The following is a 113,650-nucleotide window of genomic DNA, read 5'->3' as shown; positions in this document are numbered from 1 at the left end:
GCATGCATGTAATCGCTGAACAAACCGCTGACCATATTGAGCTTACTGTGCAAGACAATGGCATCGGTGTTTTTAAACAAATTAGTAAAACCAAACAATGCGCTGATCTGGCAGCTGCGGCAGCTTTGTTAGAACGTTCTAACAGTGCAATTAAAGCGCTGGCCCAGAAATTTGATTTTTTTCTTATCGAAGCAAATGGTATGCATTATCCAGAACAGGCCGCTCCAGCCGTGGATACCGAGACGGAAGAATTGTTTGAACAAGGCACGACAGTGATTATGGAATTAACACTGTCCTAACCTATTTTTAGTATATTTAAAGAGGAAACAGCGAATGGCACATTACGTATTCACCATGAATAAGGTGGGAAAAATTGTTCCACCTAAACGTCAAATTCTAAAAGATATTTCCCTGTCGTTTTTCCCGGGCGCCAAAATTGGTGTGTTGGGTTTGAATGGATCGGGTAAGTCAACGTTGTTAAAAATTATGGCGGGTATTGATAAAGATATTCAAGGTGAAGCAGTGCCGATGCCGAATTTGAATATTGGTTATTTGCCGCAGGAGCCATTGCTTGACCCAGAGCAAACGGTACGCGAAGCAGTGGAAAGTGCCTTGGGCGAAGTGTTTGCGGCTAAAGCCAAATTGGAAGCCGTGTATGCCGCTTATGGCGAAGAAGATGCCGACTTTGATGCGCTGGCTAATGAGCAGGCGCGTTTAGAAGCAATTATTTCTACCGCGTCTGGCGACAATGTGGAATTACAGTTGGAAATGGCTGCCGATGCACTACGCTTGCCAGCCTGGGACGCCAAGATTGGCGTGTTGTCAGGCGGAGAAAAACGCCGTGTGGCGTTGTGCCGTTTATTGTTATCCAAGCCAGATATGTTATTGCTCGATGAGCCAACCAACCATTTGGATGCGGAATCAGTGGATTGGTTAGAGCAGTTTTTACTGCGCTTCCCAGGCACAGTTGTGGCGATTACCCATGATCGCTATTTCCTGGATAACGCCGCTGAATGGATTTTGGAGCTGGATCGCGGTCACGGTATTCCTTGGAAAGGCAATTACAGTTCTTGGCTCGATCAAAAGCAAGCACGCTTGAAGCAAGAAGAATCAACCGAATCGGCACGTCAAAAAGCGCTGCAAAAAGAATTGGAATGGTCACGTCAAAACCCGAAAGCGCGTCAAGCCAAGAGCAAGGCACGTTTGGCACGGTTTAATGAATTGTCCGAACACGAATACCAAAAGCGTAATGAAACCCAGGAAATTTTTATTCCGGTCGCCGAGCGCTTGGGTAATGATGTGATTGAATTTAAAAACGTCACCAAATCATTTGGTGATCGTCTGCTGATCGATAACTTAAGCTTTACTGTGCCGGCCGGTGCTATTGTCGGAATTATCGGCCCCAACGGTGCTGGTAAATCGACGCTGTTTAAAATGATCGTTGGTCGTGAACAGCCAGACAGCGGTGAAGTTGCTGTCGGTCAAACAGCTAAAGTATCGCTGGTGGATCAGACCCGTGAAGACTTGGGCAATACTAAAACTGTATTTGAAGATGTGTGCGGCGGTGCTGATATCCTGACTGTGGGTCGTTTTGAAATGGCTTCCCGTGCTTACTTGGGGCGCTTCAATTTTAAAGGCGGCGATCAGCAAAAAATCGTCGGTAATTTATCGGGTGGTGAACGCGGTCGTTTGCATCTGGCTAAAACCTTGTTGCAAGGCGGTAACGTGTTATTGCTCGATGAACCATCCAATGATCTGGACGTGGAAACCTTGCGTGCTTTGGAAGATGCGTTGCTGGAGTTTGCGGGTAGCGTCATGGTTATTTCACATGATCGCTGGTTCCTGGATCGTATCGCAACGCATATACTGGCTTTCGAAGGTGATTCTCAAGTTTCCTTCTTTGATGGTAACTATCAAGAATACGAAGCCGATAAGAAAAAACGCTTAGGTGAAGAAGGTGCGAAACCACGTCGGATCCGTTATAAACCATTGGCGGTGTAATCTGGCGCCTTAAAAATGTATCAATTAGCGGCGCCAGTCAGCACCGAAATCGAAATCAAAAAAAGTCGATTTATCGGCCAGCTTTACCCTGTTTCAAGTCGTACAGAAGCACGGGCCAAGCTGGCCGAGTTGCGTGTGCAGCATCCCAATGCAGTGCATATTTGTTGGGTGTTGATTTGTGAAGGAGAGTCCGGTCTGGATGATGATGGCGAACCATCCGGCACAGCAGCGCGTCCGATGTATAACGTGTTGGTTCATAAAGAATTGATGAATGTGTTGGCGGTAGTTGTGCGTTACTGGGGCGGTATTAAGTTGGGTGCTGGCGGTTTGGCGCGGGCCTATAGTCAGGCAATATCGGACGCCAGTAAATTGGCAGAGTTGGTGGCGGTTGAGGTGATGTGCCTTCGGAGTTTTACCGTGCAATTTTCCGATGAATCGCATCTACGCCGTTTGTGCGAGCAATTCGCGGTGACGGTACAAGCGGTGGATTATGCTGAACTGGTTACTTTGCATTTGCAGATAAAGCTCAGTCAGGCGGCATTGTTTGAGCAGGCCGCATTTGATGCATTGCGCGGCGCATTGAAAAATGTGACCGAGCTACCTTAAAATTTGCAGCCTTTATCGCGGATTAAATCGATGGCAATTCCAATGGGTGCTAATAAGCCACCACCTGCATAGGCTGTTCGGCAGTCTGGTCGCTGCGCTTTGTTGGCAGCGTCTTCTACGCGAGCTTCCAAGCTTTGATTTTTTAAATTCGCTTCTTGTTGTTTTTCTATTGGTGATCTAGTCCTGTGCAATTCTTGTTGCACGGCACTGGCGCGCAAAGCATCCAAATCTAATCTTGGTTCATTGCTTGGTGTTGAAGAAATAGCTTGAGGTTCAGTTATTGGCGCAGTTGTGGATTCAGTATTGACTGCTGACTTAGTGGTTTTGTTTGGTTGCGATTTAACGGTGGGTGAGTTGTTAGGGGTAGAAATTGGGCGGGGTCTGGGTTGAGCTATTGAAACATATTGCAAATAGCGCAGCTCAGAGGAAGTTATGTCGTGGAAATTATTTCTTAGATGCCACATGGAAATGATCACAACATGCAGCAGCACTACAAAACTCAGGCAAACTAAAGATCGCAGATTGGATTTGGGTGTCATTTGCAGGTTACGTTAAAAATAACATTGTTGCATTATAACTATATCAACAAGGTTGTAAATGGCTGATTGATGATTGGATTAGAGGGTGTGGATGAGAGGCGAGAAGTTATAATCAGCAACTAATCCAACTCATGAAATAAATAGTCATGTCATCTGAAGTAAAGCCACCAAGTCTTATCAACTCCCGTTTTGTTTTAATTACGGTCTTTTTAGACATTCTTGGGATAGGTCTGATAATTCCAGTTTTGCCGCGCATGGTTGCCATGTTTGCGCCGCAACCGGATCAGCAAGCATATTGGTATGGCGCTATTGTTGCCGCATACGCAATCATGCAATTTTTTTGTGCGCCGCTGTTAGGTGCGCTTAGTGACCGTTTCGGTCGCCGCCCAATATTATTAATATGTGTATTGGGGCTAGGGCTGAATTTTTTCTTAATGACGCAAGCACCTTCGTTAATCTGGTTATTGGTAATTCGCGCAATGGGCGGTATGACAGCTGGAAATATCGCGGTAGCGAATGCTTACATTGCAGATGTATCCAAGCCAGAAAACAGAGGTAAGGCACTGGGAAAGATCGGCGCCATGTTTGGCATGGGTTTTATTTGTGGCCCCATGTTGGGCGGCTTGTTGGGCGAGCAGCACTATCAATATCCCTTCTATTTAGCAGCAATCGTTTCGCTGTGTAATTTTAGCTATGGACTCGTTGCATTGCCAGAATCGCTACCATTAAACAATCGCCGCGCATTTTCTTTCACTAGAGCAAATCCACTGCATAACTTAAAAGGCTTAACACAGCTGAAAAATGTAGGTGCATTGGTTTGGTCTATGGGTTTTAGTCTATTCGCTCAATTCACAATGCAAACCACATGGGTGCTTTCAACAGAATTGCGGTTTGGCTGGACACCTTTGCAAAATGGAATTTCTTTGTTCATGGTCGGAGTATGTAGTGTTGTCATGCAAGGCTTCTTATTAGGCGGTGTAATAAGGCGCTTAGGTGAGGCAAAAACGGCAATGTGGGGATTGAGCTCATCTTGTTTGGTATTAATAATGTATGGAGTGACGCAGCAAGGTTGGATAATGTATTTATTAATCCCTTGCAATATTTTAGGCTACGCCGCTGCACCAGCAATCCAGGCTATTTTTTCCAAAGCGGTGGATGCCAAATCGCAAGGCGCGGTGATGGGGTCGTTATCTTCATTAGGAAGTGTTATGAGCGTTTGCGCTACCTTATTAGGTACTTCTCTTTTGGCGCAAGTGGGGCATTTCCCCAAGGGAAATATTTTGTTGGGAGCACCATTTTTCATGGCTGCATTTGCGCAAGGAATGGCGTTATTGATTGCAATGAAGCATTTTTCAAATGTAAAAAAATTAATTTAGTGTGCTGCGAGCCACTGAATTAGACTTTTTTCTCAAATAGTGTAAAAAAATCCTAGCAGTTGCTTGACGAGTGAAATCGAGATGTCTATAATTCGGGGTTCCCTATGGAGAGGTGGCCGAGTGGTTAAAGGCGACAGACTGTAAATCTGTTCTCTCTGAGTACGCTGGTTCGAATCCAGCCCTCTCCACCATAGGTAGAATTAGCGTATTAGCTTATGAATATGGCGCAAGCCAACTTTGCGGGTGTAGCTTAATGGTAGAGCTGAAGCCTTCCAAGCTTATGACGAGGGTTCGATTCCCTTCACCCGCTCCAATTTTTAAGTTTGTGTACTGACTGGTTAATAACTAAGTGCTATTGAGTGCTGGGTCATGCAGAAACAAAGGCTCTTGTAGCTCAGTGGTAGAGCACTCCCTTGGTAAGGGAGAGGCCACGTGTTCAATCCACGTCAAGAGCACCAAAGAATAAGTCTCAATTAAAGTAATCTGTAGTATTCGTAATAAGCAATCGCAAGAAAACAACAATCTCAGTTTGACAGTCTGGCGTGTGTCTAGACATTCTCATCAAAATCGTTAGGAGTCAAAAATGGCAAAAAGCAAGTTTGAGCGGACTAAGCCACACGTGAATGTGGGTACAATTGGCCACGTTGATCATGGTAAAACCACATTAACAGCAGCGATCGCTACTGTATTGTCGAAGAAATTTGGCGGCGAAGCAAAAGACTACTCCCAAATTGATAACGCGCCAGAAGAAAAAGCGCGTGGTATTACGATTAATACCTCCCACGTTGAATACGAAACAGCAGTACGTCACTACGCTCACGTAGATTGCCCAGGCCATGCTGATTATGTTAAAAACATGATTACTGGTGCAGCACAAATGGACGGCGCTATTCTGGTTTGCTCCGCAGCCGATGGTCCAATGCCGCAAACACGTGAACACATCCTGTTGGCACGTCAAGTTGGTGTTCCATACATCATCGTATTCCTGAACAAATGCGACATGGTTGATGACGCTGAGTTGTTGGAATTGGTTGAAATGGAAGTGCGTGAGTTGTTGTCGAAATATGACTTCCCAGGGGACGATCTGCCAATCATTCAAGGTTCCGCTAAATTAGCACTTGAAGGCGACAAAGGTCCATTGGGCGAAGAAGCCATCATGAAATTGGCTGAAGCGTTGGATACTTACATCCCAACACCAGAACGCGCTGTTGACGGTGCATTCTTGTTGCCAGTCGAAGACGTATTCTCGATCTCAGGTCGCGGTACAGTGGTAACTGGTCGTATCGAACGCGGTATCGTTAAAGTTGGCGAATCGTTAGAAATCATCGGTATCACCGACACGGCAGTGACAACATGTACTGGTGTTGAAATGTTCCGTAAATTGTTAGACCAAGGTCAAGCAGGCGACAACGTTGGTGTATTGTTGCGCGGTACTAAGCGTGAAGACGTTCAGCGTGGTCAAGTGTTGGCAAAGCCAGGCACGATCAAGCCGCACAATCATTTCACTGGTGAAATCTACGTATTGTCTAAAGATGAAGGTGGTCGTCATACTCCATTCTTTAACAACTATCGTCCACAGTTCTACTTCCGTACAACGGACGTAACTGGTTCGATCGAATTGCCAGCAGACAAAGAAATGGTTATGCCTGGTGACAACGTATCGATCACAGTAAAACTGATCAACCCGATCGCGATGGAAGAAGGCTTGCGCTTCGCTATTCGTGAAGGTGGTCGTACTGTTGGTGCTGGTGTTGTTGCAAAAATTATTGCTTAAATATTGTCAAGTAATTGTAGTTAGTTGGTAAAGTACGGCATTCGCCAAGTAGTTAAAGCTTGGTGGATGTCGAAAAAGTTCAGTTTAGGGGTGTAGCTCAATTGGCAGAGCGTCGGTCTCCAAAACCGAAGGTTGGGGGTTCGATTCCCTCCGCCCCTGCCACCATCATGCTAGCAGGGCATCGAAAGATAAATATAAGTATGTCAAACAATTCTGTGCAAACTGTCAGCACATCAAGCGATAAGTTAAAAATCACCCTGGCAGTTATTGCTGCAGTAGCAGGCGTGGTTGGTTTTTTTGTGCTATCTGATCAATCAGCTTTGCGCATCGCTGCGTTAGTTGTTGGATTATTGGTGGCAATTGCTTTTGTGTGGACCTCTGAGCCTGGTCAAAGTTTTTTGACTTTTGGTAAAGAAGCAGTACGTGAAACTAAAAAAGTAGTCTGGCCTACACGTAAAGAAGCCGGGCAAATCACTGCCGTGGTATTTGGCTTTGTATTAGTGATGGCGCTATTTTTATGGGGCACGGATAAAATTTTAGAATTTGTCTTGTATGACTTAATTCTGGGCTGGAAAAAATAAATGAGTGAAAATCTCTCGAGTACAAATGACCCAGTTGCAGCGGTAACGCCAACTGGGAATATGCGTTGGTATGTGGTACATGCTTACTCCGGTATGGAGAAGAGTGTGCAGCGCGCGCTGACCGAGCGTATTGAACGTGCTGGCATGCAAGACAAGTTTGGTCAAATATTGGTTCCAAGCGAAGAAGTTGTTGAAGTAAAGAATGGTCAAAAAGCGGTAACGGAGCGTCGTTTATTTCCCGGTTATGTTTTCGTTGAAATGGAAATGACGGACGACACTTGGCATTTGGTTAAAAATACCAGTAAAGTTACTGGTTTTATTGGTGGAAAATCCAATAAGCCGACGCCAATTGCACCGCACGAAGTCGCAAAAATTATGCAGCAAGTACAAGAAGGCGTTGAAAAACCACGTCCTAAAGTCTTGTATGAAATTGGTGAAGTTATTCGTATTAAAGATGGTCCATTTACTGATTTCAACGGTAACGTTGAAGAGGTTAATTATGAGAAGTCTAAAGTTCGTGTAACAGTAACTATTTTCGGCCGTGCTACTCCAGTTGAACTGGATTTCAGCCAAGTCGAAAAAGTTTAAAGATAAAAGTTTAGAAATAAGTAAGACGTCAGCTGTGGCGCTTGGAGTTGAAAGTAACTGCAAGAAATCAGCACAACGGAGGAGCTGGCTTGAGATTTAGCTGATGTATTAGATAAAGATCATAGTGGGCGCTAACACTCAACTTAAGAAGGAGCCATCATGGCAAAGAAAATTATAGGTTTTATCAAGCTGCAAGTTCCAGCTGGTAAAGCAAATCCATCCCCACCAATCGGCCCTGCATTGGGTCAACGTGGTTTGAACATCATGGAATTCTGTAAAGCATTTAATGCGCAGACTCAAGGTGTTGAGCCAGGTATGCCGATTCCAGTAGTTATCACTGCCTTTGCAGATAAGTCGTTTACATTCGTAATGAAAACGCCTCCTGCAACTTATTTGATTAAGAAAGCAGCTGGTATCACTAAAGGCTCACCAAAGCCACATACAGATAAAGTAGGCAAGCTCACTCGTGCGCAAGCTGAAGAAATCGCAACATTGAAACGCGCAGATTTGACCGCCGCAGATATGGACGCAGCAGTGCGTACTATCGCCGGTTCAGCACGTTCGATGGGCATCACGGTAGAGGGTGTGTAATGGCTAAGTTATCTAAACGCGCAAAACTGATCAAATCAAAAATTGATCGTACAAAAGTATATCCATTTGACAACGCTGTTGCCTTGATTCGTGAATGCGCAACTGCCAAGTTCAATGAATCTTTTGACGTAGCGATTCAATTAGGTGTTGATCCAAAGAAATCTGACCAAGTAGTTCGCGGTTCAGTTGTATTGCCAGCTGGTACAGGTCGTACTGTACGTGTAGCGGTATTTGCAACAGGCGAAAAAGCGGAGCAAGCTAAAGCTGCCGGTGCTGACGTTGTAGGTATGGAAGATTTGGCTGAGCGTATCAAAGCTGGCGACATGCCATTTGATATCGTTATCGCTTCTCCAGACACAATGCGTATCGTTGGTACATTAGGTCAGATCTTGGGACCACGTGGTTTGATGCCAAATCCGAAAGTTGGTACTGTTACTCCTGACGTTGCTACAGCGGTTAAAAACGCTAAAGCAGGTCAAGTGCAATATCGTACTGACAAGGCCGGTATCATTCACTCGACTATCGGTCGTAAATCTTTCGCTGATGCAGATTTGAAAGCCAACTTAATGGCCTTGATCGAAGCATTGCAAAAAGCTAAGCCAACATCAAGCAAGGGTGTGTATTTACGCCGTGTTGCTCTGTCATCCACTATGGGTGCAGGCGTACGGGTTGATCACATTAACTTGGCTGCTTAAAAAATAAAGCCCTTACGCTGATAAAGCGTAAGGCGAATCTTTGGGCTGGGTGTATTTTGCATCCAGACAATCAAAGACCGTTGGGCTGAATTCTTCGGGATTCAGGTAATCACTAGGGTAGTTTGATTTATATCTTACTACTTCGAGTGCCCAGCGCAGATGGTGGGCCCGAACAAGTTTTGTAGTTACATGGCTGGAAACAGTCGGAGACTCCTAACTTCGGACGCCGTGTTCGAAACGATGTGAGGAATTTTCCAAACATCATAATTGGAGGTTGACCGTGAGTCTCAATCTGAATGACAAAAAGGCCGTAGTCGCTGAAGTCTCTGCCAAAGTAGCAACGGCACAGACTATCGTTGTGGCCGAATATCGTGGCATCCAGGTCGGTCATTTGACGCAATTGCGCGCCAAAGCACGTGCCCAAGGCGTATACCTGCGTGTATTGAAAAATACATTAGCTCGTCGCGCAGTTGAAGGTACTGCTTTTGCCAGCTTGGGCAATGAAATGACTGGTCCGTTGATTTATGCAATTTCTGATGATGCTGTTGCTGCGGCAAAAGTAACATTTGAATTTTCAAAAACCAACGACAAACTAGTTATTAAAGCTGGTAACTATGCAGGTAAATCACTGGATAAAGCCGGTGTAGCTGCATTGGCAAGCATTCCAAGCCGTGAAGTCCTGTTGGCGCAGTTGTTGGGCGTTATGCTGGCACCGGTTTCTGGTTTTGCTCGTGGCTTGGCTGCATTGTCAGCCAAAAAGGTATCTGAATTACCACCAGCACCAGTTGCAGAAGTTGCCGAAGTAGCGGCTACTGAAGCAGCAGCTGAGTAATACGGATTCCCGTCAAATACCGAATAGATGTAATTACTGAAAAAATTTAGGAGTTTCAAATGGCAATTAGCAAAGACGATATCTTGGAAGCAGTAGGCGCGATGTCCGTAATGGATCTGAACGACTTAGTTAAAGCTTTCGAAGAAAAATTTGGTGTTTCAGCTGCTGCAATGGCAGTTGCTGGTCCAGCAGCTGGCGGTGCCGCAGCAGCTGAAGAGCAAACAGAATTCAACGTAATTCTGACTGAAATTGGCGCGAACAAAGTTGGCGTTATTAAAGCAGTTCGTGAATTGACTGGTTTAGGCTTGAAAGAAGCTAAAGACGTAGTTGATGGCGCACCAAAAGCAGTTAAAGAAGCCGTTTCTAAAGCAGATGCTGATGCAGCTAAGAAGAAATTGGAAGAAGCTGGCGCGAAAGCAGAAATTAAGTAATCGTGCTGGTGTTTGACGGATATTTATTCGTCAAATAGTAAAGTTGGAATCCTCTCGAAAGAGAGGGTTCCGCTTGTCGTTTTAGGTTTCGATCTTAGTTGTAATTTTCCACTTACAGCACGAAGGATAAAGACTTGAAGTTTCTTCGTAGTACAGAAAAAATCTGGTTGAAACTTGAATTCTCTATCTTTCCCTGTCACTCACGGAGTGTTCATGCACTACTCATTTACTGAGAAGAAGCGTATTCGTAAATCTTTTGCGAAACGCGCCAACGTTCACAACGTTCCTTTCTTGCTGGCTACTCAGCTTGAATCTTATTTGGGCTTTTTACAGGCTGACAATGTACCGTCACAACGTAAAAATGAAGGCTTGCAGTCTGCCTTCACGTCCATTTTTCCTATCGTTTCGCATAATGGTTTTGCGCGATTAGAATTTTTGTCCTATGTATTGGGAGATCCTGCTTTTGACGTGAAAGAATGTCAGCAGCGTGGTTTGACCTATGCATCACCATTACGTGCCAAGGTACGTTTGGTGATCTTGGACAAAGAATCGCCGACTAAGCCTGTTGTCAAAGAAATGAAAGAACAAGAAGTTTACATGGGTGAATTACCACTCATGACAACGACTGGTTCTTTTGTTATCAATGGTACAGAGCGTGTGATCGTGTCCCAATTACACCGTTCACCTGGTGTGTTTTTTGAACATGATCGCGGCAAAACACATTCATCCGGTAAATTATTATTCTCGGCAAGGATTATTCCTTACCGTGGTTCATGGCTCGATTTCGAGTTTGATCCAAAAGATATTTTATTTTTCCGGGTAGATCGTCGTCGTAAGATGCCGGTCACTATTTTGCTCAAAGCCATTGGCATGAGCAATGAACAGATCTTGGCGAATTTCTTCGTCTTTGATAATTTCATTCTGCATCGTGAAGGCGCAGAAATGGAATTTGTTGCTGAACACCTGCGCGGTGAAGTTGCACGTTTTGACATTGCTGATAAATCAGGCACCGTCATCGTTGCAAAAGATAAGCGTATCAATAGCCGTCATGTACGTGATATTGAAGCAGCAAAAATCAAAAATATTTCTGTTCCAGAAGATTACTTATATGGTCGCGTTTTAGCTAAAAACGTGATCGACGCTGAAACTGGTGAAATAATTGCTAATGCCAATGATGAATTGACAGAAGAATTATTGGCTAGCTTGCGCACAGCAAACGTCAGCAATGTTCAAACCTTGTACATCAATGATTTAGATCAAGGTGGCTACATTTCTAACACATTGCGCTCAGACGATACTGCTGATCAAATGTCCGCTAAAGTGGCCATTTATCGCATGATGCGTCCTGGCGAGCCGCCAACTGAAGATTCAGTTGAGGCGTTATTCAATGGCTTGTTCTACAACGCAGATCGTTATGATTTATCTGCAGTTGGTCGTATGAAATTCAATCGCCGTATTGGTCGTGAAGAATTGACTGGTTCGATGACGTTGTCCAATGAAGATGTATTGGCAGTCATTAAGATTCTGGTTGAGCTGCGTAATGGCCGTGGCGAAGTGGATGATATTGATCACTTAGGTAATCGTCGTGTACGTTGTGTTGGTGAATTGGCGGAAAATCAGTTCCGTGCTGGTTTAGTGCGTGTTGAACGTGCTGTTAAAGAACGCTTAGGTCAAGCCGAAGCCGACAATTTAATGCCGCATGACTTGATTAACTCCAAGCCTATTTCCGCTGCAATTCGCGAATTCTTTGGCTCATCCCAATTGTCGCAGTTTATGGATCAAACCAATCCATTGTCAGAGATCACGCATAAGCGTCGTATTTCTGCACTGGGACCTGGTGGTTTGACACGTGAACGTGCCGGCTTTGAAGTTCGAGATGTGCATCCGACTCACTATGGTCGTGTATGCCCGATTGAAACTCCAGAGGGACCAAACATTGGTCTGATCAACTCGTTGGCGTTGTATGCGCGCTTAAACGAATACGGTTTCTTAGAAACACCGTATCGTAAAGTGGTAGACAGTAAAATCACTACGCAAATTGATTATCTGTCCGCAATTGAAGAAGGTCGTTACATCATCGCTCAGGCGAATGCGACGATTGATGCTAACGGCAAGTTAAGCGATGAATTAGTTTCTTCACGTGAAGCTGGCGAAACAATTTTAGTAACGCCAGAACGTGTTCAATACATGGACGTGGCAACTGGTCAGGTTGTTTCTGTTGCGGCATCGTTAATTCCATTCTTGGAACACGATGATGCGAACCGTGCGTTGATGGGTGCCAACATGCAACGTCAAGCAGTTCCTTGCTTGCGTCCAGAAAAAGCATTAGTCGGTACTGGTATTGAACGTACTGTTGCAGTCGATTCCGGAACTACGGTTCAGGCGTTGCGCGGCGGTAAAGTGGATTATATCGATGCTGGCCGTATTGTTATTCGTGTCAATGATGCGGAAGCAACGGCAGGTGATGTTGGTGTGGATATTTACAACCTCATCAAATATACCCGTTCAAATCAAAACACCAATATCAACCAACGTCCTATCGTTAAAGTTGGCGATGTTGTGGCGCGTGGCGACGTATTGGCGGATGGTGCTTCAACCGATTTGGGTGAATTGGCTTTAGGTCAAAACATGCTGGTCGCGTTTATGCCATGGAATGGTTATAACTTCGAAGATTCGATCCTGATCTCAGAAAAAGTAGTTGCTGATGATCGTTACACATCGATTCATATTGAAGAACTGTCCGTAGTTGCTCGTGACACTAAACTCGGTGCAGAAGAAATTACCCGTGATATTTCAAACCTGGCTGAAAATCAGTTAGCGCGTTTGGATGAAGCAGGTATTGTCTACATCGGTGCTGAAGTGACAGCTGGCGATACGTTGGTCGGTAAAGTGACACCAAAAGGTGAAACGCAATTGACACCGGAAGAAAAATTGCTGCGTGCGATTTTCGGTGAAAAAGCTTCTGACGTAAAAGACACTTCATTACGCGTTCCTTCCGGCATGGTTGGTACAGTTATTGACGTTCAAGTATTTACCCGCGAGGGAATTGCCCGCGACAAGCGCGCTCAACAGATTATCGATGACGAATTAAAACGTTATCGCCTTGATCTGAATGATCAGATGCGTATTGTTGAAGGTGATGCATTTGAGCGTTTAGAGCGTATGTTGATCGGTAAAGTAGCTAATGGCGGCCCTCAAAAGTTAGCAAAAGGCACGGTAATCGATAAAGAGTATCTGGTTGCTGTAGACCGCCATCACTGGTTTGATATTCGTCCAGCCGATGACGATGCTGCTGCTGCTTTGGAAGCTATTAAAGATTCTATCGCTGAAAAACGTCATCAGTTTGATCTGGCATTTGAAGAAAAACGTACCAAGCTCACCCAAGGTGATGAGTTGCCTCCAGGCGTACAGAAAATGGTCAAAGTGTATTTGGCTGTTAAACGTCGCTTGCAACCTGGTGACAAAATGGCGGGTCGTCACGGTAACAAAGGTGTGGTTTCACGCATTGTTCCGATTGAAGATATGCCATACATGGCAGACGGTACGCCAGCAGACGTTGTATTGAACCCGTTGGGTGTTCCTTCACGGATGAACGTTGGTCAGGTGTTGGAAGTGCATTTGGGCTGGGCTGCTAAAGGCTTAGGTTTGCGTATTGGCGAAATGCTCAAAGCGCACACAGCAATGCAAGAACTGCGGAAATTCTTGGCTTCTATTTACAATGAATCAGGTAAAAAAGAAGACTTGGATAGTTTCTCCGACGATGAAATTCTGGAATTGGCAAATAACCTGAAACACGGTGTTCCATTTGCAACGCCAGTATTTGACGGTGCTCATGAAGGCGAAATTCGCCGCATGCTGGATTTAGCTTATCCAGACCACATCGCTAAACAGTTGGGCATGACGCCATCGAAAAACCAAGTGACTTTGTATGACGGTCGCACTGGTGAATCGTTTGAACGTAATGTCACCGTTGGTTATATGCACGTTCTGAAATTGCACCATTTGGTTGACGATAAGATGCATGCTCGTTCAACTGGACCTTACTCATTAGTTACGCAACAACCGCTCGGTGGTAAAGCCCAGTTCGGTGGTCAGCGTTTCGGTGAGATGGAGGTTTGGGCACTGGAAGCATACGGCGCAGCTTATGTGTTGCAAGAGATGTTGACTGTCAAGTCGGATGACGTAAATGGACGTACTAAAGTGTACGAAAATCTCGTCAAAGGCGATCACGTGATTGATGCCGGTATGCCGGAATCGTTTAACGTGTTGGTCAAAGAAATCCGTTCATTGGGTATCGATATTGATCTGGAACGCAAGTAATAAGGCTTTTGAAGATAAGGCTTTTGAAGCAACGTTTTTTGAAGTAAAAAAGTAGTACCCCTGTCGCCCGAATTTACTTCGGGCGATGGTCGTTAAGATAGCTTGTAGTTAGCGTTGTGTTTCGTTCCCGGTATCAATGGAACTAGTGTCGTAAGACCTGGCTCTCCCGTTGATGCGAACAGGGTATGACGATAAGCAATGTTTGCCGCACTATTCAGCCAACTAGCGTGAATTTCATAGTAAATTTGCGCGCTTGACCGGAGTGAACGATGAAAGCCCTGCTCGATCTATTCAAGCAAGTCCAGCAAAATGAACAATTTGACGCGATCAAAATTGGTCTTGCTTCCCCAGAAAAAATTCGTTCTTGGTCCTACGGCGAAGTTAAAAAGCCGGAAACCATTAACTACCGTACTTTTAAGCCTGAACGTGACGGTTTGTTCTGCGCAAAAATTTTTGGCCCAATCAAAGATTACGAATGTTTATGCGGTAAATACAAGCGCTTAAAGCATCGCGGTGTTATCTGCGAAAAGTGCGGTGTTGAAGTTACATTGACTAAAGTGCGTCGTGAACGCATGGGTCATATTGAATTGGCTTCACCAACTGCGCATATCTGGTTCTTGAAATCCCTGCCATCCCGTTTGGGTATGGTGTTGGACATGACCTTGCGTGATATCGAACGCGTTTTGTATTTTGAAGCCTATGTTGTGACCGATCCCGGCATGACTCCGCTGAAAAAATGCCAAATCATGTCGGAAGATGACTACGCCGCTAAATACGAAGAGCACGGTGATGAATTCACCGCATTCATGGGTGCAGAAGGTATCCGCGAATTATTGCGCTCGATCGATATCGACCGTGATGCAGAAACGCTGCGCGTAGAACTCAAAGAATCCAAATCTGAAGCCAAGATCAAAAAATACGCCAAGCGCTTAAAAGTGCTGGAAGCGTTCCAACGTTCTGGTATTAAGCCAGACTGGATGATCATGGAAGTGTTGCCGGTATTGCCGCCAGAATTGCGCCCATTGGTGCCGCTGGATGGCGGTCGTTTTGCAACGTCCGATTTGAACGATTTATATCGCCGCGTTATTAACCGTAACAACCGTTTGAAGCGTTTGATGGAACTCCGCGCGCCGGAAATCATCACCCGCAATGAAAAACGGATGTTGCAAGAAGCGGTCGATTCATTGTTAGACAATGGTCGTCGTGGTAAAGCCATGACCGGCGCGAACAAGCGTCCGTTGAAATCATTGGCAGAAATGATCAAAGGTAAAGGCGGTCGTTTCCGTCAGAACTTGCTGGGTAAACGGGTCGATTATTCTGGTCGTTCGGTTATCGTGGTTGGTCCGCAACTCAAATTACATCAATGCGGTTTGCCGAAATTGATGGCGTTGGAATTGTTCAAACCATTCATTTTCAATAAATTGGAATTGATGGGTTTAGCGACCACTATTAAAGCTGCTAAAAAATTAGTTGAGATTCAAGAACCGGTAGTTTGGGATATCTTGGAAGATGTGATTAAAGAGCATCCGGTGATGTTGAACCGTGCGCCTACTTTGCATCGTTTAGGTATTCAAGCGTTTGAGCCAGTCCTGATTGAAGGTAAAGCGATCCAGTTACATCCTTTGGTTTGCGCCGCATTCAATGCCGATTTCGATGGCGATCAAATGGCGGTTCACGTTCCACTGTCAGTAGAAGCACAGATGGAAGCACGCACATTGATGCTGGCTTCAAATAACATCTTGTTCCCATCTAACGGTGAACCATCGATCGTACCTTCCCAAGATATCGTGTTGGGTCTGTACTACGCTACTCGCGAAAAAATCAACGGTAAGAACGAAGGCATGATGTTCCCGGATGTGTCAGAAGTGATTCGTGCTTATGACAACAAAGAAGTGGAACTGACTACCCGTATTACTGTACGTATTACCGAGTATCCAAAAAATCTGGAAACTGGTGAGTTTGAAAAGACAATTACTCGTTACGAAACCACGATTGGTCGCGCGATTTTGTCAGAAATTCTTCCAAAAGGTTTGCCATTCAGCGTCTTGAATCGTGCCTTGAAAAAGAAAGAAATTTCAAAACTGATCAACATCTCATTCCGTAAATGCGGTCTGCGTGCGACAGTGGTATTTGCCGATAAATTGATGCAATCTGGTTTCCGCTTGGCGACGCGTGCAGGTATTTCTATCTGTATCGACGACATGTTGGTACCGCCACAAAAAGTAACCTTGATCGCTGCTGCTGAAAAAGAAGTTAAGCAGATTGAACAGCAATATGCATCCGGCCTGGTGACAGCCGGCGAGCGTTATAACAAAGTGGTTGATATCTGGGGCAAAACCGGTGACGACGTAGGTAAGGCGATGATGGAACGTCTGAAGGTTGAAGACGTCGTCAAGCGCGACGGTACAACCGGCACGCAAGAATCATTCAACGCCATTTACATGATGGCCGACTCCGGTGCGCGTGGTTCAGCTGCACAGATTCGTCAGTTAGCAGGTATGCGCGGTTTGATGGCTAAACCGGATGGTTCGATTATTGAAACACCGATTACCGCGAACTTCCGCGAAGGTCTGAACGTGTTGCAGTACTTTATTTCAACTCACGGCGCTCGTAAAGGTTTGGCCGATACTGCGTTGAAAACAGCGAACTCAGGTTACCTGACTCGTCGTCTGGTTGACGTTACCCAAGATCTGGTCGTTATTGACGATGATTGCGGTACAGCCAACGGCGCCGCGATGAAGGCCCTGGTTGAGGGTGGTGAAGTTATTGAGCCGTTGCGCGAATTGATTTTAGGTCGCGTTACTGCGTTGGATGTTGTTAATCCAGATACGCAAGAAACTCTGTACCCAGCCGGCACGTTGCTGAGCGAAGACGAAGTTGAAGAAATCGAGCGCTTAGGTATTGATGAAGTTAAAGTTCGTACGCCATTAACTTGCGACACACGCTACGGTTTGTGCGCCATGTGTTATGGCCGCGATTTAGGTCGTGGTTCTATGGTCAATGCCGGTGAAGCAGTTGGTGTTATCGCTGCTCAGTCGATCGGTGAACCGGGTACCCAGTTGACGATGCGTACCTTCCATATTGGTGGTGCTGCTTCCCGTGCTGCTGTTGCATCTTCTATCGAAGCCAAGTCAAACGGAACTATCCGCTTTACCGCAACGATGCGTTATGTAACAAACGGCAAAGGTGACTTGATCGTGATTTCCCGTTCCGGTGAAGTCATGATTACCGATGACCACGGTCGTGAACGTGAACGTCATAAAGTACCTTACGGTGCAACGTTGGCAGTGACCGACGGTATGGTTATCAAGGCCGGCGTTATTTTGGCGACTTGGGATCCATTGACTCGTCCGATCATTACTGAATACACCGGTCAGGTTAAGTTTGAAAACGTCGAAGAAGGCGTTACCGTTGCTAAGCAAGTTGATGAAGTAACTGGTTTGTCGACCTTGGTTGCGATTGATGCGAAACGTCGTGGTATGGCAACTAAGTTGTTGCGTCCGCAAGTTAAGCTGTTGAACGAACAAGGTCAAGAAGTGAAGATCGCCGGCACAGAACACGCCGTAACGATCAGCTTCCAGCCGGGTGCGTTGTTGATGGTGAAAGACGGACAGCAAGTACACGTCGGTGAAGTATTGGCGCGTATCCCAACTGAATCGCAAAAAACACGTGATATTACCGGGGGTCTCCCGCGCGTTGCTGAGTTGTTTGAAGCACGTTCGCCTAAAGACGCTGGTGTCTTGGCTGAAGTAACCGGTACGGTTGCCTTCGGTAAAGAAACCAAAGGTAAGCAACGTTTGGAAATTACTGATCTGGATGGTGAAAAACACGAATTCCTGATCGCTAAAGAAAAACAAGTGTTGGTACATGACGGCCAGGTAGTCAACAAAGGTGAAATGATTGTGGACGGTCCGCGTGACCCGCAAGACATTCTGCGTTTGTTGGGTATTGAAGCGTTGGCGCGTTACATCGTTGAAGAAGTTCAAGACGTGTACCGTTTGCAAGGCGTTAAGATCAATGACAAGCATATTGAAGTGATTGTGCGTCAGATGTTGCGTCGCGTAACGGTTGTGAATCCAGGCGATGCGAATTACATCGTCGGTGAGCAGGTTGAGCGTTCTGAATTGCTGGATGAAAATGATCGCGTTGTTGCTGCAGGCAATATCCCAGCTACATATGAAAATATTTTGCTCGGTATTACTAAAGCATCGTTGTCGACAGATTCATTCATTTCTGCAGCGTCATTCCAAGAGACAACACGTGTCTTGACTGAAGCAGCGATTATGGGCAAACAAGATAGCTTGCGCGGCTTGAAAGAAAACGTCATTGTTGGACGTTTGATTCCTGCCGGAACAGGTTTGGCTTATCACCGCGCCCGTAAGTTGAAAGAAACATGGGAAGCAGACGAACGCACTGCCATGTTGCAAGCAGAAAAAGCAGCATTTGCCACTCACGCTGAAGCTAGCACAAGTGACATCACTGAAGGCGACGCTTAATTCTTTAAGCGCTTCTTGGTGAAGTAGTAAAAAAAGCGACGTCTTAATAAGGCGTCGCTTTTTTGTTTTCTGATTTGAATATCAGCGATTCGTTCTATGAGGAAAATAGAATAGTTACATCCCATGCTCAACAAATTGCGTAGGCCGCCATTTCAATAATTTATTTTCAAGCGCAGTTAAGAGATATTCCGCCACAAGCGCTACCACCGCCAAAATAATCATCGCTGCAAAAACGCCTGCCGCATTAAATGTGCCTTGCGCGGTGGCGATCAGCAGGCCTATGCCGTGCCTTGCGCCTAGAAATTCCCCAACTACAGCGCCAACCAGAGCAAAGCCAAAACTGACATGTAAGCTAGCTAAAATCCATGTCAATGCAGAAGGAAAGATGACTGAAAAAGTAACCTGCCGTTTATTGGCACCCAGAATATAGGCATTGGCGATTAAGTTTTTATCGGCTTCACGTACACCTTGAAATGCATTGCCAAAAACCACAAAAAATACCATGACAACGGCCAGCGCAATTTTTGAACCTAAGCCTAATCCAAACATAATGATAAAAATAGAACCCAGCACAATCCGCGGAATGGCATTGGCGATTTTGATGTAGATGCTAAATACATCTGACATCAGCTTATTTCGGCCTAGTGCAATACCGAAAAAGATGCCCAGAAAACTACCAATCAAAAAGCCTAATATCGTTTCTTCGAGCGTCACCATTAATTCTTTCCATAGTGGTCCTTGCTCGGTGCCTTCAGTTATCCAAATAAAAAGTTGCTCAATAATGCTCGAAGGGCGTGAGAAAAAGAAGCCATCCAGCCATTCAACGTGAACAGCGAATTCCCAAGTGGCTAGAGTGACAATCGCTACGGCAAAACGTAGAAAAATAACCAGACGATGATGTTTGTTGGCTTTGGCAATTGCCTGTAATTCCTCTTTTCCCGTTGTTGAAGAAGGAAGGGGTGGCGTGGGTGTAAAAGGTGTTGTCATGGGGATCCTAAATATGAACTTCGTCTTTTAAATCAGACCAAATTTGCTTAGATAAATTAATAAATTCGGTTGAGTAGCGGGCGGTAGAAACATCACGCGGGCGTGGCAGGTTTATCTCGTAACTGCTTTTAATTTTGCCTGGCCCTTTGGTGAGCACGATTACCCGATCGGCCAAGGCAATTGCCTCTTCAATATCATGCGTAACAAAGACGACAGAGGCCTTATTTTCAGACCAGAGTCCCAATAATTCATCTTGCATTAACGCGCGCGTCTGTACGTCCAAAGCAGAAAAAGGTTCATCCATTAACAAGATTTTTGGTTCGTTAATAAATGTTTGTGCCAGTGCCACGCGCTTGCGCATACCGCCTGATAATTGATGAGGATAATGATATTCAAAACCGGACAACCCAACACGCCGTACCCATTCCGCTGCTTTGTCTTTTGCTTCCCTTTTGTTAGTTCCGCGATAAATCGGCCCGATCGAGATGTTGTCGATGACATTCTTCCAGGGAAAAACCGCATCAGCCTGAAAAACAAAGCCAATATTGGGATCAATTTTAGTGACCGGTTGATTAAACACGCGCACCGTGCCGGAAGAGGGTGGGCTTAAGCCGGTAATCATGCCCAGCGCGGTGGATTTGCCGCAGCCGGTTGGGCCAACAATGGCGCAAAAATCACCTTCATGCAGCGTCATGCTAAAGTCATGTAACGCTAAAGTGGATACGCCTGTTGGACTAATAAATTTACGGCTGACGTTGGTCAGTTCGATCGCGATTTTTTTCATTTGCGTGCCGCTTTAACAAATTCAGTGGTGTAAGTATTGGATAAATTAATATTTTTCCCTTGCACGGCTTTGTTAAAGCCATTCAATACGTTAAGTACTGTAGCTGGACCAGATTCAGGCATGATACCGTCGGCAGTAAACATGTCTTTACTTGCTGAAAGCGAATCAATGTATTGCTGTTTATTGGCTTTGTAATAATCGGGCGGCATCATGTCGGCAATCTCCTGCGCACTATGTGTCTGGATGTAGGCTAAGGTTTTTACAAATGCTGTGACAATTTTTTGAACCTGTTCTTTGTGTGAATTAACCCAAGCAGTTGGCATATATAAACACGCACCGGGATACGCGCCCCCGAGTGCTGCTTCGGTGGCTTTGAGTGTACGCAAATCTACTAGAATAGACGCCGCTCCGGTGGAGGTTAAGCGTGAAATGGTTGGTTCTGTGGTCATGCCGGCATCAATCTTTTTTTGCGTCATCGCAGCAATAAAGGTTGATCCAGAACCGACTGGTAAGGTCGTATATTCACTATTTTTAACGCCATATTTTGAGGCCAAAAATTGGGTTAAAAAATTAGTCGAAGAACCAAGCCCCGTTACACCTAGCGTTTTCCCTTTGAAGTCTGCAGGTGATTTGATGTGTGCTGATGCTGTTTTAGATACCAAAATCGCTTCGCCAGGTGCCTGGCTGAATTGAACGACGGATTGCACTTGTTTGCCGCGCGCTTGCAAATCAATGGTGTGATCATAAAAACCGACCACGCCTTGCGCGGCGCCAGAAAGCATTTCAGTCACTGCATTTACGCCGGATGGCTCGCTCAGTAATTCGATGTCCAGACCAGTTTCCTTTAGGTAGCCTAATCGCTCAGCTAATTTCACTGGTAAATAGATTTGCTTTTCCATTCCACCAACGATGAGAATGATTTTTTCAGCGCTGATACTGTTGGTGCTGATGGCGAACATGATTAATGTGAAAAGCGATTTTAAAAACGTTGATAACTTAGGAAGTTTGGTCAATTTGATCTCCGTTATTTTGTTTCGTATTTAATGCTATTGGTAAAGACACGCTGGGATGCGCAGCAACGTTATTTGATAACGCCAAAATGAATGTAGCAGGTACAAGCCTTCAATTGGCCTACAATTAGTTATTATTTAATAATAAATTATTGAAGTGCATAGCTGGATTGGAGTGATGCAAGATGAAACTACTATTAGTTGAAGATAATCGTGAATTATCAACTTGGCTAACGCGCCTTTTGCAGGCTTCTGGCTACACGATTGAACAGGCATTTAGCGGAGAAGAGGCCATGTTGCTGTTGAGGACGCAATGTTACGATGCGATTTTGTTAGATATCACCTTGCCAAAAATCAATGGTCAAACGATCTTAAAAAATTTGCGCAGTAAAAATAATGAAGTGCCGGTATTGATTATTAGCGCCTCTGCCGCGCTTGGTGACATGGTTGAAAATTTAAATTTAGGCGCAGACGATTATTTAGCCAAGCCGTTTGATATTGCCGAATTAGAAGCGCGCATACGTTCATTGTTGCGACGTGCTAGCGGCAAATTAAATCCGATTATTTCTTGCGGTAATTTACGCTACGACAGCAATTCAAAAATCTTCAGCAGCCAGTCCTTTGACCTTAATTTAACACCGCGAGAACACGCTGTTTTAGAAGCATTGATGCGTCAGGCAGGTAAGACGGTCGATAAAAAACAGCTGGCCAATAGTTTATGTACGTTAAATGATTCCATATCGCCCAAAGCGCTAGAAATTTACATCTTGCGGCTACGAAAAAAAATCGATCATTCCGGTGCGCAAATCATTACCTTACGCGGCTTAGGTTACATGTTGAGCTATGTTCAAACCACTTAGAAGTCTTAAAAGTCGTTTGATCTTATGGGTGTTTTTACCAGCTTTGCTGATCTCCTTTGTTGACCTGTTATTTACGTATAACAGTACGGACAAAATTGCCACGTTGGTACAGGAGCAGCTGCTGAAAAGCTCGGCAAAAATCATGTCCGAACAAATCAACTTAATCAATGGTGAAGTTGAGTTTAATTTGCCTCCGGCCGCGTTTGAATTGTTTGCTAGTCCTTATCAAGATCATGTGTATTACAGCATCCGAAGCGAGCAAGGTAAGCTGATTGCTGGCGCAGATGAAATAGCGCCATTGAATATCGATATACCGCTTGAACAAGCGCATTATTTTTCAAGCCGGGTAGGCAGCGAATCAGTACGATTTATTGCCTATGCGCACGCGCTGCCAACTGGCTCGGCACACGATATCGTTATTACACAAATTGCCCAAACACAGAAAGGCCAGGCGGCATTTAGGCAGGAGCTATTTATGCTCACCATGCGTCGACATTTTATGTTGTTGTGCATGGTATTAGCCGGTTTGATGGTTGCATCACGATGGGCTTTGCGCCCCTTGATTTCGTTCGGTGAAAAAATCACCCAACGGCAAGGCGGATCGTTAGAACAACTAGATACCAAGGATGTTCCAAGTGAATTATTGCCAGTGATTTCCGCTATGAATGATTACGTGATGCGCTTAGATAATACGCTTTCGTCATACGAACAATTTGTCGCTAGTACCGCGCATCAACTTCGTACCTCATTTGCGGTGTTGACCTCGCAACTTAATTTTGGACGCCGTAGCGCCACGCTGGATAGCACACAAAACGAAGTATTCATTGCACTGCAAAAAACCGTGGCACAAGGTAGTAAAGTGATTAATTAATTATTGATATTGGCCGCATTAGAACGCACTCAACAAAACCATGTTGTAACGCACCCTTGTGTGCTGGCCGACATCGTCAAGCAAGTATTGGAGGAGTTGGCGCCCTTGGCGCAGCATAAAAATAGTGATCTTGGCATTGATAACTTGGATGAAACGGTGCTGATTAGCGCACCGGTTTATTTATTACATGAGCTGGTTTTAAATTTGGTCGAGAACGCGATTCAGCACATGACAAAATCCGGTGTCGTCACAATTTCTATTCTGCGAGAAAAAAATAATTGTATTTTTCGTGTTGTTGACAACGGCCCCGGGATTCCAGAATCAGAGCGCAAAAATGTGTTGCAGCGGTTTTATCGTTTGGATGCAAGCCAATCAACTAGCTCAGGTCTGGGTTTATCTATCGCGAATGAAATTGCCTTGTCTATCAATGCACAGCTTGTTTTGACGACGCCACTAAGCGGGCAAGGTTTGCAGGTGGATATGCGATTTATAAGTACAATTTTTACGCGGCCTTTATAACCTATTGGATGCGTTAAAAATTTCAAAAAATAGGAATATGAAAAATCTTATTTTTCTTGCTTTAATGGCTTGTTTTTATCAATAACTTCGCGGCAGTCGCCTTTAAAGCGAGCGTTGTCGTAGTTGCTCCAGCCGTAACTATCTACATAACGCACATGCGGTTTGAATTGCGCGTTGACGAAGCTGCGGTCTAGTTGTTCGGTCGGGTAATGAACGTCGGCAATATCAAGCAAAGAATGAAAGATATTTTCTGTTGAAAGACGGGCTTTCTTATGCCGTAACAGCTGCTCAATTTTATCAGGATAGGCGCTTAAGTAATCATTTGAATACCACATGAATGCGGGGATATGAAATTCATATTGCGTGTTGTGGCCGTGAAAAGCCAGGTTGCAGCTGCCATCGTACAGCGTTTGCCCGTGATCAGAAACATAGAGCAGTGCGCTGATGTTTTGCTGGGCCTTTAACTGCGTAATGACCTGATCGAGCATCCAGTCTGTGTACAAAATCGAATTGTCATAGCTATTATTGATCTGCTCTTTCATATCGCGATTGTTATAGTCAGGATCCTGCACGCCGCTCAGTGATGGCTTCCAGCGCTCAAATTCTGCAGGGTGACGATGGCTGTAATTCCAATGGTTGCCCAGCGTGTGCAAGACGATTAATTTCTTTGGTGCCGAGTCAGTTAGCGCATTTTGAAACGGCTCCAGCAGAATCTGATCGAAGCTCGAATTGTTGGTAAATCCACCCAAGTTCAAAAACTGGGTGACATCTGCTTCTTTGGCAAACACGGAAATCGGCGTATCAAATTCACCAAACGTCATCTGGTTAGAAAGCCAATAGGTTTTATAGCCGGCTTCTTTGAATGCGGAGATGAATGACTTCTCTGAAAAACCGGCTTTTAAACTCTGGGTTGCTGGTTTGCGTGAAACGATGATCGGCACGGAAAGGCGTGTGGCAGAAACTGCGCTGATGATGTCGGTAAAGCTCACCAGATTGGTTTCGTTTTTAAGGTGCGGATTGGTATCGCGCTTAAAACCATTCAAGCTCCAACGATCATAGCGTGATGATTCACCGATTACGATGACGATTGTTTTTGGGGTTGTGTCGGAGCTGGCGTCAAACTTAAATGTGCTACTTTTTTGGGCGAGAATACTTAAATAATGGCGCTCATACAAAAAATCGGCGGCATGTATGGCAAGTCCAAACGGCCAGGTGCGGCCAATTAACTCTTTATCAATATCGTTATCAGCCCATGCCGGTAATTTGGGCATAGTAGCGCGATAGGCTGCAGTGTAATCTTGAAACCAGGTAGCATCGTCAGGAGAGCTATCTTCCTCCTCGTCGGCACTGGTCGAGTTGGGTGAGCTGGTCACGCTGTGGCTAGGCGTATTAAAGCCAAATTCTTCGCCGTAGACAAAGCCCATGGTGCAAAAGAGTAAAACTGCTAAGCAAAACCAGCGGCTAGAGTGCGACCAGATAAAAATTTTTCTGGATACAATTTGCAGGCTGTACCACCACAAAAATATGCCTATACTGGTTAATGCTAGTAACCAGGTTTTCCTGCCTAAAAATTCGAAGGCTTCCTTTGGACTGGTCTCGAAAATAATGCCCAGATGATGCGGTGAAATGCCTTGCGCAAAAAACAAGCGCAAATAGATTTCAATCGGTAGGGCTAAAAATACCGGTAATAACAGCCAATGAAAATAGTTGGGGCGCTTAAATACACTCCACAACAGCAACCAGAAAAAAATTTCTAAACCGATAATGGTGGCAGCATTTTCAACTGGAATTCCAAGCATCAATGAGAAAAAAGGCGTCGCTGAAAGTAGTAGGTAGGAACAAACTAAATAAAGTTGGGCGGGACGCAATAAATGTTGTTTTTGCATCAAAAGGTGAAAGTTGCTGTGAATGTATGCCATCTTTAACAAGAAAGCTGTTTTATGCAAGCAAGAAGTTGGATTTCGTGGTGCGTAACGGTGGAAATTGCTGGAAAGTGATTGACGTGCTTCCAAACCGAGATTAAACTTGCGAGTTCTCAATTTTGTTTCTGTAGTGTGATAGGGTAATTTCCATCAATTTTTTGATGAAAAAATAGGCAACTGTTAGCCCGGCACGGCAGATATAAAGTCAGAGAGGATTAAGTAGTTATCTACTTAACTGCCCGCACAATGTGCGAGAGATTGATTAGTCCCCGGGCAATCGTTTCCGGGTTTATGTCTTATTTATGTTGGGTTTAGAACGATGCCAACCATCAATCAATTGATTCGCCAGCCACGTGTTTCTGCACGTGTCAAGAGCAAATCGCCGGCGCTGGAAAACAGCCCGCAAAAGCGTGGAGTTTGTACTCGCGTTTATACAACAACCCCTAAAAAGCCTAACTCGGCTTTACGTAAGGTTGCCAAAGTACGCTTAACCAACGGTTTCGAAGTTATTTCGTATATCGGCGGTGAAGGCCATAACTTGCAAGAACATAGCGTAGTTTTGCTGCGCGGTGGTCGTGTTAAGGATTTGCCGGGTGTGCGTTACCATATGGTTCGCGGCGCATTGGATACTCAAGGCGTTAAAGACCGTAAGCAAGCTCGTTCCAAGTATGGTTCGAAGCGCGCTAAAGCAGCCAAGAAGTAAAAACAAACAAGTTAGTTCTTATTTAGTATGAGTGTCGGTTTTAACTGAGCCGAGTAAGTGGCGGGCTATGATGGCTCACCGCGAGGATGTGGAGTTGCCACATGCTCAACTGAAGATCGAAAGGAAAAGAAATGCCACGTCGTCGTGAAGTCCCGAAACGCGATATTTTGCCGGATCCAAAATTCGGTAACGTAGAAGTCGCAAAATTTGTCAACGTTTTGATGTTGTCAGGTAAAAAATCAGTAGCAGAAGGCATCATTTATGGTGCGTTTGATCACATCCAGACTAAATCTGGTAAAGATCCGCTAGAAGTTTTCGCTGCAGCAATTGGTAACTGCAAGCCACTCGTCGAGGTTAAGTCCCGTCGCGTTGGTGGTGCAAACTACCAGGTGCCAGTTGAAGTTCGCCCAGTACGCCGTTTGGCTTTGTCGATGCGTTGGTTGCGTGAAGCAGCTAACAAGCGCAGCGAAAAATCAATGCCACAACGCTTAGGCGGCGAATTGTTGGAAGCCGCTGAAGGTCGCGGCGGTGCCATGAAAAAACGCGATGAAGTTCATCGTATGGCAGAAGCGAATAAAGCATTCTCACATTTCCGTTTCTAATTAGAGATAGATAGAGTGTGCCGTGCTGTTGCTGAGAGTAATTACTTCGCGCAGTACTTTTGAATCAAACCGAGTATCGTGAAAACAGATGCTCGGTTTTGTCCATTATAAGAATTAGGATTGATTATGGCTCGCAAGACCCCCATTGAACGCTACCGTAATATCGGTATTTCAGCGCATATTGACGCTGGTAAAACGACGACCACAGAACGTGTTTTGTTCTACACCGGTGTAAATCACAAGATTGGTGAAGTTCATGATGGCGCTGCCACCATGGATTGGATGGAGCAAGAGCAAGAGCGCGGTATTACTATTACTTCCGCTGCTACTACCTGCTTCTGGAAGGGTATGGCTAACAACTTCCCTGAGCATCACATCAATATTATTGATACTCCTGGTCACGTTGATTTCACTATTGAAGTTGAACGCTCGATGCGTGTGCTTGATGGCGCATGCATGGTTTACTGCGCTGTGGGCGGTGTTCAGCCACAATCAGAAACAGTTTGGCGTCAAGCTAACAAATACAAAGTGCCTCGTTTGGCGTTTGTAAACAAGATGGATCGCACTGGTGCGAACTTCTTCAAAGTTTACGAGCAAATGCGCGCACGCCTGAAGGCTAACCCTGTGTTGATTCAAATCCCTATCGGTGCTGAAGAAAACTTCTTGGGTGTGGTCGATCTGGTTAAGATGAAAGCTATCTATTGGGACGAAGCATCCCAAGGGATGAAATTCGACTACCGTGAAATTCCAGCTGAATTGCAAGAGCAAGCTGCTGAATGGCGCGAAAAAATGGTCGAAGTGGCTGCTGAGTACACTGAAGAACTGATGAACAAATACCTTGAAGAAGGCGATTTGTCAGAAGAAGAAATTAAAGCAGCATTGCGCGCCCGTACTATTGCGGCTGAAATCGTGCCAATGATGTGCGGTACTGCGTTCAAAAACAAGGGCGTACAAGCCATGTTGGATGCGGTTATTGAATACTTGCCATCACCAGTGGATATTCCGCCAGTGACAGGTTTGGATGAAGATGACGAGCCGACATCACGTAAAGCAGAAGATACTGAAAAGTTCTCCGCATTAGCGTTCAAAATCATGACCGATCCATTCGTTGGTCAATTGATTTTCTTCCGTGTGTATTCCGGTATGGTTAAGTCAGGTGATACTGTATTTAACCCGAACAAAAACAAGAAAGAACGTTTGGGTCGTATTTTGCAGATGCATGCTAACCAACGTGAAGAAATTAAAGAAGTTCACGCTGGCGATATCGCTGCTGCAGTTGGTTTGAAAGAAGCAACTACCGGTGAAACATTGTGCGATCCATCATCGATCATCACTTTGGAGCGCATGGTATTCCCTGAGCCAGTTATTTCTCAGGCTGTTGAGCCAAAAACTAAGGTTGATCAAGAAAAAATGGGCTTGGCGTTGAATCGTCTGGCACAAGAAGATCCTTCATTCCGCGTTAAAACGGACGAAGAATCAGGTCAAACCATTATTGGTGGTATGGGCGAGTTGCATCTGGAAATTATCGTTGATCGTATGCGTCGTGAATTCGGCGTTGAAGCGACAGTTGGTAAGCCACAAGTTGCGTACCGTGAAACTATTCGCAAAACTTGCGAAGAGATCGAAGGTAAATTCGTTAAGCAATCTGGTGGTCGCGGTCAATACGGTCACGTTGTATTGAAAATCGAACCGCAAGAAGCTGGTAAAGGTTTTGAATTCGTTGACGCAATTAAAGGTGGTACTGTTCCACGTGAATATATCCCTGCAGTTGAAAAAGGTGTTCGCGAAACATTGACTTCAGGCGTTATGGCTGGTTACCCAGTTGTTGACGTTAAAGTTACTTTGTTCTTCGGTTCATACCATGATGTCGATTCGAACGAAAATGCGTTCCGCATGGCTGGTTCGATGGCGTTTAAAGATGGTTGCCGTAAAGCGAGCCCAGTAATTCTGGAGCCGATGATGTCGGTTGAAGTTGAAACTCCAGAAGATTATGCTGGTACTGTGATGGGTGATTTGTCGTCACGTCGCGGTATGGTTCAAGGTATGGATGAAATCCCAGGCGGCGGCGGCAAGATCATTAAAGCTGAAGTGCCATTGTCTGAAATGTTTGGTTATTCGACTTCGTTGCGTTCAGCAACACAAGGTCGCGCAACATACACGATGGAATTCAAGCATTACTCTGAAGCACCTAAAAACGTGATCGACGCTATCGTAACTGCTAAAGCGAAGTAATCGTTGTAAAATAACGGGTTCACCGTAGTTTATTTGTAGCATTGTCACTATATTCATCCTCGTTGTGAGGGTGGATATAGTTAAGTAACCAACTAAGTACTAATTTAGTACTAATCGTTCTTTTTGAAGGAAGAATAAAATGGCAAAAAGTAAATTTGAGCGGACCAAACCGCACGTAAACGTCGGTACAATTGGCCACGTTGATCATGGTAAAACTACATTAACAGCAGCGATCGCTACTGTATTGTCGAAGAAATTTGGCGGCGAAGCAAAAGACTACTCCCAAATTGATAACGCGCCAGAAGAAAAAGCGCGTGGTATTACGATTAATACCTCCCACGTTGAATACGAAACAGCAGTACGTCACTACGCCCACGTAGATTGCCCAGGCCATGCTGATTATGTTAAAAACATGATTACTGGTGCAGCACAAATGGACGGCGCTATTCTGGTTTGTTCCGCAGCCGATGGTCCAATGCCACAAACACGTGAACACATCCTGTTGGCACGTCAAGTTGGTGTTCCATACATCATCGTATTCCTGAACAAATGCGACATGGTTGATGACGCTGAGTTGTTGGAATTGGTTGAAATGGAAGTGCGTGAGTTGTTGTCGAAATATGACTTCCCAGGGGACGATCTGCCAATCATTCAAGGTTCCGCTAAATTAGCACTTGAAGGCGACAAAGGTCCATTGGGCGAAGAAGCCATCATGAAATTGGCTGAAGCGTTGGATACTTACATCCCAACACCAGAACGCGCTGTTGACGGTGCATTCTTGTTGCCAGTCGAAGACGTATTCTCGATCTCAGGTCGCGGTACAGTGGTAACTGGTCGTATCGAACGCGGTATCGTTAAAGTTGGCGAATCGTTAGAAATCATCGGTATCACCGACACGGCAGTGACAACATGTACTGGTGTTGAAATGTTCCGTAAATTGTTAGACCAAGGTCAAGCAGGCGACAACGTTGGTGTATTGTTGCGCGGTACTAAGCGTGAAGACGTTCAGCGTGGTCAAGTGTTGGCAAAGCCAGGCACGATCAAGCCGCACAATCATTTCACTGGTGAAATCTACGTATTGTCTAAAGATGAAGGTGGTCGTCATACTCCATTCTTTAACAACTATCGTCCACAGTTCTACTTCCGTACAACGGACGTAACTGGTTCGATCGAATTGCCAGCAGACAAAGAAATGGTTATGCCTGGTGACAACGTATCGATCACAGTAAAACTGATCAACCCGATCGCGATGGAAGAAGGCTTGCGCTTCGCTATTCGTGAAGGTGGTCGTACTGTTGGTGCTGGTGTTGTTGCAAAAATTATTGCTTAAGTAAAAAAATCATCACGGTGTTTGTTGTAAAACAAATACCGTGATTCGTTCTTTAAAGGAAAATCATGTCTACACCAAATCAAAAAATCCGTATTCGTCTGAAAGCATTTGATTACAAGTTAATCGATCAATCCGCTTTGGAAATCGTTGATACAGCAAAACGTACTGGCGCTATTGTTAAGGGGCCAGTTCCTTTACCTACACGTATTCAGCGTTTCGACGTTCTGCGTTCACCGCACGTCAACAAAACTTCACGCGACCAGTTTGAAATTCGTACCCATCAGCGTTTGATGGATATCGTTGACCCAACAGAAAAAACTGTAGACGCATTGATGAAGTTGGACTTGCCAGCTGGTGTTGATGTAGAAATTAAATTGCAGTAATCTAGAATTTGGTGTTGTAAATCTTTTTTACATGCTATAATTTTAGGCTTAGGTGTAGATTTATCTGATAAATTCAGGTATGTCTACATGTTTTAAGTGGCAGATTTTGCTACAAACAGTCAGCCCCGCCCAATCGTAGGCGGGAATGGAGAATACAATGAGCTTGGGCCTTGTTGGTCGCAAGGTTGGTATGATGCGCATTTATACAGATGATGGGGATTCAATTCCTGTTACTGTTTTGGATGTCTCAAACAACCGTGTGACACAAATCAAAACGCCTGAAACTGACGGTTATACCGCAGTCCAGGTAACATTCGGTCAGCGCCGTGCATCCCGCGTAACAAAAGCGGTTGCAGGTCACCTCGCAAAAGCAGGTGTTGAAGCTGGTACTGTCTTAAAAGAATTCCGCATTGATGCAGCTAAAGCCGCAGAACTGAAGGCAGGCGATGTTGTGCCTGTTGGTATGTTCGAAGCTGGCCAGATCGTGGACGTTCAAGGTGTAACTATCGGTAAAGGTTACGCTGGTACTATTAAACGTCATCACTTCTCTTCTGGTCGCGCATCACATGGTAACTCCCGTTCGCATAATGTTCCAGGTTCAATTGGTATGGCGCAAGATCCAGGTCGTGTTTTCCCTGGTAAGCGCATGACCGGTCACTTGGGTGATGTTACGCGTACTGTGCAAAATCTGGAAATCGCTCGTATTGATACGGTGCGTCAGTTATTGCTGGTTAAGGGTGCTGTGCCAGGTGCAAAAAATGGTCAGGTAGTTGTAACGCCTGCTATTAAAGTTAAAACCAAGAAGGGAGCTTAATCTATGGAACTCAAGCTCCTAAATGATCAAGGTCAAACTGCATCAAACGTAGCTGCTCCAGATACAATTTTCGCTCGTGATTACAACGAAGCGTTGATTCATCAAGTGGTTGTTGCATTTCAAGCAAATGCACGCAGCGGTAACCGCAAGCAATTGGGTCGTGATGACGTTCATCACACAACCAAGAAGCCTTGGCGTCAAAAAGGTACGGGCCGCGCTCGTGCTGGTATGTCATCTTCCCCGCTGTGGCGTGGAGGCGGACGTGCATTCCCTAATTCGCCAGATGAAAACTTCTCGCAAAAAATTAACAAGAAGATGTATCGCGCAGGTATCTGTTCGATTCTGTCTCAGTTAGCTCGCGAAGGTCGTTTGTCGGTGGTAGAAGAGTTTGCTGTCGATGCTCCAAAAACTAAGTTGTTGTCAGATAAATTGAAAACAATGGGTTGTCTCGACTCAGTGTTGATCATTGCTGATGAATTCAATGAAAACTTGATGCTTGCATCACGTAATCTGCCGAACGTGCTGATTGTTGAGCCGCGTTATGCAGATCCAGTTTCATTGGTGTTCTTCAAGAAAATTTTGATCACCAAGCTGGCGTTGGCAAAGATTGAGGAGATGCTGGCATGAGCACACTAGTTAAATTTAGCGAAGAGCGCCTGTTAAAGGTACTGTTAGCACCAGTGATTTCTGAAAAAGCAACGATGGTTGCGGAAAAAAACGAACAAGTTGTTTTCCGTGTTAGTCCAGATGCTACTAAGCCAGAAATCAAAGCTGCTGTAGAAATGCTCTTCAAGGTACAGGTTGAGTCTGTGCAGGTTGCGAATCGTCAAGGTAAACAAAAGCGTAGTGGTCGCTTTACCGGTCGTCGCAATCACACCAAGCGTGCTTTTGTATGCTTGAAGCCAGGTCAAGAAATTAACTTCACCGAGGAGGCATAATATGGCACTCGTTAAGGTAAAGCCAACCTCGCCTGGTCGTCGTGGTATGGTCAAAGTAGTGACAGAGGGCTTGCATAAAGGTCGTCCGTTCGCTGCTTTGTTAGAAAAGAAATCAAAAACTGCTGGCCGTAACAACAACGGTCATATTACTACTCGCCATATCGGCGGTGGTCATAAGCAGCATTATCGTTTGGTTGACTTCAAACGCACTAAAGATGGTATTCCTGCAAAAGTTGAACGCATTGAATACGATCCTAACCGTACAGCGCACATTGCTTTGTTGTGCTATGCGGATGGTGAACGTCAATACATCATTGCAACTAAAGGTATGGCTGCTGGTGATCAGGTGATGAATGGTGCGCAAGCTCCGATCAAATCTGGTAACTGCTTGCCAATTCGCAATATCCCAGTCGGTACAACTATGCATTGCGTAGAAATGTTGCCAGGCAAGGGTGCGCAGATGGCTCGTACTGCTGGCGCTGGTGTTGTGTTGATGGCTCGTGAAGGCGTCTACGCTCAAGTGCGTCTGCGTTCTGGCGAAGTTCGTCGCGTGCATATCGAATGCCGCGCTACTGTTGGTGAAGTTGGTAACGGTGAACACAATCTGCGTAAGATTGGTAAAGCTGGTGCTATGCGTTGGCGTGGTGTTCGTCCTACCGTTCGCGGTGTGGTAATGAATCCGGTCGATCACCCACACGGTGGTGGTGAGGGTAAGACTGCAGCGGGTCGTCATCCAGTGTCGCCATGGGGTCAGCAAACCAAAGGTAAGAAGACACGTCGCAATAAGCGTACGACTTCCATGATCGTTTCACGCCGTGGTAAGAGATAAGGGGTAGCACATGACACGTTCATTGAAAAAAGGGCCATTCTGTGATGCCCACTTGGTGAAAAAAGTCGAAGCCGCGCAAGCGATTAAAGACAAAAAGCCAATCAAGACATGGTCACGTCGTTCTACGATTATGCCTGACTTCATTGGTTTAACCATTGCGGTGCATAACGGTAAGCAACATGTGCCTGTGTATGTTTCTGAAAACATGGTTGGTCATAAACTCGGCGAATTCGCATTGACTCGTACGTTCAAGGGTCATGCCGCTGATAAAAAGGCTAAAAAATAAGGTGCGATGATGGAAACTAAAGCAATTCTACGCGGAGTGCGTTTGTCAGACCAAAAAGGTCGTTTGGTAGCAGACCAGATTCGCGGTAAAAAAGTAGATCAAGCATTGAACATTTTGGCCTTCAGCCCTAAAAAAGGTGCAGCAATCATTAAGCGTGTTTTGGAGTCTGCAATTGCAAACGCCGAACATAATGATGGTGCTGACATCGATGAGTTGAGAGTTAAAACTATCTATGTTGAAAAAGGTGCGGTTTTGAAGCGTTTTACAGCGCGTGCAAAAGGCCGTGGTGATCGTATCTCTAAACAATCCTGTCACATTTACGTGACTGTCGGTAATTAAGGAGTCACGATGGGACAGAAGATACATCCAACCGGTTTTCGCCTTGCGGTAACACGTAACTGGTCTTCACGTTGGTATGCTGGCAATACAAATTTTGCCACCATGCTCGGCGAAGATTTGAAAGTACGTGCTTACCTCAAGAAAAAACTGAAGAACGCATCTGTAGGTCGTATTACTATCGAGCGTCCAGCTAAGAATGCCCGTATTACTATTTATAGCTCACGTCCAGGCGTGGTTATTGGTAAAAAAGGTGAAGATATTGAAGTGTTAAAAACAGAATTGTCCAAATTAATGGGCGTTCCTGTACACGTTAATATCGAAGAAATTCGCAAGCCGGAAATCGATGCGCAACTGATCGCCGATTCAATTGCTCAGCAATTAGAAAAGCGTATTATGTTCCGCCGTGCCATGAAGCGTGCTATGCAAAACGCAATGCGTTTGGGCGCTCAAGGTATTAAGATTATGTCTGGTGGACGTTTGAACGGTATTGAAATCGCTCGTAAAGAATGGTATCGCGAAGGCCGCGTGCCTCTGCATACTTTGCGTGCTGATATCGACTACGGAACAAGCGAAGCGCAAACAACCTACGGTATCATCGGTGTTAAGGTTTGGGTTTACAAGGGTGATCGTTTGCCTAACGGCGACGCACCAGTAATTGAATCCACTCCGGAAGATGATAAAAAACGTCGTGGCCCACGTCGTGATGATGGCAAGCCAAATAGCCGTCCACGTCCTAAGCAAACCACAACCGGCGCTCCAGCACCAGCTGCTAAGCGTGTACGCGCTGCGGCACCAGTCGTAGCTGCTAAAGCGCCGGCTGAGAAAGCAGGAGAATAATCATGCTGCAACCAGCACGCAGAAAGTATAGAAAAGAGCAAAAAGGCCGCAACAAGGGAATTTCACATTCTCGCGGTACTGCTGTTTCGTTCGGTGAATTTGGTTTGAAGGCGATTGGTCGTGGTCGTATTACGGCTCGTCAAATTGAAGCTGCGCGTCGTGCTATGACTCGCCACATTAAACGTGGTGGTCGTATCTGGATCCGTATTTTCCCGGATAAGCCAATTTCTCAAAAACCTGCCGAAGTTCGTATGGGTAATGGTAAGGGTAATCCTGAGTACTATGTTGCCGAGATTCAACCAGGCAAGATGTTGTACGAGATGGATGGTGTTGATGAGACGCTTGCGCGCGAAGCTTTCCGCTTGGCCGCAGCCAAACTGCCGTTATTGACTACGTTCGTCGTGCGTCAAGTCGGCCAATAATAGGGGTTGAAAATGAAAGTATCTGAACTCCGCGGCAAAGACGAAGTGACTTTGACTAAAGAGCTGAATGAACTGTTGAAGGCACAATTCAGTTTGCGCATGCAATTAGCTACGCAGCAACTGAGCAACACTTCGCAGCTCAAGAAAGTGCGTCGCGATATCGCACGTGTTAAAACGGTCATGAATCAGAAGGACGACAAATGAACGATCAAGTCAAACAAGCTTCTAAGCGCACGCTGATTGGCACCGTTGTCTCCGATAAAATGGAAAAAACGGTAACCGTATTGATCGAGCGTCACGTTAAGCATCCTTTGTACGGAAAAATCATTGTTCGCAGCACTAAGTACCATGCGCACAATGAAGGTAATGTTGCTAAAGCAGGCGATGTAGTTGAAATCCAAGAAGGTCGTCCGATTTCAAAGACAAAAGCATGGTCAGTAACACGCGTAGTACAAGTTGCACAAATCGTGTAATTAGCTATTGTAATTATCAGAAATTGATGTGATAATAGCTGGCTGTCGTTTGCAAGGCATTGAATGCGGCGCAAACGACAGGTAAAATGGCTTTTTTCGCTGTCAATGTGAAAAAAGTGGTTAAAAATCGTCCACCTAATCAGTGAGTGTAGTTAAGCTTTCTGGCGGGACCAAGACTGACCATTAATTTGCATTGTGCAGATTTTATGGATTAAGTTGGGAAAGAGAACATTATGATTCAAACAGAAAGCCGGCTCGAAGTAGCTGACAATACTGGTGCACGCGAAGTTTTGTGTATTAAAGTATTGGGCGGTTCTAAGCGTCGTTACGCAGGTATCGGTGATGTTATTAAAGTCACGATTAAATCTGCTGCGCCAAGAGGGCGTGTAAAAAAAGGTGAAATTTACAATGCTGTTGTAGTTCGCACTGCTAAAGGTGTTCGTCGTCCAGATGGCTCTTTGGTTAAGTTCGATAGTAACGCAGCGGTGTTATTGAACGCGAAACTTGAGCCTATCGGCACTCGTATTTTTGGACCGGTCACACGCGAATTGCGTACTGAACGTTTCATGAAAATCGTGTCTTTAGCTCCAGAAGTTCTGTAAGGGGTCGTTATGAACAAGATTCGGAAAAACGACGAAGTCATCGTCTTGACAGGTAAAGACAAGGGCAAGCGCGGCCAGGTTCAGCAATGGATCGACGCGGATCATGTGGTTGTCGCTGGTGTAAATATCGCTAAAAAAGCGGTTAAGCCCAACCCAATGACAGGCGCAACTGGCGGCATCGTTGATAAGGTGATGCCTATTCATGTGTCAAATGTTGCATTGTTTAATGCAGCAACTGGCAAGGCAGATCGCGTTGGCTTTAAGGTCGTGGACGGTGTAAAAGTTCGCGTATTTAAGTCAAACGGCGAAGTTGTGAAGGTATAACGCATCATGGCACGTCTACAAGAAATTTATAAAGCAAAAGTCGTTGCAGCTTTAACGGAGAAATTCTCCTACAAAACTGTAATGGAAGTGCCGCGCATCACCAAGATTACTCTGAATATGGGTTTATCTGAAGCGATTGCGGACAAGAAGATTATTGAGCATGCAGTTGGCGATTTAACGAAAATTGCTGGTCAAAAGCCAGTGGTGACTAAGGCTCGCAAAGCGATTGCAGGTTTCAAGATTCGTGAAGGCTATCCAATCGGATGTATGGTTACATTGCGCGGTGCGCATATGTACGAATTCCTGGATCGTCTGATCACCGTGGCTTTGCCGCGTGTACGCGATTTCCGTGGTGTTTCTGGTCGTGCATTTGATGGACGTGGAAATTACAATATCGGCGTTAAAGAGCAGATTATTTTCCCTGAAATCGAATACGACAAGATAGATGTTTTGCGTGGTATGAATATTAGTATCACCACCACAGCTAAGACCGATGAAGAAGCGAAAGCTCTTCTCGCCGCATTTAAATTTCCGTTCAGAAACTGAGGTCGCCATGGCAAAACTGGCACTGATTAACCGTGAGCAGAAGCGTGCTGACTTGGTAAAGAAATTTGCCGGTAAGCGTGCTGCTTTGAAGGCCATCGTAGATGACCAATCAAAAACTGAAGAAGAGCGTTACGACGCGCGTCTGAAGTTGCAAGCATTACCACGGAACTCAAATCCGACACGTCAGCGTAATCGTTGCGCTTTGACTGGTCGACCACGTGGCACATTCCGTAAGTTCGGTTTGGGCCGTATTAAACTCCGTGAAGTAGCCATGCGTGGCGAAGTTCCCGGAATGACAAAAGCTAGCTGGTAATAGGAGAATATGCAATGAGTATGAGCGATCCTATCGCCGATATGTTGACCCGCATTCGTAATGCGCAAGTTGTTCATAAAACTGCGGTTGCTATGCCATCATCAAAAGTAAAAGTTGCTATTGCAAACGTACTTAAAGATGAGGGTTACATTGAAGACTTCGCCATTAGCGAAACTGCTGGTAAAGCAGAATTGAAAATTGGCTTGAAATATTATGCAGGTCGTCCTGTAATTGAGCGTTTAGAGCGTGTTTCACGCCCTGGATTGCGCATTTACAAAGGTAAGGGCGATATTCCAAATGTTATGAATGGTTTGGGCGTGGCGATTGTTTCCACACCTCAAGGTGTCATGACAGACCGCAAAGCGCGCGCAACCGGTGTCGGTGGCGAAGTAATTTGCTACGTAGCCTAAGGAGCAGAACATGTCTCGAGTAGGTAAAATGCCGATTGCACTGCCAGCAGGTACGGAAGTATCTATTTCAGCAGCGCAAATCGTAGTTAAAGGCCCAATGGGTGAGTTGTCCCAAGCCTTGAATGGTCTGGTAAAAGTTGCTAATGACAATGGTTCATTGAAGTTTGAGCCAGTTAGTGATGCTCGCGAAGCTAATGCGATGACTGGCACATTACGTGCCTTGGTCAACAACATGGTAAGCGGCGTAACTAAAGGCTTTGAGAAAAAATTAAACTTGGTTGGCGTTGGTTATAAAGCGCAAGCACAAGGCGATAAATTAAATTTATCTTTAGGTTTTTCTCATCCAGTAGTTCATTCGATGCCTCTTGGCGTAAAGTGTGAAACACCTACGCCGACTGAGATCCTGATTAAAGGGATTGATCGTCAAAAAGTGGGGCAAGTTGCCGCCGAAGTTCGTGCATATCGTCAACCTGAGCCGTATAAAGGCAAGGGCGTTCGTTATGCTGATGAGGTGGTTGTGCTCAAAGAAACCAAGAAGAAGTAATAGGGGTTGACGATGGACAAGAAACAATCACGTCTGCGCCGCGCACGTCAAACCCGTGCCAAGATCGCAGAATTAAAAGTGAATCGCCTGGCAGTGCATCGTACCAATTTGCACATTTATGCCAACATTATCGGACCAGATGCAAAAATATTAGCATCTGCTTCGACATTGGAAGCATCAGTTCGTGCAGAATTGGCCGCAGCATCTGGCAATGGTGGCAACGTTGCAGCAGCTACTCTGGTTGGCAAGCGTGTCGCTGAACAAGCATTAAAAGCAGGGGTTACCGAAGTTGCATTTGATCGCTCCGGTTTCCGTTACCATGGTCGCATCAAGGCGCTTGCAGAAGCTGCCCGTGAAGCTGGCTTGAAGTTCTAAGGAAAATTCGTCATGGCAAAAATGCAAGCGAAAACAGCGTCCGATAAACCAGATGATGGTATGCGCGAAAAAATGATCGCGATTAACCGTGTAACCAAAGTGGTTAAGGGTGGTCGTATCATGGGCTTTGCAGCGTTGACCGTTGTTGGTGACGGCGATGGCCGTATCGGTATGGGTAAAGGAAAATCGAAAGAAGTTCCTGTCGCTGTACAAAAAGCAATGGAAGAAGCTCGTCGTAAAATGATTAAAGTAACGTTGAAAAACGGTACTTTGCAACACACTGTTACTGGTCAGCATGGCGCATCGAAAGTGATGATCATGCCAGCTAAAGAAGGTACTGGTGTTATTGCTGGTGGACCAATGCGCGCAATTTTCGAAGTAATGGGAATTGTTAACGTGGTTGCTAAGTCAAACGGCTCAACTAATCCATATAACATGGTTCGTGCCACATTGGACGGTTTGTCCAAGATGAGTACTCCATCGGAAATCGCTGCTAAACGCGGCAAATCCGTTGAAGAAATCCTCGGCTAAGGTGATCGAAATGACAAAGACAGTTAAAGTAACTTTGGTCAAAGGTTTGATTGGCACACGCGAATCTCACCGTGCCACTGTACGTGGTTTGGGGTTGCGTCGTATTAATTCAGTTTCTGAATTACAAGACACTCCATCCGTACGCGGCATGATCAATAAAGTCTCGTATCTTGTGAAGGTTGTATCGTAAGCCGCAAGGCTTGCGATCGGAGCAAATTATGGAATTGAATAGCATTCAGCCAGCTGATGGCGCAAAACACTACAAACGTCGTGTTGGTCGCGGTATCGGTTCTGGTTTAGGTAAAACATCGGGACGTGGTCATAAAGGTCAAAAGTCCCGTACTGGCGGTTTTCACAAAGTCGGTTTTGAAGGCGGTCAGATGCCTTTGCAACGTCGTTTGCCAAAACGTGGTTTTAAATCACTGGCAACTCCGTTCAAAGCAGAAGTTCGTTTGTCACAACTCGATTCTTTGCCAATCGCAGAAATCGATATGTTGGCGTTGAAACAAGCTGGCATGGTTCCTGAACTTGCCAGAGTGGTACGCGTCATCTTGTCTGGTTCTATCACTAAAAAAGTGACATTGACAGGCTTGATCGTGACTAAAGGCGCTAAAGCTGCTATTGAAGCAGCCGGCGGCTCAGTCGCTTAATGCACATACTGGAGCAATAATTGGCGACAACTCCTCAGCTAGCTAAAGGCGCTGCCAGCGGTTTTCCTTGGGGAAGACTGTGGTTTTTATTGTCAGCATTGGTGGTGTATCGGATAGGTACACATATTCCAGTGCCAGGCATAGACCCAGCGCAATTAACGCAACTGTTTAATCAGAACTCAGGTGGTATTCTGGGTATGTTTAATATGTTTTCAGGAGGTGCTTTATCGCGCTTCTCTGTACTTGCACTGGGTATCATGCCGTATATTTCGGCGTCAATTATTATGCAATTGATGTCGATAGTTTCTCCGCAATTGGAAGCGCTTAAAAAAGAAGGCGAATCTGGTCGTAGAAAAATTACCCAATATACACGTTATGGAACTTTATTTTTGGCTGCATTTCAAGCCTTTGGTATTGCAGTAGCGTTAGAGCACCAGGCAAACCTGGTTATTGATCCAGGAATGGCGTTTCGTTTAACGACAGCAGTTACTTTGGTAACTGGAACAATGTTTTTGATGTGGTTAGGTGAACAGATTACTGAACGTGGTTTAGGTAATGGTATTTCTATTATTATCTTCGCCGGTATTGCTTCTGGTTTGCCTAATGCTGTCGCTGGTTTATTTGAGTTGGTTCGTACGGGTTCAATGAATCCATTCTCAGCAATGTTGATTTGTCTTATTGCTGCAGGCGTAACTTATCTGGTTGTGTTCATTGAACGCGGTCAGCGCAAAATACTCGTAAACTATGCTAAGCGTCAGGTAGGTAACAAGATTTATGGTGGGCAAAGTAGTCATTTGCCGTTGAAGCTAAACATGGCAGGCGTAATTCCTCCAATTTTTGCTTCCTCTATTATCCTGTTTCCGGCTACTATTACTGGTTGGTTTGTTTCAACTGGAGATAACTCACCGTTTATGCGATTCTTAAAGGATTTAGCATTGTCGATGGGGCCTGGTGAACCGATTCATGCGTTGTTGTATGCAGTAGCTATCGTATTTTTCTGCTTCTTTTATACTGCATTGGTATTTAATAGCAAAGAAACAGCCGATAACCTGAAGAAGAGTGGTGCGTTTGTGCCAGGAATCAGACCAGGGGATCAGACAGCGCGCTATATCGATAAGATATTAATGCGTTTGACTTTGGCAGGTGCTGTTTATATCACGCTAGTTTGTTTGCTACCTGAGTTTTTAGTTGCGAAATGGAAAGTACCATTCTCTTTTGGTGGTACATCTCTGTTGATTATCGTAGTTGTAACAATGGATTTCATGGCGCAAGTTCAAAACTATGTCATGTCTCAGCAATATGATTCATTACTTCGTAAAGCAAACTTCAAGGGCGGAATTTCTTCACGGTAACGTGAGGGAATATAGACAAGAATGGCAAAAGACGACGTAATTCAGATGCAAGGCGAGATTCTTGAGAATCTACCAAATGCAACATTTAGAGTAAAGCTTGAGAATGGGCATGTTGTGCTAGGCCATATTTCTGGGAAAATGCGGATGAACTATATTCGTATTCTTCCAGGCGACAAGGTGACGGTTGAATTGACACCTTATGATTTAAGCCGGGCGCGTATCGTGTTCCGTACCAAGTAACTTTATTAGTAAAACCAAGTAGTATTAGCAAAGAGGGCAACAAAATGAAAGTTCTCGCATCAGTTAAGCGGATATGCCGCAATTGCAAGATCATCAAGCGCAAAGGTGTGGTTCGTGTTATATGCATTGAACCGCGTCATAAACAGCGTCAAGGTTAATTTAACGTTATTGATCGAGGAATAACGAATGGCACGTATCGCAGGGGTTAATATCCCAAATCATCAGCATACCGTAATCGGCTTAACAGCTATCTATGGTATTGGACGTCCACGCTCAGAAAAAATCTGTGCAGCAACGGGTGTATTGACCAATAAAAAGGTCAAAGATCTGGACGATAACGAATTAGAGAAGCTGCGCGATGAGATTGCAAAATTCATCGTTGAAGGTGATCTTCGTCGTGAAGTCTCCATGAGCATCAAGCGATTGATGGATCTGGGTTGTTACCGTGGAATGCGTCATCGCAAAGGCTTGCCTTGCCGTGGACAACGCACACGTACTAATGCGCGTACCCGTAAGGGCCCACGTAAAGCAGCTCAATCGTTGAAAAAATAATCCGTGTTAGTTTAGTTAGTCACTTTGTGGCTTAACTAAGCTAACGGGTTCAAGGAATCAATTATGGCAAAAGCACCAAATAACGCAGCCGCCGCGCGCGCTCGTAAAAAAGTTAAGAAAAATGTTGCTGAAGGTATTGCACACGTACATGCATCCTTTAACAACACAATCATCACGATCACAGATCGTCAAGGAAATGCACTTTCCTGGGCAACTGCTGGTGGTGCTGGTTTTAAAGGTTCACGTAAATCGACTCCGTTTGCAGCTCAGGTAGCAGCAGAAGCCGCCGGTAAAGTGGCAGTTGAATGTGGCGTTAAAAACTTGGAAGTTCGCATCAAGGGACCTGGTCCTGGCCGTGAATCTTCAGTGCGCGCTCTGAATAACCTTGGTATCAAAATTTCTTTGATTCAAGACGTTACTCCAGTTCCACACAATGGTTGCCGTCCTCCAAAGCGTCGTCGTATCTAATACGCTGGAGTTGTTGGTCTTGTGATTTGCAAAGTTAGAGTTGATTTGGTAGTTTTATAAACTTACCAAACATAGCATCTAACTTTTTCACAGTTCTGACTGATTCAACTCGCACAGTAGTATCTTTCTAGCTTGAATAAAGTTAGAATACGACCCGCTTCGTTTTTAGCGGGTTTTGTTGTTAAGCCCACCGTTTGGATGTAGGTAGTCCAGACTAGCGCTGCAGAATTGTCTGTACAGCGTCATTTTTAAAGGAAATATTGTGGCACGTTATATTGGACCAAAAGCAAAATTGTCACGCCGCGAAGGCACTGACCTTTTCCTGAAAAGCGCACGTCGCTCTTTAGATTCAAAATGCAAATTAGATGTAAAACCAGGTCAACACGGTGCTAAATCAGGCGCACGTACTTCAGACTTCGGTAATCAATTGCGTGAAAAGCAAAAAGTTAAGCGCATGTACGGCGTATTGGAACGTCAGTTCCGTCGTTATTTCGCTGAAGCGGATCGTCGTAAAGGCAACACTGGTGAAACATTGTTGAAATTGTTGGAATGCCGTCTGGATAACGTTTGTTATCGTATGGGTTTTGGTTCAACACGCGCAGAAGCGCGCCAATTGGTGAGCCATAAAGCATTCACAGTTAACTCAATCGTTGTGAACATTGCTTCATACCAAGTTAAAGCTGGTGACGTTGTTGCTGTTCGTGAAAAATCGAAAAAGCAAGTTCGTATCGCTGAAGCTTTGTCTTTAGCTGAACAAATCGGCATGCCTTCATGGGTTTCTGTTGACGCTAAGAAAATGGAAGGTACTTTCAAGTCCGCTCCAGATCGTAGCGACATCGCTGCTGATGTAAATGAATCGCTAATCGTTGAATTGTATTCACGTTAATTAAAGTAGTAGTTTGTGGCCCTTTGAATTTTCAAAGGGCTTTTTTCGACATGCCATCAGCCTTATCGGTGTAATGAGCCGAGGGTATTGAAAAGGACATTTCATGCAAAACAGTTTGTTAAAACCACGTATTATCGATGTAGAAATGCTTGCAGCCGGTCACGCTAAAGTCGTGATGGAGCCGTTTGAGCGTGGCTATGGCCACACATTAGGTAATGCGTTACGCCGTGTATTGTTGTCATCGATGGTTGGTTATGCTCCAACTGAAGTGACGATTGCTGGCGTGGTTCATGAGTACTCCACATTAGATGGTGTACAAGAAGACGTTGTAGATATTTTGTTGAACTTGAAGGGTATTGTTTTCAAGTTGCATAATCGTGACGAAGTCACCCTGACATTGAAAAAAGATGGCGAAGGCGCGGTATTGGCTTCTGACATCGATCTGCCGCATGACGTAGAACTGATTAACCCAGATCACGTGATTGCAAATCTGACTGCCGGCGGTAAGCTGGACATGCAGATCAAGGTAGAAAAAGGCCGTGGTTATGTACCGGGTAACGTTCGTCGTTTATCAGAAGATGCTAACCGCACTATCGGTCGTATTATTTTAGATGCGTCATTCTCACCAGTTCGTCGTGTTTCCTACTCAGTTGAATCAGCTCGTGTAGAACAACGTACTGACTTGGATAAATTGATCATCAACATTGAAACCAATGGCGTGATCACTCCAGAAGAAGCGATTCGTCAATCAGCACGTGTTTTGGTTGATCAATTGAACGTATTTGCAGCATTGGAAGGTACTGAAGCCGCTGCAGAAGCTCCTTCACGTGCGCCGATGGTTGATCCTATTCTGTTGCGTCCGGTCGATGACCTGGAATTGACAGTACGTTCAGCTAATTGCCTGAAAGCAGAAAACATTTACTACATTGGTGACTTGATCCAGCGTACTGAAAATGAATTGCTCAAGACTCCTAATTTGGGTCGCAAATCATTGAACGAAATCAAAGAAGTTTTGGCTTCGCGCGGTTTGTCATTAGGTATGAAATTAGAAAACTGGCCACCTGCTGGTTTAGAGAAGTAATTTGTAGGGAATGAGGAAGATTTTACTCTTCCTCATTTTTTGTTTTGTAGTGAGCGGTACCGGCCCGCACTAAAGTTGATTTAGTGATAGAAGAGCTGGACTAGTTTAAAAATTTTATAAGGAAATATCATGCGTCATCGTCACGGCTTACGTAAGCTGAATCGTACCTCCTCACATCGTTTAGCGATGTTACGCAACATGACAGTATCTTTACTGCGTCATGAAGCGATTAAAACCACTTTGCCAAAAGCTAAAGAACTGCGCCGTGTTATCGAGCCGTTGTTGACTATGGGTAAAACAGACACATTGGCAAACAAACGTTTGGCTTTCTCACGTTTACGTGACCGCGAAATGGTTTTGAAATTGTTTGCTGAATTAGGCCCACGTTACGCAAATCGTAACGGCGGCTACCTGCGTATTTTGAAAATGGGCTTCCGTGTTGGCGACAACGCACCGATGGCTTACGTTGAATTGATGGATCGTCCAGAAATCACCGATTCAGAAGACGTAGTTACAGCAGAATAATTTCCGCTGAATAAGAAAAGCCAGGAATTTCCTGGCTTTTTTTTGGTCTATTGGATTCCGCTATACTATCGTCTTACGCGTTGTCTTTATATTTCAAGGTTTAACTTACATGTCACCTTTGCCACGTACTACCTCATCCAAAATTTTTGCTGTTTTAAATCAGTTGATCGTTAGTTTATTATTCTTATGTGGATTAACCAACGCAATTGCTGACACTGATTTTTTAGAGCCAGAACAAGCATTTCAATTTAGCAGTAAGCAAATTGCGCCAGATAGAATTGAAGTCACTTATCTGATCGCTGACGGTTACTACATGTACCGTGAACGTTATAAATTTGTGGCGATTGGCGCAACGCTAGGTGAGCCAATTTTTCCCAAAGGGCATGTTAAATTTGACGAGACATTTCAAAAAAATGTTGAAACCTTTACTCACTCGATCACTGTTCAAATCCCAATACTCTCAGTTGATACAGCACAGCCTAAATTCACCTTGATTTCACATGGTCAAGGATGCTCAGAACAAGGTTTGTGCTACGCACCGCTCGAATCAAAACAAACGTTTGATACAGCCAAATTCAAGTTCGAGTCAACTGCGCCACCCACAGCTGGTGGCGATGATTCAAACAAACTTCGCAACTCCTTACAAAGCGGCAGATTAATAATAATCATGCCGCTGTTTTTATTATTGGGCTTAGGGTTGGCATTCACTCCGTGTGTATTGCCCATGGTGCCTATCCTTTCATCGATTATTGTTGGCGAAGGCGCTTCCGTAGGACGGCAGCGTGGGCTGATTTTATCCCTCAGTTATTCGTTTGGCATGGCGATCGTGTATACCGCATTAGGTGTCGCTGCAGGATTGTTAGGTGAAGGATTGGCCGCGGCTTTGCAAAATCCGTGGGTGCTAGGTGCGTTTGGGCTGTTATTGGTGGGCTTGTCACTGTCGATGTTTAACGTATATCACTTACAAGTGCCGGCCTTTTTACAAAGCAAATTATCACAAGTATCTGATCAACAGCGTGCCGGAAAATTAATTGGCGTTTTCGTAATGGGTGCCATTTCTGCGTTGATTATCGGTCCGTGTGTAGCTGCGCCATTGGCCAGTGCTTTGTTATATATCAGTCAAACGCGGAATGTGCTGATTGGTGGTGCGGCTTTATTTTCAATGGCAATGGGAATGAGCGTGCCATTGATCTTGGTTGGCTTGTCGGCAGGCTCATTATTACCACGGGCCGGTCGTTGGATGGAGGCTGTTAAGCAGTTGTTTGGCGTGCTGATGTTGGCAATGGCGCTATGGCTGGTTTCGCCGGTGTTGCCTGTCTGGTTGCAGATGCTGGGATGGGCTACCCTGCTTATAGGCTATGGCGTGTTTTTGTTGCGTCATCGCGCCGTCCTTGGCAAAGCGGTGGCCCTAGCGTTGTGCGTGCTAGGTGGTATGGAATTGATCGGCGCAGCATCCGGTGGGCGCGATGTCTTTGCGCCGCTTTCTCATTTTTACAATCAGTCCGGAGCGCATATTCAGTTTGCACGGGTCAAATCGTTGGCTGAACTGGAGCACGCATTACAGGCGGCCAAGGTTCAAGGAAAACCAGTGATGCTGGATTTTTACGCGGATTGGTGTGTTTCTTGTAAAGAGATGGAGAAATTCACTTTTACCGATCAGCGGATACAAGCCAAGTTTGCCACGATGGTGTTGTTACAGGTAGATGTTACTGCCAACAATGAGGACGTTAAAGCACTGTTAAAACGTTTTAATTTATTTGGCCCACCAGGAATGATTTTCTTTGATTTGGATTCAAATGAAAGCGGCCGTGTGATTGGTTTTGAAAAGGCTGAAAAGTTCGTGACTTCGTTGGCTAATTTTGTAGTTGTGAAAGCGACTCCTTAATGAAGTAGATGCGACTAGTTCACCCAATAAAAAAGCACTAGGTGCTTTTTTTATTGGGTGACAAGGTGTTTTCAAACTTACGAAACAGCGTTGCTAATTGAAGATCTTGGTATCGGATTCACAAAAAACCACTGGGCAAATAACAGATTAGGGACCCAGCAAGCCCAGCTAATTATGGGATATACCTGCATAAAATCCATCTGCAACAAACCAAATGTAATGCCAAGATAAACTCTTAACGTAATCGCCGCCAAAGTTAGTGAGTAATTACGCATCATCCAATTGCGATGCGCTGCTATATCACCCTTGCGAATGGCCAGGTAAGCAAGCAATCCGGTTGCTAACCAAAGCAAAGCCATCGTGGCGAAACCTGATTTAGCTACCCAACCACCTGTTGCTACGACGGACATTTCCAACCCTGCGGTACCAGACATTAACACTGCCAATAAATACACGCGACCAGTCCAGCGATGAAATGCGGTGAACTTTTTGCGTAACCGCATATTCATCTGAAGTGCGCCGAGTACGATAGCTGCACTGCCACCTAGAAGATGAAAATAAAGCGAGGGAGCATGGCTGGCGAGTCTTTCTCGCAAGAAGGGTGGAACGTGCGTGCTCCAAAAAAGCAAATGGATGGTATAAGCCGCAACACCGACAGCCAGGAGCAGCATTAAACTCCAAAGCGATTTTCTTAACATTAACTTCATCATTCTCTCCTTAGTTAGGTAGTAATCCGAGGTCGCATCAGGTTTATCGCAATGAAGAATTACATCGATGTTAATTAACAAAACCACGCTTAACCCAACTTGAATAAGTTAAGCGTGGTTGAAGCATTGGTCTTAGAAGTTAGCCAGGAAATTAGTCATGTTTGGCACACCTAAGCCGGTTACATCGTTATAACCCACGCCAGCACTACATACACTGCAGCCGAGGTCAAAACCATTCGAGCCAGCGGTGATATTAGTTAACCCTGGGTTACTGCCTTGGGTGATTCTGGATTGATAAAGTAATCCATTAAAGCCACCGCTGGTGTTTTTAATTAACGTGGACAAAGATTGTCCTTTGTTACCTAAATATTGACCGAATAAGGCGCTAAAACCTGCCCAAATTGGTGAGCTGGCACTTGTTCCGCCGACCATCACCCATTGCTGTTTGTAATAAATCGATAGCGCACTGTGTTGACCATCCGCCACTGCTGACACATCCGGTACGGCGCGATAAGCGTTATTACTTGCAATGGCGGGATAGCTTGCTTGCCAATTTGGTAAGGCGAAGCCTGTCGACGTGCCGCCGCCTGAAAATTGCCAGCCGATTTCACTTTGACTACCCAAGCCCCAATTTAATGAATTAATTTGGGTGCCGCCTACTGCCGTGACATATGGAGAGGATGCTGGGTAGGCAAATCCACCGGGAGTGGTATAAAAATAATTCCCTGAGTCACCACTGCTAGCAAAAAAGATCATACCCAAGTTGGCTTGTGCTGTCGCAAAAGCGGTGTCTTCCGCTAGATATTCCGCTGGTTCTATTTGAGTAGCAGAAACAATTGGAGGGTTATCGGAGCCGCCAAAACTCATCGTCACCGCGGTTACATTAGGCAAGCTAGCAGCATAGGTGATAGCGGCTGACAGATCCGTTGATGAACTACTGTTTGCTGTAATTAAAATAATTTTAGCTTGTGGCGCAATAGCATGAACCATCTGCGTATCTAACTCTACTTCGATACCCCAATCATTGTTAGGGTCGACCGCAGCCCCATTTGAAAGATCTATTTGTTGAAAGCAAGGGTTGGCGCTGTTGCACTGTGGCAGATTAAAAAATTGGCTGTAAGTATTTAAATCGTCCAGCACATTGGCGCTACCTGGCGCATCAATAATGACAATTGTTTGACCTGCGCCATTTAAATTGGCTGGAACATTGTAATGTGACAGTAAATCTACTGGTGCTAAAGCACCGTTAATTCCATGTGCACCAAGGCCAAATAAATCGATTGAACTGACCGAATTGGTATTCCCACTTTGTGAACCTGTTACGCTGGCGCCGGTAATGATGCCCTGTTGAATACTATTAACCGCCGCCTGATTCATGGAGATCAAGTAATCAGTGGTGGTGCCATCGTTCATGTCGTAGTGATAAGCGACGCCACTTTTATGCATATACCCCATATAAATATTGCCGTCCAATTGGAAGTAAGTGCGATATAGCAACGTGGTCGGAATAGGATTATTAGCAATCCACATCGGTAAGCCTTGCACAGTCGTCATTGTGCCATCACTGTATGCTTCTTCCTCGGTGGGGTGCCCAGAACCTTCATCGAATTGCACAATCGGGAAGATCTGTGCAATTGTGCCACCAGCTTGGCATACCACTGTGGACGTAGTTGCCGTGGTCACGACGACATTCGAAAAGTTTTGGCAATTCTGTACGTAGTAGGTGTCCCCAACGCTGGTTCCTTGACGCTTGGTATAGACCGAACCGGGTTGCCATTTGGCATTTGCGGAAAAATTATTTGCTGAAATCCAATTGTTGATAGGTACGCTAGCTTGGAATTCATTGGCAGTGCTGCCCATAAATCCGGTCAATGGGACGGAGCTAAAATTACTAAATTGAGTACTCTGCGCTACGGTGACGCCATCATCTGCGATGTAATCGACTTGAATATTGCTACCTACATAACTAACTTTGCGCTGCGCCGTTGCACTGCGGGTTATTACTTGCCCACCGTTTAGATACACGGCAGGGCCGAAAGTAGGAGCTTGTAAGTTAACGTCTAAAGAAGTAACGACTGGGAGTTGAGTTTGCGCACCCTCAATGGCTGGCGACTTACTTAAACCGCCGGTGGAGTTAGAGGCAATGTAGTTTGCCCCATTGACTAAATTACCTCCGCCGTAGGGGAAGCTCCAGTCGACGGAATACGTGCCGCCTGAAAACTCCAGGCTTTCAAAAATCTGTTGGTTTTTGCTTAAAACGGCATTGGCAACGTTGATTCCTCCGCTACTGCTGTGGCCGCCACAAGCGCTGAGGGTTACTACTGAAGCTAAAACAATCAACCACTTAGTTGGTGTCATTGTTTCGAAATTGATTTTTAACATCCGAAATTGTTCTTTCATCTTATATGATTGTTAGCAGTACACTAAAAAGTAGCTCCTACAGCCCGTCAAGTTTGCACATAAACAAAATTGAGTTTTCGTTTATGCAAAACAAGAACAAGCCTCCTCTTGGTTATTCTCCGAAATATTGAGAGTAATTTTATTATTTATCTATTAATAAATAGAGTGATTCAATTGGCGTAAAGTTGTTTTTCGCACCGTATTTGATATGCAAATACGGCAATGTAACAATTTGTTGCCAATGTGAAACTTTGAGAGCGTATAGAGTTAGTTTCTTTTTGTCTATGCCCTAAATAGGGCATTCTTTAATTGTGTGGTTTGTAAGAAACTGTTTCGTTTCAATTTCTTTTTGGATACATTATTATCGTGACCGATGGCAAATCTTGCCAGGAATTCCAACGTATCTATTTTTGAGAATAAAATGAAAAGAAATATTATTGCAACAGTTCTAGCGGTAGCTGGTTTGATGTTGGGCGCGAGTGCGCAAGCTCAGGTGTATGTTGGTGGTACGGTGGGAGAGTCTTTTTGGAATACAAATTGCTCGGGTACGACGAATTGCTCTACCAATGACAGTGGTTATAAAATGCTCGGCGGCTACAATATTAATAGCCACTGGGGTGTTGAGGCGACGTATTTTTCTGTAGGCAAAATCACTGCTAACGTTGGCGAAATTAATGGTGAAATTAAAGGGACTGGTGCTGATATCGCGGGTGTGTACAGAACCAATTTCGGTAGCAGTGATTGGGGTATGTTCGCCAAGTTAGGTTTTGGTTCGACCAAAGGTGAAGTCATTGCAAGCGAAGGCACATTCACTAATTCAATTACCACCAGAACGACAGAGCCAGTGGTTGGATTTGGTGTAACTTACGCCGTTAACGAAAGTTTTAAGTTGGTTGCCGACATAGATTCACGCTCGGTTAAAGTAACTGTGCCAGGTACGACTACTTCTGGCGGTGTTGTTAGTTTAAATATCGGTGCTCAAGTATCGTTCTAAATTGATTACGTAGAAAAATCCCTAAAAAGGGATTTTTCGGCCTTAGCTGCTACACTTTATTTTGCAAAGTGAATCACGCTACGGATTGATTTGCCTTCATGCATCAAGTCAAACGCAGTATTAATTTCCTCAAGCGGCATGGTATGCGTGATGAAATCCGATAAGGCAAACTCGCCCTTCATATATCGATCAACATAGCTGGGTAATTCAGAACGACCGCGCACGCCGCCAAAAGCAGAGCCGCGCCACACTCGACCAGTGACTAATTGAAATGGTCTGGTTGTAATTTCTGCACCGGCTTCCGCTACGCCAATAATGATCGATTCACCCCAGCCTTTATGACAGCATTCCAAAGCTTGGCGCATGACATTCACATTGCCGATGCATTCAAATGAAAAGTCGACACCACCGTCCGTCATGGCAATAATAGCTTGATGAATTGGTTGATCTAGTTCGGCCGGATTAATTAAATCTGTCGCGCCCAATTGTTTGGCTAGTGCGAATTTACTGGTGTTGATATCGATGCCGATAATGCGTGAGGCGCCGGCCATGCGGGCACCAATTATGGCGGATAAACCGATGCCGCCTAAACCGAAAATTGCCACCGTATCGCCGGCTTTGACTTTGGCCGTGTTCATGACCGCGCCCATGCCGGTAGTGACGCCGCAGCCCAGCAAACAAACCTCTTCTAACGGTGCTTCTTTATTGATTTTGGCGAGCGAAATTTCAGGTAAAACGGTGTATTCGGAAAAGGTCGAAGTACCCATGTAATGGTAGATGGGTTTACCGTCTTTATAAAACCGTGTGGTGCCGTCGGGCATGACACCGCGACCTTGGGTTTCGCGAATTTTTTGGCATAAATTGGTTTTACCTGATTTGCAGAATTTACATTCGCCGCATTCCGGTGTGTAGAGCGGAATTACATGATCGCCGATCGCGACGGACGTTACACCGCTGCCCAGCGCCATCACAATCCCTGCGCCTTCATGCCCCAAAATGACTGGAAAAATTCCTTCGGAGTCTTTACCTGAAAGCGTATACGCGTCAGTGTGACAAACGCCGCTGGCGATGATTTTTACCAGTACCTCACCTGCTTGCGGCGGCATTAAATCGACTTCTTCAATCGACAATGGTTGGTTGGCTGCCCAGGCGACTGCTGCGCGAGTTTTGATGAAGTTCATAGTAATCTCGGTGAATTATGCGGACTGTTATTGTATCGCCAACTTAGTCGAGTGGCTGCATTGCACTAATAATAAACGTAGAAACACTAAGTTACCGATGCGCAATGGTGTCGCAATGCTGGAAACAGTATAGTAATTAAAAATTATTTGCAGGGAAAACTTGCTAAAAAAGATCTGATAGTTTTATCTGTTTACTTTGTTTGGTGTGGGACGAACATTGAAATGGATGTGGCTATAAAGGAGACAGGGATAAGTATGGAAATGACTGGACGATCAAGTCGGGATTGGCGTGAGCTCGGCAACAAAGGGTTGTTTGTAATAGGTCATGCGCGAACCGGCACTACGGTGTTGCAAAATGCGCTGAACGATTCAAAAAATATCCTTTTATTTGGTGAGGCTAATTTTTATGTTGATAAGGGCCAGCCGGATTTTCGTGCGCGTTTTAATAAGTGGCATGACTTGAATGGTAATCAACCTACTAAGAGCACCTATTGCCCCGCGGTGTTTGATGGTGATGGTACTTGGGAAGATTATTGGGTTCATTTCTCTCATTTTTATCGTTGCGTTGGTGAAAAAATCATCTTTAATCCAACGGAAACGTCGGCGCAATGCGATGCGCTAATGGGTTTTTTTGCAGCGCATTTTTTTACTGGGCAGTTCATTTTTTGCTTCCGTAATCCAATCGATGTCCTGTTTTCAGTGAGGAAGTTGGCGGAGTATCATGGCACGCCGATGACGGATGTGTCGATAATGATTAGCTACCTTTCCGTATTGCGGCTTTACCTCACCATGGTGCGGTTGTTTCCCAATGTTCATGTGGTGTTTCATGAAGAGCCATCTAAAGAATGCTTTGATGCAATCGGACAAAGTCTGGATGTGGGCCTGAATCATGTCATGAGCTACTACCAGACTGAACGAGTCAGTCGGCATTCTATTGATGAAATACCTGCAGGGTGTCGTGACCGGGTAAAAGAGTTAGATAGTCTCTACAACCATTTGCGAGATCGTGCCCGCGGAGGCTTCGTGTTGCCGCAACTTGAACAGAATCGTTACAATTATTCACCCACGCATCCTACTCCGCTGGGTGGTTTATACAACGCGACTGAAATGTTGTTACGTGACTTGGCGGTTTCTTGATAGGCGAAAGCGGTGCTAAGTTAGTCTTCGCCTAGCGCCCGCCGCGCGCCCGAATCCGCGCTCGCCATTCGCCTAAAGCGGTGAGTGCACCTTGAAATTCACGTTCGATTAAATCGGCTTCGGCGTCGGTGATCACTCCATCCAGCAACGCGCTGGAAACCGCCTCCGCGACGCCGCCGACTTGGCTCATTACCCGGCACACCGTCTGGGATAAATCGTCGTCGGTAATGTGTTCAGGTTCCGGCACAATAAATGCTGCCATACCGTGCCGGCTCAATAGCGCATGCAGCGGCATCAGTGCATCTTTTACACCCGCTTTGGAGCACAATTCCACGATGGTGGAAAGCTCTTCAAACGAAGGGTAATGGGTGTCAATATGCGGCGCGAGTTTGTTGCGTAACACATTCACCGAGATGTCCATTTTCTCTGCCAGTGCATCAATGCCGCCCGGATAAGCGCGGGCAATTTTGTACAGCGCGTCGTGTTGATTCATGTCGGAATAGCGGCGAGTCATGGTGTTTCCTGTTGAAAATTCTGTTTGGAAATATTCTGGGTGAAATATTATATAGTGGCAACAACTTGCGAGTGTGGGTTAATTAAATTAAGCAATATTAAGATTGAGAATACTGGGCCATTATTTTGGTTTTTATTGCATCAGGACAAACTATCACTTTGAGGTAAATATGTATTGCGAAGACATTGCTTTTAAAGCAATATGAAATCCGTTAAATACGCTAGTTTTTCAAAAAATAGGTGGAGTATATGAATACACGTGTTTTTACTGAAAATAAGAGCTGCTAAGGGTGTGCTGCGTATAATGCGTTTTAATTCATCCGCACTTACCTTTTCACAGCAACTTTAAAAATATGGCAAAACTACTCGCCATTGATGGCCTCAATATCGTGCGGCGCATCTATGAAGCCAATCCCGAACCTGATTCGCCTGAAAAGGCCGAAACTGCGTTGCGCTTTTCCTTATCCGCTTTCCATAAACTGCATCACGAACACACGCCCAGTCACATCGTGGCCGCGTTTGATTTTGGCGGCACAACCTGGCGGCACGCGCTGTATGACAAATACCGTGAACAACGTGCGCCGATGCCCGATGCGTTGCGCCAGAGCTTGCCGACGTTGTATGCGGAACTGGAAAAATTCGGCATTAAAGTGCTGTGCATTCCTGAAGTAGAAGCGGACGATGTGATCGGCACAGTCGTGCTGCGCTGGCTGGCAGAAGGGCGCGGCGAGGCGATTGTGGTTTCAACCGATAAAGATCTGCATGTGCTGATCGCGCACGGTGCATTGATCTGGGATCACTTCAAAAATGAATGGCACGACAGCGCGTGGGTGCAAAATAAATTCGGCGTGCCGCCAGAACAATTAGAGCAACTGCTGGCCTTGATGGGCGACCCAACCGACGGCATTCCGGGTGTCACCAAAGTCGGCATGAAAACGGCGGCCAAATTATTGCAGGCGTATGGATCCATCGACGCGATTATGGCGGGCGCGGGCATACTTAAAAATACCGTGGGTGAAAACCTGCGTAAAGACGCCAAAATATTAGCGCTGTCACGTCAGTTGGTGGTGCTTAAATCCGACGTGCAATTAGGCGTAACCTGGAAAATGTTGGCGATGCCGACAGATGGTCAGCATGAGCGTTTTTGATTTAAGTGGTAATGGCAAAAGTCCGCTTACTTCACCATGCCAGTTACTGGGAAATTCCACCTTGTTTGGGATGCCGGTGTGGATAAAACGCGACGATTTATTGCATCCCGTTGTATCAGGAAATAAATTCCGCAAACTTAAATATCCCTTACTCGCCATTGCAAAACACTGTACTGAAACCGGGCGCATTCCGACGCTGGTTACCATGGGTGGAATCTGGTCTAACCATCTGCACGCTACCGCGTATGTCGCGGCTGAATCAGGCTATAAAAGTATCGGTTTGGTGCGCGGTAATGTAGCGATGAACAGTGCCATGTTAGAGGATTGCCGCGCTCAGGGAATGCAGATTCAATTTGTTGAACGTGACACGTATCGCGCGTTACGCGACATTCCACACTATTGGCAAAATATAGTCGCGTCAGGCTCAGATCAATTTTGGTTTCCGGAAGGCGGTAGCGACCCCGCCGCTTTGCATGGCGTGGCTGAATTGATAGCTGAACTACCATTTATTCCCGATACCATTCTGGTCGCTTGCGGAACGGCCGCGACCTTGGCGGGATTGCTCGCCGGTTTACAAGGACGCAGCCGGGTAGTGGGGATTGCGGTACTTAAAAATGCAGATTATTTGCATGGAGAAATTGCCCGTTTGTTACAGGAAGCGGGTTATCCAGCGCATCAAAATTATCAATTAATTACCGATTTTCATCATGGCGGCTACGCCAAAGTGACACCGGAATTGCGTCAATTTTGCCATGATTTTACAGAGCAAAGCCAGGTGCCGATTGAGCCGGTATATACCGGAAAAGTGTTTTACGCTTTACGTGAATTGATTAAATCAGGCTATTTCCAGTCAGATGAAAAGTTGGTGGTTTTGCATACCGGCGGGCTGCAAGGTGCGCGTGGAATGAGGTGAAAATTATTGTGCGAAATGGTGGATATGTACTAACTATCTGATGGGGAAAGCGTGCTATAAAGATGCATTCTAAGCGGCAATATTTTAATTTCAAATTAATCTGAATCCCCACGCGGAGCACTCATGGAAACCAACGAAGTTGCAACTCAATCTGAATTCGCTTCAACTAATTTAAGACAGTTAGCCGATTTACCCGCACCTAAAGGCTTGCCATTTTTGGGCAACGCACTACAAATTAAAGGCCATCGCCTGCATCAGCAATTTGAGCAATGGAGTCGTGAATACGGTAGTTATTTCCGCGTCAAAATTGGGGCAAGAAAATTATTGATTGTGGCTGACCATCAAGCGTTTGCCAAAATATTGCGGGATCGTCCAGACGGATTTAGCCGCACCGTTAAACTGGCTGAAACCTGGCGTGAAATGGGCTTGCAAGTCGGCTTATTCGGTGCCAACGGTGAAGTATGGAAACGTCAGCGGCGCATGGTGATGGCGGGGTTTGATCCAGCTCATGTCAAAGCGTATTTTCCGGCGATGTGCAAAGTAACTGATCGCTTGGAATCACGCTGGAAAAAATCGATCGGTACTGAGATAGACCTGCAAGCCGATTTGATGCGCTTCACGGTCGACACAATTACCGGCCTGGCTTTTGGTCATGACGTGAATACGCTGGAGTCTGGCGACGACGTGATTCAGCGCCATTTAGATAAAATTTTCCCCGCTGTATTTAAACGCAATTTGGCAGTATTCAAATATTGGAAATACTTTCGTTTGCCATCCGACCGCGAGTTAGAGCGAAGCGTGGCCGAAGTGAATGTGGCAATCGAAGGCTTTGTTAAGCAAGCGCGGGAACGGATTAAACAAGTTCCGACGTTGCGTGAAAACCCAACCAATTTATTGGAGGCGATGATCAACGCCGCCGATCTGGGCGATAGCGGTTTAAATGATACGGACGTGGCCGGTAACGTACTTACCATGTTGTTGGCGGGCGAAGACACTACCGCGAATTCAATCGCGTGGTTGCTGGAGTTGTTGTGGAAAAATCCCGCAGCGCTACAACAACTACAAGAAGAAGTGCGCGGCAAGTTTGCCTTGGATACCCCGTACAGCACTGAAAACCTCAATGAGCTAGATTATTTAGACGCCTGCATTAACGAAGCCATGCGCCTAAAACCCGTTGCTCCGCTATTGCCCTTGCAAGCCACTAAAGACACCGTTATTGGCGATATTCACATCCCAACCGGCACCATTGTGTTTGGCTTATTCCGTCGCGACAGCGTGGATGACAACTTTATTCCCAATGCCGCGCAATTTGATCCGCAGCGCTGGCTCTCTAATGGTGAAACCGGCCAGGCGATTAATTCGGTGAAGCGGATTTCGATGCCGTTTGGTGCCGGTCCGCGTATTTGCCCGGGGCGTTACTTGGCCTTGCTGGAAATGAAAATCGCCATGGTGATGCTACTGACCCGTTTCGATATCGACAACATCAGCACGCCAAATGGGCAAGACGCGGAGGAACATTTGGCCTTTACCATGGCGCCGCTTGGCTTGAAAATGCGCTTGAAGTTACGTAATTAACAGCTATAACCAATAGGTGGGCGCGGTAATTCAAGCTTAAGGTTGGGGAATTAGCCCTTTCTTTCCTGTCCAGCAAGGCCACAAGAGAGTAAACTACGCCCCACCTTGTTTCGCATACTGCGATTCAATTGAAACTCAAGCGAACCTGTGAGCACCATCATGTCTGAAAATTCCCTTCCTTCTTTCTCCGAATTAGAACTCAGTGACGCGTTATTGCGTGTACTGAATGATATCGGTTACGAAACTCCTTCCCCAATTCAAGCCGCCACCATTCCCTTGTTGCTGGCTAACCGCGATGTGTTGGGTCAAGCACAAACCGGTACCGGTAAAACGGCGGCGTTTGCCTTGCCGATTTTGTCGCGCATCGACATTAAACAAACCAGCCCGCAAGCACTGGTGTTGGCACCGACCCGTGAATTAGCTATTCAGGTTGCAGAAGCTTTTCAAAGCTACGCCACGCATATTCCGGGCTTTCATGTCTTGCCGATTTACGGCGGTCAAAGTTATGGCCCGCAATTGTCTGCGTTGCGCCGTGGCGTGCACGTTGTGGTTGGAACGCCGGGACGGGTGATTGATCATCTGGATAAAGGTACGCTGGATTTATCCAAACTCAAAACATTGGTGTTGGATGAAGCCGATGAAATGCTGCGCATGGGCTTTATTGATGACGTAGAACGGATTTTGAAAGAAACACCGGAATCACGCCAGACCACGCTGTTCTCAGCAACCATGCCTTCCGCCATTAAACGGATCGCGCAAACTTATTTGAAGTCGCCGGAAGTTATTACAGTGGCGGCTAAAACCGGCACCGCTGACAATATTCGCCAACGTTACTGGTTAGTCAGCGGCATGCATAAGCTGGACGCGTTGACCCGAATTCTGGAAGCGGAAACTTTTGACGGCATGATTATTTTCGCGCGCACCAAGTTAGGCACCGAAGAATTAGCCGGACGTTTGCAAGCGCGCGGTTTTTCAGCGGCAGCGATTAATGGCGATATTCAACAAGCGCAACGCGAACGCACCATTGCGCAACTCAAAGACGGCAAGATCGATATTCTGGTTGCCACCGACGTTGCTGCGCGCGGCCTGGATGTGGAACGCATCAGTCACGTGATTAATTACGACGTACCGCATGATCCGGAAAGCTATACCCACCGTATCGGCCGTACCGGTCGCGCGGGACGTAGCGGTGAAGCGATTTTGTTTATTACCCCGCGCGAAAAAGGCCTGCTAAAAATTATTGAACGCTCCACGCGCCAACCGATTTCTCCGCTGGAATTGCCGAGTGTTCAGGCAGTTAATGATGTGCGAATTGCTAAATTTAAAGATCAAATTAACGCAACGATTGCTGAAGGCGAATTAGAGCAATTCCAAGCGATTATTGAAGATTTTGAGCGCGAGCATAATGTACCGGCGATTGAAATTGCCGCCGCTTTAGCCAAAATTGCACGTGGCGATGTGCCGCTGTTATTGGATAAAAATAAGCGTGAACCGCGGATGGAAACCATGCGCTCGGATGACCGGCCAGCACGGAATGACCGCAATGATCGTGGTGATCGCGGTGACCGTAATGACCGTTTCGAACGCGCAGAACGTCCACAACGTGAGCGTGGTGACAGATTCGAACGTTCAGAGCGACCAGCCAGAGCAGAACGTGAACGCGGCCCGCGTGTCTCTGAACCAGGCATGCAAACTTACCGGATTGAAGTTGGACATGACCACGGCGTAAAGCCGGGCAACATCGTTGGTGCGATTGCCAATGAAGCGAATATCGATTCAAAAAACATCGGCCGGATTGAAATCTACGACGGTTTCAGCGTATTGGATTTGCCAAGTGATTTGCCTAAAGAAGTCATGCAGCATTTGCAATCGGTTTGGGTCGCTGGTCAGCAATTGAAGATTAGTGTTGACGGTCATTCCGAAGCGGCTCCAGCTACGGTATCAGCGCCAGCAGCACGTGAGCGTAGTGCGCCTGTGCGCAGTGAACATAAGCGTAGCGAAAAGCCGGCGGAATTTGCCAAGCCTTTCGCTAGAGCGGAAGTTGAAGTAAGAGCAGAACCTAAGCCGACTATGCAGCCTGCTGAAGTTGCTGATCCAAAAGCCAGGGTTAAAAAAGATAAGCCAAATACCAAGAGCAAATTTGCAGTGCAAAGCTACCGGATTGAAGTGGGCCGCAATCATGACGTAACGCCTTCCACCATCGTCGCGACGATTGCAGCACAAGCGAGCTTGGAAGCCAAGCATGTTGGTCGGATTGATATTTTCGATACGTACAGCGTGTTGGATTTGCCCGAAGGTATGCCACAACATATTTTGGATAATTTGAAAGTGGTTAAACTGGGCGGCCAGCAATTGAAAATCAGTCACGTTGGTGCTGGTTTGATTAATTCGGATAAGGCGGCGCAAGTGGCACAGGCAGCTAAGAAGAAAAGCTTTGTTGGCGGTGATAGTAAGTTTGTTAAAGACAAACCTGCACGTAAGCCGAAATAAGCGGAATTTAAACGGAATTTAAACGTTTATATAAGAAGCCCCATTACTGAATGTGATGGGGCTTTTTGTTTTTTAGTGGAGTAGCTGCTATTTAAGTTGGCGCATCCAAATTGCTTTTCATTCGCTGCAACAGCGCAAGTATCTGTTGCTGTTCTTCGTTATTCAATCCTTTTACTGCTTTGGAATTCAAGAGCTTGGCTTGTTGAAAAAGCGTGTGCTGTATCGATTTTCCGATGGCTGTTAGAGACAGCTTGGTGTTGCGGCGATCGGCCTCGTCAGCTTCGCCATCCAGCAGTCCACGGTCACGCAAGCCTTTAATCAGGCGTGCCAGTTGTGCCTTGTCACGACCGGTGTGGCGTGCGAGATCGCTCTGCGTGGCACCCGGACGGTGCTCGAAATAACTAAGCACTTTACTTTCCATGTGGGTAATGTCGTGCGGCCCATCGCGCAGCACTTGGTATTGCTGCGAGCGGTACTGATGCATGATGTTGTGGATCAGGTCCAGAACGCCATCTTCTGGAGCTAATTGTGATTTGTTGACATTGTCATTTAATTCGCGCATTATGCTTGATATTATCAACTAATTTGTGAGTGAAGCTATGAGTATAGACCTTGCCGCTAGCCGTGTACAACGTATCCGCTATGAAATCAAACGTCGCGTCCTGCAAGTTGTGCGGGTTGAATCTGTCAGTCCGCACTTTAAAAGTGTCACCTTCGCAGGCGATGCGCTTAGCGATTTCATCAGCGCCTCGTTTGACGATCACGTCAAGTTTATCTTGAGTGAAGAGGGTGCTGAAGAGGAAATGCGGCGAGATTATACGCCGCGTTATTACAACGCGGCGGCGTGCGAATTAACACTGGAATTTGCGTTGCATGGCGATGGCCCCGCCGCTGATTGGGCAGCACAAGCCGAAGCAGGGCAACGTGCGACTATTGCCGGGCCGCGCGGCTCTTTCATTATTCCAATGGATTACGACTGGCATCTGCTGGTGGGCGATGAAACTGCTGTGCCGGCAATTGCGCGGCGCTTGGAAGAGCTGCCGGCAACAGCGCACGCTATCGTGGTGTTGCAGTTGGCCGATGTGAGTGACCGCCGTAAATTTCAAAGCGCAGCAAAACTCGATCTGCACTGGGTGAGTAATTCGGCCGAGCTGATGAAGATCATTCGTGCGCTGAAGCTGCCGGATGGCGAAGGTTATGCCTGGTGTGCGGGAGAGGCGAGTGAAATGGCCGCTTTGCGCCGTTTGCTAGTCGAAGAGAAAGGTCACAGTCGTCATGCGATTCGGGCCGCCGCCTATTGGAAGCGCGGGACGGTCGGGCATCATGAAAATCTGGAAGAGTAATGCAGGTTGGCACTCTTTTGGCACGATGCAAAACGTTACAAAAATGATGCATGTTTCAAAAGCAAAAATTGCTACTGAGCATTTAGTAAATTATACTTAGTGCTCATTTCTCACATGCTCATGCTCATGGTTCCCATGAAATTTCATTGCTGTTGGAAGAAAGTGAAGTTTGCCCTGTTGCTTGGGGCAGTTATTTTGGCTGGCTGTAGTGTTGGGCCAGAGTATAAACGCCCTGATATTGCGGCACCATCTGCATGGCATGAAAATGCTAGTTCCAGTTCTCCTCCCATCTCAAACACGACTGCCCCAGAAACCGCACATTGGCCATCAACTGAATGGTGGCATGGGTTTGCCTGTGCTGAATTGGATGCGTATATCGCACAAGCCAAACTGACTAATAATGATCTTGCCGCGGCGGTGGCTCGGGTTCGGCAGGCGGATCAGCTGGCCAATATTGCCGGCGCTGCGTTATTACCTACTCTTGGTGCCAGTTTTACGGCATTGAATGAGCGTGAGCAGGCCACAACCGGCAATTATGTGGCTGTTAAGCAGTTTTCACCGCAGCTTAACGCCAGTTATATGTTGGATTTTTGGGGTAAAAATCGCGCTGCGCAAGATGCGGCAATAGCGACTGCGGCAGCGAGCCGGCATGACCAGGTGACGGTGGAGCTGACGGTGATTAGCAGTGTAGCGCAAAGTTATTTTCAAAGCCTGGCGTTGCGTGAGCGTGTCGCGGTGGCGGAACATAATTTAGCCAATGCGGAAATTACTTTAAAAGGTTTACAGCAGCAATTACACGCAGGGGTCGCCACCGCATTGGATGTGGCACAGCAAGAAACCACGGTGGCCACGCTCGCAGCAGCATTGCCGCCATTACGCTTGCAACTGAGACAAACGCTGAATGCGTTGGCGATTTTAGTTGGTAAAACGCCAGAAACTGTGGAGGTAAGCAATCAGACTTTGGCTGATTTAACTGTGCCTGAAGTGCGCCCCGGCTTGCCTTCGGAATTATTGGAACGTCGACCCGATGTCGCTGAAGCAGAAGACCAATTAATTGCTGCGAATGCCAATATCGGTGTTGCTCGCGCGGCGTTTTTTCCGAGTATCGAACTGACCGCGTCGTACGGTTACGCCAGTTCAGCCTTAGCTGGCATGACCAATTCTGCCAACATCATCCACACGCTAGCCGCTGGAATAACCCAACCGATTTTTGATGGCGGTGCGATTAAAGGGCAATACGAATTCTCTAAAGCGCGCTATGACGAATTGCTGGCTAATTATCGCAAAGCGATTTTGTCCGCCTTGGGCAATGTGGAAGATGCCTTGGTGGCGGTGCAGCAAAATACCGAGCAGGTTAAACGTCTGGAATTTGCCGTGCAAAAAGCAGCACGTGCGCATCATATTGCCCAGGCACAGCTGCATGCCGGGACAGTCAATATATTAGCGGTGTTGAATACAGAAACCGCGTTGTTCACAGCGCAAGACGCGTTGATACAGGCGAAAAATTCTCATTTAGAAGCGTACCTCAGCCTGTTTGGCGCTTTAGGCGGTGGTTGGCAAAAGGAGGCTGGTAAATAATGAAAAGCATGCAGGTATTTCAGACATTAACTAAAGGCCCACGCGCTATTTTATTGGGCTTGGGTTTGTTAGTCGTGTTGTTTGCAGTGATGATGGGCAGCGCCACTAAATCAGCGCCCATAGTTAATGCCAAGCCGGTTATTTTGGTGGAAAGCGTCTTAGCCAGTAAGCGTGATTTACCGATTTACATTACTGGTTTAGGTGCGGTGCAAGCCTTTTATACGGTCACGATTAGCCCACGGATTGATGGTGAATTAATGAAGTTGGGATTCACCGAGGGACAAATGGTGAAGCCCGGTGATTTACTAGCGCAAATTGATCCGCGCCCGTATCAGGCGGCGTTAGATCAAGCAGTCGCCGGCAAAGCAAAAGATGTGGCACAACTTGCCAATGCGAAGATTGATTTAGAGCGTTATCAAAGTTTGGCACCGGAAGAATTCACCAGTAAGCAAACTCTGGAAACGCAACGCGCTTTAGTGGCGCAAACCGTAGCGCAAATAGCCGTGGATGACGCAGCAATCGATAGCGCTAAAACCCAACTCAGCTATGCAACGATCCGTTCCCCGATAGCTGGCCGCACCGGAATTCGATTAGCCGATCCGGGTAATATTTTGCATAGCGCTACGGCTTCCGGCATTGTTGTGGTCACGCAAGTACAACCTATTTCAGTGATCTTTACCTTGCCGGCAGAAAGCCTGCAAGTCGTGCATAGCGCCATGTCGGCGGCGACAGTTTCCGTATCTGCCGTATCACGTGACGGTAGCACCTTACTGGGAGTAGGCACGCTAGGTTTGATTGATAATCAAATCGATCCAACGACCGGAACGATGAAATTGAAAGCGACATTTCCGAATCAGGATAACCGGCTTTGGCCGGGTGACTTTGTGAATGCCCGCGTGTTAGTAGAAACCCGGCATGACGCAATTACGATTCCATCCAGCGCCATACAACGCGGCCCGGATGGCGTGTTTGCTTATGTGGTTAAAAAAGACAACACAGTTGAAATGCGCAGCTTAAAACTGGGCGCGGAAACCGATGGCGTCGTTATTGTGGAACAAGGCTTGCAAGAAGGGGAGCGTGTAACGACTAATAACCAGTATCGCTTACAGCCCAAGGTGCATGTTCAGTTTACGGATGCGGTGAATAGAGTAATAGGAACTAAAGCACCGTGAATATTTCCGCTCCTTTCATTCAGAGGCCGATAGCGACCTCATTAGTCATGGCGGCTATCTTCCTTATCGGTTTAGTCGCTTTTCCTTTGCTGCCGGTTGCGCCTTTGCCGCAAGTCGATTTTCCGACCATTTTAGTGAGTACCAGTTTGCCGGGTGCCAATTCGGAAACTATGGCGTCTTCGGTCGCCACGCCGTTAGAAAATCAATTTGCGCAAATTCCCGGCGTAGCGCAAATGACCTCAACCAGTGTGCTGGGTTCTACCCAAGTCACGATCCAGTTTGACCTTGATCGCAATATTGACGCAGCGGCGCAAGACATTCAATCCGCGATTAATGTCGCGAGCGGATTTTTACCTAAAAATTTGCCTAGCCCGCCTATTTACCGAAAAATTAATCCAGCAGAATCGTCCATTATTGTGTTCGCGGTACATTCCGATTCATTGCCACTCACCAGAGTTGATGATTTTGCAGAAAACGTGATTTTGCCGCGCATCTCGCAAATTTCCGGCGTTGGTTTAGTGTCGATCGGCGGCCAGCAAAAACCCGCGGTCAGGGTGCAGGTTGACCCGGCAAAAATCGCCGCAATGGGAATACAGCTGAGCGATTTAGCCAGCGTCATTACCACCGCTTCCGTGAATGGACCGAAAGGCGGCATTAACGGCACTAAGCATAATTTCGTAATTTATGACAATGATCAGTTATTAAAAGCGGCTCCGTGGAATGACGTGATTGTGGCGTATAAAAATGGTGCGCCGGTACGCATCCGTGATATTGGCGTGGCCGTAGACGGGCCGGAAAATAATCAGATGCTCGCATGGCAAAACGGAAAAAATGGGATTTTATTGTTAGTCTATAAGCAGCCTGGCGCAAATATTATTGATGTGGTTTCGCGCGTCAACAAAGCACTGCCGCAAGTGCTGGCGTCAGTCCCTTCGTCGATTAAAATCGACAAGATCATCGACCGCACCACCACCATTAAAGCGGCGGTAGATGATGTTGAATTTACGCTGTTGCTGACCATTATTTTGGTGGTCATCGTCATCTTTATTTTCTTGCGCAATATTTGGGCGACGATCATCCCAAGCGTGACTATTCCGTTAGCTTTGCTGGGAACGTTTGCGCTGATGTATTGGTTAGGCTATACGCTGGATAATCTCTCGCTCATGGGGTTGACTATTGCTGTCGGGTTTGTGGTGGATGATGCGATTGTGATGCTGGAAAATATTTACCGGCATATTGAAAATGGACTATCGCCACTGGAAGCCGCTTACAAGGGGGCGGACGAAATTGGATTCACGATTCTTTCGATCAGTATTTCACTAGTAGCGGTGTTCATTCCGCTGCTGCTAATGGGCGGTATTATCGGGCGCTTGTTCCGTGAATTTGCGATAGTCGTGACGCTCACCATCGCTGTTTCGGCCTTTGTTTCGCTGACCTTGACGCCGATGATGTGTTCACGCTTTATCCGTGATGAAAAACACGCTAAGCATGGCCGCTTTTATATGCTGACCGAGCGGTTTTTCGACTGGATGTTAGCTGGCTATACGCGCGGTCTTGATTTCGTTCTCAGGCATCAAGGGATTACTTTAATCACCTTTTTCTTGACGCTGGCAACCACCGTGGGTTTGTATGTAATCGAGCCCAAGGGGTTTTTTCCGCAACAAGACACAGGCATTATTATCGGCTTGTCGGATGCAGCGCAGGATGTGTCGTTTGATGAAATGGTGCGCTTGCAGCACAAACTGACTGACATTATTGCGAAGGACCCCGACGTAGAAAGTTGGGCCACTTCGGTCGGTGGTTCGCGCCCATTAAATAACGGTTTTGTGGTCATCGGATTGAAGCCGCTTGAACAGCGTCATGCAACGTCGGATCAAATCATTGCGCGTTTGCGCAGCCAGTTTCCCACAGTCCCCGGTGCGACATTTTTCCTGCAGTCAGCGCAGGACTTGAATGTGGGCGGCAGGTTATCGCGTACGCAATATCAATATACGTTGCTTGACCCGGATTTAAATGAAATCAACGAATGGGCGCCTAAATTACTGGCGAAGTTAAAAGCCTTACCGCAATTAAGAGATGTTGCCACCGACCAGCAAACCGACAGCACCATGTTGTCGGTAACCATTGACCGAGATCAGGCCGCGCGGTTTGGCATACAGCCAGCCGATATAGATCAAACGCTGTATAACGCGTTTGGACAGAATCAAGTCACGCAGTATTTCACGCAATTAAATACCTATCATGTGATTCTGGAAATTAGCCCTGAATTGCAACGCGACCCAGATACGCTCAGAAAACTTTACATCAAATCGCCATTAACCGGGCAGCAGGTGCCGCTCTCAACCTTTGTGAAATACGACACCGAACACGTCGCGTTTTTATCGATTAACCATCAGGCGCAATTTCCGGCAGTGACGCTGTCGTTTAACTTGTCTGCCGGTGTGGCATTAGGTGAAGCCGTGGAAGCGATTCAAAAAGAAGTGGTGGATATTAAAATGCCGCAAGCTGTGGTTGGCACTTTTCAGGGAACTGCACAGGCCTTCCAGACTTCACTGAAATCGCAGCCGTATTTAATCGCTGCTGCGCTCGTCGCGGTGTACATTATTTTGGGAATTTTGTATGAAAGTTATATACATCCCTTAACCATTTTATCGACCTTGCCTTCCGCTGGCGTGGGCGCGTTGCTGATGTTGCTGGCGTTTCATTTTGAACTGAGTGTGATTGCGTTAATCGGGATTATTTTGTTGATCGGTATCGTTAAGAAAAACGGCATTATGATGGTCGACTTTGCGATTCAAGCCGAGCGAGAGCAGCATCTGCCGCCTGAAGAGTCGATACGTCAGGCTTGCTTGTTACGGTTCCGCCCAATTATGATGACAACAATGGCAGCTTTGCTGGCCGCACTGCCGCTCATGCTAGGGCATGGAACCGGTTCAGAACTGCGCCAGCCGCTCGGTTATACGATGGTGGGGGGCTTGGTACTCAGTCAGGCACTCACCTTATTTACGACCCCGGTTATTTATTTGTATCTGGATCGTTTTAGTTTGTGGCTAAATCGACGTCGCAAGAGAAAAGCACCGTTAGCCTCCAGCACTCTGTCGAGCTAATTAGTATTGAAGGAAGTTGTAATGCTTAGTGAAAAAAATGATGAAAACGCAGTACAAAAAGTAATTGAAAATGAGCAGTTGGTTAACCGCTTGCGCCGCATCGGTTTCGGCATTTTAATCGTTGGCTTGTTGAGTGCCATCGCCGTGTTTATTTTTGCCAGTACAGCGAACAATGCTGACGGTAACGTGGTCGCTTATGAAAACATAGGCGGCGTGAGTTATCCGGTAGACGCGTCATCCTCCAAAGGCTATCAATATAATGTGGAGCGAGTAGGCGGAAAATCTACCTTGCTTGCGGTGGAATTAGACGATTGGTTCGCCAGTTTGTGGCACGGTAAAAAGCTCAGCTATACGCTGGCATTCTTGTCGATTTGTTCCGCTCTTGGATGCTTTTTATTGGCGCGCTTGTTTTCGTTGCCGCCGCATGAAGATGAAGTGGATAATCAGGATTGGAAAGGGTGAGTTTACCTGTTTAATTTATTGCTGAAACAAAAAAGCCCCGTCACTAATTCAAGTGACGGGGCTTTTTACTACTTACACTAACTTATTTTTTTGCAGGTTCAGCAGCTGGAGTTGACGCAGCAGGTGCTGCTGCGGCAGGAACAGCATCGGCAGCTGGAGCAGCAGGTGCAGGAACAACAGCGGCAGGTGCTGGTGCAGCAGCAACGATATCAATCTTCGCTTTTGCTTTCATGTCATCCAACATCTTTTTCAAGTTTTGTTGTTGCAATTGTTGGCTCAAGCCAGCTTTGACTTGTTCTAACGGTGGGATAGTCGCTGTGCTTGGACGTGTGTCATCCAGCATAATCACGTGGTAACCGAATTGGGATTTCACTGGTTCTTCAGTGAATTTACCTTTTTCTAATTTAGCGACTGCTGCGCCAAATTCAGGCACCATGCTGTGCGCGTCGAACCAACCTAAATCGCCGCCTTTAACTTTTGAACCAGGATCTAAAGATTGTGCTTTAGCGATTGCTTCAAATGACTTTGGATCTTTGTTTAACTTAGCAATAATCGCTTTAGCTTCGTCTTCGGTTTTAACCAAAATATGACGTGCTTTGAATTGGTTACCAGAAGCTTGTGCTTTTAATTTGTCGTATTCAGTCGCTAATTGCGCGTCAGTAACTTCATTGTGTTTGATGTAATCTTGAACAAAGGCTTGCGCTAAAACAGATTGCTTCGCCATTTCAATTTCGTCCATCGTGTCAGCAGTTTTATCCAAACCTTTTTTAACCGCTTCTTGCGCTACGATCAATTGCATAGCAATGTTGTCAATGATCATTTTGCGTGTTTCTGGCGTATCAGGCATGCCACGTTGTTGATGCAAAATCATGTCAACTTGTTTTTGGCTAATTGGTGTGCCATTAACCGTTGCAGCAACGACTTCTTTAGCTGGAGTTGCGGATGTAGCAGCGGCAGCTGTTTTGTCAGCTTCTTTTGGAGTACAAGCAGCAAGTGCCATCAGTGCAACTGCACTACCAAGCACAACGCGAGATTTGATCAACATCTTATTTCCTTTAAAGTTAAGCTGCATATGTCGATTGGGTTTAAACACATGCTAGTTATTAATATAAAACGACAACGGATTTTACTCGTGATTCGGGGAAAAATTGCACAATTTCGTGTCAAATTGTTGCACGCCATTTTTTGCTTCCCTGTTACTGCGCTTTGATCACTTTTCTGGCACCGCTATTCCAACGTGTTTCTTAGGAAAACCATGGATTCTAACTGGGGAAATAGACCTTTGCATGGAATTTGTAATGAATATTTAAAAAATAACGGTAAAGAGTGTTTTGCCAACTAAAAGTGCCCCTGATTTGCCAAAGTTATATTTGCCTAATAATTAAGCAAAAAAAGCTTTGTGATTTGCTTAACTAATAAGCAGGGATATTTTTTTAAAATCATTCATTCTCATAGTAACAACTGCTTAAATAGTAAGCAAAACGCTCGACTTGTTATGCAAAGAAAAACACGTTGAAATAAACTTGAAAAAGCCCTTTTTTATTTAAAAAAATCAAGCTAATATCCGCCTGTAGTTAGAAACGTTTTTAGAAGTATTTTATGAAACCTAATGAACAGTTAGGTTTTGATTTAGTTCACTGAGGGCAAACTCGTTGAAAAGCGAGGACGCAAAGCCTCCGGCCTAAAGCGCGCAAGCGTTATGGTAGCGGGGTTGCCAAGCTTCAGTACTGGCGGTTCCCGTTCGTATTTGAACTTTGACTAGGCGTAGCCCTCGCTCATTTTGGAGCGAGTCTTGAAGATATTCCCAGAGCTTAATTTAGTCCCCCGTGGATTGTTGTTGGCCGTTAGTACCGCCACGTTCCTTAGCGCCTGCGGCGGAGGTTCTGATACCAACAGCCGTCCAGTATCCGCAGTCGATATGGCGAGCGGTGTCACGACACTGCAGTTGCAGCCATCTGCATTGCCAACGGCAGCTGCTCAGCAAGTTGCAACACCGGGATTTCATGTTGCTCCCGTCATCTTAAACGCGCCAGATACGACAGATGCAGTAGACAATGCCGCGTCAGCGCGTAAATCACCTCGCATACAGTTGGTGCCGGATGAATTTAAAAATGTATCCACTCGTCGGTTAACCTTGCAAGCACTGCAAACCATTCGACAAACGCATGAGATTAAGGAAGAAAATGTCAGCGTAGCCGGTATGGTTAATCCACTGGCTTCAACCGCGGCAGTGGTTACTTATACCCCAGCACAAATACGTGCCGCTTACGGTTTTCCAACCTTGCCAGCGGCAGGCGCAACCCTCACTGCAGCACAAGCTGCGTCGTTAGGTGCCGGACAAACTATTTATTTAATTGATGCGATGAGTGATCCGAATGTCGCTGCTGAATTAGCGGCATTCAATCAAGCCTTTGGTTTGCCTGCTTGTGCTACAACGCCTATCGCCAGCACAGCAAGTTTACCTTTATCGGCAGCGTCCAAAAATGCATGTCAATTCTCTGTGGTCTATAGTACTACCAGCGGCACGATGACTAGCACGGCACCTGCTTATAATTCAGGTTGGGCAACCGAGATCGCCTTGGATGTGCAGTGGTCGCATGCAACGTCGCCGTTGGCACGGATCGTTTTGATTGAAGTTCCGGATGCTTCACTCAATAGTTTATTAGCCGGTATAAATTTAGCGAACGCGATGGGCCCAGGTGCTGTGTCGATGAGTTTTGGTAGCCCGGAAGGTAGCTGGACCGCCTCGGTTGACTCCTCTTTTACCGTTGCCAACATGAGTTACTTCGCGGCCACCGGTGATTCTGGTGCGGGCGTTATCTGGCCATCTGTTTCTACTCATGTGATGGCGGTGGGCGGTACCAGCTTAACGTATTCTGGAAGTGGTACGCGTTCAGAAACAGGCTGGGCTGATACCGGCGGTGGTACTAGTGCATATACTGCTGTGCCGAGTTATCAGAATAGTTCAGTGCCCGGTATGGGAGCGCAAACTTATCGTACCGTGGCGGACGTGTCGTTTAATGCCAATCCAAATACCGGTCAATATTTAGCCGTGATAAGTCCGGGCAGCTCGACCGTGAGCTGGCTCAGTGCGGGTGGCACCAGTTTGGCGACACCGCAATGGGCTGGGCTTGTGACGATTGCTAACGCCGAACGCGCTTTGGTTTCTAAGACAGCATTAGGTGCATCTCAAACCATTCTTTACGATCAAATTTCTAACGTGCCAGCCAGCTATGCCAGCGCATTTTTAGATGTCACGCAAGGTTCGGACGGTAGTTGCGCAGCTTGCATCGCTAAAGTCGGCTATGACCAATTAACCGGTTTGGGTACTCCTAATGCGACTAGTTTGCTGAATATACTTTCAGGCACATCGACAGCGATTGCTGCTCCAGTTGTTACGCCGGCCAGCATTAGCGGCACAGTTGGCACGGCATTGTCATTTACTGTTTCAGTCACTGCGCCAGATGCCGTTACTTACAGCTTAAGCGGTGCACCTTCAGGCATGGCAATTAGCAGCGTCGGTGCGGTAACTTGGGCTACGCCAGTTGCTGGTACCTATGCTGTTACGGTGAGCGCTAAAGATAGTAAAACCGGTTTGAGCGGTTCGGGTTTGTATACGGTGACGATTGCTAATCCAACCGCGCCGGTAGTTAATGGCGGCAGCATTAGCGGCAAAGTGGGTACGGCACTTTCCTTTACTGTCGCAGTGACTTCGCCAGATCCGTTGACGTATACCTTGGCGCAACAACCAAGCGGCATGACGATTAGCAGCGCTGGCTTAGTCACTTGGGCCACACCGGTTGCTGGTAGTTATGCTGTGACGGTGAGTGTTAAAGACACTAAAACTGGCTTAACCGGTAAAGGCGTGTATAGCATCGTCATCGCAGCTAAAGCGCCACCAACAGTCGCCAGCGCAAACATTAATGGCACAGTGGGTGTTGCGTTATCGTTCGGTGTTACTGCTACTGCACCTGATGCGGTGACATACACTTTAGGTAGCGGCGCACCTTCTGGCATGGTCATTAGTAGTTCTGGTGAAGTTAGCTGGGCTAAACCTGTTGCTGGAACTTATGCGGTTGCGGTGACCGCGAAAGACAGCGTAACCGGCCTGAGCGGTACTGGCGTGTACACGGTAACGATCAGCGTCAAAGGGCCGGTAGTAACAGCGCCGGCAATGACGGGCCAAGTCGGTAAAGTGCTTACTGGATCTATCATCATTAGTGACCCAACTGCTACGGCGTTGTCGGTATCAATTTCTGGCGTTCCAATGGGAATGACTTTTTCGGTGACTGGTTTAACTATTACAGCGACTTGGGCTAATCCAGTCGCGGGTACTTACAGCATGAAAGTCGTTGTGACTGATTCAGCTGGCTTGAGTACAACCGTTACGGTGCCAGTTACTGTTACGCATTGATGGTTGATTCATATTAGCCGGGTGGGTGGGCATTTTGTGCCTGTCCACCCGGCTTATATTTATTTAAAAAATTAACCAGTAAAAAGCTAACCCGTAAAAAAGTTAACCTGTAAAAGGTTAGCCTGTAATACTTGTCCCACCCAGCTCCACGTGTCCAGCAAAGCGACGCGAAAAACTACTGTCGGCATTTACCGTCGCGGTGAAATCATACCAACCGCTAGTTACAGTCTGCACATTCCAGTAAGAACTTACCGTTGCGCCCGCTGCTACGACACACGTCCAAGGACCATCAGTGCGGTAGCCATTCGATGTCACGGTGAAGGTCACGCTGGCAGTCGTATTATTCACCATTGTCAGCAGCAACTGAGCGTTGCCCGCCGTGGCGAAACTGTAAGACGAAGTGACTTCCAGTAAGCCGCCTGCCGCCGTATTGATGTTGCCGACGAAGCGACGCATAAAACCATTCGGGCCGTACAGCGATAAATCGTAATAGCCACCGCCATAAGTTTGTACGTGAAAGTAATCCTTCACTGAACCATTCGCGGCAACGTCATATTGCCACGGGCCGTCGCTGCGATAGTTGTTGGCGTAAATACTGTGATGTACCGCCTGGCTACCGGTGTTTGTCATGGTGATCCAAACGATGCCGGTAGATTTTGCGACAAGCGAAGTGCCGTTCGGCTGATAAGGCAGGGCGCAGGCGAGGCGTGTGCCGAATTCTTGAAGTGGTGTGATTTGATTGAGCGGTGCCGTCGGTGCCGGCAGGGTAGAGCACTGAGTGGCAGCTTGTTGAGCGAGCGCCGCGGTGTTCGGCATGCTTGGCACGCTGACTGTGGTGCTGTTGAAGTTCAGTGTCGAAGTCAAGTCACCGCAAATCAGACGACGCCATGCGGAAATATTTGGCTCCTGAACACCGGTCCAGGTTTCCAAAAAGCGGATTACCGAGGTGTGGTCAAACACCTGCGAATTCACATAACCGCCGCGCGACCATGGCGAAATAACAGTCATCGGTACACGTGGGCCTAAGCCGATAGGAACGCCACTGACGAATTCGCTGGCGGTGCCGGCGGCCGGAACAGGTGGAACGATGTGATCAAAATAACCGTCATTCTCGTCATAGTTGAGGAACATCACGGTCGATGCCCACACGGTTGGATTAGAGGTCAGTGCGCCCAATACCTGGCTCACCATATCGGCACCGTTAGCCGGTGGATTGCTTGGATGTTCCGAAGCACTGGCCGGTGCAACTACCCAGGAAACTTGCGGCAGAGTGTTGTTGAGTACATCGTTCTTGATGGCGGCGACGATATCGCTCACCGTATTGCCCGTTACAACCGGTACCGAAGACATGCCGTTGTTGTACAGCGGTGAGCCAACTGCGGCGTTGCGGTATTGGGTAAACCAAGCCAATGCATTGTCGTCGAAATTGTCGCTGGTCTTTTGGTATACCTTCCAGCTTACTCCCGCCGCTTGCAGCCGTTCCGGGTAAGTGGTCCAGCTGAAGCCCGGCTCGTCGTTGTTCGTTATAGGGCCGCCGCCGGTACCATTTGGGTCGATCATGCCGGACCAAAGATAGAGCCGGTTTGGATTGGTCGGGCCCATGATTGAGCAAAAATAGTTATCACAAATGGTGAAGGCGTCAGCCATCGCGTAGTGAAAAGGAATATCGGCGCGGGTGTAGTAGCCCATGGTGAGTGAGCCTTTGGCGGCTACCCAGTTGTCGTATTTGGCGTTGTCCCAAGCGCTGTGCGTGCCAGTCCATGAGTGATCGAGATCGGACATGCATTGCGCGCTAGTTGCGGTGGTGTCGAGATGGAAAGGCATTTCGTAGCTACTGCCGCTCGGCTGTTTGAATACGGTATTGCCATTGCGCAGTGTTAGCGCGGTACGATCATTAAAGCCGCGCACGCCTTGCAGTGAGCCGTAGTAATGATCGAAAGAGCGATTTTCCTGCATGAAGATGACGACATGTTTCACTGCCGACAGCGAGCTACCAGCTGGTGTCGCCGCCATCGCGGTTTTCAGTACACTAGGAATGAAAGCAGTTGCGGCAGTGGCTGCCGAGGTGGTAAGAAATTGACGACGTGAACCTCTGATTTTTGTCATGACAGGATCCTGTTAGCTACACAAATGGTCTCGAAATTGAGCACCTCGGTTTTATTGCCGTGGGAAGTGTAGGGGAGGAAAATGACGTGCAAATGTCAAATCAATGACATGTCAGTGACGTTTCGATGACATGTTTTGATTGGGGTTTGGCCGTGAATTTATGGCGGATCTAGGGGGGGACTGTAAGTGCAGTTCATGAGCTGCTGCAATGATATTTCCAACATGTTCAATAAGTTCTTCGACAAAGCTCAACGTAACATCAAGGTCGCCTTCATATTCGGCCAGATTCCGTTTGTTGTGTGCTTGGTTGAGTAATAGCCATTGCGCAGGTTGATGCCCGAGAGTGTGTTCCAGGCATTGAAAGACCAGATAGCGATTTTCGCTGCGATAACCATGAAAACGTAGCGCAGATAATGCCGCTGCATGTGCCGCGTTGTAAGCAAGATCAAAGCGACTTTCTATTGAGAGAATAGTTTGTTTGGAGTCATGCCAACGTGCGGTGGCTGATCGTAATAAGCCGGCTAGTTCGCGTGCATCTGGTGGTTCAATCTTCAGTTTCCCGATGCGAGCCAGATTCGTTAGTGCCGCCAAGTCGGATGATGTCATGTTCCGATCCCTTGATAAATATTTTAGGCTGCTCCAGAACGCGCATGATAAATGATTTCCCATCATGAATCCGTTGCGCAAACTCGTCAGGCGTATAGAGCGTAGGGTTTACCACGCGACCGAGTTGGACATTGGATGGCAATAAAGTTTCAAGTAATTGCAGATTGGACGGTAACTTGCCGACCACCATCAGATCAATGTCGCTATTCGCCGTCTCAGATCCTTTGGCAATTGAGCCATAGATAAATGCTAAATCAATGAGCGGCAAAAGCGGTGCGAGCGCGGAGCACAGTACATCGGCAACGCCAAACGTTTTTATTACAATAGCGCGTAATTCTTCAAATATCGGTGTATCAGGATTCGCTTGATAATGCTTCTGATTGCCAATGCGCCGTACGGTGACTAGGGCCGCTTCTTCAAGCCGCGCCAATTCCCGCTGCACGGCGCCGGAACCGGAAGCAGTTAATCCAATAATTTCATTCGCGTAAAACGACCGTTGTGACTGACCAAATATTAGTGCCAGTACCCGTTGTTGCGTTTTAGAGAAGAGTGCGTCTGTGTATATACCCATATTGGGTATGTTAATGCCCAATATGGGTATTGTCAAATTGCAGCTAAATTGAGTTATTCAACTACCTGAAGAAGTCGACAACTCGGAACCACAGCTCACTTCTCCAGCAACAGTGCAGCTAATTCGACAGGTTTCGTCAGACTAATCATGTGTGTCGCACCGGCGATGACGTGCATGCGGGCATTGGGTATTTGTTGCGCAATGTCGTTGCGCATTAATTCGGGTGGGCACGACACATCAAGTTCACCGGCAATGACTTTGGTTGGAATCTGAATTGATGGCAGGCGCTTGAAATGGCTCATGTTAGCCATGCTGTTCCAGCTTGCTTCCCATTCTGCCGCCGAATCAGTTAATACGGAAGCACGGGCATATTGCACATACTGATCATTCGTCGCCAGCGTTTCAGGTGAAAACCAGCGCGTTAATGTGCTGAATACCAGTACCGCAGCAATTAGCCGCTCTATACAAAAGCTGGAAAAAGAATTGGGCGTGCGCTTGCTCAATCGGACGACGCGCAAGATAGGTTGTACCGATGAAGGCATGGCCTTGTATCGCGATACGCAGGCAGCGCTGTTGCAAATGAACCGTGCGCTAACTGCCGCCAAACAAAGCCGTACCGATGCGCGTGGATTATTGAGGATTACCTGCGCACGTAATTTCGGCAGAAAATTTATCGCCCCGTTGGCGATTAGTTTTCGTAAAAGCTATCCGGAAATTGATATTGATTTATCGCTGGATGATGACGTGATTGATTTAATTGAGCACGGCGCAGATATGGCGATTCGTGGCGGGCACCGCGAAGATAGTCGTTTGATCTACCGCAGTCTGGCGATCATGCCGTTTTATGTTTGCGCGACGCCTAAATATTTGGCGCGGGAAGGTACGCCAATCCAGTCGGCAGACATTGCACATCATAAATGCGTGGCATTCAAAGTCGGTGTCAGCTCAGAACCGATGCGCTGGGAATTTGATGACAGTGGCAAACTGTATCGGATGGAAGTGCGCGGTAGTTTTAGCGTCAATGACATCGAAAGCGCATGCCAGGCGGCGCTAGCGGATGAAGGTTTGGTGCAATTGCCCGGCTATCTGGCGGTTGAACATATTCGCGCCGGGCGATTGCGGCCAGTCTTGCTCGATCAGCTCAGTCGTCATCGCTCATTTTCGATTACCTATGTCAACCGGCGTGAGTTGCAACCACTGCGCGATACGCTATTTGCCGATTATATTTATCAATCGTTACGTGATGAAAAACTGTTTTCTTTAACCGCGCAAGAGCTTCAAAATTTTATAGTTTGATATGAATTGGTTTTTGGCGGTCATTAACCTTTTGGCTGCATAACAATCACAGCCATGCCCGCCAGTGCCATTCCAGCGCCAACCATATCCCAGCGGCTTAGCGTAATTCCATCAACAAAGCGTAGCCACAGCAAGGCAATGGCAATGTACATGCCGCCATATGCTGCATAAGTACGACCTGCAGCACTTGGGTGTAATGTGAGTAACCAGGCAAACAGCGCTAAAGATAGCGCAGCAGGCAACAACAACCAGATCGGTTTACCTTGTTTTAGCACCAGCCAAGGCAGGTAGCAGCCAATAATCTCTGCTAATGCAGTGATGGCAAATAAGGCCGTAAGCTTGATTAATTGCAACATCTTCTCTCCGAAGTAAAGTTGCTTGCTAACTGCAAGCAGTGCTATTTTGCCAGTTTAAATCTCAGCGTGGGTTTGAGTATTGATCGGCTAAAAATACCGCAGATAAAAAGTTCTTTAAGTTTCGCATGATCGTGCTAAACTAGTTTCCATGGATACCCAAACTGAAAAAAGTGAACTCACCCTAGCGGCTATTATTAATACCGCGCTGGATATGGTTGCGACCCAAGGACTGGAAAGCTTGTCACTAGGCGAAGTTGCCAAACGACTGGGCATTAGCAAAAGCGGCGTGTTTTCACGGGTTGGCTCTCGTGAAGCGCTACGTGAAGCGGTGCTCGCCGAGTTTGATCGCCGTTTTGCCGACGCAGTGTTTAAGCCGGCAATGGCTCTGCCCCGCGGTCTGCCTCGTCTGAATGGATTAGTAATGGGCTGGATCGGGCGCGCCTGTAACGTCACAGGTTGTATCTATGTAGCGGGGGCTTTCGAGTACGACGATGTTGACAGCCCGATTAGGGAATGTTTGCAAACGAATATCTTGCAATGGCGCGGGATACTGCGCCGCACCGTTATTCAGGCGCTGGACGCGGGGCATCTACGGTCTGACACCGACCCCGAGCAGTTAGTGTTTGAAATCTACAGCTTAATGGTTGGCCTTATGCACGATGCCCGTTTTTTACGTGATCCTAAGGCGCAAGACCGGGTGTGCAGTGCGTATAAACGTTTGATTTCAACTTATCGCAGCTTTAATTACCATCCGTAGAGAAGTATGAGAGAGGTGTGCTGCCGCGACGCGACGTTTGTTTTTTAATGTGTAAATTTCGCACGATAGTGCGAATATGGAGTTTATTATGTTAATAATTATCGAATTCAGCATCTTTGCTATTGCCCTGAGCCTTGGTTATTTAATTCGCCGGATCGAATTAAGTGTTCCTAATTGCAATGAAGATTTTATTTTCTTTTGATTGGCTCAGTGAAGATTGCCTTACCTTCATGACTATGGTCGCTATCTGAAGAAAAACCACCCGCCTATTTTAAATACCGGGCTGACAGCACTGGCGCACTAATGCCCTGAGTGCGCGATGTCCAGGATCGCTGCCAAAGCGTGGATGCCAGGCTTGCGAAATCGAGACGATGGGGGTTGGTACCGGTAGTTCGCTAGTACGCATGCCGTAGCGCACGGTTTGCGTGGAGCGTTCGGCTACGGTGGCAATCAGGTCCGTCTCGCGGGCAATCGCCAGCGCTTCGGTAAACGTTGGCGCCACCGCGACTACTTTTCGGGATAAACCGAGTGCTGCCAGTGCGTCGTCAACGGGGCCGCTCATTCGACCTCGCCGCGACACGGTGATGTGACGTTGCTGCGCAAATAATTGCGGCGTGAGCACGTCAATACGGTCGAGAGGATGCCCTACCCGGAACACCGCAACAAAGCGGTCTTGGAACAATGATTGGCGGATAATTTCAGGGCCGATATCCGGGATCACGCCGATATCCAGATCAATCTTGCCATCCCTTAACGAATCCACATCTTGTAATCCTTGTGGTCGGAAACGTAGCTGCACATCCGGTGCAGCATCTGCCAGCAAGCCTAATAAAATGGGGCCGAAACTGGTAATAAAACCATCGTCCGCACGTATTGAAAAAGTGCGCTGAAGCGTGTGGAAATCGAAACCATCATCATTGCGTAACAATATATTTGCTTTTTGAATCAGCTCACGGGTTCCTTCGCGTAATGCTTCAGCGCGTGGGGTTGGTACCAGTCCTCTTCCAGCCCGCACGAAAATTGGGTCTCCGACCATTTCGCGAATCCGGTTCAAGGTGCGGCTCATGGTGGGGGCGCTGATATTCAAACGCTCGGCAGCCCCGGTCACACTCCCTTCAGTGAGTAAGGCATCAAGAGCAATCAATAGATTCAAGTCGGTCGGGTTCATGAGGGGCAAAGAGGATGGGTTTGATAAGACAAAAAATAGTTAAGCCAAAAATACCGGATTCGTCGTGCAGTGAAAGATCGTAGCATAGTAGCTTAATCTTATTGCTCTTACTCACGATGATCCGTGGCACCCAATTTCCAGTAACCGGCAGAATGAATCATCGCACGTGGAATTAGCCGTTCCACCACAAGATGACTGAGCACCGCCCGCACCATGGAAGATTCGCCTCCAACCCAATATTGACAATCTGAAGCATCAAAAGAGGCACGTTTAATCGCTTGTTCTAGTTGGCCAGTTGTCCCTGGCGGCTGTTTTCCTGCATGCAGCCAGTGCGTTTTTAGTTGAGCCGCACTGTCGAGTACTTGTTCTTCCCATTTATCACTCACTTCAACGAACATCTCTACTTGAACGTTAGGAGGTAACACCGCCACGATGGAGGCCATGGCGGGGAGGGCAGTTGCATCGCCAATCAGTATATGCCGGTGTGCACTGGGATTAATGTCATAGCCTGACCGTGGCCCGGCGAGACTGAGAATTTCACCGGGTTTCGCACGAGCTACCCAATAGGATGCAGGGCCATTGTCGCCGTGTAAAACAAAATCTAAATCCATGCGTCCATCAGCGGCGTTGAATCGACGGATAGTGTAGGCACGTCCCGTTGGCGGCATCGCGTTATTCGTTGGGAAAAACACTTTCATCCATTGAGTCGGTTTATCCACAACGAGAGTATGCAGGCCATCTCCCGCAACCGTGATCCTGCGCATGGCGGGCGTTACATCCCGGATCTGGATGACTTCGACCGGAATGAGTATGCGAGTGGTTGATTTGAATTTCATCAGAAGCTCCTTAATTAATTAATTAGTTTGTTTGCGAGGTCCGCGTGCAAGCCAGACAACACCCAGCGTTGCAGAGAACAAGAGAGTCGATAACAGGAAGAAGTCATTCAAGGAAAGCATGTGCGCTTGTATGTCAAGTTCACGCGCAATCAGCCCCCATGCCTGAGTTTCACTGAAACCAGTTTGTTTTAATGTTGAAATCGTACTGGCAACGTAATCGTTTAATGGAGTGAGTTGCGACACCAGATGGGTTTGATGAAAGCGTGAGCGCTGATCCCAAAATGTCTGCGCCAAGGAAGCCATCAAACTGCCGGACATCATACGAATCGCGGTTTGCAGCCCCGACGCGGCGGCTACTTTTTCCGGAGGAATACCGATCAGCGAAAGGCTGACGATCGGGGTGAGGAAAAAGCCTATGCCTATTCCTTGCGCCAGACAGGTGATCGCTATCGTATTGGCATCAACTTGTGTCGTCATGGTTGAGCGCCAGAATGCGACGGCGGCCCAGGCGATAAAGGCGATACTGGCAAAGCGTCGCGCATCGTTTTTGCTGACCCAGCGCCCAAGAAAGGGGGCGAGTGCGATACCGAAAATTCCCATTGGTGCAGTGACCAAACCGGCCCAAGTCGAGCTGTATCCCAGATTGGTTTGCAGCCAAAGCGGGATGAGAACCAGTGCGGCGAAATAGAGCCCGAAGCCGATCGCTATCGCGATTGTTCCTACTGCGAAGTTACGGTGCGCAAACAGCCGCAGATCAATGATGGGGTGCGTGGCGCCCAGCTCCCATATGATTAAAACGATGAAGCCAAGTACTGCCAGTATCGCCATGACGCAGATCATCGGTGATGCAAACCAGTCCAGCGTCCTGCCACGATCAAGTCCGATCTGAAGGCTGCCGACAGCGATGGCAATTAAGGCCAGGCCAATCACATCCACCGGTAATCGCACCGTTGGCGTGTCACGGCCGCGCAAGAGCTTAAGCGTTGAGGCAACGACAAAAAATCCAATCGGGGCATTCACCAAAAAAATCCACGGCCAACTGTATTGATCGGTTATCCAGCCGCCTAGCATGGGTCCGACCACCGGCCCGGCCATATTGGTCATCGCCCACATGGCAACGGCGAGTGTTTGGCGCTCGCGCGGAAAAACGGCAACCAACAAGGCTTGGCTAAGCGGCACAATCGGCCCGGCTACAGCACCTTGCAGAATGCGAAAAAATAGTAGGGATTCAAAAGATGACGCAAGCCCGCACAGTATTGATGCGATGGTAAAAGCGGTCACCGCAGCAACGAATAATTTGACTTGGCCGAAGCGTCGTGACAGCCAGCCGGTCAGTGGAATACAGATTGCATTCGCCACTGCAAACGAGGTAATCAGCCATTCTCCTTCCTCCGGGCTGATGCCGAGATTGCCGGAAATGGTTGGAACCGATACGTTCGCAATCGTGATATCCACTACCGCCATGAACGATGCCAAGCCAAGCGTTAGTGCTGCCAATGACCGGTTTGCGCCGTGTAGCGGAACAAGGGGTTGTTTGTCGGAAGAGGGCGTCATTTATGGCTTCCCATATTCTCTGCGATGATTTCCTTAACCCGTGTCTCTGCAATGCCGGCTTGCACATCGTAGAGCCCTGCTGCGTTATCGTCCTTCGGTTTCCGTGCCGCTGCCCACTGTGCATCGCAACTGGATGTATTGATTTCAACCTCGGTCGACATACCTATCCTGAGCGGATTGCGCAGCAGTTCGGCTGGATCCAAACTGATTCGCACTGGTACCCGTTGCACAATCTTGATCCAATTGCCGGTCGCGTTCTGGGCCGGTAGTAATGCGACCGCAGCGCCCGTTGCCGCTTCGATATCCTCGACACGACCGTGATAAATCAACGCTTTTCCATAAACATCTGCGGTTACTTTTGCACTTTGTCCAGGGCAGATTCCTTTGAGTTGGACTTCCTTGAAGTTAGCATCGACCCAAAGCCGGTCTAACGGGACAATCGACATTAACCGGTCACCAGGCCCTACACGGCGCCCGAGCTGCACGACGCGTTGTGCGACCATGCCGGAAACCGGCGCAACGATTCTGCTACGACTCAGCGCAATCAACGCTGCTCGCACGCGCTGCGCCGCTGCCTGAATATCTGGGTGAGAAGCGAAGGTTGATCCATCGATTTGGGCCAGCGCTTGCGCCCGTGCTTGTTGTGCTGCGGTATAGATAGCCTCGGCCTTAAGCACGGCATTAGCGGCATGACGAAGGTCTTCACCGGTGACGGCTCCAATGCTTGCCACTGCCTTGCGTTCGGCAAGATCGGCGCGTGCCTTGTCCAGTTCGGCTTGCTGCGCCAGGATATCGGCGCCATAGCGGGCGTCGTTCGCATACAGTCCGCGTACAGTGCGCACCGCCTGCGCTAACTTGGCTTCGGCCGCAGCCAGTTCTACTTGTGCATCGGTGGAGTCGAGCTGAATCAAGCTTGCGCCAGCGGCGATGCGATCGGTATTGTCGGCCATGATCCGTGTGACCGTGCCGGCGATTTGCGGCATCACCTGCACCACCTGTCCGCCAACATAGGCGTTGTCAGTGCTGCGCAGACTATCGTCCGAAAAAAATCGCCAGGCCGCGAAGGCAGATGCAGCGACGGCAATTGCGCCGAAAACGACCAGTAGCCTTTTACGGCGCGTGCTTGAAGGAGTTGCTACTATTTCTTGGCTTGCTTGGGGAGTGGTTTTATCAGTCATGATTTTATTTGTTGTTTGTTGATATCGATAGTGAGGTGATGTTCACGGCATGAGCGCAGCGTGGACGACGAAGTTAATTCACGAGTTGTTGAGTCAAGAGTTGGATGACGGGGCCCACGCACCACCTAGCGCACGTATAAGCGCTATCTGCGCGCTGGCGATCCGTGCTTCTGCCTCGGACAACTGGCGTTGGCGCAAGAGCAGCTCAGTCTTGGCGGTGAGTAGATCCATTGCAGTGGAAAAGCCATGCCGCACGCGCACATCTTGAAGTTCTGCCACGTGGCGCCAATGTGCTTCTGCGGTTTTTGCCTCGTTTCTGCGGAGTTGTTCGGACTCGAGTAGTGCAATGCCATCAGCCACTTGTTGAAGCGCAGTGGACAGCGTGGCGCGGTAGTTTGCTACTGCTGCGTCATATTCTGCCGTGCGACCTTTAAGCGTGCTGCGTAATCGTCCGCCGTCGAATATCGGCAATGTCAATACCGGACCAGCATTCAGTGCCGTGCTGCCTGCGCGCAGCAGATAGCCGACATCGAGGCTCATTAAACCGGCGAATGCCGTCAGATCGACATCCGGATAAAACGCCGCTTTTGCGACGCCAATTTCATGTGCCGCAGCGTCGACTTCGGCACGCCGTAGTGCTACATCAGGGCGGTAGCCGAGCAACACGGACGGAATGGCCGAAAGCGGGGCAGGGTCCGAAATGTTGACCAGGGAGGGACGTTCGATTTGCTCGGCAAAGCCCGGGTCTTGCCCCAGTAACGCAGCAATCCGGCTCTTGCGCTGAGTAATCTCGCTGTCAAGTCGGGCGATTTCGCCGCGTGTCACCGTGACGGCTTCATTGGCATGAATTGCATCGATGTCAGTGGCAAGACCTGCTTTTTGACGCGCTGCCAGCATGCTGATTATCTCTAGCCGGTTACCTAGCGCGGACGCGGCGAGATCGCGCGTTTTGTAAAACAAGTCGAGATCAATATAGGCATCCATCACCGCCGTCTCAAGCAGCAGCGTTGCGTCGGCAACTTCAGCCTGCGAGGCTTTTAATTGTTCACCCGCAGCGGCTTGTGCTTCCCGACGCTTACCCCAAAAGTCGAGATGGTAACGGACATTGACTGTCAGGCTGCCATCGCTCCCACCGCTGCCCGCGTAAGGGGCGGGATAAGTGTAATGATCGGGAAAGCGATCGCCTGCGATTTGAGCACCGCCAGTTATCGACGGTTTATTCAGGTCAAGCACCGCTTCGGCGCGATGCAAGTGCGCAGCCGCAGTTTGGATGGATGGTGCTTCCTGCATGGCGATTTCCAGCAAATGCGCAAGCTGAGGATCTTGGTAAAACTTCCACCATGTGACTGAACCGGTATCGCCGACATTGTTAGCTGCCGCTTGTGTAATGCGCTGACCGACGGCGATGTGCTCGATGTCTGGTGTTTTTAAAGTGGGGGAAATATTGTTGCCGGTAGCACATCCACAAAGTATCAGTGCTAACTCGGCGGTGAGGACATATGCGCCTGCACGCGTCGCTAATTGGCCTTTCATTGGAACTCCGTTTTTCGTTTTAGTACGGATATGCTAGTCCCATGCTGACCAATCAGAAATGACGCATGTGTTAATGTATCTTTTCATTTTTCGCAATCGATCATCAGCAATTGATTGTGAAAAAAATAATTATTAACATTGTCTCCCCCCAGAAAATCGAAGACTTTCTGCAAAAAATGCCTAATATATATTCATCACATAATTTCCCGTGATGCAGGAGCATTGCTTAACAAATTACGTAAAGACATGTTGAAACTCTGTGTCGGTACACCAAGGATTATTAAAGACTCATGCAGATAAAAAAACCTAGTCAAGTTCAAACATTCCTAGGTATAGCTATCTTGTTACTTGGATGCATAGCCGTTGCTGGCTGGATATTCCACGTGCCAGCAATGGTTGAAATAAAAGCAGGGCTCGTGCCCATGGTCTTTAACACGGGCTTATGTTTTGCTTTAGCTGGAGTGGCACTGGCGCTTCCAGAAATTATGCAATTGCCTCCCAGCAATCTCCAGACTGTTATGGGTGCATTTTTGATTGGATTGTGCTGCATTACATTGCTAGAAATAACGCTTGATAAGAATTTTGGCATAGACCTGGTGGCGTTGCATACCTGGTTGAATTATGACAATGTGCGGCCAGGCAGAATGGCACCGAATTCCGCGCTTGGTTTCATTTGTGCTGGATTAGTGCTTGTGCTAATGAACCATGTCAACTCGAAATGGCAGGCAATAGCGGTGCAGGTGCTGACATATGTCGTGCTTGTGATCGGATTAACTGGCTTGGTAGGCTATTACCTGAATCAGGACCTTCTGTTTGGCTGGGCGAGATCAGCCCGCATGTCCATAAACACGGCCATTGGAATGATCGTTACCGCCGGAGCTTTGCGTTTCAGCTGGCATCATGCCGATTGGTATCGTTCACAGAAATATCTGCGCGAAGATCAAAAAATTACGTTGGCCAGTGCCGCCATTATTATTGTTGTGATCATCACGGCAGGTTTGACGAGTTTCGTTGTGCTACAACAAACACTGGAAGCGACACTTAATCAAAGTCTGCGTACCAAGCTCAGCGAACGTAAAGTTCTGTTTCGCACGATTATCAATGCCGGTATTAATAAAGCGCAGGTAATCGCGCAAAATTATTTGGTAACGCAGCGTTTCATTGAGAGTTCCCGCAATGATCAGCTGAAACAAGAATTAGCTGAAGAAGCACGGAAAATACTTGGCTCCCAGTTCACGGGTGTTACTTTATTTGATCCGTTAGGTAAGCAAATTTTTGCGGGCGGGCAGAATCGATCGGCCGATAATATTCAAATCAAACTCAATACCCAGACATCGGCGACCCTATTTTGGGATGACGGTTTCTTCCTTAAAACAGAGTTTCCGATTGAGATTCAAACCAGGCAAATTGGGAAAATCGTGCTGGAGCAAAAGATGGATGAGTTTGAACACCAGATGTTTAATATTGATGGATTGGGCGCATCAGCCGAAATTGCAATTTGTACGGCAGTGAAAACAAAAATCCAATGTTTCCCGAATACGGTCAAATCAACACCGTTTATGGTCGAACCTGTTGGTGCAGCTGGCCATCCGTTGCCGATGGCTTATGCCTTGCAAAGTGAAACGGGTTTTGTGCAGGCATTGGATTACCGTCAAAAAAACGTTGCAGCATTTTTTAGCCCGTTGAGTAATAACCTTGGCATCGTTGTGAAAGAAGATACTGCCGAACTCTATGCGGGAATTCGAGACGCATTAGTTTCCTGCAGTTTGATCATTTGCATATTGTCAGGGTTCGGTATTGTATTGCTGAGGTTTCAGTTGCATCCGCTAACAAGCCGCTTATTTAGCTCTGAAAATAAGCTGCGTAAAAGTGAAAAAAGGTTGAAAGCTATTGCCGATAACATTCCGGCGATTATTGCTCATCTTGATGTTGAAGAGCGCTACCTTTTCATTAACGCACAAACATCTAAAACCTTTGATGCTGGCGACATCGACATTATCGGTCACACTATAAAAGAAATACGCGATCCCGAATTGTATGCACACTTGCAGCCATATATCCGCATGGTGCTTTCCGGACAGCGCGTTACGTTTGAAAGTTCATTGAATTTAAATGGGAAGCCGACACATTTACAGTCCAGCTATGTTCCAGATATCGACGCCGATGACAATGTGGTGGGATTTTACGCAATGACATTCGATATTACGATCCCTAAAAATAACGAACTTCGTCAACGGGAGCTGGAACAACAACTGCGCACAATTACTGACAACTTGCCCGTTCTCATTACGTATATCGATAAAGAACTGAACTTTAAATTCTGTAATAGAACCATGTTTAAGTGGATGGGAATTGAACCGCAAGACATTATTAATCACCCGGTCACGGATCTGTTTGGCATCACATTTTTTGAACAGGCCCGTGCGCAGATGGATCGTGCATTACGCGGTGAGCGGGTGGAATTTTCCAGTGAATTAACAGTGCGAAATGTTACGCGATTATTGCAAACAACGTATATACCGGAGCAGATCAGCGATGGCTCTATCGTTGGTATTTACACTCTGAGCAGCGACGTCACTGATTCTAAAATTATTGAAAATAAGCTGACGATGTTAGCTCGTGTGGACAGCCTGACCGGCCTACCGAACAGGCTTCAATTGAATGAAAAATTGAATGAGGCGATCAACCGTAAAAAACGTTCAAAGAAGGCCATGGCCGTTATGTTTATTGATATCGATCATTTTAAATCGATCAACGATACGATGGGGCACGCTGCAGGTGACGCCGTGTTGCGGGAATTTGGTCGAAGGTTAAAGGCTGCGGTACGAACCACCGATACGGTCGCACGTATGGCTGGTGACGAGTTCGTGATTATTATTGAGGAAATTCAGACTGTCGAAGAAGCAAAGCTGATTGCCGAAAAAATCATCGAACAGGCGAATCAAATTTGGCAGATCGGTGCTCAGCAACTCAGCGTAACAACAAGTATCGGGGTCGCATTCAACTTGGATGAAGATCTTAATTCAGATGAATTATTGGCGATCGCAGATAAAGCACTGTATCGCACCAAAGCAAATGGTCGTAACGGTTATTTTATTTTGCCGCCTGTCGTTTGTTAAAAAACCTCAACTTGCATGACACAACGAATATGAACGATCATGCCCGCCGATAAAGCGGCGCAGTCGCCATTTAGTTTGACGTTTACGTTAACGTCAAACCATGCTATCTTTCCCGCCATCAGGTGCTGTTGTCCCTTTTCGGGGAAGACAGTTAAACGGGAAAGCGGTGCGTCTCCACGGAAGTGGACGATCATGCCGCTGCTGCCCCCGCAACGGTAAGTAAGTGTGGTCGCGTCATCTACGCCACTGGTCATTAGACCGGGAAGGCGACGCGACAAGTCTTGCGAGCCCGGATACCGGCCTGGTGATCTGTCGAGAATGATCGCGGGCGGCGATGAATCCGGTTAAGACGTGCCTTTGTTGCCTTTGCGATTTTGTGCCGTTTCACCGTTTTTAGTAACTCCCTCATTATTCTTCCTAAGGTCTCGACTTCGTACGGTGGGTGCGGGTCGCGGCGCGCATTGTCCTTTCCTTGCAGCGCTTCCAAGTCGGGTAATTGCGCCCGGATTTTTGTCTGTGCTTTCGGTGCGGGCAGAGTCGCGTGCGCAGTACCCTTTTTAATCGTAATGGCCTGACTAAAATCGGGTCCGATCGGAGGAGACTTACTATGACCAACGCAGCATCCCAACTACCTACTGTCAAATTGATTATCAACGGTGAATTCGTTGAATCAAGCAGCCGCGAATGGCGCGACATCATCAACCCGGCCACGCAGGAAGTGATCGCCCGCGTTCCGTTCGCTACACCGGACGAAATCAATGCTGCGGTATCAGCAGCCAAAGAAGCGTTCACGACCTGGCGCAAAGCCCCGATTGGCACGCGTGCTCGTATCTTCTTGAAATACCAGCAGCTGATACGCGAAAACATGAAGGAGCTGGCCGCGATTTTGACAGCCGAACAGGGCAAGACCTTGCCGGATGCCGAAGGCGATATTTTCCGCGGGCTGGAAGTGGTCGAGCACGCCGCCAACATCGGCAATCTGCAAATGGGTGAACTGGCTAACAACGTGGCTGGTGGCGTTGATACCTACACCTTGCTGCAACCGATAGGCGTGTGCGCCGGAATTACCCCGTTTAATTTCCCGGCGATGATTCCATTGTGGATGTTCCCGATGGCGATCGCCTGCGGTAATACCTTCGTGCTGAAACCGTCCGAGCAAGATCCGATGGTGACCATGCGGCTGGTGGAACTGGCACTGCAAGCCGGTATTCCTCCCGGCGTGCTGAACGTGATTCATGGCGGTGAACAGGCTGTTAATGCCATCTGCGACCATCCCGATATCAAAGCGATTTCCTTCGTTGGTTCTACCAAGGTGGGCACGCATGTCTACCACCGTGGAACCCTCGCCGGTAAACGCGTGCAATGCATGATGGGTGCCAAGAATCACGCCGTCATCCTGCCTGATGCAAACAAACAGCAAACCATTAATAGCCTTGTCGGTGCCACGTTCGGTGCTGCCGGACAGCGCTGCATGGCGGTATCGGTTGCGCTGCTGGTCGGGGATGCGAAGGACTGGATTGCAGATCTGGTCAGCACCGCTAAAACCTTGAAGGTCAATGCTGGCACTGAGCCCGGTACCGACGTTGGGCCGGTAATTTCATGCGCTGCGTACGATCGCGTCGCGACAATGATCGAGCGCGGTATTGCCGAGGGCGCGAAACTGGAACTCGATGGGCGTAATCCGAAAGTTCCCGGTTACGAAAAAGGTAATTTCATCGGCCCGACTATTTTCTCCGGTGTGAAACCTGGCATGACCATATACGATCAGGAAATCTTTGGGCCGGTACTGTGTCTGGCAACGGTCGCTACGTTGCAAGAAGGGATTGCAATGATTAACGCCAACCCGAACGGAAACGGCACAGCGATCTTTACCCAATCCGGCGCAGCGGCACGCGTGTTCCAGGAAGAAATCGATATCGGTCAGGTTGGCATCAACGTGCCAATTCCAGTTCCGGTGCCATTGTTTTCATTCACGGGTTCACGTGCTTCCAAGCTGGGCGATCTGGGGCCTTACGGCAAGCAGGTTATTACGTTCTACACCCAAACTAAAACGATTACACAACGCTGGTTCGACGACAGTACGTTGTCAGCTGGCGTGAACACCACCATAGCCCTCAAGTAAGGGGCCGCGATGGACTTTGAACTGACACAGGAACAGCTCGCGTTCCAGCAATCGGCACGCGATTTCGCTGCCGGTGAGCTGGCGCCGCATGCTGCGGAGTGGGATGCAAATTGCACCTTTCCAATTGATGCGCTGCGCCATGCCGGAGAACTCGGCTTTTGCGGCATTTATTCACCCGAGGAGGAGGGCGGGCTCGGTCTTTCTCGGCTTGACGCGGCCATTATTTTTGAAGAACTGGCCGCGGTTGATCCGTCCACTACCGCGTATCTCACCATCCACAATATGGCCACCTGGATGCTGTGCGAATGGGGAACAGAGGAGCTGCGCAAACGCTGGGGCAAACGATTGACCAGCGGACGCGAATTCGCCTCGTATTGTTTGACTGAAGCTGGTTCCGGGTCTGATGCCGCAAGCCTCAAGACCCGCGCCGAACCGGTAGCCAATGGTTATGTACTGAATGGTTCCAAGGCCTTCATCTCCGGTGCCGGAGTCAGCGCATTGCTGGTTGTGATGGCACGCACCGGCGGCTCGGGCGCAACCGGTATTTCTGCCTTCGCCGTACCAGCCGATACGCCCGGTATCAGCTTCGGTCGCAAGGAAGAGAAGATGGGCTGGAACAGCCAACCTACGCGTTCCGTTTTTTTTGAAAATGTGCGGATACCTGCCGATCATCTGCTCGGCGACCTTGGTGACGGTTTCCGGATTGCGATGCGTGGACTGGACGGCGGGCGCATCAACATAGCCACCTGTTCGGTCGGTGCCGCGCAAGGCGCACTCAATGCCGCGCAGATTTATGTCAAAGAGCGCAAGCAGTTTGGACGGGCACTGGCCGACTTTCAGTCAGTCCAGTTCAAGCTGGCCGACATGCTGACCGATCTGGTGGCCGCCCGACATATGGTGCGGCTGGCCGCCACCAAGTTGGATGCCAAAGCGCCGCACGCCACGGCGTATTGCGCGATGGCGAAACGGCTGGCGACCGATATCGGTTTCCAGATCTGTAACGACGCATTACAGATCCATGGTGGTAACGGTTACATCCGCGAATACCCGCTGGAGCGTCTGGTACGTGATACCCGCGCGCATCAGATTTTGGAAGGCACCAACGAAATCATGCGCAGCATCATCGCCCGTAAATTTCTTGAAACCATAATGATAGGAGATATCCGATGAGTGACTATACCAATCTGCAACTGGAGATCGAAGGACACACCGCCCTCGTTACTCTGACTAACCCTTCCGCCAACACCTTCACGCGTGACGGCCTGATGGCGCTTACGCAACTGGTGCACGATCTGAATGCAAGGCGTGATGTAGTCAGCCTGGTGATTACCGGTCAGGGAGAAAAATTCTTTTCTGCGGGAGCGGATCTGAAGCAATTTGCCGACGGCGACAAAGCCATGGCTCGTGAAATGGCGCGTCGATTTGGCGAAGCATTTGAAGCCCTATCGCAATTTCGTGGTGTGTCGATTGCTGCCATCAACGGTTATGCAATGGGCGGCGGGCTCGAATGCGCACTGGCGTGCGATATCCGCATCGCAGAATCGCAAGCGCAAATGGCCTTGCCGGAAGCATCGGTCGGATTATTGCCTTGTGCTGGCGGCACGCAGAACTTGGCCTGGCTGGTTGGTGAAGGCTGGGCCAAACGGATGGTGTTACTAGGAGAGCGCATCAATGCTGACACGGCACTGCGCATCGGTTTAATTGAAGAAATTACCAAGACCGGCGAAGCCCGTGCACGCGCTCTTGAGCTGGCAAAAATGACCGACAAACAAAGCCCGACCAGCATTGCCGCTTGCAAGAAATTGATACAAGGTGCTCGTCACGCACCGCTTGCGCATATGCTGCCGCTAGAACGCGAAGCCTTTATTGATTTGTTCGATTCGTATGATCAACAAGAAGGCGTAAATGCATTTCTGCAAAAACGGCCAGCCCGTTGGAGCAACGCATGAGTGCGCCGGTACTGTTTGAAGAGCGCAGTGCCGCAAACGGCATGCGTATCGGCATCGCTACGTTAAACGCGGAAAAATCGCTCAACGCTTTGTCACTGGAGATGGTGCATTTGCTCACTGAACGCCTTGCCGCGTGGTCAGTTGATACCGGGATTGCATTTGTCGTTTTACAGGCTGCAGGTGAAAAAGCGTTTTGCGCGGGCGGCGATCTGCAAAACCTGTATCGGGCCATGCGTGCGCATCACAGTTCTGCCGAACGTGACGATGTCAGCGCTAATGCGTATGCAATGGAATTTTTTGCGGATGAATACCGGCTCGATTATCTGATCCACACTTTTCCGAAACCGGTGCTGTGCTGGGGCGACGGTGTCGTGATGGGCGGCGGAGTCGGTCTGATGGCCGGTGCCAGTCATCGCGTAGTCACAGAACAGACGCGGGTGGCGATGCCGGAAATATCGATAGGCCTGTTCCCTGATGTGGGCGGCTCCTGGCTATTGTCGCGCATGCCCGGAAAAATCGGCCTGTTCCTGGCGCTGACAGCAACTCAGGTGCGTGCTGCCGATGCCCTGTTTGTGGGGCTGGCCGATTATGCCTTGGTGCGTTCAAATAAAGATGCTGTGTTCGCCGCTTTGCTACAGCAATCGTGGAATAAATTTGCTGATGATAATCACAGTTTTCTCTCTCAGGTTTTGCGTCAGTTTGCTGATCCGACGCTGGCCGAAGCCGGGATGTTGCAGCAGAATTTTGCCGCGATCAATGCGCTCTGTGATCGAACCTCAGTTGCCGAGATTGCAGCTGAAATTCACGCCGCAGCCGGCACCAGCCCTTGGTTGGCTAAAGCGGCGGCGACGCTGGCGGGCGGCTCTCCCGGTTCTGCACAACTATCCATGGTATTGCAACAGTGCGCAGCGTCTAAGCCGCTTGCCGATGTATTTCGCATGGAATATATCGTCGCGCTGCATTGCGCCGCACGTCCGGATTTTGCCGAAGGTATACGCGCTTTGCTGATCGATAAAGACGGCAGTCCGCGCTGGCAACCGGCATCGCTGGAGCAAGTCAGCCACACATGGCTGGAAGGTTTTTTTGCTGAACCGGCATGGGCAGCACATCCTTTGAAAAACCTCGAACACACATCACCATCTGCACCTATTTACGGAGCCGAATTATGAGCAATATCGTTATGAGCAATATCGCATTCATCGGGTTGGGCAATATGGGCGCACCGATGGCCCACAATCTAGTCAAGGCCGGTCACACAGTAACCGTCTACGACCTGTCGCAAGCAGCCGTTGCGCGTCTGGTCGAAGCTGGCGCACATCCGGCGTCGAGCGCTTCTGCGGCGCTTGATAATGCAGAGATTGTCATTTCAATGTTGCCAGCCAGCGCGCACGTAGAATCGCTATACCTTGGCGAGAACGGGATTCTGGCGCAGATTCCAGAAGGGACGTTGATCATCGATTGCAGCACAATTGCGCCGCAGGTAGCGCGCAAAGTAGCGCTGGCTGCTGCTGCAAAAGGGTTGAGCATGATCGACGCACCGGTCTCCGGCGGAACAGCTGGCGCAGCAGCGGGAACCTTGACGTTTATTGTCGGTGGCAGTTCTGCGGCGTTGGAATTGGCACGCCCGGTTCTATCTGCAATGGGTAAGAATATTTTTCATGCGGGCGACTATGGCGCCGGGCAGACTGCCAAGATCTGTAACAATATGCTGCTCGGCGTGCTGATGGCGGGAACCTCTGAGGCATTGGCACTGGGTGTTGCGAATGGTCTTGACCCGAAAGTGTTGTCCGACATTATGAGCAAAAGTTCGGGACGCAACTGGGCGCTTGAAGTGTACAACCCCTATCCGGGCGTGATGGAAAACGTTCCTGCTTCCAAACACTATGCTGGCGGCTTTGGCGTCGATTTAATGCTGAAAGATCTTGGCTTGGCAGCGGAAGCTGCACTGACTGCCCGCGCATCCATCCCTCTGGGAGAATTGGCGCGCAATCTGTATTCGTTGCATAGCCAGGGTGGATCAGGCAGCCTGGATTTTTCGAGTATCTTGAAACTGATTGCACCTGCGAATCTGGACAAACCTAGTTAGGATGAAATCGCTTTACGCGTGGGCGCCTCAAAATTTATTGAGGCACCGATCGGTCGTATCAAGAAAATGAGCGCAACCAAAACGCAGCAATCATGCTGCGTTTTTAATTTCATAATCTGAATTCAGGCGGGTTCTTCGTTGCTGGGCGCACGTAAAATGAAGCTAATGCCTGCCCCGTTCAACGCTGCGGTCAATGCCAGATTAGCGTCATTGACGATCAAATGACCCGTAACGGAAATTTCAAGCGTTTGTTCTTTATCCATGAAAATCCATGGCGTGATCACCTCTGTAGATGGGCTTTTGATACGAATGCATTCGTGTTTTTGTAAATCGCGTGGGGTATGCGGCAACCCGTTCTTCGAGAGTTGCTGCAGTGTTCTTGCCGTTGATATGTCTATCGGTATTGGTTACTTTGTTTAGGAAAAAATAGCGTAAAGCAGCTAATGCCTGCGCTACTGGTTACGTCCCATGTTCCTTGATGAAGCAGCATAATGCTGCGAACAATGGATAAGCCAAGACCGCTGGCATCCGACGATCCGCGGCGGGAGGCATCGGCGCGATAGAAGCGATCAAATAGCCGAGCAATATGGTGCGCTTCTATAGTCGGGCCGCTGTTTTCCACAATCATGCTGGTACCTGCGGGCTCCTGCTTTACCAGTAAACTGATTGTCGTGCCTTCATCTGCATAGCGCACGGCATTAGACAATAAATTCGCCAACGCTCTGCGTAGTAAATTGGCGTCGGCCCACACTAGTCCTGCGCCATGCCACTCGAGTTTAAGATTACGCTCATCCGCAAGCCCTTCAAAGTAGTCCACCATCCGTTCTAATTCATTGGCGACGTCCAGCTGCTTTCGCTCAATAGCGTGGTCTGCATGTTCTGCTCGAGCGAGAAATAACATGTTGTCGGTCATTTTTGACACTCGCTGTAACTCCTCAAAATTGGAGCCCAATAATTTCTCGTAATATTCGGTGCTGCGTTTTTGGCTGAGTGCCACTTCGGTTTGCCCCATTAAATTGCCAATGGGTGTACGCAGGTCGTGCGCCATATCCGCCGAGACTTGGCTCAGTTGCGCAAAGCTGGTTTCGAGCCGATTGAGCATGGCGTTGAATCCTTCAATCAGCGGTAATAGTTCACGCGGTGCCATACTGCTGTCTATCCGTGTAGAGAGATTACCAATGCCGATGGCGCCGGTTTGTGCCGCCAGCCAGCGAATTGGTATCAAGCTATGGTAAGCAATCCAATATGCCAGCGCCGCTGTCAGTAACGCTGCTATCAGAGCGACTTCAACTATTTGCTGGCGATACGTCATTAACATATGTGTGCGTTCAGTTAACAGGCGGCCTGAGGTAATTTGCAAGTCATGAACGTTGCGGTGTTGATCAATTATTTGAACAGTAGTGGAGACAACAATAAAGGGTGTGCCATTTTCTACGGAATGCCGCACCGAAGAGAGGTCTAGTACGGTACCGACCGGCATCGGTGGAATTTCAGGTACTGCGATATGCCCGGGGTTCACTTCGATGAGCGGTTGTTGACCAGGAAATTTTAATATCAACAAGGCTTCACGATTGCCGAGCATATTGGCGAATAATTCGGGCTTTTCTTTGATCAGATTTAATATATCTTCGTCGCGCAACAAGGTGCGTATTTGATCTACGCGGGTCACCAGTGCAGCATCGTCGCGTTTTACCAGTTGAGCGACCAATGCTGCATACAACGTGTAGCCGATAGTCGCCAGCAAAACAAACGAGAGTGCGGCAAATAGCAGTGCTAAGCGAGTTAAAAGAGAATGGCGTTGATTTTTCATGGCTCCACTTCGCAGCGGTATCCCACACCGTGGACAGTGTGGATCAGTTGAACCTCAAAAGGGTCGTCGATCTTTTTACGAAGTCGCCTCACTGCCACGTCAACTACATTGGTATCACTGTCAAAATTCATGTCCCAGACTCTTGATGCAATAAGAGACCTGGATAATACCTGCCCCTGATTTTGCATAAAAAACTGTAATAGCGAGAATTCCTTATTGGTCAGCGCAATGCGCGAATTAGCGCGTGTCACTTTTCTGGCCGGTATATCGATTTGCAAATCTGCGATGTTGAGAACTTCAGATTGCGGTACCTGAGCACCGCGACGTAATACGATCTTTACTCGTGCCAGCAATTCTGCAAATGAAAATGGTTTAACGAGGTAATCATCCGCACCCAGATTCAATCCTTTTAGTCGATCTTCCAACGTGCCGCGAGCCGTCAAGAACAAGACCGGTGTTTCAGGTTGCTTATTGTCGACCTGAAGCCTTCTCATTACCTCCCAACCGTCCATGATTGGCATCATCACGTCAAGTATGATCAGGTCATAATGAAACTCCTGCGCCATGTGTAGCCCGTCGCTTCCATTCGTTGCGATATCGACCACATAGCCGGATTCAGTTAGCCCATTGTGTAAGTAGTCACCTGTCTTGATTTCGTCTTCGATGACAAGAATTCTCATGCTAACTTCCTTGCTCGGTGAGCTTCATTGTTAAAACCGGAATTCGGTATTGTAGGGGTAAAGGAAGTAATCGTCTTGATGAAGTTCCGCCGCAATTTACTTGAAAATAGTCAGCGGCGGTCAGCTCCCTGCATGCAGTTATTAATTGCCAAGTGATTTTGCAGCATCTTCGATCATCGCAGCGACTTCATTGGGTTTGGAGATATAAATAGTATGTGCACCGTCTACTTCAACTGTGTGGCTATGCGCGCGGGCGGCATACATACGTTCAAGATCAGGATTGATAGCCCGGTCTTGTTTTGCCACCATGTACCAACTTGGTTTGACGCGCCAGGCGGGGTTGGTGATCAGCGTAGTATTCACCTTGGCTGATGCAGGTATTTGTGAGCGGGCCATGAATTCGGCCTGATCGGCTGGTAAATCAGCAGCAAAGTCCTCATGGAAGTGGGCGGGGTCGACAAACACAAATCCATCCGGCGTCGTTATCGTGCGTATTTTTCCTGGAATTTTATTTTTATTAGAAGCCGTGGATTCGCCTTCGTCAGGTGCATGCGCGGCAATATAAACCAGCCCAGCTACATGCGGATCGGTACCGGCCTGTGTAATGACCGCGCCACCATAACTATGACCGACAAGAATGCTCTGGCCCGGCTGACGCGCTAATACCCTCACCGTAGCGGCAACATCCTCACTCAATGAGGTGAGCGGCTCTTGCACCATCGTTACGTTGTAACCGTCTTTGGTGAGAATGTCGTACACCGGCCTCCAGCCGGATGCATCGGCAAACTGGCCATGTACCAGAACAATATTATTAATAGGCGCGGCGGAGGCGGGGGATGCAGTGAACGCCAGTAATACGGCTGAAATCGTAGCTGAAGTAATTGCAGCTATTGCACATTTAGGGACAATGGCGATGTTCATGATGATTCCTTTTAATTTGATTTAGGGAGTACTACTTGCTGTAGTGTTTTAGTAGTATGGGCTTCCGCCACCAACAGCCTTATGACGAAATCATTACAAAAAAATGACAAAGGGTTGAATCTCATAAATTGAAAAATCCCCTTGAGTGCTCAAGGGGATTTTGATGTGTGCGCTATTAATTTTGATAGTGTTTTCAAGTTGATAATTTACGGGTTTCCGCATCAATAATTTTCAGTTACTTACCTCGTACCCATCCAATACTCAATACATAGCGTGAGCCTTTATCGACCCGGGTAACACTATGCTCGCTCACATCTGGGCGAAAATATTTGATGCGATTCGATGTGTAAATCGGATTAGCACAACCAAATTCTCCGCCTGATCCGGCACGCTTGATAACGATATTCAAACGGTAGTGCGCGCCTTGTTTGACTGCATCAACATGCGGGGCAATTTCAGCGCCTTCCGGAAATTTCAAAATATAGCAATCAAACGGCAGCGGCCACATGCTTTGCAGAAGAAGCATCTTGTCATAGCCCGACATCTGACGGCCACGTTGCCAGCGGAATGCTGTCTTGAAATAATTTTTTATTAGAGAGAAGGTGTTATTCATTATTTCAATTTAGCGTTATGTTTTAGTTGCATTTTTCTTGGCTTTTGCCGCGCTTTCTCTCACCAGAGGGCCACCAACTGGACATATCGTTGCCAGGCAGGTGTGCAGTGTTCCAATCAAATTATCATCAGCCAGGCTGTAATGTACAAACTGGCCTTTCTTTTCGCTTTGAATCAGATCTGCGTTTTCAAGAATTTTCAGATGCTTGGAAAGCGATGGTTTGCTCATTTCAAAACGCTCAGAAATTTCTCCCGCAGTCATCGACGATTCCGACAGATAAGCCAGAATCTTGCGGCGCGGTGTGGAAGCCAGTGCTTCAAATATTTTATCGATCTTCATATTTATTTAGCTAATTAGTTAATTAGTGTGTAGTATAGCAGCGAATGTCACATTAAACCATGACCAAAACAGGGAGTCCAGATGAAAAATACCAACCCAATGACAGAGGATGTTTGGCTGGTGTACGACGGTGAATGCCCGGTTTGCAAAACTTATTGCAAATACATCCGTATCCGGGACGCCGTTGGGAAATTGCATCTGGTCGATGCGCGTAATTCCGGCGAATTAATGGATGAAATTACTAGGGCAGGGTTGGATATAGACCAAGGCATGGTACTGAAATTCAAAGGGGCGATTTATTACGGACCAGATGCGATTCATATGTTAACGCTGCTGAGCTCGCCTTCTGGAATTTTTAACCGTATCAATTATTACGTGTTCCGTACAAATTTTGGTGCCAAGTTTTTTTATCCAATCTGCAAGGCGTTTCGAACTGCGTTGCTCAAATTGCTTGGAATTAAATATATCGAAAATTTAAAACAGGCTAGGTGATGCACAAACAGATTCTTTGCTTAAAAAACTAATATGAGGTTGTTATGAAATCTACACCAGCAAGCTTGGATAATCATAGGGCAAGTTCGAACTCAATTACATGTGCAACCATCGGGAATGTTCATTATTCACCTGTCAAATCGCTCTGGTTTTTGGGCATGGCAGGAGCCGCGATAGTTGGTGGAATTTTTACATTTTCTTGGGCCGGACTAATATTATTTGTGATCAGTACTGGAATCGTTCTATTACTGGGACATTCGTTGGGAAGTCATCGTAAATTGATACATAACAGCTATCAATGTCCAAAATGGTTGGAGTTTTTTTTCGTCTATCTGGGCGTACTGGTGGGCTTGGCTGGACCACTAGGATTGCTGCGCCAACATGAACTACGTGATTATGCGCAACGTTTACCAAACTGCCATGATTACCTTCGGCATGGCAGATCTTTTTGGGCGGATGGCTGGTGGCAAATTCACTGTGAACTTGAGCTTACCAATCCACCGGAAATACGCATTGAATCATCCATATTAAATCAACGATTTTATCAATTTTTAGAATACACATGGATGTGGCAGCAACTGCCCATCGCCATCCTGTTTTATTGTTGGGGTGGCTGGGGATTTGTATTCTGGGGCGTATGTGCACGAGTGACAGCAGGAATTTTTGGACATTGGTTGATTGGATATTTTGCGCATAACCACGGTGGCATGCACTATGAAGTACGCGACGCCGCTGTTCAGGGCCGCAATATTCATCTCACTTCGTTATTAACGATGGGGGAGTGTTGGCACAACAATCATCATGCCTATCCAGGATCAGCTCGATTGGGAATTCATTCAGGAGAATGGGATCCGGGCTGGTGGGTATTGGTCGCACTGCGCCGTATTGGTCTGGTATGGAATATCAGGTTACCCGATGATCTTCCTGTGAGAACAGAACTAGTCGAATTGCGATCAGATATGCCAACCGACCTGAACATTAAAAATAAGGCAGATAGATGTTGGATACAGGCCCGTCTGTACTTTAAACAATAATTAACTTAAGAAAATCATCATGAATAATATTGCCCAAGAACTAAGCATTGCCAAAGTAAAACGTTCGCAGCGATATTTTAATAAAGCCAGTTTATCTATTTACGATTTCATTTTGTATGGATTTATTTCCAAGTACGCTTGGGGAAGTTCTATCCAGCGGCTGGATGCGCATTATAAAAAATATGTGAGCTTAAGCCATCTGGAAGTTGGCGTTGGTACTGGTTATTTATTAAATAGAATTAAATTTGCGACACCTAGTCCGCGCTTAGCCTTAATGGATCTCAGTCAAGCTTGTCTGGAAAAAACGAAGATTAAAGTTTCCCGATATGCGCCTGAAATATACGTTCAGAATTTGCTGGAACCAATGCAACGCAGTATTCCGCAATTCGATTCAGTCAGCATTAATTATGTTCTGCATTGTATTCCTGGGAGCATCAGTCAAAAATGTCAGGCATTACTCCACTTGAAACCTCTGTTAAAGCAGGATGGCATTTTGTTCGGTACAACGGTGCTATCCACGGGCGTTCCGAAAAATTTACTGGCTAGGCCTGCGATGTCATTTCTAAATTTATTGGGTGTTTTCAATAACAGCGAAGACAGTGCCATCGACTTAGAAAAGTTTTTAAAAGCCCACTTTAAAATTACCCATTTTGAAGTCATTGGCGTAACGGCGTTTTTTGCTGTGAAAATTAACTGATGATCCACTCTTAAAAAATACAGGCTCACTGAAATGAAAAAAATAATTTTAGGCAGGTACCTGCCATTGTTTGCCAAGCGGGTTATTTATACAGATCAACGAGAATCGTCGGCACAATCGGTATTTCGTAATGCACTTGGAAGTACATGGAGTGATCTTCCTGAACAAATACGGCAAATGCATGATGCACCTTCCGGGACAAAATTTAATGGAATTGCGGAAATTAAAAGAGGTAATAGCTGGTTGGTAAAATTCATTTTAATTATTTTTAGATTTCCCAATGAAGGCAATGATGTGCCAGTTGAAGTATGCATTACAAAATCTTCCGACGCAGAATCTTGGCAACGCAACTTTAATGGGAAAATATTTAGAAGCGAAATTAGCAATGGACAAGGTAAATATGAACACCTCATCTGCGAACGATTTGGGCCATTTACCTTTGGTATTGCTTTAGTACCAGAAAATGGAAAATTGAACTACGAGGTGAGGAGATGGAGATTTTTACAAATTCCTTTGCCGGGTTTCCTGTGCCCGGGAGGTGACAGTTTTGAATACGTAAGCAATGACAAATTCTACTTCAATGTCGAAATAAAATATGCGCTGAGTGGTTTGATTGTGAGTTATCGCGGATGGCTCATCGCAAACTGAAATAATACGGATTCTGGGTCAAGCATAACATTCCAGCTTCTTTATAAATTATGGAAGTAGTAGACTTGACCGCTGCTGCCGTGAATCTTTTCTCTGTCAATTAATCATCTCTATGAACATTTTTGTACAGAAGCATTGGGATTAATTGCTGCTCTTTTTCATCGTCAAATCCACAATGATCTTTCCATTCCAAGGGATTTTCATATGTTCCAAATAGCATGTCCCACCACGTAATATCGCCATAATTATTTTTATGACGCTGATATTGATGATGAATGCGATGCATCTCTGGCCGCTGGAAAAAATACCCAATCCATCGCGGTGTTCTAATGCTGGTGTGATAGAAAAATTCTCCCAGCGCAGTTAGCATCGTATAAAAGGCACCGGCTTCCAGTGATAATCCTAAGAAGGTGTAAACAAGAAGGCTGCCAATAATTGAGTTCACAATCATTTCGATTGGATGTTTATAAAAAGAAGTAATGACTTCAATGCGCTGAGGACTATGGTGAATTTGATGAAATCCGACCCATAGAAAATTAGATTCATGGCGCCATCTATGCCACCAATAAAAGATAAACGTGGCGATGAAGTAAGCGATTAAGCCACCAGCAACCGGATGCACATGGTTAGATAGATGAAATAACGACCACGCTGATAGCCAGCGCTCCCAGCTTATCCCAGCGAGTAAGACAACACCTAGTTGGACGCAGTTAATTGCTAATACGCGTAACGGCCAAGTTTTTACTTCAGGCAGGTGCCATCCGGGGATAACACGTTCCAGAACAAAGCAAAAAGCAAACACGAAAAAAATAATGGTCAGTGACATGGCAACCTCAGCTTAAATGATTGGTTGTGTCTACGTTGCCATTAAAAATCGGATTCAATTCCGGGCTATTTAATAAACTGGCAGGGGTGATGGTTTCTCTTTCCCAGGGAATTTGACCGAAATACCAAACCTTCCAAAATCCTAAATTAATATCCGGCCGACTCGCCAGCATTTCTTTGAACGTTTCAATTTTTCCAATAGAGACCCCTGTCGCATCCTTCACGACTTCATAAACAAATCGGGAGCAAAATTCTTTATGCGAATGAAGATTAAAGCCCGTATCGTAAAAAATTCCTGAGCGCTCCTTTACACCACGTTGAATCATTTGAATTTGTTGCGGCGATAAATCAGATTTAAGTCTGGTGACAGCGACGTGACCTTGCTCAGATCTGGCGACAAATTTAGTTAATGTCGTCGTGCGCGAAAACGGAAAGGTACTTTCGCCAATCAATGGTTCGGAGCCATCAATATCGGTAACGATGCCGACATGATTAGTCCATGTTCCGGTCGCGTCAGCTACTTCACGAAAGGGCCTGGCTGAAACGCGGATAAAGATTAAATCCCCGACTTTGAGAGTCTTAGCGATCTGGTCAATTGATGTAGATTGCGACGTTGGATTTTGTACATCGGGAAGTTGAACTGCATTAGCGTGCAATGGATAAAAAAGAACGGCAGCTATCAACGTGAATGCATAGATTGGATTGAATTTTGATTGGTGAAATGAGTTTGTATTGATAAACATGTCAGCTCCTTCGATTGGTGGAAGAGAGCGCACAGTGACATGAAGTATATTTATGCGTTGTATTATTAAGTAAGTTGCTTATAATTAACCATTAAGTCTACTTATTAGCTACTTTTATGACCGAAATCACTCAAATTGTTAATGCCTTAAAACGTCAACTAAAGGCACAAGGGATGACGTATCGGGATCTTGCCAAGGAGCTTGATATGTCTGAGGCGGGAGTGAAGCGATTGTTTGCCAGTGAGCGATTTACGCTGGAGCGATTGGCGCAAATCAGTCAGTTGCTTGGTTTTACGATGGCAGAAATAATGCAAGAAGCTTCGGCTTCAATCATGAAAATTAATATGCTGACTCATGATCAAGAAGCTCAATTAGTGAAGGATCCCAAGTTATTATTGATCACGGTTTGTATTTTGAATCACTGGTCTATTCAGGAAATTGAATCGACCTACGATCTATCTCAAAAAGAGATTTTTAAAAGGCTAATGGTATTAGATCGAATCGGTATGATTGAATTATTACCTGCCAATCGGATACGGCTTCGCGTCAAGCGTGATTTCGATTGGTTGCAAAAAGGCCCAATTCGCCAATTCTTTTTTAAACAAGGTATCAATGATTTTTTATCCGGTAATTATGATCAGCATAATGAGACCTTAGAGTTTGCGCACGCCATGTTGACCGAACCGGCAATTAACCAATTTCAAATTGAATTACGTCGCTTAAAAAACAAGCTGGCAAGTTTGCATGAAGAGTGTATTGATGCCCCATTAAGTAAGAAACGCGGCACTGGCTTGTTAGTGGCAATGAAGGAATGGGAATTTGATGCTTTTAAGCAGCTGCGTAAGTAGCACTTATTTAAATCTACAAATTATTTCTTCAGGCCTTTGTTCTATTGAATATTTCCAGTGCTGACTCTGCGCTGGCTACACTCACGCTGCATGGAAATAAATAGGCCACTCAGTGCAATGCCGTTTAGTTAAGCCAATAACAGCAATAACGTCATCCTCGCGCAGGCGGGGATCCAGTGTACGCAGTACCTTTAGCGTTCAATTTACGAGCTCCTGGATTCCCGTCTGCGCGGGAATGACGTTAATGGCGAAATGGTTATGCAACTTTTTACAGCTTAGCTGAACGAAATAGGCCACTTAGTGGCCTATTTATTCAAGCGTTAAGCTCACGGTTGCGTCGATTTATCAGCTCCTCCAATGGACCAAGATACTTCTTATAATGCTTCCAACGCGCCACAGAGCTTTTGTAGATCGGCTTCTGTACCTGCGCCTGGCTGGCAGTTTTCACGCGGCGTTTGTTTTTATGAAAATCAAGACACCGCTCATCCCATGGTAATCCTATGTAGTGCAGAATCCGCTTTGCCTGGGCTTCGGTATTCTCAACCAGATCTTCGTAGCGACAATCCAAAATCGTACCCGCAGGGAGCACGGTATGCCAGTGTTCCATCAAAGTGATATAGCGGTTGTAGTAATGACCCAGGGAATTGAGATCATAGGAAAAGGCGAGATTGTTTTTGCTAAATATGCGTGAATAGCAGGAGAAACACGAGTCCATCGGATCACGCATGGCATGAATAATTTTCGCGTTTGGGAACATCAGGTGGATCATTCCTATGTGCAAAAAATTGGCTGGCATTTTGTCCGTGATATGCGAGGAGTGCGGAGCCAATTCCCATACCTTGTCCAGATAGCTTTGTCCAAGTTGATGCCATTGCTCCAGAGAGAAATTCGCAATGGCATCGGGATAATGCAGATAATCTTCGCTGAGCGCGGCGTTCACAATCACTTCCTTCATGATCACCAACTCACCGGCGCCAAAGACACTAGGATGCGTCGAAAGTATTTGCTCCAAAAGTGAGGTTCCGGAACGCGGCATGCCGAGTATAAATATCGGCGTTCTTTCTGACGCAATATTTGATGTGGGCTGACGATTTGTCATGTCTGCTAAGGCGTCGGAACGATCGAAAAACACTTTGGTAAATAATTTCTTGATTCGATCGATGAAAGCAATTTCTTTCTCCTCATCCCACGTCACTGAGGAAAATTTCAATCGGTTTCCCTTCTCGTACGCAGAAAAAGATGCATCGAAGCGCCCCAAGTCTTCGTACATTTTGCCGATCGCAAACCAGAACCGTATCTGCGCTTCTGGTTTCAATTCATGCACGGTGGCCAATTGTTTTTCGAGCAGGGCGATTTGCGGGTCGTTTTCGCGATAGGTCTTTAAGGAGGCAATGCCGACGTACGGTTCGAGAAACTCCGGGTTGATGGACATCGCCTTTTCCAACGATAGTTTGGCCTCTTCGAGGCGGCCCGCCGTTTTTAATGCTATACCCAAATTATTATGCGCTTCCGCGTAGTCAGGGTTGAATTCCAAAGCCCGGTGATAGCAAACTTCGGCTTCGGGAATGCGGTCGAGCTCGCTCAGAGCATTGCCCAAATTGTAATGCACGTCCACATAGTCCGGCTTTAGCCGCAAGGCGTTGCGGTAGCTTTGTTCGGCTTCGGTTAATCGCTCCTGTTCTCTGAGGGCGATTCCAAGATGGTTGTGCGCTTCGGCATAATCTGGATTGATACGCAGCGCTTCGCGATAACTTATTTCCGCCTCTGGGTGGCGATTTTGCGCAAACAGGCAATTGCCCAGATTAAACCACGCTTCCGCAAATTCAGGCCGCAACTGCACCACCTGCACATACATGGTTTCGGCTTCGGATAAGTGCTTTTGATTGATTAGAAGATTGGCTAGATTGTAGATGGGCTGCCACGAATACGGGTTAATCTTGAGCGCCTGGCGATATAAAGACTCTGCCTGTTCTGTATTGCCCAGTTCCTGAAGCAGATTGGCTAGATTGGTGTGGTTTTGCGGATCGTTCGGATTGATTTCAGCGGCACGTCGTAAGTAGATTTCTCCCTCTTCTATTTTACCAAGGGAGTGCAGGACTACACCTAAACTGCTGAGCGCTTCCACAAAGTCTGGTTGTAAGGAGAGAGCAATCCTGTAGCTGGCTTGGGCAGCGTCGAAGTTTTCTGAAGCTTGATATACCTTGCCCAGATTGTAATGGGCTGCCATATAGCCAGGCTGAATCACCAATGCCTGCCGGTAGCTCGATTCGGCTTGGGATAATTTGCTTTGTTCCAAAAAGCTGTTCCCAAGGTTGTAATGCACGTCGGCGTCAGTCGGCAAGAATAAAGTCGCCTTGGTCAGCGCGGTAATCGCCTCTTCAGGGTTGCCTAACTTTTTATGTATTGCGCCCAGTGCTTTCCATGTGAAACCGTGTTGCGGAAATTGGTGCGTTAATTTATCCGCGCAGGCTTTGGCTTCAGCGTAGTGCTGCTGCGTAAACAGTGCCAGCAGATTGGCTATTTCGGCTTGGGAAGGCTCTTCTGTTTGATGTTGATTTGGGCTGTTCTGACGCGAGTGCATGGTGGCGCTCTTTCCGATTGCAAATGAGAAGTTGTGAACGTTGCGAGTACCAAGCATTGTACGGCGCGAACCATAAAAATCAGAATTTGAACTGCATAAGGCCGTCAAATTGTTGTAATTTGTGATCGATGTGATGTGGGCAACCGTATGCAAAGCGCGTACGTGAATGGTCGCTTAAGTCGAGCGGCAGCCGTTGATGTTTTTGGGCGGGGATTGGTCTTACTGTGCCTTTTACGAACGTGAGTTTTTTCACATAGTGGACGTTCAGCATTTGATATGAGGGGTGGACGCAACTGGGTGAAGTCCGCTGGAGAGCAGCCCCTCGATGGATCTGCTAAGCCTCTGGTTCGTGGCAAACCACTTCGACATTGTGCCCGTCCGGACCAATGACAAAAGCTGCATAGTAGTTCGCATGGTAGTGCTGGCGCAGACCAGGCGCACCATTGTCTTTGCCACCCGCCTCTAGGGCCGCTCGATAGAAAGCATCGACTTGCTGGCGATTTTCGGCCGTGAATGCTAAGTGAAGATGCGCCGGCTTTTCCTCGGTTTGGCACAGGCATAATGAAGTCTTACTCTTTGGGTTAATAAGCTCGACACCGTACGTTGGCACTCCCTCCGCGGCAACAGCTACGCCGAGCGATTCGAGTGCCTTGAGAAAGAACGTTTTGCTCGCTGCATAGTCGCTGACTCCGAATTTTACGTGGTCAAACATGAGTTCTCCTTAGGTGTTTATTGTTTGGATATGATTTATATTTTTCTGCGACTGACCGGTTGAATCCGTCGATTCCAAGTGAAAAACACTAACTCTAAAATTAAAAAATATCAAATTTCGCTCAAAACCACCAACTCAATAAAAGCCGTGCACAATAAAAAAACCCGCTAGTTTATTGCCAGCGGGTTTCCACAGATTATTTCATTATCTGTGACACTAATTTTTCACTTGCTTGGTACAGATTCCACCAGCCATCAGCGTTGACATGCTGGTGAAATTGTTGAGCAAGGTATACGACGTCAGTAGCTGATATTGACATCCTTAGAGTCAACGACGGTGGCTTTGGTGCAAGCCGTTTCGCTGTTTGAACCTGGTTGAATGCTCCAGCTCGGATTGCTGACGACTTTACCGCCGACATAGGCCTGAATGTTGGTGAACTTGATCGGGCCGCTGCTTGGGAATTGGCTGCAAGAACTGACGCCGTAGGTTTCCAGAGCACCAGCAAAAACCCAGTCAAAGGTCTGGCTATAGCCTTGGGTTTTCAGGGTAGCTGAAGCCAGTGAAGTGTTGGTTTCGTCGGTCGCGGTGATCGTCCAATTCTGGCCGCCCGTGTTGACCATGGTGCCGTAGATCAGATCACCCGGCTTCACAACGACATTGTTGCCGACGTACGTGGTACCCGATTTGCAGCAGTTCCATGAGGCAATGGTCCAATTGTTAGCGCCATAACCATCCCAGCCCAGTACTGGCTGCAGAATCGATACTACGTTCTGAGCGTCCTCGAGGCCCGGGAAAAAGTACAACGTTTGTCCAGACTCGGAGCTAGGATTAGGTGGCACTGTCATGTAAGCCGTCAACTCGTTGGTGCCAGAGCTGAGTGTTGCAGACACAAGCTGCAAGTAGCCGTTGTATACCTCTGGCAGACGTGTGTTTTTTGCAGTCGCCTCGATACGCGTGCCGTTATTTAGGAACCTTGGGTAAGCACATTGGGCAACCTGACGAAGCTTACCGTCAGCGCGCTTGATGCTACCGTCCACTTGAAGCTCCTCACTTTGGTCGATGTGCTGTACGCAGGAGGAATGAAAATAACCGTGTGGAGTTCTGACGTAATCGGCGGTCATCCCGGGTACCCGGGCGATTTCATCCGGCGCTACCTGTACCAGACTCTGGTTTTCCCCGGCGTGAACACTGACCATCGAGATGGTCGCTGCTGATGCCAGACATGAAATGACTAACGCTTTGATGAAGATATTTTTCATTTAAAAATTCCTTATTCAGAGCAAGTGAAATGCCGACACGACGTGGCAGCGTCACACAGGGCAGATTGATGGGGGGAGTTGCGAAATCAGGAAACTTAATATTTCTCCACAGAAAGGCAATGCCATTGATCAACTTTTCCAACGGAACGCAGTGCTGTGGCTCAAGGAGAATATGTACTGAGTAGCGGAGTGTCAAATTGTATTTGTTTGTCTAAGGTGTAATTAGCGTAACAAATGTAACGGAGGGGGACGGCAATCGCTCATTGTTGCAATGAGTCATGACTTGGGGATATTGTTCCAACGTTGAGTTTCATAGGGCGCTGAAGTTAATGTGACTGCCCATGTCGATTATTAATAGGTTATATAAAATTGCGCCAAAGTAATTTGCTTCCTTTTACATGACTTAGTGCAACTGGCTTATTTGTGCAAGCTTTGTTCCATGTCATCACGACGATAACTTTCTCTCCAGAAATCACATCTTATGCGCGTAGCGCTGCACCAAGGTATACCTTCCTTCGGGTATTTGCTGCGACTTAATCAGCGCGTATCCATCTACATGCCAATGTATACGCTGCTCTTGTTCGAGCGCGGGAAGGAGGGCGTCGGCAGCATGGCGTGCGAATGTAATATGAGGAAGGAAAGGCCGGGTTTCGATTGGGAGTGTGAGACGTCGTAACACCGGTTCTAACGATGCGTGTAACTCCAGTAAGTTGTCAGGCACCGAATCTGGTTTCAATACAGCTACTCCGTGTGCCCACATTTCAGGACGGCCAAAACTTAGATCAAATGGGTGAAAGGAAACTTTTAGCCCTTGCACCAGTTCTGGCAAACGGGAATTTGGCACATTCCCAATAAAGTGTAGCGTCAAGTGGAGAGATTCAGGCCGCATCAATGATGCACTTGAAGGCCATGAGCAGTCGTCACTCCAGCATTTCAATTTATTTTGAATAGTTGTTTCTGGCCAAAGAGCTAGAAATAATCGACTGGTGCTGTCAATGTTGCGTGGTGATTTTTCCATGTCAAACTCCGATTTATGTTCGACCTTAAGTAAACGGAAGTCGCCTTTGCTTGCTAATACGCGGTACCAGTTTCTGCTCAATATGAGTATAGTCAATTGCGAAAATTTGGCCAGATAAGTAGGTTTGCATGCGACGAAACCGATGGGTGTTTGTGGTACTGGAGAGCGGCGCTGTCTGTGTTGTATTTGCTTAGTATGCGGGGGCGTAATTAACAAGCTAGTCAGCGCGCGAGCAGCATCTTTCAACGTGCGGCAACAGCGGCATATCTTCCAAATAAAAATTTCCATCTGAGCGTGGAAGTTTAATCAGGGTCTGAATGCGACGGGCAGGTCCATAACATAACGCCATGCACCATCTTCCCCTTTTTTAGCAAGTTTGGAAGAGTAACCTCCAATATCGATTGCGTTGCCGGCGCTGTCGGAACCTTTAAATTGCCATTTGGCGTGAAGCATTGCCAAGTCATCACGCTGCACGCAAGAAAGATGCTCGGACGTCAGTTCTCCTCGCAAAGCAAGCAGTGTCTTCATCTGTTCTCGAATCTGCTCGCTCCCGTTTAGCACATGTCCGGAAGCGAGACAAAGCACAGCGCTCGACTCGTATAGCGCCATCATTCCATCGAGATCATCCGCGCGGAACAACTCATTGAAATGCTTATTCAAATTCTTCGGATCGGTAACCTTCATAAGTTATTCCTTTACGAATCAGTTTGGGAAGTCAGTTTATCAAAAGCGAGATTAGCAAGTTAACGCATTGTAGTAAATGTGGGATGGCGCATTATTTGGGTAAAGAGCGAACACAACCGAGCGCACAGGCTATCAATTTGCGACGAAGCACGTCGTCACCATAGGCACGGGAAGTAGCGCCAACAGTGACGCATCACGTGCGACATATGGCAGTATCCGATTAAAAACGTGTTTGAGAATTGGTGGATTGGCTAATACTAATCGGCGCTTTTACTTCATCGATTGCCATTGCGAAGTTGTTGTTTATTTGCGAGCCGTCGTGCCGGTGTCGTTTGTAGGCCAGATAGCTCCGAACAGCCATCTTTGGAATATTTCATATCTGTCCGTTTGGCGCCGACACCGGTCGCGGTCCGTTTATTTTGTGGCGCCAATGGGTCATCATGCGACCACCACCAAAGATAAAGCCCGCCCTAATGTCCATGAGGCCGCTTGTTATGGGGCTCTGCGATAGCTGGTTTGGGGGCTGCCGGTGGGTGACGAACCACGACAACTGATTCCTCCGGTTCGAACCAGAATTCACCGTGGGGGCCGTCGAGGCGGCCCGTAATCAGTTGAATCAGTCCATCCACTGAATTGACCTGGGTGATAGCTTCCCAAGAGTAGGTTGGGTGTTTGCCGCTGCCAAGTCCGTTGTAAATAATGTCGCCGATCCTGGCGTTGTCAGCGGCTACAGTGATCCTAGTTGTCATGCCAATTCACTCCTAAACCGTCCGCAGCGAAATTGCGGCCCTTGCTTAGATCATGCTCCCCTCCAATCATTCCCGCAACTATATTTCGATCCTTATCCAGCTAAGTTGACGCCACCACACAGCCCAATCTACTGTACTGCAGGCGATGTGGCTCTACGCGACGTCCATCGAACCCAATAATCTGCGTCGTGTACTTGAGTTATGAGAACGTATGTCGTGTAGTGATACACAATATGCTGTAATAGTGCGCCATCGCTTCCAGTTGTCAGTGAAAACTGCCGCGCCTCAATTGAAGGTACGTCTGGCCAACGAAAGGTGCATTGCTGATTATTGCACCAATAATCCCTACCCTGACTGAGCCGAATTACCAGCAACTCGGCATCACCGTTTAGGTATCAAACCGTAAGCCCGTGTAACTGGTCACCTGAGTTTACTTCGATCTTTACATGCGTTGAATTCTCGATAAGTTTCCAAGAAGAACTTGGTGCAAAGAGATTCAATTGGTATTTTCTTCCACTATTATCACCAATTTCACCCATGAAAGCATAATCTCCCGCCAGTTGCCGAAAACTCCCAACTCCCTGCTCAACCGGAGCCCAATCATCGGGGAGATGGTGCCGATCGGTCACGGTACATGCGGAAAGAATTATCGAAACGATGAAAGGAAAAGCATTACGAAAAAATAGAGCTATCCAAAGCCACATCGAGTGCTGCTCTAAAGGCATTGCATTATGATGAGAATTCGTCAATTTAATTTTCTTTCCTTTCATGTCGAAGTGGTTGCAAATGGCCAGAATTACGATAGGGGATGCCCGTTACCGAGCCCTCTGTTCAATACAGCTCCTGCAAGTGTTCATGCTGCCCACAGTGCAAGCGTCAAGCGAAAAACAGTAACTCTAAAATTAAAAAATAGTAACACTAGGCTCGAAACCTACTAATTCGAGTAAGTCGCATACAATAAAAAAACCGCCAGTTCATTCCTAGCGGGTTTCTATCGACTATTTCACTAACCGTGACACTATTATTCACTAACTTGGCACAGATTTCACTTATCGTGCCATCCGTCAAAATTGTAGGTTCTCAAAATAATCGATTTCTCTGTCCAACAAAATCAGGAACATAGGCAATATTTTTGAAAATATGGTTTCTCAATAATTGAGATTACTCTACAAATTATTCAGTTTATTAAATTAACTTGTGATTCATTAGTTCTGCCGTCTAGTTTGCCGAATCGGCTGCACTTAACAGTCACCAAAGCAGCGCCATCTTCGTTTCCTGAAACTTTAATTTCTCCGCGAATTTTCGACATTTTCTTTGCAAATTCGCCGCTAGGAAAATTTGCCGTGGCTTGAAAAAGTAGGTATAAAAATTAATATTAAAGAAACTTAATCGCGCAAACATTTTCCTTGACAACTGTTTCCGTGGAAAGTAATATTCGATTCAAGGAGGAACTGAAAATGACCGCAAACAAGAAACAAAAGCTGAAAGCTAGCAACTTGAAATCCCACCTCGGATTTTGGATGAGGTTGGTCTCGAATAATGTCTCGCAATCATTTGCACGCAAATTGGAAAAAATGGACGTGACAGTTGCCGAGTGGGTGGTCATCCGAGAAATGTACAGCGGTGACGATACGACATCACCAGGGGTAGTTTCTGAATTGACCGGATTGACTCGAGGCGCGGTTTCGAAACTCATCTCCAAACTTCTCGAAAAAAAATTGGTAACCAGAACCGAAGCGGTAGAAGACCGCCGGTATCAGGATATCCGGTTGACCGAGACGGCAATTGCCATGGTCCCTAAGCTGGCTAAATTGGCCGACGCCAATGATGAAGAATTTTTCGGTGTGCTGTCTACTGAAGAACGTGAAGCATTGGCAGCAGTACTTACGAAAATAGTGATACACAACCATTTGAAAAAATATCCCATTGATTAAGGAGTGAAAAATGAACAACGCAATTGAAAATCTTAAATCAGCGCAACAAAGGGCCATGGCTGGCAGACCAAAGGCCGGCGGCTTTCCTTATTTAGCAGAAACGCTTAGGAGTGCGGGCGTAAAACGCAACTGCTGGTTTCTGCCGTCGTGCCAAAGCTTTTACGTAACGGAACTTGGTCCCGTTGCTGTCCAAGGCACACCATTGATAGAAGGTATGGCGGACGTACCTCCCTTCAACCGGGAAGCCCTTATCACCGCACTGCGTATAGATCAGGCTGGCAAAAGCACCTTTTCAGAATTCCTGATCGCGAGTTGGAAAGCTGGGACCGTGAAATACGACGTCGACTTAATCGCTCGAACAGTCACTTACTATGGTGTAGACGGTGAGAGTTACGTTGAATCGTATCCGCTAGTTGACGTATAGGATCGTGATCCGACACGTTGTGCCAGCAACAGTAATTAATGTCCTGGGACCGCGCCTCGCTGGAAGTTCGCGGTTCATAAACGGAAAAAAACTATCATGATTGATCATATTGGAATTCGCACTGCAAACGCAGACAAACTGATTTTGTTCTATACCAATGTTCTAGCTACGCTGGGGATTGAAAAAAAGGCGGAAAATCCCGGCGGTGCTTGCTTCGTCACCACGGCCAAGGTTTGAAATGAAAGCACAGGCATTTACAAGGGAAGTCGAGTGCAGATTGCTGCCACTGGCAAACAGTGACCGCGCAGAAGCCATGAGCGCCTATCTACTTGGCCAGTTTAAGTTTTTGGGATTGCCTGCGCCGATCAGAAGGGCCGCTGTCAAAGACCTGATCAAAAGTCCATTTGACGATGCACAGAAATTGTTAGAAGCAGCGAGAATGCTTTGGGCAGGTGAGGAGCGAGAATATCGTTATACGGCAATTGATCTGCTCCGACATCAATCTCATCTGATTGGCCTGACAGATCTGCCCGCCATTCGCGATCTTCTATTGTGTGATCCTTGGTGGGAAACAGTAGATGGTCTCTCTGCAGTAATCAGCACCGTGCTCCATACTGAACATACAAATAAAGCGGCAATAAAATCCATCATGGACGAATGGATTGTGCACGAAAGTTTCTGGGTCAGACGATCTGCCATGCTGCATCAACTTGGCTGGCGATTGGATACCGACAAATCAAGGTTAAAGCGATATGCGTTGAAGCTCGGCCATGAGAAAGAATTCTTTATTCGGAAAGCAATTGGGTGGGCACTGAGAGACTATGCGCGTTGGGATCCTGAATTTGTCCGCGAATTTGTCATTAAGTATGGGGATCGTCTTTCCAGTTTGACGCTGCGTGAGAGTTCAAAACACTTAGATAGTTGATCCATTTAACATTTCAAACTGACTGGAACTCTCGGCCTGGCCACTCAATCCAGGGCAATTACACTCGAACCGCTTCGATTTTGAAAAC

Annotated in this window: 115 protein-coding genes, 4 tRNA genes and 2 riboswitches (2 of these 121 only partly in view); of the genes, 83 read left to right on the top strand and 36 right to left on the bottom strand. The window is 47.0% G+C overall.

Annotation, left to right across the window (positions count from 1 at the left end):
• The 3 genes in view from S2091_RS06680 to S2091_RS06670 are tightly spaced (at most 34 nt apart) and all read left to right on the top strand, a layout consistent with a single transcriptional unit that may run on beyond the window.
• Window positions 1-299 carry the final stretch of an Lrp/AsnC family transcriptional regulator gene (locus S2091_RS06680; protein ID WP_105531013.1) on the top strand. It extends 373 nt beyond the left edge of the window, so 299 of the gene's 672 nt are visible here — the last part of the coding sequence; the start codon falls outside the window, past its left edge; it ends in the stop codon at window positions 297-299.
• Window positions 300-333: 34 nt separating this feature from the next.
• Complete coding sequence (ettA, locus tag S2091_RS06675) at window positions 334-2,001, top strand: energy-dependent translational throttle protein EttA (protein WP_105531012.1); 1,668 nt, start codon at window positions 334-336, stop codon at window positions 1,999-2,001.
• 15 nt (window positions 2,002-2,016) lie between these two features.
• On the top strand, window positions 2,017-2,607 hold the full coding sequence (locus S2091_RS06670; protein WP_105531011.1) for an IMPACT family protein: 591 nt from the start codon (window positions 2,017-2,019) through the stop codon (window positions 2,605-2,607).
• On the opposite strand, the gene S2091_RS06665 is transcribed toward S2091_RS06670, so the two are convergent.
• A complete protein-coding gene (locus tag S2091_RS06665) occupies window positions 2,604-3,146 on the bottom strand; it encodes a hypothetical protein (protein ID WP_105531010.1) in 543 nt (180 codons plus the stop codon). The genes S2091_RS06670 and S2091_RS06665 overlap by 4 nt on opposite strands.
• Window positions 3,147-3,292: 146 nt before the next feature.
• Here S2091_RS06665 and S2091_RS06660 point away from each other — a divergent pair, with 146 nt between their 5' ends.
• The 14 genes from S2091_RS06660 (at window position 3,293) to rpoC (ending at window position 18,830) form a co-directional block, all read left to right on the top strand.
• Window positions 3,293-4,522 (top strand): TCR/Tet family MFS transporter, encoded by a 1,230-nt coding sequence (locus S2091_RS06660; RefSeq protein WP_105531009.1) that lies wholly within the window; start codon window positions 3,293-3,295, stop codon window positions 4,520-4,522.
• A 106-nt stretch (window positions 4,523-4,628) separates the two neighbouring features.
• Window positions 4,629-4,713, top strand: a tRNA-Tyr gene (locus S2091_RS06655).
• A 48-nt stretch (window positions 4,714-4,761) separates the two neighbouring features.
• Window positions 4,762-4,835 (top strand) — tRNA-Gly (locus S2091_RS06650).
• A gap of 70 nt (window positions 4,836-4,905) precedes the next feature.
• A tRNA-Thr gene (locus tag S2091_RS06645) sits at window positions 4,906-4,980 on the top strand.
• A gap of 125 nt (window positions 4,981-5,105) precedes the next feature.
• On the top strand, window positions 5,106-6,296 hold the full coding sequence (gene tuf / locus S2091_RS06640) for an elongation factor Tu (RefSeq protein ID WP_105530991.1): 1,191 nt from the start codon (window positions 5,106-5,108) through the stop codon (window positions 6,294-6,296).
• Between the two features lie 86 nt (window positions 6,297-6,382).
• Window positions 6,383-6,458, top strand: a tRNA-Trp gene (locus S2091_RS06635).
• 38 nt (window positions 6,459-6,496) lie between these two features.
• A complete protein-coding gene (gene secE, locus S2091_RS06630; RefSeq protein WP_165794933.1) occupies window positions 6,497-6,877 on the top strand; it encodes a preprotein translocase subunit SecE in 381 nt (126 codons plus the stop codon).
• Window positions 6,878-7,465 (top strand): transcription termination/antitermination protein NusG, encoded by a 588-nt coding sequence (nusG, locus tag S2091_RS06625; protein WP_105531007.1) that lies wholly within the window; start codon window positions 6,878-6,880, stop codon window positions 7,463-7,465.
• Window positions 7,466-7,624: 159 nt separating this feature from the next.
• Window positions 7,625-8,056, top strand: a complete 432-nt coding sequence (gene rplK / locus S2091_RS06620) for a 50S ribosomal protein L11 (RefSeq protein ID WP_105531006.1) — start codon at window positions 7,625-7,627, stop codon at window positions 8,054-8,056.
• The gene (gene rplA, locus S2091_RS06615) at window positions 8,056-8,751 is read left to right on the top strand and encodes a 50S ribosomal protein L1 (protein WP_105531005.1); all 696 of its coding nucleotides are present in this window, start codon (window positions 8,056-8,058) and stop codon (window positions 8,749-8,751) included. The genes rplK and rplA overlap by 1 nt, the downstream gene beginning before the upstream one ends.
• 280 nt (window positions 8,752-9,031) lie before the next feature.
• Window positions 9,032-9,583 carry a 50S ribosomal protein L10 gene (gene rplJ / locus S2091_RS06610; RefSeq protein WP_105531004.1) on the top strand — a complete coding sequence of 184 codons (552 nt, stop codon included), beginning with the start codon at window positions 9,032-9,034 and terminating at the stop codon, window positions 9,581-9,583.
• Between the two features lie 59 nt (window positions 9,584-9,642).
• On the top strand, window positions 9,643-10,014 hold the full coding sequence (gene rplL, locus S2091_RS06605) for a 50S ribosomal protein L7/L12 (protein ID WP_105531003.1): 372 nt from the start codon (window positions 9,643-9,645) through the stop codon (window positions 10,012-10,014).
• Window positions 10,015-10,227: 213 nt separating this feature from the next.
• The gene (gene rpoB / locus S2091_RS06600; protein ID WP_105531002.1) at window positions 10,228-14,334 is read left to right on the top strand and encodes a DNA-directed RNA polymerase subunit beta; all 4,107 of its coding nucleotides are present in this window, start codon (window positions 10,228-10,230) and stop codon (window positions 14,332-14,334) included.
• A 269-nt stretch (window positions 14,335-14,603) separates the two neighbouring features.
• On the top strand, window positions 14,604-18,830 hold the full coding sequence (gene rpoC / locus S2091_RS06595; RefSeq protein ID WP_105531001.1) for a DNA-directed RNA polymerase subunit beta': 4,227 nt from the start codon (window positions 14,604-14,606) through the stop codon (window positions 18,828-18,830).
• A 114-nt stretch (window positions 18,831-18,944) separates the two neighbouring features.
• Here rpoC and S2091_RS06590 read toward each other — a convergent pair whose 3' ends face one another.
• From S2091_RS06590 to S2091_RS06580, 3 genes are read right to left on the bottom strand one after another with little or no spacing between them, the layout of a single operon-like run.
• Entirely contained in the window at window positions 18,945-19,817 is an 873-nt protein-coding gene (locus S2091_RS06590; protein WP_105531000.1) for an ABC transporter permease, read from the bottom strand.
• Between the two features lie 7 nt (window positions 19,818-19,824).
• Window positions 19,825-20,601 carry an ABC transporter ATP-binding protein gene (locus S2091_RS06585; protein ID WP_105530999.1) on the bottom strand — a complete coding sequence of 259 codons (777 nt, stop codon included), beginning with the start codon at window positions 20,599-20,601 and terminating at the stop codon, window positions 19,825-19,827.
• Window positions 20,598-21,560 (bottom strand): ABC transporter substrate-binding protein, encoded by a 963-nt coding sequence (locus tag S2091_RS06580; protein WP_105531044.1) that lies wholly within the window; start codon window positions 21,558-21,560, stop codon window positions 20,598-20,600. The genes S2091_RS06585 and S2091_RS06580 overlap by 4 nt, the downstream gene beginning before the upstream one ends.
• Window positions 21,561-21,796: 236 nt before the next feature.
• Here S2091_RS06580 and S2091_RS06575 point away from each other — a divergent pair, with 236 nt between their 5' ends.
• From S2091_RS06575 to S2091_RS06565, 3 genes are read left to right on the top strand one after another with little or no spacing between them, the layout of a single operon-like run.
• A complete protein-coding gene (locus S2091_RS06575) occupies window positions 21,797-22,471 on the top strand; it encodes a response regulator (protein ID WP_105530998.1) in 675 nt (224 codons plus the stop codon).
• Window positions 22,455-23,342 (top strand): sensor histidine kinase, encoded by an 888-nt coding sequence (locus S2091_RS06570; RefSeq protein ID WP_105530997.1) that lies wholly within the window; start codon window positions 22,455-22,457, stop codon window positions 23,340-23,342. Before S2091_RS06575 ends, S2091_RS06570 begins: the two co-directional genes overlap by 17 nt.
• A gap of 9 nt (window positions 23,343-23,351) precedes the next feature.
• Entirely contained in the window at window positions 23,352-23,861 is a 510-nt protein-coding gene (locus S2091_RS06565; protein WP_105530996.1) for a sensor histidine kinase, read from the top strand.
• A gap of 47 nt (window positions 23,862-23,908) precedes the next feature.
• Here the strand turns inward: S2091_RS06565 and S2091_RS06560 are convergent, their stop codons facing one another.
• A complete protein-coding gene (locus S2091_RS06560; protein ID WP_105530995.1) occupies window positions 23,909-25,747 on the bottom strand; it encodes a phosphoethanolamine transferase in 1,839 nt (612 codons plus the stop codon).
• A gap of 355 nt (window positions 25,748-26,102) precedes the next feature.
• Here S2091_RS06560 and rpsL point away from each other — a divergent pair, with 355 nt between their 5' ends.
• From rpsL to dsbD, 34 genes are all read left to right on the top strand, one after another.
• Window positions 26,103-26,486 carry a 30S ribosomal protein S12 gene (gene rpsL, locus S2091_RS06555; RefSeq protein WP_105530994.1) on the top strand — a complete coding sequence of 128 codons (384 nt, stop codon included), beginning with the start codon at window positions 26,103-26,105 and terminating at the stop codon, window positions 26,484-26,486.
• A gap of 131 nt (window positions 26,487-26,617) precedes the next feature.
• Window positions 26,618-27,088: a 30S ribosomal protein S7 gene (rpsG, locus tag S2091_RS06550; protein ID WP_105530993.1), complete on the top strand. Its 471-nt coding sequence runs from the start codon at window positions 26,618-26,620 to the stop codon at window positions 27,086-27,088.
• A gap of 126 nt (window positions 27,089-27,214) precedes the next feature.
• The gene (fusA, locus tag S2091_RS06545) at window positions 27,215-29,320 is read left to right on the top strand and encodes an elongation factor G (protein ID WP_105530992.1); all 2,106 of its coding nucleotides are present in this window, start codon (window positions 27,215-27,217) and stop codon (window positions 29,318-29,320) included.
• Between the two features lie 139 nt (window positions 29,321-29,459).
• On the top strand, window positions 29,460-30,650 hold the full coding sequence (tuf, locus tag S2091_RS06540; protein ID WP_105530991.1) for an elongation factor Tu: 1,191 nt from the start codon (window positions 29,460-29,462) through the stop codon (window positions 30,648-30,650).
• A 65-nt stretch (window positions 30,651-30,715) separates the two neighbouring features.
• Window positions 30,716-31,033: a 30S ribosomal protein S10 gene (rpsJ, locus tag S2091_RS06535; RefSeq protein WP_105530990.1), complete on the top strand. Its 318-nt coding sequence runs from the start codon at window positions 30,716-30,718 to the stop codon at window positions 31,031-31,033.
• A 157-nt stretch (window positions 31,034-31,190) separates the two neighbouring features.
• Entirely contained in the window at window positions 31,191-31,847 is a 657-nt protein-coding gene (gene rplC, locus S2091_RS06530) for a 50S ribosomal protein L3 (protein ID WP_105530989.1), read from the top strand.
• A 3-nt stretch (window positions 31,848-31,850) separates the two neighbouring features.
• A complete protein-coding gene (rplD, locus tag S2091_RS06525) occupies window positions 31,851-32,474 on the top strand; it encodes a 50S ribosomal protein L4 (RefSeq protein WP_105530988.1) in 624 nt (207 codons plus the stop codon).
• A complete protein-coding gene (gene rplW, locus S2091_RS06520) occupies window positions 32,471-32,785 on the top strand; it encodes a 50S ribosomal protein L23 (protein WP_105530987.1) in 315 nt (104 codons plus the stop codon). The genes rplD and rplW overlap by 4 nt, the downstream gene beginning before the upstream one ends.
• Before the next feature lies 1 nt (window position 32,786).
• Window positions 32,787-33,614 (top strand): 50S ribosomal protein L2, encoded by an 828-nt coding sequence (rplB, locus tag S2091_RS06515; RefSeq protein ID WP_105530986.1) that lies wholly within the window; start codon window positions 32,787-32,789, stop codon window positions 33,612-33,614.
• A gap of 10 nt (window positions 33,615-33,624) precedes the next feature.
• Window positions 33,625-33,900, top strand: a complete 276-nt coding sequence (gene rpsS, locus S2091_RS06510) for a 30S ribosomal protein S19 (protein WP_105530985.1) — start codon at window positions 33,625-33,627, stop codon at window positions 33,898-33,900.
• A 6-nt stretch (window positions 33,901-33,906) separates the two neighbouring features.
• A complete protein-coding gene (gene rplV / locus S2091_RS06505) occupies window positions 33,907-34,239 on the top strand; it encodes a 50S ribosomal protein L22 (protein WP_207769647.1) in 333 nt (110 codons plus the stop codon).
• Window positions 34,240-34,248: 9 nt separating this feature from the next.
• Window positions 34,249-35,076, top strand: coding sequence for a 30S ribosomal protein S3 (rpsC, locus tag S2091_RS06500; protein WP_105530983.1), 828 nt, complete (start codon window positions 34,249-34,251; stop codon window positions 35,074-35,076).
• A 2-nt stretch (window positions 35,077-35,078) separates the two neighbouring features.
• Window positions 35,079-35,498, top strand: coding sequence for a 50S ribosomal protein L16 (gene rplP, locus S2091_RS06495; RefSeq protein ID WP_040723969.1), 420 nt, complete (start codon window positions 35,079-35,081; stop codon window positions 35,496-35,498).
• A gap of 12 nt (window positions 35,499-35,510) precedes the next feature.
• Window positions 35,511-35,702 (top strand): 50S ribosomal protein L29, encoded by a 192-nt coding sequence (gene rpmC, locus S2091_RS06490; RefSeq protein ID WP_105530982.1) that lies wholly within the window; start codon window positions 35,511-35,513, stop codon window positions 35,700-35,702.
• Window positions 35,699-35,971: a 30S ribosomal protein S17 gene (gene rpsQ, locus S2091_RS06485; RefSeq protein ID WP_105530981.1), complete on the top strand. Its 273-nt coding sequence runs from the start codon at window positions 35,699-35,701 to the stop codon at window positions 35,969-35,971. The genes rpmC and rpsQ overlap by 4 nt, the downstream gene beginning before the upstream one ends.
• A 233-nt stretch (window positions 35,972-36,204) precedes the next feature.
• Window positions 36,205-36,573 carry a 50S ribosomal protein L14 gene (gene rplN, locus S2091_RS06480; RefSeq protein ID WP_105530980.1) on the top strand — a complete coding sequence of 123 codons (369 nt, stop codon included), beginning with the start codon at window positions 36,205-36,207 and terminating at the stop codon, window positions 36,571-36,573.
• 9 nt (window positions 36,574-36,582) lie between these two features.
• Window positions 36,583-36,897, top strand: coding sequence for a 50S ribosomal protein L24 (gene rplX, locus S2091_RS06475; protein WP_105530979.1), 315 nt, complete (start codon window positions 36,583-36,585; stop codon window positions 36,895-36,897).
• A 6-nt stretch (window positions 36,898-36,903) separates the two neighbouring features.
• Window positions 36,904-37,443: a 50S ribosomal protein L5 gene (gene rplE, locus S2091_RS06470; protein ID WP_105530978.1), complete on the top strand. Its 540-nt coding sequence runs from the start codon at window positions 36,904-36,906 to the stop codon at window positions 37,441-37,443.
• A gap of 7 nt (window positions 37,444-37,450) precedes the next feature.
• Window positions 37,451-37,756, top strand: a complete 306-nt coding sequence (gene rpsN / locus S2091_RS06465; RefSeq protein ID WP_105530977.1) for a 30S ribosomal protein S14 — start codon at window positions 37,451-37,453, stop codon at window positions 37,754-37,756.
• Window positions 37,757-37,770: 14 nt separating this feature from the next.
• Complete coding sequence (gene rpsH / locus S2091_RS06460; RefSeq protein ID WP_105530976.1) at window positions 37,771-38,166, top strand: 30S ribosomal protein S8; 396 nt, start codon at window positions 37,771-37,773, stop codon at window positions 38,164-38,166.
• A 10-nt stretch (window positions 38,167-38,176) separates the two neighbouring features.
• Window positions 38,177-38,710 carry a 50S ribosomal protein L6 gene (rplF, locus tag S2091_RS06455; protein WP_105530975.1) on the top strand — a complete coding sequence of 178 codons (534 nt, stop codon included), beginning with the start codon at window positions 38,177-38,179 and terminating at the stop codon, window positions 38,708-38,710.
• Window positions 38,711-38,722: 12 nt separating this feature from the next.
• The gene (gene rplR, locus S2091_RS06450) at window positions 38,723-39,085 is read left to right on the top strand and encodes a 50S ribosomal protein L18 (RefSeq protein ID WP_105530974.1); all 363 of its coding nucleotides are present in this window, start codon (window positions 38,723-38,725) and stop codon (window positions 39,083-39,085) included.
• A gap of 12 nt (window positions 39,086-39,097) precedes the next feature.
• Window positions 39,098-39,616 carry a 30S ribosomal protein S5 gene (gene rpsE, locus S2091_RS06445; RefSeq protein ID WP_105530973.1) on the top strand — a complete coding sequence of 173 codons (519 nt, stop codon included), beginning with the start codon at window positions 39,098-39,100 and terminating at the stop codon, window positions 39,614-39,616.
• A 10-nt stretch (window positions 39,617-39,626) separates the two neighbouring features.
• Window positions 39,627-39,806, top strand: coding sequence for a 50S ribosomal protein L30 (gene rpmD / locus S2091_RS06440; protein ID WP_207769646.1), 180 nt, complete (start codon window positions 39,627-39,629; stop codon window positions 39,804-39,806).
• A gap of 28 nt (window positions 39,807-39,834) precedes the next feature.
• The gene (rplO, locus tag S2091_RS06435; RefSeq protein ID WP_105530971.1) at window positions 39,835-40,266 is read left to right on the top strand and encodes a 50S ribosomal protein L15; all 432 of its coding nucleotides are present in this window, start codon (window positions 39,835-39,837) and stop codon (window positions 40,264-40,266) included.
• A 20-nt stretch (window positions 40,267-40,286) separates the two neighbouring features.
• Window positions 40,287-41,618, top strand: coding sequence for a preprotein translocase subunit SecY (secY, locus tag S2091_RS06430; RefSeq protein ID WP_105530970.1), 1,332 nt, complete (start codon window positions 40,287-40,289; stop codon window positions 41,616-41,618).
• A 21-nt stretch (window positions 41,619-41,639) separates the two neighbouring features.
• Window positions 41,640-41,858, top strand: coding sequence for a translation initiation factor IF-1 (gene infA / locus S2091_RS06425; RefSeq protein WP_005663428.1), 219 nt, complete (start codon window positions 41,640-41,642; stop codon window positions 41,856-41,858).
• A gap of 44 nt (window positions 41,859-41,902) precedes the next feature.
• A complete protein-coding gene (rpmJ, locus tag S2091_RS06420; RefSeq protein WP_012081231.1) occupies window positions 41,903-42,016 on the top strand; it encodes a 50S ribosomal protein L36 in 114 nt (37 codons plus the stop codon).
• Between the two features lie 28 nt (window positions 42,017-42,044).
• Window positions 42,045-42,410, top strand: a complete 366-nt coding sequence (rpsM, locus tag S2091_RS06415) for a 30S ribosomal protein S13 (protein ID WP_105530969.1) — start codon at window positions 42,045-42,047, stop codon at window positions 42,408-42,410.
• Window positions 42,411-42,473: 63 nt separating this feature from the next.
• Window positions 42,474-42,878 (top strand): 30S ribosomal protein S11, encoded by a 405-nt coding sequence (gene rpsK / locus S2091_RS06410; protein WP_105530968.1) that lies wholly within the window; start codon window positions 42,474-42,476, stop codon window positions 42,876-42,878.
• 262 nt (window positions 42,879-43,140) lie between these two features.
• Window positions 43,141-43,764, top strand: coding sequence for a 30S ribosomal protein S4 (gene rpsD / locus S2091_RS06405; protein ID WP_105530967.1), 624 nt, complete (start codon window positions 43,141-43,143; stop codon window positions 43,762-43,764).
• 103 nt (window positions 43,765-43,867) lie between these two features.
• The gene (locus tag S2091_RS06400; RefSeq protein ID WP_105530966.1) at window positions 43,868-44,845 is read left to right on the top strand and encodes a DNA-directed RNA polymerase subunit alpha; all 978 of its coding nucleotides are present in this window, start codon (window positions 43,868-43,870) and stop codon (window positions 44,843-44,845) included.
• A 129-nt stretch (window positions 44,846-44,974) separates the two neighbouring features.
• Complete coding sequence (rplQ, locus tag S2091_RS06395; protein ID WP_105530965.1) at window positions 44,975-45,370, top strand: 50S ribosomal protein L17; 396 nt, start codon at window positions 44,975-44,977, stop codon at window positions 45,368-45,370.
• Window positions 45,371-45,479: 109 nt separating this feature from the next.
• Entirely contained in the window at window positions 45,480-47,255 is a 1,776-nt protein-coding gene (gene dsbD / locus S2091_RS06390) for a protein-disulfide reductase DsbD (RefSeq protein ID WP_105530964.1), read from the top strand.
• Window positions 47,256-47,332: 77 nt separating this feature from the next.
• Here dsbD and S2091_RS06385 read toward each other — a convergent pair whose 3' ends face one another.
• Both S2091_RS06385 and S2091_RS06380 read right to left on the bottom strand, forming a co-directional pair.
• Window positions 47,333-47,965 (bottom strand): DUF2306 domain-containing protein, encoded by a 633-nt coding sequence (locus tag S2091_RS06385; protein ID WP_105530963.1) that lies wholly within the window; start codon window positions 47,963-47,965, stop codon window positions 47,333-47,335.
• A gap of 129 nt (window positions 47,966-48,094) precedes the next feature.
• Entirely contained in the window at window positions 48,095-50,362 is a 2,268-nt protein-coding gene (locus tag S2091_RS06380; protein ID WP_105530962.1) for a S53 family peptidase, read from the bottom strand.
• Window positions 50,363-50,783: 421 nt separating this feature from the next.
• On the opposite strand from S2091_RS06380, the gene S2091_RS06375 reads away from it, so the two are divergent.
• A complete protein-coding gene (locus tag S2091_RS06375; protein ID WP_165794932.1) occupies window positions 50,784-51,356 on the top strand; it encodes an outer membrane beta-barrel protein in 573 nt (190 codons plus the stop codon).
• 56 nt (window positions 51,357-51,412) lie between these two features.
• Here the strand turns inward: S2091_RS06375 and S2091_RS06370 are convergent, their stop codons facing one another.
• Complete coding sequence (locus S2091_RS06370; protein ID WP_207769649.1) at window positions 51,413-52,528, bottom strand: S-(hydroxymethyl)glutathione dehydrogenase/class III alcohol dehydrogenase; 1,116 nt, start codon at window positions 52,526-52,528, stop codon at window positions 51,413-51,415.
• A gap of 270 nt (window positions 52,529-52,798) precedes the next feature.
• On the opposite strand from S2091_RS06370, the gene S2091_RS06365 reads away from it, so the two are divergent.
• Complete coding sequence (locus tag S2091_RS06365) at window positions 52,799-53,674, top strand: sulfotransferase (RefSeq protein WP_165794931.1); 876 nt, start codon at window positions 52,799-52,801, stop codon at window positions 53,672-53,674.
• 31 nt (window positions 53,675-53,705) lie between these two features.
• On the opposite strand, the gene S2091_RS06360 is transcribed toward S2091_RS06365, so the two are convergent.
• A complete protein-coding gene (locus S2091_RS06360) occupies window positions 53,706-54,188 on the bottom strand; it encodes a phage regulatory CII family protein (RefSeq protein WP_105530958.1) in 483 nt (160 codons plus the stop codon).
• A 352-nt stretch (window positions 54,189-54,540) separates the two neighbouring features.
• On the opposite strand from S2091_RS06360, the gene S2091_RS06355 reads away from it, so the two are divergent.
• From S2091_RS06355 to S2091_RS06340, 4 genes are all read left to right on the top strand, one after another.
• Window positions 54,541-55,335: a 5'-3' exonuclease gene (locus tag S2091_RS06355; RefSeq protein WP_105530957.1), complete on the top strand. Its 795-nt coding sequence runs from the start codon at window positions 54,541-54,543 to the stop codon at window positions 55,333-55,335.
• A complete protein-coding gene (locus tag S2091_RS06350; protein ID WP_165794930.1) occupies window positions 55,322-56,248 on the top strand; it encodes a 1-aminocyclopropane-1-carboxylate deaminase/D-cysteine desulfhydrase in 927 nt (308 codons plus the stop codon). Before S2091_RS06355 ends, S2091_RS06350 begins: the two co-directional genes overlap by 14 nt.
• Window positions 56,249-56,371: 123 nt before the next feature.
• Entirely contained in the window at window positions 56,372-57,823 is a 1,452-nt protein-coding gene (locus tag S2091_RS06345) for a cytochrome P450 (RefSeq protein WP_105530955.1), read from the top strand.
• Window positions 57,824-57,982: 159 nt separating this feature from the next.
• Complete coding sequence (locus tag S2091_RS06340) at window positions 57,983-60,313, top strand: DEAD/DEAH box helicase (RefSeq protein ID WP_105530954.1); 2,331 nt, start codon at window positions 57,983-57,985, stop codon at window positions 60,311-60,313.
• Between the two features lie 91 nt (window positions 60,314-60,404).
• On the opposite strand, the gene S2091_RS06335 is transcribed toward S2091_RS06340, so the two are convergent.
• Window positions 60,405-60,875 carry a MarR family winged helix-turn-helix transcriptional regulator gene (locus S2091_RS06335; protein WP_105530953.1) on the bottom strand — a complete coding sequence of 157 codons (471 nt, stop codon included), beginning with the start codon at window positions 60,873-60,875 and terminating at the stop codon, window positions 60,405-60,407.
• Window positions 60,876-60,912: 37 nt separating this feature from the next.
• On the opposite strand from S2091_RS06335, the gene S2091_RS06330 reads away from it, so the two are divergent.
• The 5 genes from S2091_RS06330 (at window position 60,913) to S2091_RS06310 (ending at window position 67,975) form a co-directional block, all read left to right on the top strand.
• On the top strand, window positions 60,913-61,656 hold the full coding sequence (locus S2091_RS06330) for a siderophore-interacting protein (RefSeq protein ID WP_105530952.1): 744 nt from the start codon (window positions 60,913-60,915) through the stop codon (window positions 61,654-61,656).
• Window positions 61,657-61,818: 162 nt separating this feature from the next.
• Window positions 61,819-63,234 carry an efflux transporter outer membrane subunit gene (locus tag S2091_RS06325; RefSeq protein ID WP_165794929.1) on the top strand — a complete coding sequence of 472 codons (1,416 nt, stop codon included), beginning with the start codon at window positions 61,819-61,821 and terminating at the stop codon, window positions 63,232-63,234.
• Window positions 63,234-64,406 carry an efflux RND transporter periplasmic adaptor subunit gene (locus tag S2091_RS06320; RefSeq protein ID WP_207769645.1) on the top strand — a complete coding sequence of 391 codons (1,173 nt, stop codon included), beginning with the start codon at window positions 63,234-63,236 and terminating at the stop codon, window positions 64,404-64,406. Before S2091_RS06325 ends, S2091_RS06320 begins: the two co-directional genes overlap by 1 nt.
• Complete coding sequence (locus S2091_RS06315; protein ID WP_105530950.1) at window positions 64,403-67,513, top strand: multidrug efflux RND transporter permease subunit; 3,111 nt, start codon at window positions 64,403-64,405, stop codon at window positions 67,511-67,513. The genes S2091_RS06320 and S2091_RS06315 overlap by 4 nt, the downstream gene beginning before the upstream one ends.
• 21 nt (window positions 67,514-67,534) lie before the next feature.
• Window positions 67,535-67,975 (top strand): hypothetical protein, encoded by a 441-nt coding sequence (locus tag S2091_RS06310; protein ID WP_105530949.1) that lies wholly within the window; start codon window positions 67,535-67,537, stop codon window positions 67,973-67,975.
• Between the two features lie 82 nt (window positions 67,976-68,057).
• Here the strand turns inward: S2091_RS06310 and S2091_RS06305 are convergent, their stop codons facing one another.
• Window positions 68,058-69,020 carry a peptidylprolyl isomerase gene (locus tag S2091_RS06305; protein WP_105530948.1) on the bottom strand — a complete coding sequence of 321 codons (963 nt, stop codon included), beginning with the start codon at window positions 69,018-69,020 and terminating at the stop codon, window positions 68,058-68,060.
• A gap of 587 nt (window positions 69,021-69,607) precedes the next feature.
• A riboswitch (cyclic di-GMP riboswitch) is annotated at window positions 69,608-69,694 on the top strand.
• Between the two features lie 73 nt (window positions 69,695-69,767).
• Between S2091_RS06305 and S2091_RS06300 the strand changes: the two genes are divergently transcribed.
• Entirely contained in the window at window positions 69,768-72,389 is a 2,622-nt protein-coding gene (locus S2091_RS06300) for a S53 family peptidase (protein ID WP_105530947.1), read from the top strand.
• Window positions 72,390-72,506: 117 nt separating this feature from the next.
• Here the strand turns inward: S2091_RS06300 and S2091_RS06295 are convergent, their stop codons facing one another.
• From S2091_RS06295 to S2091_RS23985, 4 genes are all read right to left on the bottom strand, one after another.
• Window positions 72,507-74,495: a phosphocholine-specific phospholipase C gene (locus S2091_RS06295; RefSeq protein WP_105530946.1), complete on the bottom strand. Its 1,989-nt coding sequence runs from the start codon at window positions 74,493-74,495 to the stop codon at window positions 72,507-72,509.
• Window positions 74,496-74,606: 111 nt separating this feature from the next.
• Window positions 74,607-75,101: a hypothetical protein gene (locus S2091_RS06290; protein WP_207769644.1), complete on the bottom strand. Its 495-nt coding sequence runs from the start codon at window positions 75,099-75,101 to the stop codon at window positions 74,607-74,609.
• Window positions 75,040-75,672: a nucleotidyltransferase domain-containing protein gene (locus S2091_RS06285; RefSeq protein ID WP_105530945.1), complete on the bottom strand. Its 633-nt coding sequence runs from the start codon at window positions 75,670-75,672 to the stop codon at window positions 75,040-75,042. Before S2091_RS06285 ends, S2091_RS06290 begins: the two co-directional genes overlap by 62 nt.
• Window positions 75,673-75,767: 95 nt before the next feature.
• Entirely contained in the window at window positions 75,768-76,214 is a 447-nt protein-coding gene (locus S2091_RS23985; RefSeq protein WP_165794919.1) for an alpha/beta fold hydrolase, read from the bottom strand.
• Here S2091_RS23985 and S2091_RS06275 point away from each other — a divergent pair.
• Window positions 76,099-76,968 carry a LysR family transcriptional regulator gene (locus S2091_RS06275; protein WP_105530943.1) on the top strand — a complete coding sequence of 290 codons (870 nt, stop codon included), beginning with the start codon at window positions 76,099-76,101 and terminating at the stop codon, window positions 76,966-76,968. The two genes, S2091_RS23985 and S2091_RS06275, sit on opposite strands and share 116 nt — an antisense overlap.
• 23 nt (window positions 76,969-76,991) lie before the next feature.
• Here the strand turns inward: S2091_RS06275 and S2091_RS06270 are convergent, their stop codons facing one another.
• Complete coding sequence (locus tag S2091_RS06270; RefSeq protein WP_105530942.1) at window positions 76,992-77,324, bottom strand: YnfA family protein; 333 nt, start codon at window positions 77,322-77,324, stop codon at window positions 76,992-76,994.
• Between the two features lie 148 nt (window positions 77,325-77,472).
• Between S2091_RS06270 and S2091_RS06265 the strand changes: the two genes are divergently transcribed.
• A complete protein-coding gene (locus S2091_RS06265; RefSeq protein WP_105530941.1) occupies window positions 77,473-78,081 on the top strand; it encodes a TetR/AcrR family transcriptional regulator in 609 nt (202 codons plus the stop codon).
• Between the two features lie 271 nt (window positions 78,082-78,352).
• On the opposite strand, the gene S2091_RS06260 is transcribed toward S2091_RS06265, so the two are convergent.
• The 5 genes from S2091_RS06260 to S2091_RS06240 form a co-directional block, all read right to left on the bottom strand.
• Window positions 78,353-79,249, bottom strand: coding sequence for a LysR family transcriptional regulator (locus S2091_RS06260; protein WP_105530940.1), 897 nt, complete (start codon window positions 79,247-79,249; stop codon window positions 78,353-78,355).
• 107 nt (window positions 79,250-79,356) lie between these two features.
• Window positions 79,357-80,085, bottom strand: coding sequence for a siderophore-interacting protein (locus S2091_RS06255; protein WP_105530939.1), 729 nt, complete (start codon window positions 80,083-80,085; stop codon window positions 79,357-79,359).
• Between the two features lie 18 nt (window positions 80,086-80,103).
• Complete coding sequence (locus tag S2091_RS06250; protein ID WP_105530938.1) at window positions 80,104-81,639, bottom strand: DHA2 family efflux MFS transporter permease subunit; 1,536 nt, start codon at window positions 81,637-81,639, stop codon at window positions 80,104-80,106.
• Window positions 81,636-82,817, bottom strand: coding sequence for an HlyD/EmrA/EmrK family protein (locus S2091_RS06245; RefSeq protein WP_105530937.1), 1,182 nt, complete (start codon window positions 82,815-82,817; stop codon window positions 81,636-81,638). The genes S2091_RS06250 and S2091_RS06245 overlap by 4 nt, the downstream gene beginning before the upstream one ends.
• Window positions 82,818-82,910: 93 nt before the next feature.
• Window positions 82,911-84,350 (bottom strand): efflux transporter outer membrane subunit, encoded by a 1,440-nt coding sequence (locus tag S2091_RS06240; RefSeq protein WP_105530936.1) that lies wholly within the window; start codon window positions 84,348-84,350, stop codon window positions 82,911-82,913.
• Between the two features lie 290 nt (window positions 84,351-84,640).
• Between S2091_RS06240 and S2091_RS06235 the strand changes: the two genes are divergently transcribed.
• The 6 genes from S2091_RS06235 to mmsB all read left to right on the top strand — a co-directional run bounded on the left by S2091_RS06235 (window position 84,641) and on the right by mmsB (window position 93,626).
• On the top strand, window positions 84,641-87,469 hold the full coding sequence (locus tag S2091_RS06235) for a sensor domain-containing protein (protein ID WP_105530935.1): 2,829 nt from the start codon (window positions 84,641-84,643) through the stop codon (window positions 87,467-87,469).
• 103 nt (window positions 87,470-87,572) lie between these two features.
• Window positions 87,573-87,788, top strand: a riboswitch (cobalamin riboswitch).
• Window positions 87,789-88,076: 288 nt separating this feature from the next.
• A complete protein-coding gene (locus S2091_RS06230; protein WP_105530934.1) occupies window positions 88,077-89,591 on the top strand; it encodes a CoA-acylating methylmalonate-semialdehyde dehydrogenase in 1,515 nt (504 codons plus the stop codon).
• Window positions 89,592-89,600: 9 nt separating this feature from the next.
• Window positions 89,601-90,761: an acyl-CoA dehydrogenase family protein gene (locus S2091_RS06225; RefSeq protein WP_105530933.1), complete on the top strand. Its 1,161-nt coding sequence runs from the start codon at window positions 89,601-89,603 to the stop codon at window positions 90,759-90,761.
• On the top strand, window positions 90,758-91,540 hold the full coding sequence (locus tag S2091_RS06220) for an enoyl-CoA hydratase (protein WP_105530932.1): 783 nt from the start codon (window positions 90,758-90,760) through the stop codon (window positions 91,538-91,540). The genes S2091_RS06225 and S2091_RS06220 overlap by 4 nt, the downstream gene beginning before the upstream one ends.
• Entirely contained in the window at window positions 91,537-92,709 is a 1,173-nt protein-coding gene (locus tag S2091_RS06215; protein WP_105530931.1) for an enoyl-CoA hydratase/isomerase family protein, read from the top strand. Before S2091_RS06220 ends, S2091_RS06215 begins: the two co-directional genes overlap by 4 nt.
• Window positions 92,710-92,720: 11 nt before the next feature.
• Window positions 92,721-93,626, top strand: coding sequence for a 3-hydroxyisobutyrate dehydrogenase (gene mmsB, locus S2091_RS06210; protein ID WP_105531042.1), 906 nt, complete (start codon window positions 92,721-92,723; stop codon window positions 93,624-93,626).
• A 122-nt stretch (window positions 93,627-93,748) separates the two neighbouring features.
• Here mmsB and S2091_RS24770 read toward each other — a convergent pair whose 3' ends face one another.
• The 6 genes from S2091_RS24770 to S2091_RS06180 form a co-directional block, all read right to left on the bottom strand.
• Window positions 93,749-93,889 (bottom strand): hypothetical protein, encoded by a 141-nt coding sequence (locus S2091_RS24770; RefSeq protein WP_243405332.1) that lies wholly within the window; start codon window positions 93,887-93,889, stop codon window positions 93,749-93,751.
• 131 nt (window positions 93,890-94,020) lie between these two features.
• Window positions 94,021-95,436, bottom strand: a complete 1,416-nt coding sequence (locus S2091_RS06200) for a heavy metal sensor histidine kinase (protein ID WP_105530929.1) — start codon at window positions 95,434-95,436, stop codon at window positions 94,021-94,023.
• Complete coding sequence (locus tag S2091_RS06195) at window positions 95,433-96,116, bottom strand: heavy metal response regulator transcription factor (RefSeq protein WP_105530928.1); 684 nt, start codon at window positions 96,114-96,116, stop codon at window positions 95,433-95,435. Before S2091_RS06195 ends, S2091_RS06200 begins: the two co-directional genes overlap by 4 nt.
• A 141-nt stretch (window positions 96,117-96,257) precedes the next feature.
• Window positions 96,258-97,037 (bottom strand): alpha/beta fold hydrolase, encoded by a 780-nt coding sequence (locus tag S2091_RS06190; RefSeq protein ID WP_105530927.1) that lies wholly within the window; start codon window positions 97,035-97,037, stop codon window positions 96,258-96,260.
• 235 nt (window positions 97,038-97,272) lie between these two features.
• The gene (locus S2091_RS06185) at window positions 97,273-97,650 is read right to left on the bottom strand and encodes a 2OG-Fe(II) oxygenase family protein (RefSeq protein ID WP_105530926.1); all 378 of its coding nucleotides are present in this window, start codon (window positions 97,648-97,650) and stop codon (window positions 97,273-97,275) included.
• A gap of 15 nt (window positions 97,651-97,665) precedes the next feature.
• On the bottom strand, window positions 97,666-97,989 hold the full coding sequence (locus tag S2091_RS06180) for a metalloregulator ArsR/SmtB family transcription factor (protein ID WP_165794927.1): 324 nt from the start codon (window positions 97,987-97,989) through the stop codon (window positions 97,666-97,668).
• Window positions 97,990-98,070: 81 nt separating this feature from the next.
• Here S2091_RS06180 and S2091_RS06175 point away from each other — a divergent pair, with 81 nt between their 5' ends.
• From S2091_RS06175 to S2091_RS06160, 4 genes are read left to right on the top strand one after another with little or no spacing between them, the layout of a single operon-like run.
• Window positions 98,071-98,481, top strand: a complete 411-nt coding sequence (locus S2091_RS06175; RefSeq protein WP_207769643.1) for a DCC1-like thiol-disulfide oxidoreductase family protein — start codon at window positions 98,071-98,073, stop codon at window positions 98,479-98,481.
• A 44-nt stretch (window positions 98,482-98,525) separates the two neighbouring features.
• Window positions 98,526-99,515 carry an acyl-CoA desaturase gene (locus tag S2091_RS06170; RefSeq protein WP_112886591.1) on the top strand — a complete coding sequence of 330 codons (990 nt, stop codon included), beginning with the start codon at window positions 98,526-98,528 and terminating at the stop codon, window positions 99,513-99,515.
• Between the two features lie 19 nt (window positions 99,516-99,534).
• The gene (locus tag S2091_RS06165) at window positions 99,535-100,212 is read left to right on the top strand and encodes a class I SAM-dependent methyltransferase (protein ID WP_105530925.1); all 678 of its coding nucleotides are present in this window, start codon (window positions 99,535-99,537) and stop codon (window positions 100,210-100,212) included.
• 33 nt (window positions 100,213-100,245) lie between these two features.
• Complete coding sequence (locus tag S2091_RS06160) at window positions 100,246-100,860, top strand: DUF4166 domain-containing protein (protein ID WP_105530924.1); 615 nt, start codon at window positions 100,246-100,248, stop codon at window positions 100,858-100,860.
• A 100-nt stretch (window positions 100,861-100,960) separates the two neighbouring features.
• On the opposite strand, the gene S2091_RS06155 is transcribed toward S2091_RS06160, so the two are convergent.
• Window positions 100,961-101,686: a sterol desaturase family protein gene (locus S2091_RS06155; protein WP_105530923.1), complete on the bottom strand. Its 726-nt coding sequence runs from the start codon at window positions 101,684-101,686 to the stop codon at window positions 100,961-100,963.
• 7 nt (window positions 101,687-101,693) lie between these two features.
• A complete protein-coding gene (locus tag S2091_RS06150; RefSeq protein WP_105530922.1) occupies window positions 101,694-102,428 on the bottom strand; it encodes a YebB family permuted papain-like enzyme in 735 nt (244 codons plus the stop codon).
• A gap of 116 nt (window positions 102,429-102,544) precedes the next feature.
• On the opposite strand from S2091_RS06150, the gene S2091_RS06145 reads away from it, so the two are divergent.
• The gene (locus S2091_RS06145) at window positions 102,545-103,276 is read left to right on the top strand and encodes a helix-turn-helix domain-containing protein (protein WP_105530921.1); all 732 of its coding nucleotides are present in this window, start codon (window positions 102,545-102,547) and stop codon (window positions 103,274-103,276) included.
• Window positions 103,277-103,589: 313 nt separating this feature from the next.
• Here S2091_RS06145 and S2091_RS06140 read toward each other — a convergent pair whose 3' ends face one another.
• The 6 genes from S2091_RS06140 to S2091_RS06110 all read right to left on the bottom strand — a co-directional run bounded on the left by S2091_RS06140 (window position 103,590) and on the right by S2091_RS06110 (window position 111,049).
• Window positions 103,590-105,857: a tetratricopeptide repeat-containing sulfotransferase family protein gene (locus S2091_RS06140; protein ID WP_165794926.1), complete on the bottom strand. Its 2,268-nt coding sequence runs from the start codon at window positions 105,855-105,857 to the stop codon at window positions 103,590-103,592.
• A gap of 334 nt (window positions 105,858-106,191) precedes the next feature.
• Complete coding sequence (locus tag S2091_RS06135; RefSeq protein WP_105530919.1) at window positions 106,192-106,569, bottom strand: VOC family protein; 378 nt, start codon at window positions 106,567-106,569, stop codon at window positions 106,192-106,194.
• Window positions 106,570-106,868: 299 nt separating this feature from the next.
• Entirely contained in the window at window positions 106,869-107,765 is an 897-nt protein-coding gene (locus S2091_RS06130) for a hypothetical protein (RefSeq protein ID WP_133166871.1), read from the bottom strand.
• Between the two features lie 535 nt (window positions 107,766-108,300).
• The gene (gene thpR / locus S2091_RS06125; protein WP_165794925.1) at window positions 108,301-108,846 is read right to left on the bottom strand and encodes an RNA 2',3'-cyclic phosphodiesterase; all 546 of its coding nucleotides are present in this window, start codon (window positions 108,844-108,846) and stop codon (window positions 108,301-108,303) included.
• Between the two features lie 306 nt (window positions 108,847-109,152).
• The gene (locus tag S2091_RS06120) at window positions 109,153-109,530 is read right to left on the bottom strand and encodes a YybH family protein (RefSeq protein WP_105530916.1); all 378 of its coding nucleotides are present in this window, start codon (window positions 109,528-109,530) and stop codon (window positions 109,153-109,155) included.
• Between the two features lie 1,144 nt (window positions 109,531-110,674).
• On the bottom strand, window positions 110,675-111,049 hold the full coding sequence (locus S2091_RS06110; protein WP_105530914.1) for a hypothetical protein: 375 nt from the start codon (window positions 111,047-111,049) through the stop codon (window positions 110,675-110,677).
• Window positions 111,050-111,736: 687 nt separating this feature from the next.
• Between S2091_RS06110 and S2091_RS06105 the strand changes: the two genes are divergently transcribed.
• The 4 genes from S2091_RS06105 (at window position 111,737) to S2091_RS06095 (ending at window position 113,562) form a co-directional block, all read left to right on the top strand.
• A complete protein-coding gene (locus S2091_RS06105; RefSeq protein WP_207769642.1) occupies window positions 111,737-112,213 on the top strand; it encodes a MarR family winged helix-turn-helix transcriptional regulator in 477 nt (158 codons plus the stop codon).
• Between the two features lie 10 nt (window positions 112,214-112,223).
• Window positions 112,224-112,637 carry a DUF1398 domain-containing protein gene (locus S2091_RS06100; RefSeq protein ID WP_105530913.1) on the top strand — a complete coding sequence of 138 codons (414 nt, stop codon included), beginning with the start codon at window positions 112,224-112,226 and terminating at the stop codon, window positions 112,635-112,637.
• A gap of 96 nt (window positions 112,638-112,733) precedes the next feature.
• On the top strand, window positions 112,734-112,874 hold the full coding sequence (locus S2091_RS23980) for a VOC family protein (protein ID WP_165794924.1): 141 nt from the start codon (window positions 112,734-112,736) through the stop codon (window positions 112,872-112,874).
• Between the two features lies 1 nt (window position 112,875).
• Window positions 112,876-113,562 carry a DNA alkylation repair protein gene (locus tag S2091_RS06095; RefSeq protein ID WP_105530912.1) on the top strand — a complete coding sequence of 229 codons (687 nt, stop codon included), beginning with the start codon at window positions 112,876-112,878 and terminating at the stop codon, window positions 113,560-113,562.
• 58 nt (window positions 113,563-113,620) lie between these two features.
• On the opposite strand, the gene S2091_RS06090 is transcribed toward S2091_RS06095, so the two are convergent.
• On the bottom strand, window positions 113,621-113,650 hold the 3' portion of the coding sequence (locus tag S2091_RS06090; RefSeq protein WP_165794923.1) for a DJ-1/PfpI family protein. Its footprint extends 981 nt past the window's final position; the window shows 30 of its 1,011 coding nt (coding positions 982-1,011); its start codon lies beyond the right edge, outside the window; its stop codon occupies window positions 113,621-113,623.

This window comes from Solimicrobium silvestre, assembly GCF_002976435.1.
Lineage (GTDB): Bacteria > Pseudomonadota > Gammaproteobacteria > Burkholderiales > Burkholderiaceae_D > Solimicrobium > Solimicrobium silvestre.
This window is presented reverse-complemented; position numbering and strand designations above follow the sequence as displayed.

Excerpts from the sequence above, each read along its gene's own strand:
- ettA (WP_105531012.1), top strand. The coding sequence starts at position 334 with ATGGCACATTACGTATTCACCATGAATAAGGTGGGAAAAATTGTTCCA.
- S2091_RS06670 (WP_105531011.1), top strand. The coding sequence starts at position 2,017 with ATGTATCAATTAGCGGCGCCAGTCAGCACCGAAATCGAAATCAAAAAA.
- S2091_RS06665 (WP_105531010.1), bottom strand. The coding sequence starts at position 3,146 with ATGACACCCAAATCCAATCTGCGATCTTTAGTTTGCCTGAGTTTTGTA.
- S2091_RS06660 (WP_105531009.1), top strand. The coding sequence starts at position 3,293 with ATGTCATCTGAAGTAAAGCCACCAAGTCTTATCAACTCCCGTTTTGTT.
- tuf (WP_105530991.1), top strand. The coding sequence starts at position 5,106 with ATGGCAAAAAGCAAGTTTGAGCGGACTAAGCCACACGTGAATGTGGGT.
- secE (WP_165794933.1), top strand. The coding sequence starts at position 6,497 with ATGTCAAACAATTCTGTGCAAACTGTCAGCACATCAAGCGATAAGTTA.
- nusG (WP_105531007.1), top strand. The coding sequence starts at position 6,878 with ATGAGTGAAAATCTCTCGAGTACAAATGACCCAGTTGCAGCGGTAACG.
- rplK (WP_105531006.1), top strand. The coding sequence starts at position 7,625 with ATGGCAAAGAAAATTATAGGTTTTATCAAGCTGCAAGTTCCAGCTGGT.
- rplA (WP_105531005.1), top strand. The coding sequence starts at position 8,056 with ATGGCTAAGTTATCTAAACGCGCAAAACTGATCAAATCAAAAATTGAT.
- rplL (WP_105531003.1), top strand. The coding sequence starts at position 9,643 with ATGGCAATTAGCAAAGACGATATCTTGGAAGCAGTAGGCGCGATGTCC.
- rpoB (WP_105531002.1), top strand. The coding sequence starts at position 10,228 with ATGCACTACTCATTTACTGAGAAGAAGCGTATTCGTAAATCTTTTGCG.
- rpoC (WP_105531001.1), top strand. The coding sequence starts at position 14,604 with ATGAAAGCCCTGCTCGATCTATTCAAGCAAGTCCAGCAAAATGAACAA.
- S2091_RS06590 (WP_105531000.1), bottom strand. The coding sequence starts at position 19,817 with ATGACAACACCTTTTACACCCACGCCACCCCTTCCTTCTTCAACAACG.
- S2091_RS06585 (WP_105530999.1), bottom strand. The coding sequence starts at position 20,601 with ATGAAAAAAATCGCGATCGAACTGACCAACGTCAGCCGTAAATTTATT.
- S2091_RS06580 (WP_105531044.1), bottom strand. The coding sequence starts at position 21,560 with ATGTTCGCCATCAGCACCAACAGTATCAGCGCTGAAAAAATCATTCTC.
- S2091_RS06575 (WP_105530998.1), top strand. The coding sequence starts at position 21,797 with ATGAAACTACTATTAGTTGAAGATAATCGTGAATTATCAACTTGGCTA.
- S2091_RS06570 (WP_105530997.1), top strand. The coding sequence starts at position 22,455 with ATGTTCAAACCACTTAGAAGTCTTAAAAGTCGTTTGATCTTATGGGTG.
- S2091_RS06560 (WP_105530995.1), bottom strand. The coding sequence starts at position 25,747 with ATGCAAAAACAACATTTATTGCGTCCCGCCCAACTTTATTTAGTTTGT.
- rpsL (WP_105530994.1), top strand. The coding sequence starts at position 26,103 with ATGCCAACCATCAATCAATTGATTCGCCAGCCACGTGTTTCTGCACGT.
- rpsG (WP_105530993.1), top strand. The coding sequence starts at position 26,618 with ATGCCACGTCGTCGTGAAGTCCCGAAACGCGATATTTTGCCGGATCCA.
- fusA (WP_105530992.1), top strand. The coding sequence starts at position 27,215 with ATGGCTCGCAAGACCCCCATTGAACGCTACCGTAATATCGGTATTTCA.
- tuf (WP_105530991.1), top strand. The coding sequence starts at position 29,460 with ATGGCAAAAAGTAAATTTGAGCGGACCAAACCGCACGTAAACGTCGGT.
- rpsJ (WP_105530990.1), top strand. The coding sequence starts at position 30,716 with ATGTCTACACCAAATCAAAAAATCCGTATTCGTCTGAAAGCATTTGAT.
- rplC (WP_105530989.1), top strand. The coding sequence starts at position 31,191 with ATGAGCTTGGGCCTTGTTGGTCGCAAGGTTGGTATGATGCGCATTTAT.
- rplD (WP_105530988.1), top strand. The coding sequence starts at position 31,851 with ATGGAACTCAAGCTCCTAAATGATCAAGGTCAAACTGCATCAAACGTA.
- rplW (WP_105530987.1), top strand. The coding sequence starts at position 32,471 with ATGAGCACACTAGTTAAATTTAGCGAAGAGCGCCTGTTAAAGGTACTG.
- rplB (WP_105530986.1), top strand. The coding sequence starts at position 32,787 with ATGGCACTCGTTAAGGTAAAGCCAACCTCGCCTGGTCGTCGTGGTATG.
- rpsS (WP_105530985.1), top strand. The coding sequence starts at position 33,625 with ATGACACGTTCATTGAAAAAAGGGCCATTCTGTGATGCCCACTTGGTG.
- rplV (WP_207769647.1), top strand. The coding sequence starts at position 33,907 with ATGATGGAAACTAAAGCAATTCTACGCGGAGTGCGTTTGTCAGACCAA.
- rpsC (WP_105530983.1), top strand. The coding sequence starts at position 34,249 with ATGGGACAGAAGATACATCCAACCGGTTTTCGCCTTGCGGTAACACGT.
- rplP (WP_040723969.1), top strand. The coding sequence starts at position 35,079 with ATGCTGCAACCAGCACGCAGAAAGTATAGAAAAGAGCAAAAAGGCCGC.
- rpmC (WP_105530982.1), top strand. The coding sequence starts at position 35,511 with ATGAAAGTATCTGAACTCCGCGGCAAAGACGAAGTGACTTTGACTAAA.
- rpsQ (WP_105530981.1), top strand. The coding sequence starts at position 35,699 with ATGAACGATCAAGTCAAACAAGCTTCTAAGCGCACGCTGATTGGCACC.
- rplN (WP_105530980.1), top strand. The coding sequence starts at position 36,205 with ATGATTCAAACAGAAAGCCGGCTCGAAGTAGCTGACAATACTGGTGCA.
- rplX (WP_105530979.1), top strand. The coding sequence starts at position 36,583 with ATGAACAAGATTCGGAAAAACGACGAAGTCATCGTCTTGACAGGTAAA.
- rplE (WP_105530978.1), top strand. The coding sequence starts at position 36,904 with ATGGCACGTCTACAAGAAATTTATAAAGCAAAAGTCGTTGCAGCTTTA.
- rpsN (WP_105530977.1), top strand. The coding sequence starts at position 37,451 with ATGGCAAAACTGGCACTGATTAACCGTGAGCAGAAGCGTGCTGACTTG.
- rpsH (WP_105530976.1), top strand. The coding sequence starts at position 37,771 with ATGAGTATGAGCGATCCTATCGCCGATATGTTGACCCGCATTCGTAAT.
- rplF (WP_105530975.1), top strand. The coding sequence starts at position 38,177 with ATGTCTCGAGTAGGTAAAATGCCGATTGCACTGCCAGCAGGTACGGAA.
- rplR (WP_105530974.1), top strand. The coding sequence starts at position 38,723 with ATGGACAAGAAACAATCACGTCTGCGCCGCGCACGTCAAACCCGTGCC.
- rpsE (WP_105530973.1), top strand. The coding sequence starts at position 39,098 with ATGGCAAAAATGCAAGCGAAAACAGCGTCCGATAAACCAGATGATGGT.
- rpmD (WP_207769646.1), top strand. The coding sequence starts at position 39,627 with ATGACAAAGACAGTTAAAGTAACTTTGGTCAAAGGTTTGATTGGCACA.
- rplO (WP_105530971.1), top strand. The coding sequence starts at position 39,835 with ATGGAATTGAATAGCATTCAGCCAGCTGATGGCGCAAAACACTACAAA.
- infA (WP_005663428.1), top strand. The coding sequence starts at position 41,640 with ATGGCAAAAGACGACGTAATTCAGATGCAAGGCGAGATTCTTGAGAAT.
- rpmJ (WP_012081231.1), top strand. The coding sequence starts at position 41,903 with ATGAAAGTTCTCGCATCAGTTAAGCGGATATGCCGCAATTGCAAGATC.
- rpsM (WP_105530969.1), top strand. The coding sequence starts at position 42,045 with ATGGCACGTATCGCAGGGGTTAATATCCCAAATCATCAGCATACCGTA.
- rpsK (WP_105530968.1), top strand. The coding sequence starts at position 42,474 with ATGGCAAAAGCACCAAATAACGCAGCCGCCGCGCGCGCTCGTAAAAAA.
- S2091_RS06400 (WP_105530966.1), top strand. The coding sequence starts at position 43,868 with ATGCAAAACAGTTTGTTAAAACCACGTATTATCGATGTAGAAATGCTT.
- rplQ (WP_105530965.1), top strand. The coding sequence starts at position 44,975 with ATGCGTCATCGTCACGGCTTACGTAAGCTGAATCGTACCTCCTCACAT.
- dsbD (WP_105530964.1), top strand. The coding sequence starts at position 45,480 with ATGTCACCTTTGCCACGTACTACCTCATCCAAAATTTTTGCTGTTTTA.
- S2091_RS06385 (WP_105530963.1), bottom strand. The coding sequence starts at position 47,965 with ATGATGAAGTTAATGTTAAGAAAATCGCTTTGGAGTTTAATGCTGCTC.
- S2091_RS06380 (WP_105530962.1), bottom strand. The coding sequence starts at position 50,362 with ATGAAAGAACAATTTCGGATGTTAAAAATCAATTTCGAAACAATGACA.
- S2091_RS06375 (WP_165794932.1), top strand. The coding sequence starts at position 50,784 with ATGAAAAGAAATATTATTGCAACAGTTCTAGCGGTAGCTGGTTTGATG.
- S2091_RS06365 (WP_165794931.1), top strand. The coding sequence starts at position 52,799 with ATGACTGGACGATCAAGTCGGGATTGGCGTGAGCTCGGCAACAAAGGG.
- S2091_RS06360 (WP_105530958.1), bottom strand. The coding sequence starts at position 54,188 with ATGACTCGCCGCTATTCCGACATGAATCAACACGACGCGCTGTACAAA.
- S2091_RS06355 (WP_105530957.1), top strand. The coding sequence starts at position 54,541 with ATGGCAAAACTACTCGCCATTGATGGCCTCAATATCGTGCGGCGCATC.
- S2091_RS06350 (WP_165794930.1), top strand. The coding sequence starts at position 55,322 with ATGAGCGTTTTTGATTTAAGTGGTAATGGCAAAAGTCCGCTTACTTCA.
- S2091_RS06345 (WP_105530955.1), top strand. The coding sequence starts at position 56,372 with ATGGAAACCAACGAAGTTGCAACTCAATCTGAATTCGCTTCAACTAAT.
- S2091_RS06340 (WP_105530954.1), top strand. The coding sequence starts at position 57,983 with ATGTCTGAAAATTCCCTTCCTTCTTTCTCCGAATTAGAACTCAGTGAC.
- S2091_RS06335 (WP_105530953.1), bottom strand. The coding sequence starts at position 60,875 with ATGCGCGAATTAAATGACAATGTCAACAAATCACAATTAGCTCCAGAA.
- S2091_RS06330 (WP_105530952.1), top strand. The coding sequence starts at position 60,913 with ATGAGTATAGACCTTGCCGCTAGCCGTGTACAACGTATCCGCTATGAA.
- S2091_RS06320 (WP_207769645.1), top strand. The coding sequence starts at position 63,234 with ATGAAAAGCATGCAGGTATTTCAGACATTAACTAAAGGCCCACGCGCT.
- S2091_RS06310 (WP_105530949.1), top strand. The coding sequence starts at position 67,535 with ATGCTTAGTGAAAAAAATGATGAAAACGCAGTACAAAAAGTAATTGAA.
- S2091_RS06305 (WP_105530948.1), bottom strand. The coding sequence starts at position 69,020 with ATGTTGATCAAATCTCGCGTTGTGCTTGGTAGTGCAGTTGCACTGATG.
- S2091_RS06295 (WP_105530946.1), bottom strand. The coding sequence starts at position 74,495 with ATGACAAAAATCAGAGGTTCACGTCGTCAATTTCTTACCACCTCGGCA.
- S2091_RS06290 (WP_207769644.1), bottom strand. The coding sequence starts at position 75,101 with ATGACATCATCCGACTTGGCGGCACTAACGAATCTGGCTCGCATCGGG.
- S2091_RS06285 (WP_105530945.1), bottom strand. The coding sequence starts at position 75,672 with ATGGGTATATACACAGACGCACTCTTCTCTAAAACGCAACAACGGGTA.
- S2091_RS23985 (WP_165794919.1), bottom strand. The coding sequence starts at position 76,214 with ATGCCTTCATCGGTACAACCTATCTTGCGCGTCGTCCGATTGAGCAAG.
- S2091_RS06270 (WP_105530942.1), bottom strand. The coding sequence starts at position 77,324 with ATGTTGCAATTAATCAAGCTTACGGCCTTATTTGCCATCACTGCATTA.
- S2091_RS06265 (WP_105530941.1), top strand. The coding sequence starts at position 77,473 with ATGGATACCCAAACTGAAAAAAGTGAACTCACCCTAGCGGCTATTATT.
- S2091_RS06260 (WP_105530940.1), bottom strand. The coding sequence starts at position 79,249 with ATGAACCCGACCGACTTGAATCTATTGATTGCTCTTGATGCCTTACTC.
- S2091_RS06255 (WP_105530939.1), bottom strand. The coding sequence starts at position 80,085 with ATGAAATTCAAATCAACCACTCGCATACTCATTCCGGTCGAAGTCATC.
- S2091_RS06250 (WP_105530938.1), bottom strand. The coding sequence starts at position 81,639 with ATGACGCCCTCTTCCGACAAACAACCCCTTGTTCCGCTACACGGCGCA.
- S2091_RS06245 (WP_105530937.1), bottom strand. The coding sequence starts at position 82,817 with ATGACTGATAAAACCACTCCCCAAGCAAGCCAAGAAATAGTAGCAACT.
- S2091_RS06240 (WP_105530936.1), bottom strand. The coding sequence starts at position 84,350 with ATGAAAGGCCAATTAGCGACGCGTGCAGGCGCATATGTCCTCACCGCC.
- S2091_RS06235 (WP_105530935.1), top strand. The coding sequence starts at position 84,641 with ATGCAGATAAAAAAACCTAGTCAAGTTCAAACATTCCTAGGTATAGCT.
- S2091_RS06230 (WP_105530934.1), top strand. The coding sequence starts at position 88,077 with ATGACCAACGCAGCATCCCAACTACCTACTGTCAAATTGATTATCAAC.
- S2091_RS06225 (WP_105530933.1), top strand. The coding sequence starts at position 89,601 with ATGGACTTTGAACTGACACAGGAACAGCTCGCGTTCCAGCAATCGGCA.
- S2091_RS06220 (WP_105530932.1), top strand. The coding sequence starts at position 90,758 with ATGAGTGACTATACCAATCTGCAACTGGAGATCGAAGGACACACCGCC.
- S2091_RS06215 (WP_105530931.1), top strand. The coding sequence starts at position 91,537 with ATGAGTGCGCCGGTACTGTTTGAAGAGCGCAGTGCCGCAAACGGCATG.
- mmsB (WP_105531042.1), top strand. The coding sequence starts at position 92,721 with ATGAGCAATATCGCATTCATCGGGTTGGGCAATATGGGCGCACCGATG.
- S2091_RS24770 (WP_243405332.1), bottom strand. The coding sequence starts at position 93,889 with ATGGATAAAGAACAAACGCTTGAAATTTCCGTTACGGGTCATTTGATC.
- S2091_RS06200 (WP_105530929.1), bottom strand. The coding sequence starts at position 95,436 with ATGAAAAATCAACGCCATTCTCTTTTAACTCGCTTAGCACTGCTATTT.
- S2091_RS06195 (WP_105530928.1), bottom strand. The coding sequence starts at position 96,116 with ATGAGAATTCTTGTCATCGAAGACGAAATCAAGACAGGTGACTACTTA.
- S2091_RS06190 (WP_105530927.1), bottom strand. The coding sequence starts at position 97,037 with ATGAACATCGCCATTGTCCCTAAATGTGCAATAGCTGCAATTACTTCA.
- S2091_RS06185 (WP_105530926.1), bottom strand. The coding sequence starts at position 97,650 with ATGAATAACACCTTCTCTCTAATAAAAAATTATTTCAAGACAGCATTC.
- S2091_RS06180 (WP_165794927.1), bottom strand. The coding sequence starts at position 97,989 with ATGAAGATCGATAAAATATTTGAAGCACTGGCTTCCACACCGCGCCGC.
- S2091_RS06175 (WP_207769643.1), top strand. The coding sequence starts at position 98,071 with ATGAAAAATACCAACCCAATGACAGAGGATGTTTGGCTGGTGTACGAC.
- S2091_RS06170 (WP_112886591.1), top strand. The coding sequence starts at position 98,526 with ATGAAATCTACACCAGCAAGCTTGGATAATCATAGGGCAAGTTCGAAC.
- S2091_RS06165 (WP_105530925.1), top strand. The coding sequence starts at position 99,535 with ATGAATAATATTGCCCAAGAACTAAGCATTGCCAAAGTAAAACGTTCG.
- S2091_RS06160 (WP_105530924.1), top strand. The coding sequence starts at position 100,246 with ATGAAAAAAATAATTTTAGGCAGGTACCTGCCATTGTTTGCCAAGCGG.
- S2091_RS06155 (WP_105530923.1), bottom strand. The coding sequence starts at position 101,686 with ATGTCACTGACCATTATTTTTTTCGTGTTTGCTTTTTGCTTTGTTCTG.
- S2091_RS06150 (WP_105530922.1), bottom strand. The coding sequence starts at position 102,428 with ATGTTTATCAATACAAACTCATTTCACCAATCAAAATTCAATCCAATC.
- S2091_RS06145 (WP_105530921.1), top strand. The coding sequence starts at position 102,545 with ATGACCGAAATCACTCAAATTGTTAATGCCTTAAAACGTCAACTAAAG.
- S2091_RS06140 (WP_165794926.1), bottom strand. The coding sequence starts at position 105,857 with ATGCACTCGCGTCAGAACAGCCCAAATCAACATCAAACAGAAGAGCCT.
- S2091_RS06135 (WP_105530919.1), bottom strand. The coding sequence starts at position 106,569 with ATGTTTGACCACGTAAAATTCGGAGTCAGCGACTATGCAGCGAGCAAA.
- S2091_RS06130 (WP_133166871.1), bottom strand. The coding sequence starts at position 107,765 with ATGGTCAGTGTTCACGCCGGGGAAAACCAGAGTCTGGTACAGGTAGCG.
- thpR (WP_165794925.1), bottom strand. The coding sequence starts at position 108,846 with ATGGAAAAATCACCACGCAACATTGACAGCACCAGTCGATTATTTCTA.
- S2091_RS06120 (WP_105530916.1), bottom strand. The coding sequence starts at position 109,530 with ATGAAGGTTACCGATCCGAAGAATTTGAATAAGCATTTCAATGAGTTG.
- S2091_RS06110 (WP_105530914.1), bottom strand. The coding sequence starts at position 111,049 with ATGAAAGGAAAGAAAATTAAATTGACGAATTCTCATCATAATGCAATG.
- S2091_RS06105 (WP_207769642.1), top strand. The coding sequence starts at position 111,737 with ATGACCGCAAACAAGAAACAAAAGCTGAAAGCTAGCAACTTGAAATCC.
- S2091_RS06100 (WP_105530913.1), top strand. The coding sequence starts at position 112,224 with ATGAACAACGCAATTGAAAATCTTAAATCAGCGCAACAAAGGGCCATG.
- S2091_RS23980 (WP_165794924.1), top strand. The coding sequence starts at position 112,734 with ATGATTGATCATATTGGAATTCGCACTGCAAACGCAGACAAACTGATT.
- S2091_RS06095 (WP_105530912.1), top strand. The coding sequence starts at position 112,876 with ATGAAAGCACAGGCATTTACAAGGGAAGTCGAGTGCAGATTGCTGCCA.